Raw genomic sequence first — 113515 nt, forward strand, 5'->3', positions numbered from 1 at the left:
AGGCCTACCAGAAGATGCTCGCGGGCCAGGCCCGCTTCCGGATGGTGCTCACCAACGGCTGACGCCTGAGAACCGACTACGGCCGCGGCATCAGCCGCCGAGCCGTTCCAGCGCCGCCAGGACCGGGGCCGCGCCGTCCTCGGAGCGGATGCGGGCGCCCAGGGCGCGCGCCCGATCCCGGTACACCGGCTCACGGGTGGCCCGTACCAGGGCCGAGGCCAGGGCGTCCGCGGTGAGGCGGCGCAGCGGAACGACGTCCGGGGCGACCCCCAGCGCGACCAGCCGGGCGGACCAGAAACCCGCGTCGAACTGGACCGGCACCGGCACGGCCGGCACCCCGGCGCGCAGCCCCGCAGCGGTCGTCCCCGCACCCGCGTGGTGGACCACGGCGGCCATGTGCGGGAACAGCAGTGCGTGCGGGACCTCGTCGATGGTCAGCATGTCGTCACCGGCGGCCGCGAGCCCGCCCCAGCCGCGCTGGATCACCCCGCGCAGTCCGGCCCGCCGCAGCGCCGCCACCATCCGGGCGCTGAGCCGGCCGGCGTCCGGCACGGTGGCGCTGCCCAGCCCGACGAAGACCGGCGCCGGGCCGGCGTCGAGGAACTCCCGGACCCGTTCGGGCAGTTGGGCCTCCGTGTCGTACGGCCACCAGTAGCCGCTCACCGCCAGACCCGGCCGCCAGTCCCGGGGCCGGGGCACCACCAGCGGGCTGAAGCCGTGGTGCACCGGCCAGAGCCGCCGTTCCCGGGCCCGCCGCGCGGCACCGGCCCGCACAGGGGGCAGTCCGAGCCGCCTGCGCACCCCGGGCAGGGCGCCCGTGAAGATGTGCTCCGTGGCGAGGCACACGCCGTGCCCGGCCAGCCGGTTCACGGCCGGCCCCCAGGAGCCGCCGCCGAGTACCGGAGGTGCGAACTCCCTTGTCCCGGCGATGGGTTGGAGAAAGACACCCATGCTCGGCAGCCGTAGACCCTCCGCGATGGCGTGGCCGAGCGGGGCCAGCGAGGCGGACAGCAGCAGGATCTCGCTGTCCCGGGCCGCCGTGATCAGGTCCTCGGTCATCCGCCCGACGATCCGGCGCGCCATGTCCGCCAGGCGCAGCAGCTTCCCGGCCTCGCTGGCGCTGCGGTGCAGGCCCCGGCCGCGCGGCGACTCCAGCTCCGCCCGCGGATCGACCGGCAAGGAGTGGAACCGTATGCCGGAGCCCGCCACCAGCGGCTCGAAGCGGGCGTGGGTGACCAGGGTGACCTCGTGCCCGGACCGGACGAGCCGGTGTCCGAGGCCGCTGTAGGGGGCCACATCGCCCCGGGATCCCGCCGTCATGATCGCAACGCGCACGACGGTCAGTATGGCCGCAATCGGCCCCGCACGGGCCCAAAGTCCCGGCCACGATGGTGGTTTCACGCCTGTCGCAGCCGTTGACTTCACCCTCGCGCGGCTCTACCGTCGGCGCGCGACCTGTTCGGATAACCGATCCAAGTTCGATATATCGATCAATGCGATCGATGAGTCTGTCGATCAGCGTGGATTCCGTCCGCACGCGGAGGCGCCGATGTATCCCCCACCCCGTCCGATCGCCGAAGGCTTCGTACGACGCTGTACAACCGCCGCTGTACGCGCGCTCGTCCTGGTCCTGACCGTGGCCGCAGCCCTGGTCTTCGCCCAGCCGGGCCCGGCCTCCGCACTGACGAACCATCAGATTCCGGTGCCCGCCGCACCGATGGGCTGGGCCTCCTGGAACAGCTTCGCCACCGACGGCACCCTCCTCGTCGGCGCACAGTCCGGCCGGTGCGCCGACATCTACAACAACACGATCACCAACGGCACCCAGGCCGAGCTGTGGGACTGCAACGGCGGCGCCAACCAGGCCTGGACGTACACCTCCCGCAAGGAACTCGTCGTCTACGGCGACAAGTGCCTCGATGCCTACAACCTCGGCACCGCCAACGCCACCAAGGTGGTGATCTGGGACTGCAACGGCCAGGACAACCAGAAGTGGACGCTGAACACCGACGGCACCATCACCAACGTCCACGCGGGCCTGTGCCAGGACGCGTACAACGCCGCCACCGGCAACGGGACGTCACTGGTGCTGTGGAGCTGCGACGGCGGCGCCAACCAGAAGTGGTCCCGGACCTGACCGTGGCTGCGCTACACGGCGGCGGACACCCACAGCAGGCCCGCCGCCGTGAGCACCGCGCACCCCAGCAGCAGAAACGCCAGCAGCCGCTGCCGCAATGCCCGATAGCGGGTCTCGTACATCTGCCGCAGCTCCTCGGCGCGCTGGGCGGTGCGCTCCCACGAACGACGGGACAGCGCCAGGTACCCATCCTCGAACTGCCGCTCCAGGACGTCCCGTTGGGACTCGGTGAGCCAGCCCAGCCGGGAAGCGGTGCGTGCCGCCGCCGTACGGCTCTCCTCCCGTACGGCGGCCAGCAGCAGATGACCCTCGATCTCCTGGACCAGGGCCCGCTCCTCCTGTGCCGTCATCGTGCGGTCAACTCCCTCTCAGGCAGCGGTGTTTGCGGGTGGTGCAGATCGAACGCCGGGGATTCGCTGCGGATCCGCGGCAGGGCGGTGAAGTTGTGGCGCGGGGGCGGGCAGGAGGTCGCCCACTCCAGCGAACGGCCGTAACCCCAGGGGTCGCCGCTCCCGACCCGTTCGCCGTACTTGGCCGTCTTCCACACGTTGTAGAAGAACGGCAGCATGGAAGAGCCGAGCAGGAACGAGAAGATCGTTGAGACCGTGTTGAGCGTCGTGAGTCCTTCCGCCGCCAGATAGTCGGGAATTCTGCGCTGCGGCCGCCGCGGCCGCCGCGGACGGGTCGTCCGGCCTGTGCAAGGGCACCCATGTGCAGTCCTGGAGCCTCGGTATGAGCGAGGACAAGCCGCCCGTGGCCCTCCCCGAGGAGCGCGTCGTGCGCTGGAACGCCGACGGCAGCCACACCGAGCTCGTCGTGGCCACCGACCCGAGCCGTCCGGGCCGACCGGTCCTCACCGACGAGGGCGAAGCGCCGCACCTCGTGGCGGACGGCCAGGTGCTGAGCCGGACCACCTACCCGCCCAGCTGGAGCGACGCCCCGCCCGAGGCGAGCCCCCCGTACGATCCGGCCGCCCTGCGTGCCTATCTCGCCGAGACGGCGCGCACCGGCACGCGCGCCCTGTCCGCCGCCGAACTCCTGGATGCCGTACAGGAGTTGCTGGACCACTGGACACTCGGATCCCGGCAATCGGCCGCGCTGGTCCGGATCTTCGCCGACGCCAAGGGCCTGCGGCCCGCCGGACAGGTGACGGACCGGCTCGGGCGACCCGGGCAGGCGTATGTGTACGACGTGCCGGGTGAGCGGCGCATGCTGGTCCTCGATCCACGCACCGGTGCCGTCCTCGGTCTCGAGACCACCTTCACCCGGGACGACCCCCGGTACGGAGTGAAGGCCGGGGACGTGATGGAGTACAGCGCCTGGATGCGCTGACCCCTGGGGCCGGCCCCAGGCGTGCCGGTGCCTATGCGCCGAGCTGCCGGGCGGCGGCCGCGACGGTCTGCTCCAGCAGCGTGGCGATCGTCATCGGCCCGACACCTCCCGGCACCGGCGTGATCAGCGAGGCGCGCTCCACGGCGGAGCCGAAGTCGACATCGCCGACGTTGCCCGGGTTGTAGCCCGCGTCGATCACGACCGCGCCGGGCTTGATGTCCTGCCCGCGGATCAGCCGCGGCCGGCCCACGGCGGCGACCACGACGTCCGCCTCGCGGACTGCCGCCGACAGGTCAGCCGTCCGCGAGTGGCAGTACGTCACGGTCGCGTCCCGGGCCAGCAGCAGCATGCCCACCGGCTTGCCGAGGATCGCGCTGCGGCCCACGACCACGGCCCGCTTCCCCGCCAGGCCGACGCCGTACTCGTCCAGCAGCCGCAGGATGCCGCCGGGCGTGCAGGAGACGAAGCCCGGCAGGCCGAAGCTCATCGTGGCGAAGGAGGCGAAGGTGACGCCGTCGACGTCCTTCTCCGGCGCGATCGCCTCGAACGCGGCCCGCTCGTCGATGTGGTCGCCGACCGGGTGCTGGAGCAGGATGCCGTGCACGGCCGGGTCGGCCGACAACTCCCGCAGGGCGCGGACGAGTTCCTCGGTGGTCGTGGTGGCGGGCAGGGCCACGTGCCGGGACTCGATACCGGCCTTGCGGCACCGGTTCTGCTTCATCCGGACGTAGGTCACGGACGCCGGGTCCTCGCCGACCAGCACGGTCGCGAGACAGGGGGCGGTGCCGGTCCGTGCGGTGAGGCCGCCGGCCTTCTCCGTGGTGTCCCCGACGATCCGGCGGGCGACGGCGGTGCCGTCCATGAGACGGGCCTGGGTCATGCTGCACACTCCTGAGCTGGATCGACTCTCTCGCCCAGGCGCGCGGCAGCCACCACGGACCGCTCCCCGGTGGTACTCCACCTCAGCGCCAGTCACGGCCCGCGTACAGCGTAACCGAGCATGCGTACGCCCCCGGCCCCGTGCTCACCGGCACCGGCCGTGCCGCCTTCGCAGCGCACGCGGCAGCGGAGGACGCGGGCGAAGGCGCGCTGCTCTCAGCGCCGACCGAAGCAGCGCCGCGGACACCGGCAGACCCGCGGCGGAAGCCGGTGCAGGCCGTCGAGGACGGGCCCGCGGCAGCCGGCCCAGGCCCGCCCGGGCCGAGAAGGTCCAGGTCAGCCGGGAGGTGACCTGGACCCTCGCGAATCTCCTTCCGGCGCCCGTCATACCGGGGTGTGCCTACTCGTCCCAGGCCTGGATGATCAACTGGTCGGCTATCTTGCCGTCCCGCAGCGTGACCATCGACTCGGCGAGGACCCGGGTGCCGTCCCCGTACTGGCAGGACTCGGTGAACGCGGCGTGATCACCCTGGATGACGCACTGGCCCAGCTTGTGTGTCATGTCGCGGCGGTAGATGTCGTCCAGCAACACGGCGATCTCGCTCCGGCCGTGCAGCACGGTGGGGTGACTGGGCTGGCTGTGCTGGTCGACGATGCGGATCTCGGCGTCGTCGGCGTAGAGCGACAGAAGGGTGTTCCCGGTGTTCCCTTCTATGCCCCGGCGCAGTGTCTCGGTGTCGAAGGCGGAACCTGTCGCGCTGCCCATGGTGACCTCCTTGGGGCGCCCGCGGCCCGGCGGGGCGCGGACCGCACGGACCCCCCACCCTTCGAGACTCCTCCGGCCCGGCGGCCACGGCAAGCGCAGCCGACGGGCCCGCCTCCCGGGCGATGCGCGCCCCTCAGCGCGGTGCGATCCCGGACTCGGTGCCCGGCCCCGACCGCAGCGCCGCCCAGTCGCGGGACAGCGCGAAAGCCGAGGCCGTACCGCCCGGGAGGCAGTCCGGGAGCAGCCGGGTGAGCCGGTCCGAGGGGCCCAGTTCCAGCCAGGTGCGGACCCCCTCGCGATGCAGCAGGCCGACCGCCTCGGCGAAGCGCGCCGGTGCGCGCCGCACCCAGAACTCCGGCTCGGCGGTCTCGGTGCCCACCGGGCGGGCGGTGACATCGCAGACGAGGGGCAGGCGCGGCACACACGGGTGGAGGGTGGCGAGGGTACGGCCGTAGGCGTCGAGGATGCCGTCGAGGCGGGGGGAGCGCGGCCCGGGAGCCGGGAGGCCGCCCAGCAGGCGGGCCAGGGTGCCGACCGCGTGGCAGGCCTCGGCCAGGGAGAACACACCCGCGGCATACGCGGCGGCCATCCGCCCGGCCGCCTGCCCGAACACCACGTCCGGCCGCACCCCCCAGCTGCGCAGCAGCCGGTACTGCGCCACCTGGAGCGCGAAAACCGCCGGCCCGGCGTACGACTCCCGGTCCAGCAGCGTGGCCGTACGGGTGCCGTCGTCCGCGAACATCACGCATGTCAACGGCAGTTCGAGATACGGATCGAGCCGAGCGCAGATGGCGTCCAGCGTGTCGGCGAACACCGGGAAGGTGCCCCGGAGTTCACGGCCTGTTCCGGGGCGCGGTGCGGCACCGGCCGAGAACAGGAATGCGGTACGTCCATTGCAGCCTTCGATGGGCATCTCCCCATTGAGGCATGACCGGGCCGACGCCCACACCAGGCAGACTCATGCACCCAGCAAAAAGATTTCCATCATCGAATGACGTTATTCGGTCAAATTCTTACCGGGGAGAGGCTTTTCCTTTCGAAGGAGCACACCCGAAGGAGCACGCACGAGGGGGCACGCTCGCCCGGCGGCCGGAAAGATCCACTCTCCCCGCCGTGGTCCGTCCCGCTACCGATCGGTCGCGCGTAGGGTCGGCAGGGAAGGCAAACGAGGAAGGGGCCAGCCCATGGCGCAGGAAGTACGCGGCGTGATCGCACCGGGGAAGGACGAGCCCGTACGGGTCGAGACGATCGTGGTACCGGATCCGGGGCCGGGCGAGGCCGTGGTGCGCGTCCAGGCGTGCGGCGTCTGCCATACCGACCTGCACTACAAGCAGGGCGGCATCTCGGACGACTTCCCCTTCCTCCTCGGCCACGAGGCCGCCGGTGTCGTGGAGTCGGTCGGCGAGGGCGTGAGCGATGTGGCGCCCGGTGACTTCGTCATCCTCAACTGGCGTGCCGTGTGCGGGAATTGCCGGGCCTGTCTGCGGGGCCGGCCCTGGTACTGCTTCAACACGCACAACGCGAAGCAGAAGATGACTCTCACCGACGGCACCGAGCTGTCCCCGGCCCTAGGCATCGGCGCGTTCGCCGAGAAGACGCTCGTAGCCGCCGGCCAGTGCACCAAGGTCGACCCGGCCGTGTCCCCGGCGGTCGCCGGCCTGCTGGGCTGCGGCGTCATGGCCGGCATCGGCGCGGCGATCAACACGGGCGGCGTCGGGCGCGGCGACTCCGTCGCGGTCATCGGGTGCGGCGGCGTCGGCGACGCGGCCGTCGCCGGGGCGAACCTCGCGGGCGCGGCCAAGATCATCGCCGTCGACATCGACGACCGCAAGCTGGACCAGGCCCGCACCCTGGGCGCCACCCACACCGTCAACTCCAGGTCGACCGACCCGGTCGCGGCGATCCGCGAGCTGACCGGCGGCTTCGGCGCCGACGTCGTCATCGAGGCCGTCGGCCGCCCGGAGACGTACGAGCAGGCCTTCTACGCCCGCGACCTCGCCGGCACCGTCGTCCTGGTCGGCGTCCCCACCCCCGAGATGAAGCTGGAACTGCCCCTGCTGGACGTCTTCGGCCGCGGCGGCGCCCTGAAGTCCAGCTGGTACGGCGACTGTCTGCCCTCCCGTGACTTCCCCATGCTGATCGACCTGCATCTGCAGGGCCGGCTGCCGCTCGACGCGTTCGTCACCGAGACCGTCCAACTGGACGAGGTGGAGAAGGCGTTCGAGCGGATGCACCACGGCGACGTGCTGCGCTCGGTGGTGGTGCTCTGATGACCGTACGCATCGAACGCCTCGTCACCTCCGGGCAGTTCAGCCTCGACGGCGGCACCTGGGACGTCGAGAACAACGTATGGATCGTCGGTGACGAGCGGAAGGTGATCGTCATCGACGCCGCCCACGACGCCGACGCCATCATCGCCGCGGTCGACGACCGCGAGCTGACCGCCATCGTGTGCACCCACGCCCACAACGACCACGTCAACGCCGCACCGGAACTCGCCGCCCGCACCGGCGCCACCATCTGGCTGCACCCCGACGACCTGCCGCTGTGGAAGATGACCCACCCGGACCGCGACCCCGACCGGCACCTCCTGGACGGCCAGGTCATCGAGGCGGCCGGTACCGACCTGACCGTGCTCCACACCCCCGGTCACGCCCCCGGCGCCGTCTGCCTCTACGACCGCGGGCTCGGCGCCGTCTTCACCGGGGACACCCTCTTCCGCGGCGGCCCGGGCGCCACCGGACGCTCCTACTCCCACTTCCCGACGATCATCGAATCCATCCGCGACAAGCTCCTCACCCTGCCGCCGGAGACCAAGGTCCTCACCGGCCACGGCGACTCCACCACCATCGGCGCAGAGGCACCTCACCTGGAGGAGTGGATCAGGCGCGGACACTGAGAACGCGCCGGTAACACCGACAGAGGATGTCCGGCTTTCCCGCGACAGTCGTCGACGACAGCAGTCGCAGAGCACGGGAGGCCGGACATGTCAGGACCGCTGCAGGGCAAGGTGGCGCTGGTCGCGGGCGCGACCCGGGGTGCCGGACGTGGCATCGCGGTGGAACTCGGCGCGGCCGGCGCCACCGTCTATGCCACCGGCCGAAGCACACGCGAGCGCCGCTCGGAGTACGACCGCCCCGAGACCATCGAGGACACCGCCGACCTCGTCACCGCGGCCGGCGGACACGGCATCGCCGTCGCCGTCGACCACCTGGACAGGTCAGCAGTACGGGCCCTCGTGGACCGCATCGCCGGCGAACAGGGCCGCCTCGACGTCCTCGTGAACGACATCTGGGGTGGCGAGAAACTCTTCGAGTGGAACACGACCCTATGGGAGCACGACCTCGACAACGGGCTCAGGCTCCTCCGGCTCGCGGTCGAGACCCATGCCGTCACCAGCCACTTCGCGCTGCCCCTCCTGCTGCGCCACCCGGGCGGCCTGGTCGTGGAGATGACCGACGGCACCGCCGACCACAACCGCGACACCTACCGCGTGAACTTCTTCTACGACCTCGCCAAGGCGTCCGTACTGCGCATGGCCTTCGCCCTCGGCCATGAACTCGGCCCGCGCGGCGCCACCGCGCTCGCCCTGACCCCGGGCTGGCTGCGCTCGGAGCTGATGCTCGACGAGTACGGCGTCCGTGAGGACAACTGGCATGACGCCCTCGCCCGCGCACCGCACTTCGCCATCTCCGAGACCCCGCGCTACGTCGGCCGCGCCGTCGCCGCCCTGGCCGCCGACCCCGGCGTGGCGCGCTTCAACGGACAGTCCCTCTCCAGCGGCGGCCTCGCCCAGGTGTACGGCTTCACCGACCTCGACGGCAGCCGGCCCGACGCCTGGCGGTACCTGGTCGAGGTGCAGGACGCGGGCAAGCCGGCCGACGTCACCGGATACCGCTGAGCGGACGTCACGGGACACCGGTGAAACGGCGCCCGCAGGGCCGTACGGTCGCCCCATGACCGATCACACCCGCTTCGCGGGACACGGAGTTCTCGTCACGGGCGCGGCCCGCGGAATCGGCGCGGCGGTCGCCCGCAGGCTCGCCGAGGAGGGCGGCCGGGTCCTGGTCACCGACCGGGACCGCCCCGAGGCCGAGCGGACCGCCGCCGCTCTGCGCCAACTGGGTCTGGTCGCCGAGGCGTTGGCGTGCGACATCGGCGACCGCGGCTCGGTGGATGCGGCCGTCGCCCACGCCGTCGCCACGTTCGGCTCGCTCGACGTCCTGGTCAACTGCGCCGCCCACTGCACCCCGGACGTCCCCCGCTTCGAGGACGACCCCGACGACGCGTGGGCACTCGACCTCGACATCACCCTCACCGGCGCCTACCGCTGCTGCCGTGCCGGACTGCCCCACCTCGCCGCGTCCGGACGCGGCGCGATCGTCGGCATCGGCTCCGTCAACGGCCTGCAGGACTTCGGCAACCACGCCTACAGCGCCGCCAAGGCCGGCCTCGGCTCGCTGACCCGCACCCTCGCCGGGCACGCGGCGGCCCGGGGCGTGCGGGTGAACCTCGTGGTGCCGGGTACGGTCCACACCTCGGCGTGGGAGGGGCGCGAGGCCGAACTGGACGCGCTCCGCCCGCTGTACCCGCTCGGCCGGGTCGGTGAGCCCGAGGACATCGCCGCCGCGGTCGCCTTCCTGGCCTCCCAGGACGCGGCCTGGATCACCGGCACGACCCTGGTGGTCGACGGCGGCCTCACCGCGGTGAACACCGGCTTCCACGCGGCGCTACGGCACCCGTGAGTTTTCAGCGGCGGCACTGCGCGGCACCCGGCAACGGCCAGAACCCCCGCGGTGCTCACCCGCCCCCGCCCATCCCCGCCCGCAGCCGTCCCAGAAGCTCCCGTGCCGCCGGGACCGCGGGACCCTCCGCGCGCCAGGCAAGGGCCACCCGGCAGCGTGCGTTCGTGGCGGTGACGCGCACCGTGCCGAGGCCGGTCCGCGGGCCGAGGCCGGGCAGGAGCGCGACGCCGAGGCCGCGGGCCGCCAGTCGGGCCAGGCCGTCCGGGGTCGCCGCCTCGAACGCGATGTGCGGGCGGAAGCCGGCCTCGGCGCACAGGCGTTCCAGGACACCCCGCATCCCGGTCCCGTGCGGCAGGCTGATCAGCCGGTGCCCGCGCAGGGCCGTCGGCGCAACGGCATCCGCGCCGTCGTACGCGAGGAGCAGTGGATGCCCGGGGACGGCCGCCGCCACCAGCGGCTCGTCGATCACCACGTGCAGGGCGATGCCCGCCGGCGGCGCCTCCTGCGCGACCCCGATCACCGCGAGGTCCAGCTCGCCCCGGCGCAGCGCGGCCAGCATCCGGTCCGAGGTGTCCTCGGTGAGGGTGATCTCCACCCGGGGATGCGCGTCGTGGAAGTCCGCCAGTTGCCGGGCCATGTCGAAGGCGTGCGCGAGGGTGCCGGGGACGAGCCCGACCGCGACCCGGCCGCGCAGCAGACCCGTGTACTCCTCCACCGTCCGCCGCACCCCGTCGACGGCCGCGAGCGCGGCACGCGCGTACGGCAGCACGGCCTCACCCACCTCCGTCGGCCGCACCGAGCGGCCCGACCGGTCCAGCAGCGGCTGCCCCAACTCCCGCTCCAGCTGCCGTATCTGCGCGCTCAGCCCTGGCTGGGCCAGATGCAGCCGTTCGGCGGCCCGGGTGAACCCGGCCTCGTCCACCACCGTCACGAAGTACCGCAGCTGCCTCAACTCCATAACCGGTGATGCTAGATGGGAGACGGATCATGTCTTGGACTTCCGGTCACGGGCCCCACACCCTGGAGGTATGGGGAAAGCAGCACGCACCGCCGTGGACAGGGCCACCATGGCCGCCGCCATCGCCGCGGAACGACTTGAACTGGCCGACTTTTTCGAGGCGTTGACGCCCGCCCAGTGGGACGCGTCCAGCCTGTGCGCGGGCTGGCGGGTGCGAGAGGTCGTGGCGCACATGTCGATGGGGTTCCGCCATCCGACCGCGCGGGTGCTGAGGGAACTGGTCAAGGCGCGCGGCAGCCTGCACCGCATGACCGACCGGCTCGCCCGCCGCGACGCGGCCGCCCACCCGGACGCCGTGCTCGCCGCCTTCCTGCGCACCCACGCCCACCACCCCTGGACGCCCCCGATCGGCGGCCTCGCCGCGGCCCTCGGCCACGACGTCGTGCACGGCCTGGACGTCACCGTCGCCCTCGGCCTGGACCGACAGGTGCCCGAGGACCGTCTGCGGATCCTCCTCGACGCCATCGACCCGCGCGCCTTCCGCGTCTTCGGCACCGACCTCACCGGCGTACGGCTGTGTGCGGACGACCTCGACTGGTCCTTCGGCTCGGGCACGCCTCTGTACGGCCGTGGCCAGGACCTTCTGCTGATCGCCTACGGCCGCGGACTCCCCGCCGGCCGGCTGCGCGGTGACGAGGTTCACCGTTTCGTCACAGCCTGACCGGAAAGCACAACCCCCGCCATCCCGTGCAGGTCTAGTAGTCCGACATCGCGGGAATCGCGCAGGGAGTACCCGGGGCAGGCCCTGGGCGACAAGGGGAGAAGAGGTTGCACATGGGGGACATACGCAGACGGGGCGTCGTCGCGCTGGGCCTGACGGGACTCGTGGCGCCGCTCACACTCGCCCTCACCGCGGCACCGGCCCAGGCCGCGAGCTGCACCACGCAGGCCGGTCCGTACCAGAAGCAGGTGGAGAAGTTCCTCGGCCGGCCTGTCGACGGCAAGCAGTCCGCCGCCGACTGCCAGGCCATCAAGGCATTCCAGGACAAACACGGCATCATGCCCGACATCGGCTACGCCGGATCCGTCACCTGGGGCGTGATGGACCTGATGAACAAGCAGAAGGCCGTCGGGAAGAACCCCAACAAGGACGGCGCCTGCCCGGTGAACAAGGGCCGGATCGCCTGCGTGAACCTCACGCTCCAGCTCAGCTGGATCCAGGACGGCAAGAAGCTCGTCTACGGTCCCGTGCCCGTGCGCACCGGCCGCAAGGGGTTCGCGACCCGCACCGGCCTGAAGAAGATCTACTGGCGGGACATCAACCACGTCTCGACCGTCTACAACGTGCCGATGCCCTACAGCCAGTTCTTCGACGGCGGCCAGGCCTTCCACTCGGTGGGCCTGAGCATGTGGAACCCGCCGGGCTCGCACGGCTGCGTCAACATGACCACCAAGGACGCCAGGACGTACTGGTCACTGCTGAAGACTGGCGACGACGTCTTCGTCTACGGCCGCAAGCCGGGCACCTGAGCGGCACCTGAACCGTCGCCGCCCGGTCCCTCAGCCCTGCGGCGCGTCCCCGAAGTCGGGGATCTCCAGCCGGATGCCGCCCTGCCGCGCTGACTCGTGCGCGATGATGCCCGGCAGGGTGTACCGGGCGGCCACCCACGCGTTCACCGAGGGCAGCACTCGCGTGTCGACGGCGGTGACGAAGTCGTCGACCAGGAAGTGATGGCTGCCCTCGTGGCCGTTGTGGAGGTGGTCGAACTCCCGCGGCAGCCGCGCCCGGTCGTGCACCGGCGCCGAACCCGAGGTGAAGGCCGCCCGCAGCTCGGGGGCGATGTGAGCCAGGGACGGATCGTCCGGGGCCAGGGTCGGCTTGGGTTCCAGCAGCTCGCTGATGTCCTTCACCCCGCTCTTGTCCTGCCACAGCGCCACCGTCGCCAGCTGCTCCATGCTGGCCTCCGTACCGAAGAACCGGAACCGGGACTCACGGATGTGCGAGGGGTAGCCGACCCGCCGGAACTCGTTCGTACGGAACGATCCACCGCCCGCGACCTCGAACAGCGCGGTCGCGTTGGACACGTCGTTGTCGAACTGGCTGACCGAACGATCGAAAACGCCGTCGCCGCGATCGTCCCGCACCCCGATCGCCGACACGCTCACCGCATGTGTCCGCCAGGCCCCGAGCACCCCGCCCACCGCATGCGTCGGGTACAGCAACGGGGGATAGCTGGCGGTCGCCCTCCAGTTCTCGCCGCCGCTGTACCGGTACGCCTCGTAGAAGCCGAGGTCCATGTCGTGGACGTAGTCGCCCTCGGCGTAGAAGAGCCGGCCGAAGGCACCCTCGGCGATCTGGTTGCGGGCGTGCACGGTCGCCGGGTTGTACTGGCTGGTCTCACCCATCATGTACGTCAGCCCGGTCGCCCGTACCGCGTCGATGATCGCGGAGATCTCGTCGGTGCTGATCGCCATGGGGACGGCGGAGTACACGTGCTTGCCCGCGCGGAGGCCCTTGAGGGCCAGCGGCCCGTGCGTCCAGCGCTGGGTGAAGACCGCGACCGCGTCGACCGCCGTCGACTCCAGCATGGCGTCGTACGACGGGAAGGTGCCGGCGAGACCCTGCGTGGCGGCGAGCCGCTCGGCCCGCTCGGGCAGCAGGTCGGTGACATACACGTCACGGACGCCGGGATGGGCCTGGAACAGCGTGGCGAACTGACCGGAGAACTGGCCGGCGCCGACGATACCGAGAGAGAAGGTCATGCCAGTTACTTTTGGTGCAGAAGAATCTTGCCGTCAAGGGGTGAGTGGAAGCTTCTACGGCGCGCACAAGGCACAGTAAGGTGAAGTGGTTACTTCTGGGTCGGAAGAAAGCGAGGGGCCGGGACTCATGACCAGCTGGCTGCCACTGAGCCCCGCCGAGCGCTCCGTGGCGATCGAGGTGCTCGTGCACGGGCCGCTGTCGCGCACCGAGCTGGCCCGGCGCCTCGGGCTCTCACAGGGCAGTCTCACCCGGCTGACCAAGCCGCTGATCGAGTCCGGGCTGCTCGTCGAGGCCCCTGAGGCGTCCGGTGTTGCCCAGGCGCGTCAGGGCAGGCCGTCGCAGCCGCTCGGGGTCGTGGCCGACGCCTGCTCCTTCCTCGGCTTCAAGATCACAGCTGACATGGTCCACGGCGTCGTCACCACGCTGCGCAGCGAGGTCACCGGCCGGCTCGACCGGCAGCTCACCACGCATGATCCGGGCACCGTGGCCGCGCTGCTCGCGGAGATGGCCGCGGTCCTGGCCGAGGGCCGCCCCGCTCCGGCCGGTGTCGGCATCGGTGTGGGCGGTCTGGTGCGCGAGCGTGCGGTGGTCGCCGAGTCGCCGTTCCTCGGCTGGCGGGACGTACCGCTCGCCGCGCTGGTGGCGAAGCGCACAGGGCTGCCGGTCGTGGTGGAGAACGACGTGGCTGCCCTGGTCGAGGCCGAGACGTGGTTCGGCGCGGGCCGCGGACTCGACCGCTTCGCCGTGCTGACCATCGGCGCCGGCATCGGGTACGGGCTGGTGATCGGCGGCAGACGCGTCCCGTTCGCCGAGGACGGCCGCGGTTTTGGCCGGCACTGGATCATCGACCCCCACGGCCCGCTCACCCCCACCGGAGAGCGCGGCAGCGCTGTGTCCTTGCTCACCATCCCCAGCATCGAGTACCAGATCCGCGCCGCAACCGGCCGCGACACCCCCTACGAGGAGATCCTCGCCGGTGCCGCCGCGGGCGACCCCATGGCCGCCAGAGTCGTCGGCGAGGCCGCCCGGGCCCTCGGTGTCCTGGTCGCACAGATCGCCAACTTCGCGATGCCCCAGCGGATCCTGCTCGCCGGAGAGGGCGTCGGCCTGATGGATGTGGCCGGGAACACGGTCCACGAGACCATCCGCGCCCACCGGCATCCGCACGCCGATCCGGTCGACCTGGAGACGAAGGTGTCCGACTTCCACGACTGGGCGCGCGGCGCCGCCGTGTTGGCGATCCAGGTGCTCGTGCTGGGTGCGGGCCCGGGGTGAGGGGCAGGTGTGAACTCCCGTCCACCGCTTGACACATCGACGTGATGAGTAACACGGTCCGAAATGTCCGCATCGAGTGTGCTTACTCACAGCGCCTTCACGTTGATCAGCATATGCTTCACAGCATGTCCACCACTGTTGAAGCCGCCCCCGAGCGATCGGCCGCGGAGGTCAACGAGGAGATCAGGGCCCTGTGGCGCCGGTCGGGCGGGACACTGACCACCGAGCAGCGCGCGCAGTACCAGCGCCTCGTGATGGAGTGGGCCGCCGCGACGCCGCCGTCGCAGCGGGCGGCCTGACCGACCTCGCGCGGACCGCGCCGTGGCGTCACCGTATCGTCCAGGGCACCCGTGAGCGCGGGTGCCCTTTTCACAGCGTTTCCCGCGGGCGTCGCCGCCCACCCGTCCCACCCGTCCCTCGCGTCAGCCCCAGGTCGCCGAGTAGTACCGCTGATAAGCCCTGCGGTCCTGTTCCGCGCGGATATAGCGGGTCGCCACGAGCGCGATCAGACTGCCCGCGATGACCAGCAGCCCCGGACCGACGTTCCGGGTGTCCGTCAGCCGCGCCAGCAGCGTCTGCCCCGGCGTGCCCGTCACCGGTGCCGAGGAACCCGGCGAGGCCGCGTTCGGGGCGACCGCGCCCTGTGCGGCCGAGGCCGACGGTGCGGGAGAGGCGCTGCGGGGGGCACCGCCGGCGGTCTGCGCCGACACGATGAGCTTGACGTTCAGCGCCGCCAGCGCCCTCGTCACCGGCTGGAAGAACGTCGTACCGCCCGCCCTGCAGTCACCGCTGCCGCCCGAGGTCACACCGAGCGCGATCCCGTCGGAGAACAGCGGCCCGCCGCTGTCGCCCGGTTCGGCGCACACATTGGTCTGGATGAGCCCGGTGACCGTCCCCTCGGGGTAGTTGACGGTCGCGTTCAGCGCGGTGACCTGGCCGTCGTGCAGGCCGCTGGTGCTGCCGCTGCGGAACACCCGCTGCCCCACCGACGCGTCGGCGGTCCCCGTGATCCGTACCCCGTTGCCACCGCCGATCGCTACGACGTCGGCGCCGTCACCGGCCTTGCCGCTCGCGTACTGCACGAGCGAGAAGTCGTTGCCGGGGAAGGTGCTGCTCACCGTCTGGCCCAGCTGCTGATTGCCCTGGTTCCCGGCGAACCAGGTGGACCCCGTGGGACCGCAGTGACCGGCCGTGAGAATGAAGTCGCTCTGCCCGTTGGTCACGTTGAACCCCGCCGAGCAGCGGCCGCCCGTCGACAGGATCGGCTGCGCGCCGTTCAGCCGTGTGGTGAACGTGCCCTTCGCATGCTCCATCCGCACGAAGCCGCCGATCCTCGCGGCGACTTGGCTCATCCGGGACCAGTCGCCGGCGGACACCGTGCTGTCCGCGCTCACCACGACCCGGTTGGTCCGGTAGTCCACCGCCCACGCGGTGCCCGCCACACGCGGCGCCGAACGCAGCGTGGCCGTGGCCGACTTGAGCTCGTTCATGCTGTGCGACACGACCTTCGCGTCGGCCCCCGCGTTCCGTACCTCCCGGGCCGCCGCCTCGTCGGTGACCGCCACCGCCGGCCGCCCGTCGGCGCCGATCCAGTCACCCGCCGTCCGGGCCGTGCCGAGCCGGGCCACCAGCGCCGCGCCGGTGCCCCCGGTGCCGTCGGACGCGGCGAGCGTTCTGGCGGCGGGAGGTGTCTCGCTCGCCATGGCGGCCTGGGTGACCATCGCGCCGCCCAGGAGGAGTCCGCCGACCGCCGCCAGGCGTGTCACCCGCCTGACGATCCGTCGTCGTGCGTGCCGCATGCAGGGCTCCCGAAGCCGAACCGAACGCGCACCGCCTGTGCCGGCGGCGCGAGACCCTCGGGTCGTCGAGGGCCCGCACCTCCATACGCGGCCCGGGGCCGCCGCGTTCAACGGCAGCGGTGATGCCGGCCGGTGCGGCTCAGCTCTTCCGGGCCACCCCGCCGAACATCGCGACCTCCTCCGGCTCGCCACCGTGGTCGTGTTCCGGACGCCAGCGCGAGCAGGACACCACGCCCGGCTCCAGCAGGTCGAGGCCGTCGAAGAACCGGGCCACGTCCTCGGGCGTGCGCTGGGTCAGCTTCGGGGTGCCGTGCTCGTTCCAGAACTTCACCGCCTCGTCCACGTCCGGCATCGACGGATGGGTGACGGTGTGCGACAGCACCAGATGGCTGCCCGCCGGCAGCCGGTCGGTCAACTGCCGGACCAGACCGTACGGATCCTCGTCGTCGCCGATGAAGATGACCACGCCGAGCAGCATCAGCGCCACCGGCTCGCTGAAGTCCAGTGTCCCCGCCGCGTGTTCGAGGATCGCGTCGACGTTGCGCAGGTCCTCGTCGAGATAGTCGGTACGGCCCTGCGGTGTGCTCGTCAGCAGGGCACGCGCGTGTGCGAGGACCAGCGGATCGTTGTCGACGTACACGACCCGCGATTCCGGGGCGATGCGCTGGGCGACCTCGTGCGTGTTGTCGGCGGTGGGCAGCCCGGTGCCGATGTCCAGGAACTGCCGGATGCCCACCCGGCCGACCAGATGACGCACCGCGCGGCCGAGGAACAGCCGGTCGGCGCGCGCGTACTCCCCGATACCGGGGTGCAGTCGGCGGATCTGGTCGCCGGCCTGGCGGTCGACCTCGTAGTGGTCCTTGCCGCCGAGCCAGTAGTTCCAGATCCGGGCGGTGTGCGCCTGGCCGGTGTTGATACGGGCGCGCAGCGACACGGCCACGTCGTCGGTGGCTGCCGGGTTGTCGGTCACGTGGGTCAGCTCCTGGGTACGGATGGGATGCCTGACGGGAGTGAAACACCGTTCTGGACGCAATCTAGACGCCCGAATCGATCTCCGCCTCGTGTCCCCCGGCATCCGGTCACTCCCGCGCCCCGCCCATAGACTGCCCGGCATGGACGACACGCTCCTGGACCGGCTCGGCTCCGGCAAGTACCTGCTGGTGACCAGCTACCGCAAGAACGGCACCCCGGTCGCCACCCCGGTGTGGGTGGTCCGCGACGGTGCCTCGCTCGGGGTCTGGACGGCCGCCGACAGCTTCAAGGTCAAGCGGATCCGGCGCCGCCCCGGCGTCCTCGTCGGCCCCTGCGACCTGCGCGGCAACCCCATCGGCGAGCAACTGCCGGCCACCGCGCAGATCGCCGACGCCGCCACCACCGCCCGCTACCGCGACCTCATCGCCCGCAAGTACGGCATCCTCGGCCGCCTCACCCTCCTGGGCAGCCGGCTGCGGCGCGGCCTGGACGGCACGGTCGGGATCCGGGTGACCTTCGCTGAGTGAGGACCACCGGAACAGGCGCTACGACGCCTCCCGCACCGAACCGGACAGCACCGGCCCCCGCCGGACCCCGGCTCGCCCCGACGCTCAGGTCATGCCGACGCCGGCCGCCTCGGACAGCGACACCCGCCACCTCGACGGCTGCCCTTGGGTGAGCAGGGTCGGCGACAGGCGTGACGGTCATCGCCTGCGCCGGATCGTCGTCGTGGACGGTGATCCCGCCCGGCGGCAGCCCACGACCGCGCCCCGGACCGCCTTGACGAGAATGTCGTACAACACGTCCCGGCCGTAGCGCGTGTTGCCTTCACCTCGACCGGTACGCCGATGTCATGACCGCCCGGGCGCACCGTCACCATCCGGTCCTCGGCCTTCCCGGTGGCCGGGGCCGACGGCGTACACCCGGACCTGGCCCCTGCCGTGGCCCGTCACCTCGACCGGAACAGGGAAGGTGCGCACGCCCGAGTCGCCCGCGTCCACGGTGGCGCGGCCGACGTCCACGCGGGGCAACGCCGCCGCCCGTACCGCCGGCGTCCCCGGCCGCCGGCCCCACGCATCCACGAGCCAGGCCTGCCCGGACGCCGAACGCGACGTCAGCTCCGTCGACTCGACCCAGCCGAGAGCGAGCCAGACGCGGGTGGCCGCCGTCAGCAGCACCCGCACCTCGCGCGCCCTGGGCCCTGTCCTCAAATGGTGCTGCTGGTCGGCGGGGAGCCGGGTCGCCGCGTGTCTGTCGCAGACCGGGTCCGGGAGCCGCGGGTCGCCGGAGAAGCCCGTCCTCGGAAGGCGCCGCGGACGAGCCGGGCGTCCACTCGGAGTTGAAGAAGTTGTGGTCGGCGCCGATGACGTACACGGCGCTGCGCAGCGCGCTGCCGCAGCCGACCGCACGGGTGCCGTCGACGTACACCTCGCGCGCTCCACTCGGACACGCACCGGCCCACCGTCCCCTCCGCGACTGGACCACCGTCCGGCTGGAAAGGCCATCCGCATGAGCCGAACCCAGCGTCCGCTGCGCGCCGCACTCGTCGGAACCGGGCACCGCGCCCGGTTGTTCACCCGTGCCCTCGCCGCCCGCCCCGGCCACCGGCTGGCCGCCCTGTGCGATCCGAGCCCCACCCGGATGGCGTTCCACAACCGGCTGCTCACCGAAGCGGGCGAACCGGCCGCCGCCCAGTGGAATCCCGACCGTTTCACCGAGATGCTCGCCGAGGAGGACATCGGCGAAGTCGTCGTCACCACCGTCGACTCCGCCCACGACCACTACATCGTGCCGGCGCTCGAAGCCGGCTGCCGGGTGGTCACCGAGAAGCCGATGACCGTCGACGCCGACCGCTGTGCCCGCATCCTGGACACCGTGCGCGCCACCGGCAACTCGCTGACCGTCGCTTTCAACTACCGCTTCAACCCGGTGCACGAGAGGGTACGGCGACTGCTCGCCGACGGCGTCGTCGGCGAGGTGCTCTCCGTGCACTTCGAGTGGCTCCTCGACGTCCGGCACGGCGCCGACTACTTCCGCCGCTGGCACCGCGACAAGCGGCACAGCGGCGGCCTGATGGTGCACAAGGCGAGCCATCACTTCGACCTGGTCAACTGGTGGCTGCACGACGAACCCGCCGAGGTCTTCGGCTACGGCCGGCTCGGCTTCTACGGCCGTGAGGCGGGCGAACGCCACGGCCTGCGCCGCGACTACACCCGCGCCCACGGCGCGCCCGAGGCGGTCGGTGACCCCTTCGCCCTCGACCTCACCGCCGACGACACCCTGCGCGCCCTCTACCTCGACGCCGAGGGCGACAACGGCTATCTGCGCGACCGCAACGTCTTCGACGGCCCGGTCGACATCGAGGACGACATGGCCGTCCTCGTCCGCTACACGCGCGGCGCCACGATGACGTACCACCTGACCGCCTACTCGCCCTGGGAGGGCTACCGGGTCATGGTCAACGGCAGCGCCGGCCGGCTGGAACTGGAGGTGGAGCAGAGCCGCCGGCAGTCCGCGGTGACCACGTCCACTCCGCTCCCGGGGCCCGGTGGCGGCGCCGCGCACGGCGACATCGCGGCCCCACACGCGGGCGGCGTACGGCTCACCCTGCGCCCGCTGTGGCAAGCCCCGACGGACATCGAGCTGCGAGCCGTGCACGAGGCTCACGGCGGTGGGGACCCGCGCATGCTCGACGCCCTGTTCGGGCCGGTGGCCCCAGCGGACTCGGTGGGCTCCGTGGGCTCGACGAGCTCGGTCGGCGAAGCGGACGCGGCCGGTCCCGGTGACACACCCACGGCCACCGAACGCGACGGCGCGCTCGCCCTCGCCGTCGGCCTCGGCGCCAACCGGGCCTTCGAGACCGGACAGCCGGTCACCGTAAGGGAGTTGATCCCGGAGCTGTGGCGCCGCTGACGGTATGTGCCGCCGTGTTCCGGTGACGGCCTGTATCGCGGCGCCGGGGAGGGGAGGGTACGGGCCCGGCGCCCGTCTCAGCCGCCGGGTGCCGTCAGGTCCAGGCACTCCGGTACTGCTCGTCCAGCAGCTGGAAGACCGGCTCGCCCCGCACCGGATCCTGGGCGGTGGACAGCCGGACCCGGTCGCCGCTGTGGATGCCGACCGGCGGGCCCATGACCCGGCCACGGACGACGAACCCCTCGGCCATCTCTATGAGCGAGACATTGCGTGCCGCGGGTGTGTTGCGGTGCACCACGGTGGAATGCCGCACCGTCCCGACGCCCTCGCTGCGCTCGGTGCGCAGCTCGCTGCCCTGGCACACCGGACACAGCAACCGGTGGTACGTCGCGGTGCCGCACCAGGTGCACCGCTGGAAGGTGATGGCGTCCTTGGAGTCCGCGGGGGCGGGGTCGAGAACACCCGCCCCTGCGGAGCCGGCCGCCGGATGCGAGGCGTTTGCTGAGTAGTGGTACACGCTGGTCAACTCCCTGCGCTCGGCCGGAATCCCGCGTGTCCGGCGCGCACCGGGCACACGCGTGCCGGCGGCCGTGCCACCGTGCACGCCGACAGGGTATGGCACTCAGTGTCACCAGTAAAGGCACTCCGTACCCCTAATTCAAGATCCGGGGTACCCCTGATTCATGACCGGAGCCCCCTTATGCGCGGCCCAGGGCCGTCTCCAGCTCCTGCACCACCCGCCACAGCGGTGCGTCCCGCCGGGACACCAGCACCACCACGTCGTCGGGATACCCTTCCGGCGCCGGGCTGATGAAGGCGGGCGCCTGCGCGGGCTCGGCGGCGCGCCCGAACGTCCTCTGCACATACCCGAGCGCGTGGTCCACCGCCGCTCCCGCGTCGCCGAGGCCGTCCGAACGCAGCCAGGAGCGCAGGGCGTTGTTGTGCGCCGCGACGACCGCGGCCGCGATCACGTCGGCCCGCAGTGTCCCGTCGGGCCGGCCGGTGAACCGCCCGCGCAGGTACTCGGCGAGCGCGCGCTCGTAGCGCCACACCACCGACAGCTCGTAGGCCCGCAGACCCGGCACCTGCTTGGTGAGGCGGTAGCGCTGCACGGAGAACGACGGGTTCTCCGCGTACATCCCCAGCACCAGCCGAGCCGCGTCGCATGCCCGCCGCACCGGTTCGTGCTTCTTGTCGCTCGTGGCGAGGAAGGCGGTCATGTCGGCCAGGCAGCGCTCGTGGTCGGGGAAGACCACGTCCTCCTTGGAGGGGAAGTAGCGGAAGAACGAACGCCGGCCGACCCCGGCCAGGGCGACGATGTCGTCCACGGTCGTCTGCTCGTACCCGCGTTCCAGGAAGAGCTGGAAGGCCGCCGCGACGAGGGCCTCCCGCATCGGCGGCTTCGCGGCCGGCGCCGCGCTGGTGGAGCTCATGGAGGGGAACGTAGCACCCGGACGGGTCGCATGACACTCAGTGCAGATCGAGTGGCCCTGTGGGGGAACTGAGTGCTTTGGGAGTGTGCGATAGGGCGTACGACCGAACATCGGAGCGATCGAATTGATTGGAATCGATCGATACGATCGTGGGCGTAACGTAAGCGATTCGGGATCACTGTTCCAGGGGGAACCCCATGCGACTGCATGTCGACCAGCGCCGCGAGCGGGTGCTCGAACTCGTCCGGGAGCGGGGCAGCCTCCGCGTGGCCGAACTGGCCGCCGAACTCGGCGTCTCCGCCGTCACCCTGCGGCGCGACGTGGAGACGCTCGCCGCCCAGGGCCGGGTGCAGCGGCTGCACGGCGCGGTGGTCTGGCCGGGCGACCGCGCCACCGGCCCCGCCGCGGGTGCCGCACCACGGCAGGAGTCCCTGGCGGGCACCGTCATCGGAATGATCGTGCCGACCACCGTCAATCTCTTCGCCGACATCGTGCGCGGCGCCCGGGAAGCCGTCGGCGCCCGGGGTGGCCGGCTCGTCCTCGGGCTCTCCGGTTATGTCGACACCGAGGACTCCGTGCAGGCCGAGCATCTGATCGCAGGCGGTGCCCAGGGCCTGCTGGTGGCGCCCAGCTGGTTCGTCGGCGTCCCCCGGGACGGGCAGGAGAAGGGGCTGATGGACTGCGGGGTGCCCACCGTCCTGGTCGAGCGCTCCGCCCCGCCCGGCAACCCCGCCGCCGACCTCGACCGGGTCCGCACCGACCGGGCCCACGGCGCCGCCCTTGCCGTCGGCCACCTGGCCGCCCTCGGACACCACAGGATCACCGCGCTCCTCCAGGAGGGCCCGCACGCCGTCCAGATCGGCGCCGGGTTCCAGGCCGCCGTCCGCGCACGCGGGATCGAGGTCGACGACAGCGCACCGAGCGTGCGCGAACACGGCGACTACGACGCCTCCGTCGACCATCTCGTCCGCGCGGTCCGCGAACGCGGCGTCACCGCGGCCCTGGTGCACAGCGACGAGGACGCCATCGTGCTCGTGCCGCGGCTCCAGGCGCACGGCATCCGGGTGCCCGGCGACCTCGCCCTGATCGCCTACGAGGACAAGGTCGCCGGCCTCGCCGACGTCCCGCTGACCGCCATCGCCCCGCCCACGCGCGCGGTGGGCGAGCTGGCCGCGAACCTGCTGCTGCGCCGCCTCGCCGAGAAGACCGCGGGCGAACGGCCTGGACCCCGCCAACACATCGACCTGCTCCCGGAGTTGCGCATCCGCTCCTCCTGCGGCGGCCAGGCCCCCGCCGACGGCTCCTGATCCACCGACCGCCCAACGACCGTGAACCGATCGTTGCGGCGATCGTTTTGATTATATTGGTCGAACGGTCACCGTCATCCAGCTGCCCATGTACCTGCTCGCCACCAGGGCCGGCGTGGTCAACACCTACTGGGCGCTGCTATTGCCCGCCCTGGCAAACCCTTCGGTGTCCACCTGGCCCGGGTCTTCTCCGAGGGCTATGTGCCCGACGAGGTGCTGGAGGCCGCCCGCGTCGACGGCGCCGGTGAACTGCGCACCTTCGCCCGCATCGGACTGCCCATGCCGGCCCCCGGCTTCATGACGATCTTCCTGTTCTCGTTCACGGCCAGCTGGAACAGTTTCTTCGGCGCGCTCGTCATGCTCAACGACGACCGTCTCTACCCGGTCAGTCTCGGCCCGTTCATGTGGAACACCGTCACCCAGCAGCAACCCGAGGACTACGCCCTCGTGATCACCGGCTCGCTCGTGGCCGTGCTCCCGCTGATCGCCGTCTTCGTCTGCCTGCAGCGCTTCTGGCGCTCCGGCCTGACCGCCGGCGCGGTGAAGTGAAGGTGACCGTGACCCCCGCCCATCGGCCGTCCCGCCCGCGCACCGCCCTCGCCATGGGCACGGACATCCACCGGGTCCTGCTCGCCGACGGCCTTCTCGACCGGCTCCACACGGTCGCCCGCGTCGACACGACCGCGACGATCACAACGATCAGCGACGCCGACCCGGCCGCGGCCGTCCGGCTCGCCCGCGCCGAAGTGCTCTTCACCCACTGGGGCGCCCCCCACTCACCGAGGAAGCGCTGCACCGCCTGCCCCGGCTGCGGGCCGTCGTCCACGCGGCGGGCTCCGTCAAGCACCATGTCACCAATGCCGTCCGGACCCGCGGCATCACCGTGTCCTCGGCGGCCGCCGCCAACGCCCTCCCGGTCGCCGAATTCACCCTGGCCGCCATCCTGTTCGCGGGCAAACGGGTCCTCGACATCGCCCACCACTACGCCCGAGCCCACACCTCGCCTGCCTGGCCGTCGAGGGCTCGCCGGGTGGCGTCGCCGCGGCCTGGGCGGCGGGCTGCCGGGTGCTCCCCGTGCCGTCGTACACGACGTCGAGGCAGTGCCCTGGCGCACGGTGCGCGGGGGCCTCGAAGGCATGGACATCGGGGAGTTGTGGGCGGCGGGGCTGAGAGGGTGCGCCTCGCACGATGTGAGGACCCGGGCCGGGGAGAGGCGCGGTCACCCCCCGACGTAACCTTTCTGCATCCCGCTGCCGACACGGCCGCACCGCCCGAGGAGATCCCGCATGCCCGCCGCCCGTCCCCGTCTGCTCTACGTCACCGACCTGGCGTACGAGGCCCGCGGGCGCCGCTACTGCGACGAGGACATCTTCCTCACCTCCCGGCTGCGCGCCCGCTTCGACCTCGCCCTGTGCCATCCGCGGGACGCCGCGGCGCTGATGGACGGCTTCGACGCCGTGGTCGTCCGCAACAGCGGGCCCGTCCTCGGCCACCAGCGGGCGTACGACGCCTTCCGCGCGCGTGCGCTGGCCACCGGCGCCCGCGTGTACAACCCGCTCACCGGCAAGGCGGACATGGCGGGCAAGCAGTACCTCCTCGACCTGAGCGCCGCGGGCTTCCCCGTCATCCCGACCGTCGGCCGCGCCGAGGATCTGCGCCTGCTTCCGGCCGCCGAGCGGTACGTGGTCAAGCCCGTGCTCGGCGCGGACTCCCTCGGCCTGCGCGTCGTCCCCGCCGGACAGGTCGCCGCCCTCGCCACGGGCCACGTCCTGGTCCAGCCGTGCGTCGACTTCGTCCACGAGGTGTCCTTCTACTTCGTCGACGACGACTTCCAGTACGCGCTGTACGCCCCCGATCCCGAGCGCCGCTGGGAACTGCAGCCCTATGCGGCCACGGCCGGCGACCTGGAGTTCGCCCGGCGGTTCATCGACTGGAACGACCTCGGCCACGGCATCCAGCGCGTCGACGCCTGCCGCACCCGCGACGGCGACCTCCTGCTGGTCGAACTGGAGGACCTCAACCCCTACTTGTCCCTCGAAGCCCTGCCGGAACAGGCCAGGGACGCCTTCGTCACCGCCTTCACGGCGTCCCTGAGCCGGTTCGCGCACGGGGCGCTCAGCCCAGCCTGACAGCGACCTGCTGGGGTGCCCCCGACGTGCCTGTGAGATCGCCGAAAGTCAGCGTCAGCGTGGAGCCGGTGGCTGCCGAGGCGAGTGTGCCCGGTGCGGGCGTCACCGCGGCGACCGGCCGGCGCCGGGTCAGGGTGAGGCTCGTGCGCATCCGCATCGGATCGCTCACCGCGATCAAGGCGGTCCCGTTCTCGCTCTCACTGATCATCACGGAGCACGGATCGCTTGCGGTGAGCGTTCCGACCGTTCCGCCCAACCAGAAGTTCACTCCGGTGAAGGCGAGCGAGCGAACGAAGATGCCCTGCTGGCTGTCGGTGTCGGCGAGCACGGTCAGCCAGTTCGGGTCCGCGGCCCGCGCCCGCATTGCTGCCGCGGTGGCCCCCGGCAGCAGGAGATAGGCCTACGAGGCGTTCACCGGGTCGGTGCGCGCGTCGTACATCAGCACGCAGACGTCCAGCAGCGCCTGCGGGGCGCCGATCTGCCAGTTCTACCAGTTGCCGTAGCGGGCCTGGCTCGCGTTGTGGACGTCGTCGTGGAGATGGTCCAGGCCCGTGACGATCGCGTCCCGCAGGCCGGCGTCGCCGGTCAGGCCGGTGCCCGGCTGGCAGTAGGCCTGGGCGAGCGTGCTCAGCCGGGTGTAGCTGGTGTTCATGGCGGCCGAGTAGCCGTACGATTCCTGGTCGGTGTCCGGATCCGGGGCGGCGTAGACCATGTCGGGCCACAGGGAGCCGGCGGCGGGGGCCATCGTCGCCCGGTACTGGCTCGCCGTGGTGCCCAGGTCGGCGAGCCGGCTCTTGAACGGTTCGACGGTGGGGCCGAACCCCTCGCCGAGGATCAGGGTGCGCCACCTCGCGCGGAGCGTCGCGAACCCGTCCGGCGCCGCGAACGCCCGGGTGCCGAGACCCAGGGCGACTGCGGTTCCCGAACAGACGGTCAGAAAGCCACGGCGTGACCAAGGAGTCGTCATGACGGCGCTTTCCAGCATGCGCTTTCTCAAACGCTCACTAGTTCTTGCGGAGTTGAGTGTTTCGATCGTTTTGGAGGGGTGGGGTGGTGCCGTTCGGGGGTGTGGGCTTGCGGCCTGAACAGGGCTGCCGTGTGGGCCGTATCTCAGCACGGGGAGCTCGGAAGTCCCGTCCGTACGGGACGGAAGGAGAGCCAGGTGCCGACACCGCCCGATCCTGAACGGCCGTACTCCGGACCGGTCCTGGAACCTGTCCGGGTGCTGCGGCCACGCCGCTTCGACGCCCTCGCGGAACTGATGCGCGAGATGGAGACCGGCCCGGCGCAGACGGCGCCCACCGACGAGGAGGAGACACGGGAACTGCCGCCCGTACCGCCGGCACCCGCCACTTCCCGCCCGCGCCGGGTGGCCGTCGCCGGGTTCGTGGCGGCCGCAGCGCTCCTCGGTTTCGGCTGTGCCCTGCTGCTCACCGGCCGCCAGGAAGCCACCGCCACCCCGCCTCCGCACCGGCCGGCGACCACCGCACCGCCCGCCGCCACCCCGGCCCCCACCCCCACCGCGTCCCCCGCGCCCACGGCCGCCACCGACCCCGACGGCCCCGGCACCCTCCGCCAGGGCGACACCGGCCCCGAGGTCACCGAACTGCAGCAGCGCCTGCTGCGCGTCCCGGACGTCTACCACGACGGCTCGACCAGCGGCACCTACGACGCGAACCTCGCCGCGGCCGTGGCCCGGTTCCAGCTCTGGTACGGGGTCAGCGGCGATGAGACCGGCGTCTACGGCAACGACACCCGCCGCGCACTGGAGTCACGGACCGGATCCGGCGACGATTCCTGACCGGCACGCGGGGAACCCCGGGAAGGCGGCGCGTGCGGCACCGGGCCGCGCTCCGCGAGCCGAGGCCGGACCGGAGCGGGGACGGGAGCAGTGTCATGAGGGACGACGCGGACGTTGTGGCGGGCGGTGTCGCGGGCGCGGAGGATGCGCGGGGACTCGGTACGAGGGCTCACCTCGACGCCTGCTTTTTCGACCGGCTGGATCCTGACATGTGCGTGGTCACGGCCGCTGCCGACGATGAGCGGGCCGGGTGTCTCGTCGGCTTCGCCTCGCAGTGCTCCATCCGCCCGCCCCGGTTCACCGTCTGGCTGTCCAAGGTCAACCACACCTGCCGCGTCGCCCTGGCCGCGCGGCACCTCGCCGTCCACCTGCTCACCCGGGACCAGTGGGACCTCGCGGAACTCTTCGGTGGTGAGACGGGCGACGAGATCGACAAGTTCGCGCGTGTGGAGTGGAGGCAGGAGTACGGCGGCGCGGTGGTGCTGCGGGACGCGGCGGCCTGGTTCGTCGGGAGCGTCGTCGAGCGCACCGACGGTGGCGATCATGTCGGCTACGTCCTCGAACCGGTGCGCTGGGACGAGGGGCGGGGCGGACCTCTGCTGCGGCTGTCCGACGCGGCCGCCATCGACGCGGGGCATCCCCTGGACTGACGGACTGACCGGATTCGAACGCCGGGCAAGGGCTCGGAAAAGCCGTGGGTGCGGGGGAGGGGCCGGGTCTCACCATGGGCAACCCGCGGCCGACGGCCGCGTGCTCCGCCGCACCACAGAAAGCCACGCCGATGACCGGCTCCCGCATCCCGGGCCTGCTCGTGCCCGCCGTGTTCCTGCTCGCCCTGGTCGCCGGCCTGTGCTGGTACTGGCGACATCGCGACGACGACTGACCGGGCTCCGCCCCGCGTGCCGCGCGGGTGACCTGCCGATCAGCGGCCGCTGCCGCGTCCCGCCAGGGCCTCGCTGACCGCGCGGACGCTACGGGCGATGTGCTGCAGCTGCATGACCTCGGCGGCGTACAGCTTGATCGTGTGCTCGATGACCGACTCGGGCAGCCCGAGCATCGGCAGCTCGGCCCGTGCGGTCTGCAACGCGGTGCGGGCCACCCGCACTTCCTGCTGGACCTGCAGCTGCGCGTGCCGGGCGAGCAGCACGGGGTGGCGGATGAGGGCCGGATAGCTGGCGTAACGCGCCGGGATCAGCTCGCGCAGCCACTTGGCCGCCGAGCGCTCCCAGTCGTAAGAGCCCGGCGTCTTGACCTGGCAGGGCCAGTCGGGGCTGATACGCGTGCTGGTCAGGGGCATGGTCATCGCTTCCGGTGTGCGGCGTCGTGAGGGTGGTCCGACGGGTTCGGGGCGGCCCCGGCCTAGGGGATGGCCGGGGCCGCTCCGGGCGCGTCGCGCAGACGATGCGCCCCGGCACACCCCGGGCGCCGACGTGGGTAGGGGACGGCGGCTGGAGGTGTCCGTGCGGGGGCCCCGGGCATCGGGTACCGGCGCTGCGTGGAGACTTGCGTACGCATGGGCGGTCCGTCGGCTTTCTCGGGGCGGTGTGCGAGCGGTGAGTCCGCAGGTGCGGAACGTGCCTGGAGTGGGCCGGGCGCGATCCGTGAGCAGTATTTATATATGCCGTGCTGTTTGCAAGACGTATGAAAACATTCATGCGCGATTTGTCGTGGATGATCCCCGTCCACGGCATGGGTGACCGCAAGATCTTCACCGGACCCTGCCCGCGGGCGCGCGAACCGGTCGGCCGGAATCAGTCCTTCAGGAAGAACTGATGCTGGTCGGACAGCTGCTCGTACTTCTCCAGCCGGGCCTGGGTGCGCTCCGGATCGGCGTCGGTCATGGCCTGCAGCAGCGCGGCGGCCATCACGCCCGGCGCGGCGTAGGAGTCGAACACCAGCCGGGAGCCGGTGCCGGTGGCGAAGGTGATGTCGGCCTCGTCGGCCAGCGGCCCGAGCGCGAGGTCGGTCACCAGGGCGACCTTCAGACCTGCGCCGCGCGCCACCCGCACGGCCTGGAGAGTCTCCTGGGAGTGCCGGGGCATGGCGAAGGCGAGCACCCAGGTGCCGCCCGCCTCGCGGCACTGCAGCAGCGCGTCGTAGGCCACGCTGCCGCCCCGGGTGACCAGCCGCACGTCGGGGTGGATGCGGCGGGCGGCGTAGCCGAAGTACTCGGCCAGCGACACCGAGATGCGCAGCCCCAGCACCGTCAGCGGGGTGGAGCGGGACAGCTCGCGGCCGACCCGGATGATCTGGTCGGGGTCGGCGAAGTCGCGCCGCAGGTTCTCCAGGTTCGCGATCTCGCCGTCGACGGCGGCCTGGAGCTCGTTGGCCTTGTTCTCCTCGCCCGCCCCGCCGGCCAGGGTGCTCAGCGCGATCGACTGGAGTTTCTCGCGCAGCGCGGGATAGCCGCTGAAGCCGACGGCGGCGGCGAAGCGGGTGACGGAGGGCTGGCTGACCCCGACCCGGTCGGCCAGCTCGGTGATGGACAGGAACGCGGCCTCGGTGATGTGCTCGATCAGATACTGGGCGATGCGCCGCTGCCCCGGCGACAGACGGGGGCCGTCGAAGAGTTCCCGGAGCTGGGAGGTCGGAGCGGCCTCGGCCGCGGGCACGGCCTTGCCCGAGGTGATCGCTGATGCCTGTGCTCGTGCCTGCTGCGGCGAGGACACCGGCCCGCCTCCTTTGTCTGCCACAAGCACTCAACATAGCTCACCCACCGTCATGAACAGGGGGTTGAGCAGGAGGTTTCAACGCCGGTAGAGGCTGATCGACCAGCCCACCTCACCGGCGGGCCGGCTGCTGTCGACCAGCTCGGCGAGCCGTCCTCGCGCCTTCGCGAGCGCGGAGTCGGACACCGCCAGCAGCCCGTGCACCTGCCGCACCGGCACCGTACGCGGATCGCCGGCGTGGATGCCGTAGTACGACGGCACACCGCTGCCTTTGTACACCAGCCACACCCGTTCGTGGGGATACCGCTGACGGAGCCGGTCGGCGAGCCGGCCCAGGTCCTGCCCCCAGTCCACGTTGGAGTCGTGCAGCAGCCGATGGGTGTGCGCGGGGCCGCCGAAGGCCTCGTTGGAGTACGGCAGGTAGTACGGGAACGTGCGCAGCGAACTCACCGCCGTGCACAGCACCAGCGCGGCCGTCGCGACGGCCGTCCACCGCCGGCCGGGCCGCGGCACACAGGCCGCCGCCACCGCGAGGAACATCGGCACGAACAGCGCGTATCTCGTCCCGAAGTCCCGCGCTCCCGTCATGGCCGCGGCGAGCAGCATCCCGGGCGGCAGCAGCAGATACGGCGCCGCGGGGCGCAGCCGCCGCAGCGCCACGACCGCCACGGCGCCGGCCGCGCCCAGTGCCAGCAGCCCGAGCGGCGTCTTCACCAGCAGGGCGGCCGGCAGGTAGTACCAGAGCGAACCGGTGTACAGACGCCCGAACAGATAGCCCTGCCACGGGTACTCCTCCAGCCCGAACTGCACCCGCATCCCCGCCCGGTAGGCCTCGGGCACCGGCAACAGATCCACCAGCCGCCCGCGCAGCCCGTGCAGCGCCGCCACCGGTTCGGCGGGGGAGAACCGCAGTCCTGGATCGACGACCAGATACGTGGCCCAGACGACGGCGAGAGCCACCATCGCCACGCCGACCGCACCGGCGACCGCCGCTACCACCTGCCGGCGCCGACCGCCGGTCGTGCCCGCGAGGAGGGAAAACGCTTTACGCCGACGGCTGTCGGCCGGGCCCGAAAGAGCGGACAGGGCTGTGCGCGGGCCGGCGTTCGCGCCCCGCCCGACCGCCGGTGGCGCCTCCCCCCGCCGGCCCGCCACGACAACGGACACCGCCGCCAGCCCCATCAGTACCGGCACCGCCGGCAATGCGCTCATCTTGGTGGCCACGGCTGCGCCCAGTGCCGCTCCGGCCGGCGGCAGATACGCCAGCGGTCGCCGTCGTGCGCGCCACACCAGCCAGGCCGATGTCAGCACGAACCCGGCCGCCGGCACGTCCAGGCCGGCCAGTGAGCCATGGGCGATCAGGTCGGGGGAGAAGGCGTAGAGGGCGAGAGTGACCAGGCCGCCCGCCGTGCCCGTCAGTTCGCGGGCGAACGCGAAGGCGACCAGCCCGAACAGCAGGGTCAGTGCGATCACCGGCAGTCGTGCCCACAGCATCAGCCGCCAGGGGTCGTTGCCCGACTCGTACAGCAGATGCCGGCCCACGTCCCCCTGGGTGCCGGTGTACGACGGGTCGTAGTGCGGGTCGGCCACCGCCACACCCGTCGCGATCAGCAGCTTGCCGAGCGGCGGATGCTCGGGGTTGTAGCGGATCCGGTGCTCGTGCAGATAGTCGGTGGCCGTGGCGACGTACACCGGCTCGTCGATCGTCGGCGTCTGCTGGACGGCCGTCGTCACCATCGCCGCCGCCATCTGGGCCAGCAGCAACGCCACCAGAAGCGGCACCAGCCACCGGCGGTGCCTGCGCAGCCCGGCGTCAGGGCGGGACGGCTCCTCGGCGGGAGCCGTCCGGCTGAGGACCAGGTGCTGTTCGCGCGCCATCATCCGCCCCGCGGTGGCACCGGCCGAGGGGCGGCGGGGACGGTCGAGGGCCCGGTCATGGCCCTACTGTCGCACCGCTCCCGCCGTCGGCGGCGTCACCGCTGCACGAGTCGTACCGACAGACCTTCTGCCGTGTACACGGGTACGGCCCGCAGCCGGTCGGAGTTCATCTCGATCCGGGTGAACCGGCCGCGCAGCCGCGGTACGCCGATCACGGGCAGGGTGCCGCCCTCGGCCGGCGGCCGTTCGGTGTCCAGGCGCAGCGAGAGCACCGCCGCACTCCCCGGGGCGGCCAGGTGCCTCACCGTCAGCGGCGCCTTGCGGCCGGCGCGCAGCGTGACCTCCAGGGTGCCCGTGTCCTGCGCGTACGCGCCGCGCACCCGCAGCCGTTCGGAGACCCGCAGCGTGCCGTCCGTGACCCGCACGTCCCCGTGGCCGAGGGCGTCCTCGGAGCCGGCGGCCAGCGTGCCCTCGGCCGGCACCGTCCCGCCCGTGTAGCGGTTGTGGCCGGTCAGCGCCAGGGAGCCGGTGCCGCGCTTGGTCAGGCCGCCGGGCCCGTCGATGTCGTCGCGCCAGGCGCCGGCGGCCGAGAATCCGTCCGCCGCGGCGTCCAGCGCGACCGTGACGTCGGAGTCGAAGGCGCCGTAGCCGTCTGCCGCGGCGAACAGGTTCAGCCGGCCCCACTGCTCGACCCCGTCGAGGAGCACATACCCGGAGGGCAGGCCGGTGGTGCGCAGCACCTCGCGGCGCTGGTCCGCGGTCAGATACGGCAGGCGGGTCTCCAGCAGCACCTCCGCGCCCTTCGGCACGGTCAGCGGCAGCTCGCGGCCCTGCCGGGTGAGGACGTAGGTCAGCCGAGGCCGGACCGCGCGCGCATTGGCGTCCCGGTCGGCGTACGGGTCGGAGCCGGTGTGCGCGGCGGCGTACAGCGTGTCGGCGGTGGTGCCGGTCCGCGCCGTGAAGCAGGCGAGGGCCTGCGCGCGGGCGGCGGCCTTCAGTTCCGCGTTGGCCGGGTCGGCGAGGGTGGCCGCGGCGAGCGCGGTGGCCATGGTCCGGCCGCCGATGACATCGACGGTGTGGTGCATGCCCGCCACGATCCGGGTGTGGGCCAGCTCGTGCGCGCGGGTCACCAGCTCCTGGAAGCGCTCGGGTACGGCGTAGGCGTAGGCCGGCGCGGCCAGAAGGGGAAGGAGGGGGAAAGAAGTTGAACGAGGGAATATCTAGGGCCGGGGTGTGACCCGTCGAGGAGACGCCGGTGATCTTCGCCTGTTCGGCAGGTGAACGCGGGGGGCCCGGCGCACAGAATCCGACAGGGAACGCACAGCGGCGCCCTCACAGCAGCGAACGCGCCAGCGCCACCGCCCCGTCGACCGGCGGCACCCGCAGCGGCCGCGGTCGGGACGCCGGGAGCGTCTCGGCGAGGGCGGCCGCGAACGCGTCGTACAGCAGCGGCTGGGCCAGCACCGTGCCGCCCGCGACCACCACGTCGTCGGCCGCCGCGCCCCGCCCGGCCAGCAGCGCCACGAGCGCGGCCAGGGCGCGGCCCTGGGCGGCGATCACGGTACGGGCGAGCGCCGAGCCCGCCGTCGCGGCGGCGAAGACGGCCGGTGCGCGCCTGCCCCACTCGGCGGAGGGGTCCGCGGCGCTCTCCAACGCCCCGCCCAGCGCGGGCACTTCGGGTGCGCCGAACGCGTCGAGCAGGGCAGCCGCCAGTGCGTCGGGAGCCTCGCCGCGGTCATGGGCGCCCCAGCAGGCACGTACCGCCTCCCGCGCCAGCCCGGCCGCGCCGCCCTCGTCCCCGAGGAGCGCGCCCCAGCCGCCGACCTGCACGAGCGTGCCGTCGGCCCGCCGCCCCACCGCCACCGAGCCGGTGCCGGCGACCAGACCCACACCCCGGTCCAACCCGGCAGCGGCGGGTACGAGGAGTTCGGCGTCGCCCACGACCAGCGCGGGCACGTCGACGTGGGCGCGCAGGACGGTGCGTATCTCCGCGCACTGGCGCGGGGTCTCACAGGCGTGTCCGCCCACGGCCAGGGCCGACGGACGAACGCCGGCCGGCAGCGCGTCGGTGACCAGCCCGGCCAGCCAGCCGGCGGCGGCCACGGGGTCGTGCGGCCGCCAGCCGCCGCTCGTGCGGACACGGTCGGCGACGAGGGTGCCACCGGCCAGAGCTCTCAGATGCGTCTTGGTGCCGCCCACGTCGATGCCGACCAGGACGGGCGTGGACTCCTGCACGGGATCTCTCTCGCGGTGCGCGGTGCTGCGACGGTGGGCGAACCGTGCCTGGGTGAAGGGGAGTTGGAGCGGTCGGGAAGCCCCGGGACGGGCCTCGGACGGAGTACGGCAGGCGAGTACCGTGAAGTTCGTTAGGAAGTTAACTAACGAAGTAGAGTGCGTCAAGAGTCCTCGCTACCTGTGGGAGAACCGTGGAACACGACGTGGTGGCGGCGCCCTGGCTGTCCGAGAGCGCGAGCGCGGTCTTCGCCGTGCTCGCCCGGGCGGGCAGCGCGACCCGGCCCCAACTGGCGAGCCTGGCCGGACTGTCCAAACCGACGGTGTCCGCCGCCGTCGCGGAGCTGGAGAGCGCCCGGCTCGCCACCGTCTCCGGCACCGCCTCCAGCGGCACCGGCCGCACCGCCGCCGTCTACCGGCTCGGACCGGACGCCGGCGCCGTGCTCGCCGTCGACCTGGGCCCGGACCTCACCCGGGTACGGGGCTGCGCCCTCGACGGAACCCCGCTCGCCGAGGCCACCCGACCCAGGGCCGACGCGGCCGGCGCCGTACGCGGGGCCCTCCGCGCGCTGCCCGCCGGTACCCCGCTGCGCGCGATCGTCGTCGCTGTCGGCGATGTCACCGCGCGGGCGGCGGAGGGTACCGGGATGCGTCCGGCGACCGCCAAGGCGGGCCCGGTCTTCGACGCCATGGCCGTCGCGCTGCCGCCGGGAGTCCCCGTCAGGCTGGAGAACAACGTCAACTGCGCCGCCCTCGCCGAACTCCACGAGGGTGCCGCCCGGGGCCGCGACACCTTCGGCTATCTGCGCGTCGGCGTGGGCGTCGGCCTCGGCATCGTCATCGGCGGCCGGGTGCTGCGTGGCGCGAACGGCGCCGCCGGTGAGCTGGCCCGGCTGCCCTACCCCTGGGACGACGACCGGGAGCCGCGGCTGGAGGCTCTGGAGGAGTACATCGGCGCCGCATCGCTGCTGCGGCGGGCCGCCACGGCCTGGCGGGAGACGGACGGCCCCTGCCCGGCGACCGCCGAGCGGCTGTTCGCCCTCGCCGGCCGGGGCAGCGCCCCGGCCCGCACCGTCGTCGCCCGCCATGCCGCCGACGTGGGCCGGCTCGCCGCCGCCGTGGCCGCCGTACTCGACCCGGGGCTCATCGTGCTCGGCGGCAGCACCGGCGCGGACCCGCAGCTCCTGCCCGGTGTGCGGGCCGAACTGGCGCGGCTGAGCTGGCCCACCGAGGTGGTCAGCAGCACGGTCGGCGATCTCGGCACCGTCGTCGGCGCGGCGCGGCTCGCGGTCGCCCGCGGTGTCCGAACCGTGACCGAGGCCCCGCGACGGAAGGATTGACGGCCTCCGGCTCGTTCTGCCAATGTCCGGACAAGCGCTTTCTAGGCCGGTCGGGACACCGGCTTGGGGTGGCATCCGGGCCGTACACGACGTACGGCACGGCGCACGAGGGCGTGCTCGTGCGGCACCGGCCTCAAGGCGGCCGGGGATCCCACCCGTACCCAGGCGGCGCGGCCGGGCGAGGCCGCCCCCGGAAGGCGCACGTTCCCGAGCAACACACCCCTGCCGCAGCGACCGCGCACCCCCATTCGTGCCGCGGTGACCGGCCGGGGCTCCGTCACGCACCCCTCAGGGAGGACCCGGTGGGTCATCAGATCTCGCGCAGAACCCTCTTCCGCACCGCGAGCGGGCTCGCCGTCGCAGGCGCCCTCGGCCCCACGCTCACCGCCTGCGCCGGCGGCACCGGAGCGGGCAGCGACAACGGCAGCCTGACGATGACCTGGTGGGGCAGCGACGAGCGGCACGCCGCCTACAAGAAGGCGCTCGCGGCCTTCGAGAAGAACAACCCCAAGATCAAGACAGAGACCCGTTACTCGGGCTACGACGGCTACTTCGACAAGTTCAACACCCAGGTCGCCGGCGGCAGCGCCCCAGACCTGCTGCAGATGGACACCGCGCTGGTCGCCCAGTACGCCCGTAAGGGCATCCTCGCCCCGCTCGACCCGTACATCGGCAAGTCCCTCGACCTGACCGGCTTCTCGAAGACGCTGCTCGCCGCGGGCACGGTCGACGGCAAGCTGTACGGCGTCCCGTCCGGCATCGGCGTCAACCAGCTGACCGTCAACCGCAGCGGCCTGGAGAAACTCGGCCTGAAGCTCCCCGACCGCGAGTGGACCTGGAACGATCTGAAGGACATCGCCACGCAGGTCTACAAGAAGAGCGGCGGCAGGATCTACGGCGTCGACGACGGCGGCGGCTCCACCCTGCAGTGCTTCGAGATCTTCGCCCGCGAGAAGGGCTGGCCGTTCTTCTCCGACGACGGCAAGAAGCTCGGCTTCACCGGCGACATCCTCCAGGAGTGGTGGGAGTTCTGGGCCGCGATGCGCAAGGACAACGCCTCGCCGCCGCCCGCCGTCACCTCCGCCGCGCACAACGACCTCACCAAGAACGCGGTCGTCATCGGCAAGGCCCTGTTCACATTCGACTCCGGTGTCTACGGCGCCGGCGGCTCGATCACCGACGCCCAGCTGGACTTCCTGCCCACCCCGCAGGGCGGCTCCTCCGGCGCCCGCGAGGGCAACTTCGTCAACGGAGGCGTGCTGCTCAGCGCGACCAGGGCGAGCAAGAAGATCGCCGACTCGGTGAAGATCATGGACTTCTTCGCCCAGGACCCCACCGCCATCAAGGACATGCAACTGCTGCGTGGCATCCCGCCGACCCAGAAGGCCCGTTCGCTGATCTCGGCCGGGCTGAACGAGACCGACCGGCGGAACATGGCGATGGCCGACTACATCTCCCAGCGGGTCTCCAAGGCGACCAGCGCCCTGCCCGCGCCCGTGCCCCCGCCCAAGGGCGCCGATCAGATCTGGGACCTGCTGTTCCAGGCCAACCTGGCGGTCGCCTTCGGCAAGAAGACCATCAAGGCGCAGCTCAGCGAGTTCTTCGACCAGGCGCAGTCCATCCTCGCGGGCTGACCGCCCGCCCCAGCACAGTCCGGCACCGGGAGAGGGCCAGGGAGACGATGAGCATGACCACCGCCAGGACCGACGAGGCCGCTGGGGAGGCGCCGGCGGCCCCCACGCCCCCCGCTGGCCCGCGCGAGCGCGCACGTCTGCGCCGCCGTGCCGCCAGGCGGCGCGGCGGGGGATGGTGGCCGTACGTCTTCCTGGCCCCGTGGTTCGTGGGCCTGTTCGGGCTGACGATCTACCCGATGCTGGACTCGCTGTACCTGTCCTTCACGGACTTCGACCTGCTGACGCCCGCGAAGTGGATCGGTGCCCGGAACTACACGCACATGTTCTCCGACGACCCGGTGTTCTGGGACTCGGTGCACGCGACCCTGCTGTACGTCCTGGTGTCCGTCCCGCTGAAGCTGGCGCTCGCGCTCGGCGTGGCCGTCCTGCTCAACCGGCCGCTGAAGGGCATCGGCGTGTACCGGGCCGCCTTCTATCTGCCCTCGCTGCTCGGCGGCGCGGTGGCCGTCGCGATCGTCTGGCGCCAGGTCTTCGGCGGAGACGGGCTGTTCAACGACTTCCTCGGCTGGTTCGGCATCAAGGGCGAGGACTGGATATCGAGTCCGGACACCTCGATCTACACGCTCATCCTGCTCGCCGTCTGGCAGTTCGGCACGCCGATGGTCATCTTCCTGGCCGGGCTGAAGCAGCTGCCCAAGGACGTCTACGAGGCCGCCGCGATCGACGGCGCCGGAACGCTCACCCGGTTCTTCCGGATCACCCTCCCGCTGCTCACCCCGATCGTCTTCTTCAATCTGGTCCTGCAGATCATCGACGGGTTCAAGACGTTCACCCCCGCCTACGTCGTGAGCAACGGCACCGGCGGACCGCTCAATTCGACCATGCTGTACTCCCTCTACCTCTACAAGAAGGGCTTCACCGACCTCCAGATGGGCTACGCCTCGGCGCTGGCCTGGGTGCTGTTCCTGGTCATCGCGGGTTTCACGGCGGTCAATTTCGTCGCCAGCCGTTACTGGGTGCATTACGACGACTGACGCCGCCTGAACGAGAGGTTCTTCGACCATGTCCGCCATCACCCCGAGTGTTTCGCAGCTTGAGAAGCTCCGATCGCTCCGGTCACTCACCGGCCCCCGCCGTATCCTCCTGCACACCCTGCTCATCGGCGTCGCGCTCGTCATGCTCTACCCGCTGCTGTGGATGCTCAGCAGCTCACTCAAGCCGGACACCGAGATCTTCACGCACCCCGGCCTGATCCCGGACAAGCTGCATCCGCAGAACTACTCCGAGGGCTGGAGCGGCAGCGGCAACTCCTTCTCGCTCTACATCACCAACTCGCTGATCGTCACGATCGGCGCGGTGATCGGAAACGTCATCTCCTGCTCGCTGGCCGCCTACGCCTTCGCGCGCTTCGAGTTCCGCGGCAAGAAGATCTGGTTCGGCCTGATGCTCGGCACGATCATGCTGCCGGTGCAGGCCGTGCTGATCCCGCAGTACACGATCTTCTACAACCTGACCTGGATCAACACCTTCCTGCCGCTGATCGTGCCGAAGTTCCTGGCCACGGACGCCTTCTTCATCTTCCTGATGGTGCAGTTCATCCGCTCCATCCCGCGCGAGCTGGACCACGCCGCGATGATGGACGGCGCGAACCCCCTCCAGATCTACTGGAAGATCATCCTGCCCCTGATGAAGCCGGCCCTGGTCACCACCACGATCTTCACCTTCGTCTGGACGTACGACGACTTCCTCCACCAGCTCGTCTACCTCCAGCAGAACGCCCGCTTCACCGTCCCCCTCGGCCTCACCCTCTTCCTGGACAAGACCAGCGGTTCCTCCTACGGCGCGATGTTCGCCATGTCGACACTCGCCCTCGCCCCGACGCTCATCTGCTTCCTCGTCTTCCAGAAGAGACTGGTGGAAGGCCTGGCGACCACCGGAATGAAGGGCTGACCAGCGTGCATCTGCCCTACCAGCGCGGCCCGCTGCACGACCTGCCGGACACCCCGCAGGCGTACGACGCCGTCCTCGCCGCCGTCACCGAGCAGGCCCTCGCCCGCATGACCCCCGAGGGCAGCCTCGAACACCCCGACGCCCACGACGACATCGGCGACACCTCCCTCGGCATCACCTCCCTGCTGGCCCTCGCCTGGCAGCGCGGCAAGGACCCCCGGCTCCCGGAGGCGGTCCGCCGCAGCCTCGCCTTCCACCTGCGCGAGCGCGTGTACACCGAGGACAACCCCGGCTACCCGAACCTCAAGGCCGTCAACTCGTGGCTTCCGTACGCCCGTTACGTACTCGCCGCAGGCGCCCACCCGATCGGCGACTGGCCCAGCACGGTCTGGGCGCTGCTTCAGGCGGTCAACGTCCTCGACGCGGCCGACGGCCTCCTCGACGGCGAACAGCGCACGGAACTACGACAGCTGGCGCACGGCTACTGGCGCCGGCTCACCGAGGTCACCTTCTTCAACCCGCAGGAGGCGGGCAACCAGGCCATCGGCTGTGTGGTCGGAGGCCTGATGCTCGCCCGCCACCTGCCCGCAGACCAGGGCGAGCCGGTCCGCTCCCGCGCCCTCGCCCTGTACACCGACGCGATCCGCGCCCACCGGGTCCGCGACCGGGGCGCCCTGCTGCCGCCCGAGCACGGCGGCGCCTACGACAACAACTACGGCCCGATCTCCCTGTCCTTCCTGGCCCAGGCCCACCGGGTCAGCGGCGAGGAGATCTTCGCCCAGGACGGCGACACCCTCGCCCGCTACATCGACGCCCGCCTGACCTCCGGCGGCTACGACAACGGCGGCCCCCGCTACAGCGAACAGCACTCCGGCTTCGAATCCGTCCTGGGCCTGCGCTACTTCAGCGCCCGCATCGGCTCCGACCTCGGCCGCTACCGGGGCGACACCCGCTGGGGCCGGCACGCCGTCCAGCGGGACGGCCGGATCGACGGGCACTTCGCCTTCATGCTGGTCTGGCAGATCCAGGACACCACCCGCTGGCACCGCACCCCGTCGACCCGGCCCACCCGCCACCACCTGCGCTCCGGCACGGTCTCGGTGGCCTTCGACAACCGGATGACTCCCTCCCTGATCGAGGCCGGCGGCACCTACTACCTGCCCGCCGCCGTGCGCCGCCAGCATGGATTCGGCCCGGTCGCCGACGGCTTCCTGCTGTGCCGCCCGATGGGAGAGGTCCGGGTCGCGGACGCCCGCGCCGACGGGCTCGCGGCGAAGCTGGTGACCAAGCCGGTCGTCGGCCGCGACCATGTCCTGCGCCATGTGCGCTCGCTGTACGTCACCGACGGCACGAGCCTGTGGATGACGGTCGCCGTGGAGCGGCTCGACGGGGCGCCGTACCTGCTGTCCGGAATGCCGTACGCGGCCGACGACGGCGACCGGGTGCGCCGCAGTGCCGAGGGCGAGGTCACCGCGGCGGGCGGCCTGCGCCTCACCCACCCCACGGACACCGGCCCCGACCACTTCGACGCCCGTGCCGAACTCACCCAGGAACAGGCCGCGTTCACCCTCGCCGCCGACCCGCGCGGCTACGGCAACCCCGACGAGGGCTGGCGCCACCTCATCTCCTCCAGCGCCCTGGAGGCCGGCCCGGCACCGGGCGCCCCGGACGGGCTGCAGGTGTTCGCCGTACGGTACGGGCCCGGCGGCGACTTCGCGCCCACTTTCGACCACGACGAACGGGGTCTGACGGTACGCACCGAGGCGTTCACGGCAGTGGTCGGCGATCCCGTGGGCGATGCCCGCGGCGAACCCCGGCTGACGCTGAGCGCCTGAGCGCCGGGCCTCAGACGGGCAGGCCGAGCAGCCCCCAGCCGCGCTGCTCGGCCGCACGCACCACCACGGCCCACTCCCGCAGCAGCACCGCGAACTCGTCGAAGTTCTCGATCCACCGGCCGGGCGCGGCGGCGTGCGTGCCGTACTCCTCGCGCAGGCCGTGCAGCAGGGGCTCGGCATCGGACCAGCGGGCGGCCAGCGCGGACACGGTCGCGGGCGGGCAGACGAGCAGCAGCCTCGGCCGCCAGGGCGCCGGATCCGCCGGGAACAGGCCGGGGTCCAAAGCGTCGTCGTCCTCGTCCGTGCCGTCGTACCACATCCCCAGGCCGCCGAGAAAGGCGTCCAGCGCCCGCGTGAGCGCCGGATGGGCGAACTGCCGTACGTCGTCCCAGGATTCACCGGCCCAGAAGTGCGGCTTGTACGAGCCGGTGGTGCCGTGGAACTCGTACCGGCCGGCCCAGGGCACCTCCGGCGAGGCCGGCCACACCCAGCCCGATTCGGGCTCCGCGTCCCAGTCGGTGTCGGGGCACGCCGCCTCGTACAGCACACCCTCCCGCTCGGCCGGCGCTGTCCGCTCCAGCCGCTCCCAGTCGAGCGCGAGCACGGTGATGTCCAACCCCATGAGAACGCAGGCTAGCCGGAAGACACGACCAGGTCCGCGCGCCCCCGGGTCGTCGCGATCAGGTCGGCGTTGCGCTGGTCCGTGCTCAGGACCCAGGCCACGGCGGTGTCGTGGTCCTTGCCGAACTCCTCGTGGCGGGCGATCAGCCGGCGGACGCGCTCGTCGTCGTCCGTCTCGCAGAACCAGACTTCGTCGAGGAACGGCCGTACCCGGGCCCACGAACCCTCCGTCAGCAGGAGGTAGTTGCCCTCGGTGACCACGAGCCGGGCAGTCGGTGGTACCGGGATCGCGCCGGCGAGGGGCTGCTCCAGGACCCGCTCGAAGCCGGGGGCGTAGACCACGTCGTCGGTGTCCTCGTGCAGCCGCCGCAGCAGCGCCGCGTACCCGGCCGGGTCGAAGGTGTCCGGCGCGCCCTTGCGGTCACGGCGGCCGAGCCGGTCCAGTTCGACGTCGGCGAGGTGGAAGCCGTCCATGGGAACGTGCGCCGCCCAGGGCGGCCCGTCGGCGTTCAGCGCCCGCACCAGCTGCTCGGCGAGCGTCGTCTTGCCCGCACCGGGGCTGCCCGCGATCCCGAGCACGGCCCGCCGGCCGTCCCGGACCAGGCCACGGGCACGAGAGAGGAGGTCGTCGAAGGTCAGCGGCACACGGCACAGTGTGGCACCGAAACCTTTGCCGAGAAGTAGGCCCGCTGTGACGTGCGCCACTCACTGGAGTGAGACTCATGGGGAAGAGTGCCGGTATGACTCAGCTCGGTCTTCCCGACGGAATCCAGGCCTGTCTGTTCGACCTCGACGGGGTCGTCACCAAGACGGCCGTCGTGCACGCGGCCGCCTGGAAGGAGACGTTCGACGCGTTCCTGCGGGACTACGAGGGGGAACAGGGGCGGCCGTTCGACGCGGTCGCCGAGTACGACGAGTACGTCGACGGCCGCCCCCGCACCGACGGCGTCCGCGCCTTCCTCGACTCGCGCGGCATCCAGCTGCCCGAGGGCACCCCCGAGGACCCACCTCAGGCCCGCACCGTGCACGGCCTCGGCAACCGCAAGAACGCCCTGCTCCTGGAGCGGATCCGCACCGGCGGCGTGGAGGCCTACGAGGGCACCCTGCGCTATCTGGAGGCCGTCCGCGCCGAGGGACTGCGCACCGCGATCGTCTCCTCCAGCGCCAACTGCCAGGACGTGCTGCGCTCCGTCGGCGCCGAGCACTTCTTCGACGTACGCATCGACGGCGTGGTCGCCGCCGAACGGCGGCTGCCGGGCAAGCCGCACCCCGACACCTTCCTCGCCGCCGCCCACGACCTGGGCGTCGAGCCGGCACGGGCCGCCGTCTTCGAGGACGCGCTGGCCGGCATGGAGGCGGGCCGCGCCGGCGGCTTCGGATACGTGGTCGGGGTGGACCGCGTGGGACAGACCGAGGCGCTGTACGCGCACGGCGCGACCGTTGTCGTGAAGGACCTCGCCGAGCTGGGAGGCAAGCGGTGATCACCGACCGGTCGTACAGCGTGGAGCCGTGGGCCGTACGGGAGACCGCCCTCGATCTCGGCGTACTCGCTCAGAGCGAGTCGGTGTTCGCGCTGGCCAACGGGCACATCGGCTGGCGCGGCAACCTCGACGAGGGCGAACCGCACGGCCTGCCCGGCAGCTACCTCAACGGCGTGCACGAGGTGCACCCGCTGCCGTACGCGGAGGCGGGCTACGGCTACCCGGAGTCGGGCCAGACGGTCATCAACGTCACCAACGGCAAGGTGCTCCGGCTGCTGGTGGACGACGAGCCGTTCGACCTGCGCTACGGCCGGCTCGTCGCCCATGAGCGGGTCCTGGATCTGCGTCGCGGGGTGCTGGAGCGGACCTGCGAGTGGACCTCCCCGGCGGGCTCCACGGTCCGCGTGCGCTCGACCCGGCTGGTGTCGCTGACCCAGCGCGCGGTGGCCGCGGTGGCGTACGAGGTGGAGGCCGTCGGCGGCCGCAGCCGGGTGGTGATCCAGTCCGAGCTGGTCGCCAACGAGACCCTGCCGGAGTCGAACGGCGACCCGCGCACGGCCATGGCGCTGCAGTCACCGCTGGAGCAGGAGGACCACTTCGTCTCCGGCAGCCGGCTGCGGCTGGTGCACCGCACCCGGCGCAGCGGCCTCAGGGTGGCCGTGGCCGCCGACCACGTCGTCAGCGGACCCGAGCGCACCACCACGCGCAGCGAGAGCGGCGGCGACGTGGCCCGGCTCACCGTCACCTCCGTGCTGGAGCCCGGGCAGACGCTGCGGGTGGAGAAGCTGGTCGCGCACGGCTGGTCCGGCACCCGCTCGCTGCCCGCGATGGCCGACCAGGTCGACGCCGCGCTCGCCGCCGCCGCGCACGACGGCTGGCAGGGCCTGCTGGCCGAACAGCGGGCCTGCCTGGACGACTTCTGGGCCCGCGCGGACGTCGAGGTGGAGGGCGACGAGGAGGTCCAGCAGGCGGTCCGCTTCGCCCTGTTCCACGTGCTGCAGGCCGGCAGTCGCGCCGAGCAGCGCGCCATCCCCGCCAAGGGCCTGACCGGCTCCGGCTACGACGGGCACGCCTTCTGGGACACCGAGATGTTCGTGCTGCCCGTGCTCACCCACACCGCCCCCGCGGCCGTCGCCGAGGCGCTGCGCTGGCGGTACAACACGCTGGACGAGGCCCGGGAGCGCGCGGCCCAACTGGGGCTCGGCGGCGCCGCGTTCCCCTGGCGGACCATCGCCGGGCCGGAGGGCTCGGCGTACTGGCCGGCCGGCACCGCCGCCTTCCATGTCAACGCCGGCATAGCCGACGCCGTGATCCGGTACGTCGAGGCCACCGCGGACACCGTGTTCGAACGCGAGGCCGGCGTGGAACTGCTGGTGGAGACGGCCAGGTTGTGGCGCTCGCTGGGCCACCACGACTCCCGCGGCGTCTTCCACATCGACGGCGTCACCGGACCCGACGAGTACAGCGCGGTCGCCGACGACAACACGTACACCAACCTCATGGCCCGGCAGAACCTGCTCGCCGCGGCCGACGCCGTCGAACGCCATCCACGCGAGGCGGCCCGGCTCGGTGTCGACGAGGAGGAGAGCGCGGCCTGGCGGGACGCCGCCGAGGCCATGCACATCCCCTACAACGCCGAACTCGGCGTCCACGAGCAGCATGCCGGGTTCACCCGCTACCAGCGCTGGGACTTCGCCGCCACCCGCGCCGACCAGTACCCCCTGCTCCTGCACTTCCCCTACTTCGACCTCTACCGCAAGCAGGTGATCAAGCAGGCCGACCTGGTGCTGGCCATGTACACCTGCGGCGACTTCTTCACCACGGGACACGCCGAGGAGGACGAGGACCAGGTCGCCCGGAACTTCGCCTACTACGAGCCGCTGACCGTCCGGGACTCCTCCCTGTCGGCCTGTTGCCAGGCCGTCATCGCCGCCCAGGCGGGCCATCCGGACCTCGCCTACGCCTACACCACCGAGGCGGCCCTGATGGATCTGCAGGACCTGGAGCACAACACCCGAGACGGGCTGCACATCGCCTCGCTGGCCGGTACGTGGATGGCGCTCGTGGCGGGCTTCGGCGGGATGCGCCGCGACGGCGAGCGCCTGCGGTTCGCGCCACGTCTGCCCGACCGGCTGAGCCGGCTCGCCTTCAATGTGGAGTTCCGCGGCCGGCGGCTGCGTGTGGACATCGGCGCGGACAAGGCGACGTACGCGCTGCTGGACGGGCCGCCGCTGACCCTGCGTCATCATGGTGAGCCGCTGACGGTGAGCACCGAGGAGCCGGCCGTACGGGCCGTACCGCCGGTTGTCCGCCGCCCCGCCCCTCAACAGCCGCTGCATCGGGGGCCGAGCGCTCCGCTGTAGGTGCCGGGAATCGCCGCCGGTTGTCAGCGGCGCCGTCGTCGGCTGCTCAGTTCAGTGCGCCGGACAGCTGTCGCAGCAGGTCGCTCGTGGCGTCTGCGGCGAGCAGTGCGGGCAGGGTGCCGAGGAGCAGGACGGCCGCAGCGGCCGGCCACAGCTGGGGCGGCGGGCTCGTCTGCAGGGCCGCGATCCGCCGGGTCACGGCCCGGTCGGTGAAGTGCAGGGCGCAGGCGGCACGGTCCCGGCCGGCGGTGAGCGCGGCGCGGGCCAGCGCCCGGGCGGTGGTGTGCCGGTCGCCGACCGTGGCCGCCGCCTGCTCGTCGGCCCACCGCTCCACGAGGAAGCCGACGGCCGCACGCACCGGTCCGAGCATCGGGTCGGCCGCCGCCGCGAGCGTCGCCGCGGTGACCAGCGGCCCGTGCCGGTGGGTGAGATGGGCGCGCTCGTGCGCGAGGAGCACCCGCCGCTCGGCGGGATCGAGGGCGCTCAGCATCGCCGAGGTGACCAGGATGCGGCCCGGCCGGCCCGGGATCGTGAACGCCTGCGGCACCTCGGAGGCCGCGACGATCAGCTCGCTGTCCGCCGGGTGCCCCGCGCACAGCCGGCGCAGGGTCCGCCGGGTGCCCCGCTCCGCGCGTACGGCCCGGTACACCCGCAGGGCGATCACCATCAGCGCCAGGCAGGCCGCGAGGCCGATCGCCTCGGGTACCGGATCGGTGACCGTGCGCCCGTCCTCACGGGCCTCGTGGATCACCGGCGGCGCGTCCCCGAGCAGCGCGGTGGCCAGCAGGAGCAACGACCAGGTGGTGGCCGCGGCCGTCAGTACGGCCGCGGAGGTCAGGACGCGCACGGCGAGGGCCGGAGCGACCCGCCGGGCGATCACCGGCCCGACCGCCGACAGCAGCAGGGAGAGCACCAGCGGGCTGTACACGTCGAACCTCATGCTCCGCCTTCGGCGAGCAGTTCGCGCAGCGCCCGCTCCTCCTCGGGGCGCAGCCCGGTCACGAACTGCTGGAGCGCGGCGATCGGGTCCGGTCCCCGGTCCAGGGCTTCGTGCATCGCCTCGGCCGTCAGCTCGGCCGCGTTCTTCGCCGGCCGGTACGCACCGCGCCGTCCATCGGCGTCGCGCAGCACCAGACCCTTGTCGTAGAGGCGTTTGAGGATGGTGTGCACCGTGTTGTAGGCGAGTCCGCCGTCGATCTCGGCCTGGATCTCCGCCGGGGTCAGCGGCCGCTCGGTCGCCCAGAGCGCGGCCAGCACCTCGCTCTCCAGCTCACCGGCGCTGCGCCGCTCCGCCCTCCCGCGGGACCCTGTGCCAGCCATGCCCCAACCTTACAGCGCGTAGTGCCATGGGCCGGATGGCCCCGTCCGCCCGGCGGAAGGCAGGGATCAGGGGTACTTTGTCGGTGTTTTCCCCGGCTCCCGTCCTGGACCCTACAGGTTGTAGGGTGGCAAGGGTTCCGGCACGCCGCGGGGGCAGAGGGGTGATGATGGCCGGCAGCGCGTACGCCACACTCGCCGGAATCCGGCGCTCGCGCGTTCTCCGCACGTCCGGCGGCACCCGGCCGGTGCGTACCACCGCCCCGCTCGCGGCCGTGGCCGCGGCCTTCACCCTGGCCCAACTGCTCTTCGTCCGGCCCGGCATGGGCCTCGGCTGGGACGAGACGGTGTACGTCAGCCAGGTCAGCGCCCACGCCCCCGCCGCCTTCTTCAGCGCACCCCGTGCGCGCGGCATCTCCCTGCTCGTCGCACCCGTCGCCAGCTGGTCGTCCTCCACCGCACTGCTGCGGATCCACCTCGCGGCCCTGTCCGGCCTCGCCCTGTTCCTGGCCCTGCGCGCCTGGCGCGGACTGTTCCCGGCCCGCGTCCTCGCCCTCGCCGGCGCCCTGTTCGCCTCCCTCTGGGTGACCTTGTTCTACGGCCCGCAGGCCATGCCCAACTACTGGGTCGCGGTGGGCGCCCTGGCCGCCGTCGCCTGCTTCCTCCGGGCCCACGGCAGCCCAGGGCGTTCGGCCTGCTGGGGCCTGGCGGCGAGTGCCGCGCTCATGGCGTGGATGCGGCCCACGGACGCCGTCTGGGCCGTGCTGCCGCTCCTCGCCCTCGGTCTCGCCCGCCGCCACTGGCGGGCCCTCGCGGTGCTGATCGCCGGGCTCGCGGCCGGCGCCGCCGAGTGGGTCATCGAGGCCTACGTCCGCTACGGCGGCCTGATCAACCGCCTGTCCGAGGGCTCGGCGATCCAGGGCGGCCTCGGCTGGCACATCGCCGTCACCGACCAGTTGCGCAGCCTCGGCGGCGAGACCCTGTGCCGACCGTGCACCGGCCCCGTGCCCCCTTCGGCGGTCAGCGTCTGGTGGTTCGTGCTGCCCGTGCTCGCCGCGGTCGGGCTCGTCGTCGCGGTCCGCACCCGGCGCCCGGCGGCCACGGCGCTCCCGCTCGCCTGCGCGGTGAGCGCGGCCTTCCCGTATCTGTTCCTCATCGGCTATGCGGCCCCCCGCTTCCTGCTGCCGGCCTACGCCCTGCTCGCGCTCCCGGTCGCCGACGCGCTCCGGCACCTCTTCACCGTCGCGCGCCCGCCCCGGCGTCCGTTCGTCGCGACCCTGCTCTGCCTCGGGCTCGCCGCCCATCTCGCGGTACAACTCGCCGTACTCGTGCACACGGTGGACAGAACCACCGCGGCCCACCGCGGCTGGTCCCGCACGGCCTCCGCCCTGCACCGGCTCGGTGTCCGCCCGCCCTGTCTGCTCACCGCGGGCGACGCCATCCCGATCGCGTTCTACGCGGGCTGCGCCTCGGCCGCGACCGACGGGCCCGATGCCAACAGCACCGCGGACCGCATCGCCGGCACCGCCCGCCGTACGCCGGTCGCCGCGCTGGTCCCCGCGGGCTCCCGGCCGCCGTCGTACGCCCGTGCCTGGCCGTCGGCGCTCCTCGACGGACAGCGGCTGTACTACTCCGTGCCCGGGAGCGGCCGATGACGCCCCAGGGCACGGAACTCGCCGCATCCTCCGTCCGGCGCCGCGCCTACTGGCACGCCGGCGTCCTGCTCGCCGTCCTCCTCGGCGGGCTGTACGTGGCCCGGCGGCACTGGCCCGCCGTCGAGAGCGGCGCCGGACGGCTGGCCGACGCGGACCAGGGCTGGCTGCTGCTCGGCGCGACGGCGGCCCTCGGCACCTGGGCCGCGTCGGCGCTGGCCCAGCAGGGCGCGGTCGTCCGAAGGCTGCCCGGACCCCGGCTCGTCGCCGCCCAGTTCGCCGCCTCCGCCGCGGGCCATCTGCTGCCCGCCGGGCTCGGCGCCGGCGCGGTGAACCTGCGGTTCCTGATGCGCTGCGGACTGCCCGCGGGCCGCTCCGCCAGCGCCGTCGCCGTCAAGGCCACCGCCGGCGCCGCCGTCCGACTGGCACTGATCGCGCTGCTCGCCCCGGCCTGCCCGGGCGTACTGCGCCTGCCGCAGCGCACCCCGGCGGCCCTCGCCGTCGCCCTGACCGCCCTGGCCCTGCTCGGAACCCTGCCGTTGACCCCCTGGTGGGCGCGCTGCCGTCAGGCCCTCTCGGCCGTCCTGGCCGACATCCGCGCCCTGCACGACCGCCCCGCGCGGGCGGCGGCGCTGTGGGGCGGCTCCCTCGCCTTCGCCGTGCTGCATTCCCTGGTCCTGATCTCCGTCACCCGGGCCGTGGCCCTGCCGCTGCCCCCGCTCCAGGTGGCCCTGCTGTACCTCGCAGCCAGCGGCGCCGCCGCCCTGCTGCCCACGCCGGGCGGCCTCGGTTCCCTGGACGCGGCGCTCGCCCTCGGCCTCACCGTCTCCGGCGCTCCCGGCGCGGCCGCCGCCTCCGCAGTGCTCGGCTACCGGCTGCTGACCGTGTGGCTGCCGCTGCTCCCGGGCCTGCTGGTGCTCGGGGTGCTGGTGCGGCGCAAGGCCCTGTGAGAGACGGGGAGTTTCCCGCGCCCCCACCGCAGGTAGGAGTCGGGTGACCTGTGCCGTCGATGGAGGGGGAGAACCATGCCGGAGAACGACACCGCGGGGCTGCCGAGCGAGGCGTTCTTCACGCCGGGGACGTCGTCCTTCACCGAGTTCCTGGCCGCGCACCGGCCCGGGCTGCTGCCGACCGCACCCGCACTGCCCGACGGCGTACGGGCGGCCCCCGACCGGTTCCCGCACGGCACCACCGTCCTCGCCCTCACCTACGGCGACGGCGTGCTGATCGCCGGCGACCGCCGGGCCACCATGGGCAACCTCATCGCCCAGCGCGACCTAGAGAAGGTGCACCCCACCGACGACCACACGGCCGTCGCCTTCGCCGGCACCGTCGGCCTCGCCGTCGACATGGTGCGGCTCTTCCAGGTGGAGCTGACACACTTCGAGAAGATCGAGGGCACCCCGATGAGCCTGCCGGGCAAGGCGACCCGGCTCGCGGCCATGATCCGGCAGAACCTCGCCCAGGCCATGCAGGGCCTCGCCGTCGTCCCGCTGCTCGCCGGATACGACCTCACCGCAGCCGAGGGCAGGGGCGGCCGCATCTTCTCCTTCGACGCGGCCGGCGGCCTCTACGAGAAACACGACTTCCACGCCGAGGGCTCCGGCTCCCCGTACGCCCGCGGCGCCCTGAAGAAGCTCTACAGGCCGGACCTCACCCGCCGCGAGGCCGCCCTCGCCGCGCTCCAGGCGCTGTACGACGCGGCGGACGACGACTCGGCCACCGGCGGCCCCGACCTGAACCGCCGTATCTTCCCGGTCGTCTGCGTCCTCACCGAGGACGGCTTCGAGCGGCTGTCCGAGGCAGAGACCGAGGAACTGAGCCGGGAGATGATCCTCTGGCGCGGCGAGCGCCCGGACGGACCGCACGCCGCGCCCTGACCCCCTCGGGCCCGGCATGGTCCACGTCTCCGTCCGGCAACTGCACAAGACCAGCGGGCAGCGGTACTACGCCACGTGGGGCGAGCCCGTCCCGCAGACATACACCACCGGCCCCATCTGCGTCTTCAGCGTGCGGACCCTGGAGGCGATGAAGAACCTCGGCGTTCGGGTGACGCACGAGGACTGCAAGAGCGCCGTCGGTCTCGTGGCCAAGCCCGCCGCGGCCGTGCACAGCCTCTTCAGCAGCACTCCACCGCGCCGGTACGGCGCTCCGCCGCGCGAGAGCTCGCCTTCTCAACTCCCTCGGCCGGCAAGCTGCGTTGATGTAGTCACGCTGCTCAGCGCCCTCGACGGCGGGGGTCTCAGGTGACTGCCAGGGGACACGCAGGGGACGGAAGGATGAGGAACGGCCGGGCCGGCGGACATCGCCGCCCCGTCGGACGAGGAGCGTCGAACCCGGAGTGACCAGTTGCGCCAGGAAGTGGAGCGCAGACCGGCGGAGGGCACGCAGTGAACCTGTGCCAGGCGAAGCGTCGGATGGCCAAGGGCTTCGCAGACCCGGCGATGATGAGCCTGGCGCAGTTGAGGCCGGGATCGCCGAGCTGGTCCGGGCGGACGAACTTCCGGAAGGCCTCGTTTCCTTCCGCTGTTACGGACGTCGGGGTCACAGGCTCGACATGCAGACTCCCGGTCCATGGGCGAACCTGGGACTGTGGAGGCAAAGTCCCTGGCATCACGCACCGTGGGCGAGCTGACCACGGCGCAGTTGCGTGGCGTCGCCGCGTGGGCGGCAGCATGTCCGGCCTTGACGATGACCTGCCGCCGGTGGCTGGCGGAGGGTGACGGCCGGCGGCTGACGGACTTGCCGCATATGACGGTGGAGCAGGGGTTGGAGGCCGCCGGCCGCCAACTCCGCGGCCGCCCCGCCTATTACACCGTCAGCAGTGGGACGACTGGGCCGCCGAGGGTGAAAGGCCTGGCGTCCAGGGAAGACGTGTCCAGTGCTCACGTCAGCCAATGGCGGCCGATGCGCCCGGGTGACGTGCTCCTCAATCTCTTTTCCACGGGCGGGGCCTACCTGACCGCCGAGCGCACAGCCGCACTGTGCGGAGCTCACACAGTGCCAGGGGTGACCGAGGCAGGCGATCTGATCGGACTCGCACCGAGTCTGGCGCGCATCGGTGTGAACGCCGTGGCCGGCTATCCTGAGATGCTCGCCTTTTTCGCCCGCACCGTGCTCGGGAATCGGCTCGGGCTGCGGCCCCGCCTCGTCATCTGGACGGGCGGAAACCTGACGTCGGGATGCGCCGCGCTCCTGCGTGAACTCAATCCGGAGCTCGAATTCTGGAGTGTCTACTCGTCCTCCGAAGCCGGCGGAGTCGCGTTCGGTTTCCCGGACTGCGCCCTCGGTGTACATCATCTGTGGCCTGGCCAAATCCTGGAACTGACCGCGGAACGGTGTTGCCTGACGCGCGCCGTCGGTCTTCCCGCGGGGCGCCCTCTGCTCCGTCTGCCGCTGGGCGACAGAATCGAGGGACCGGTGACATGTCCTTGCGCGCGGGACTTGCCGGCGCTGCGGGTCCAGGGGCGGCTGAACGACATGGTGAGGCTGTACGACGCCGTGTTCTCCGTGGACAGCCTGCGCCTGGCCGCCACCGACTCCCCTGAAGTGATCGGCGCGCAGGTCATTCTCGTACCCGAAGACCTCGACGACCCGTACGGCCCGCAGCGGAGCCTGGGCGTGCGCGTGGACCCGCGCACGGCAGTGGCCGGCCGGGGCGTCGCTGACCGGACGCGCGCCCGGATGACAACTCAGCACGCTGCTCTGCGTGCCATCTCGGAGCGGAGCCCGGAAGCATTCTGGATCGAGTGCGGCCCGTTGGAGCAGTTGTCCGACTGCCTCAAGACCAAGCCCGCCGTCGTGTCACGCGGGCACGCTCCCGACCTCTGGTCAGGCAAAGGCCACTGAGCATGACCGGCGAGCACATGCAACTCCTTTCCGCGGCGCTCCAGGGCTTCACCGTCCTGGCTCAGAACGTCACGGATGTCGCCGACGGCGCTTTCCGTGCCTTCGTCGTGAACGGGTACCCGGCGCCGAGCTACTCCCCGGTCGTCTGCCTGGAACGGCAGTTGCCGCAGGCCGACACGCTGGAGGCGGTCAGTGCCTACTGGCGCCAACAGTGGGGACCGGCCTACCCGCCGGGCTTTGTCTTCTGCCCGTGCGACAGAACCCCGCCCCGGCACGCGGCGGACGGCTGGCGACGCGTGGAGCCTCTCCACATCATCGTGGAGTCCTCACGTCCGAGGCGGCCACAGGTGCGCCCCCCTTTCACGCTGTCCACCGTCCGGCTCGGCGACTCGGTCACAGACGTCCAGTTCCAGGCAGTGGTCGCCGCGTGCTTCCCCGAAACGCGGCAGAACCCGGAGCAGATCCTCGCACCGTTTCACCGGGCCCGGGCTCTCACCGAGCTGATCATCATCAGCCATGGAGACCCGCCGAGACCCGTTGCCGCAAGTGCTGTCACGGCGAGAGGCGACACGGCGTTCCAAACACGCGGCGCCGTCGTGAAACCGTACCGGGGTCTCGGGTTTTCACGGGTCATGCAGGAAGCGGCACTTGGGCGTTGCCACGCCCTGGGCGCTACGACCGCCGTCACCGCCACGCGCAACCCGCGCGTTCTCGGCGTCAACCGCCCGTCCCTGGAGCTGTGGATCTACCAGTACCAGCCAAACGATGCGAACGACGACTTCTGATGCGACCAACGCCCTGTCTGTTCGGCGGCGCTTTGCCCGAAAAGGTGCACGGCGTCCTCGACGACGCGCCACCGCCCGGCGCGTCCACACCTCTCGGGCCGCTGCCGCACGGGCCGGAACTGGTCGCCATGCAACGGGCTCTCCGGCTGGGCCGGGCCATCGAGGATGCCGCGACCGCCATGGCCAAGCAAGGGCGCCTCGTCGCCTATCCCGCTGCTCAGGGGCAGGAGGCCGTCCAGGTGGGCGCCGCATGGGCGCTGGATCCCACTGACTGGCTCTTCCCGACCTACCGTGACTCCATCGCGGTGATCACCCGTGGGGTGGACCCCGCCGAGGTTCTGGCCGGTTTTCTTGGCCGCCGCCACCAGGGCTTCGACTCACGCGCACCGTGTCGCGCCACTGTGCACACCTCTGGCCACACACGCCCCGCACGCTGTGGGCCTCGCCTACGCGGCGCGCTACCGCGGCGAGGACACCGTGGCTCTGGTCCTCCTCGGCGACGGAGCCACCAGCGAGGGCGACTTCCACGCGGCCCTGAACTTCGCAGCCGTCCTGGCCACTCCCGTCGTCTTCGTCGTCCAGAACAACGGATACGCCATCAGCGTCCCCTCGCGGCTCCAGAGCGCCGCCGTCAGTTTCGCCCACAAAGGGATCGGGTACGGCATCCCAGCCGAAATCGTCGACAGAAACGACGTTCTGGCCGTCATGCTCACTGTGCGCACCGCCGTTGAGCGAGCCCGAGCCGGAGCGGGACCGGCGCTGATCGAGGCGGTCACCTACCGCGTCGGCCCGCATTCCAGTGCCGACAACCCTGCGCGCTACCGCGACGCGAGCGAGACCGCCGCTTGGCGGCAGCGCGACCCGCTGGAACGGTTCACCGCATACCTGACCCACCATGATCTGCTCACCGCCGAGGTCACCGACGGCCTACGGGCAGCGGCGCACGCCACAACCGCCCGGCTGCGCGCCCGTGTCGACGCACCCTACGAACCCGACCTGCGTGACCTGACCGCGCACGTCTACACCCGGCCACCGCCGCACCTCACAGCTCAAGCCACCGAGTTCGCCGGAAGGAAGAAGCCCCGTGCATGACTTCGCGGGTGCACTCAACCAGGCTCTGTGCGATGCCCTGAGCGCCGACGACAGCGTCGTCGTCTTCCGGGTCACTGATGGCTTGGCCGCGGCCTTCGGCAGCCACCGGTGCTTCGACACCCCCCTGTGCGAGTCCGGCATCGTGGGCAGCGCGGTCGGCATGGCGATGAACGGCCTGCGTCCCGTGATCGAGATCCAGTTCGACGCGTTCGCCTACTCGGCCTTCGAGCAGATCACCAGCCACGTCGCCAAGATGCGCAACCGAACCGCCGGCCGTCTCGCCTTGCCCATGGTCATCCGGATCCCCTACGGCGGTGGTATCGGCGCGGTCGAGCACCACAGTGATTCCTCCGAGGCCTACTACACCCACACCCCGGGCCTCCTGGTCGTGACGCCATCCACAGTGGCCGACGCCTACTCACTGCTCCGAGAGGCGATCGACCATCCCGATCCGGTCATCTTCCTCGAACCCAAACGCCTCTACTGGCGCAAGGAGGACGTGGCCCTCCCACAACGTACAGGCGGCTTCGGACAGGCTGCCGTCCGCCGGTCCGGCACCACGGCCACCCTGGTCGCCTACGGTCCGACCGTGGACGTCGCTCTGGAAGCCGCCGAAGAAGGCCAGGCATACGGCTGGGAACTGGAGGTCGTCGACCTGCGAACGCTCGTCCCGCTCGACGACAAGACGTTGGTCAGAAGCATTCGTCGTACCGGGCGAGCCGTCGTCCTCCACGAGGCGGCCGGCTTCGGCGGATACGGCGCCGAAATCGCCGCCCGGCTGACCGAGTCCTGCTTCTACCACCTCGAAGCCCCCATCCGCCGAGTCACCGGCCTCGACGCCCCCTACCCTGCTCCCTCACTCGAACAGCACTACCTGCCGCGCACCCCCCGTGTCCTCGCCGCCGTCGAGGACGTCCTGTCGTACGCATGACCTCGCATGGCGGGAGCTCAGGCGGGCAAGGCGCTGGATGCAACGGCCTGTTCACCCCTCTTCCAGGCCTGCCCGAATGGGTAGAAATCTCAGTTGCCCCTGACTGAGCAGAAGGACTACGGGTCCTGCATGTCGCTCACAACATCGCAGCGGAACGCCTCGACCGCTGGGACCGCGTGACCGCCATCTCGATCACCGCACTGTCCACCGTAGTAGGTACGGCGATCTTCGCCACGCTGGCCGACTCGTCACAGACGGCACTTCGCGTCATCACCGGAATCCTGAGCCTCGCCGCAGCGGCACTCAGCACCGCGCAGCTCATCTGGAACCTACCCGCAACTCCCAGCACAGCACCGTGCTGCCGCTGTGCGCTACGCCACCGTACGGCGCCAGGTCGACATTGCCTGAACCGCTCCTGCCCCGTGTCGGTCAAAGACTGCGGGGCTCCTCGCAGACCTGCCTGGGAAAGACACCCCGCCGCGGGGGAGTTCAGCTCGCTGCCTCTCGAAGACCCAGACGTGTGCGGACGGTTCACCACAGGAAGGACCGGTGAATCGATGGACACAGACGGACGCCGGCAAGGCTTTGCTCAGCCCGCGGGCAGGCTCACAACGAACCGCGCCCCAGGCCCGTACCCAGGGTCATAGGACACCTCACCCCCTGCTGACCTGGCCAGGCGCCGGGCGAGCGGCAGGCCGAGGCCCGCGCCGCCGTGTCCGTCGCCGGGGTCGGCCCGCTTGCCGGGCTGGAAGAGCAGCTCCGTGAAGGCGGCGGGCACGCCGGGGCCGTCGTCCGTGACCTCGACCCGTATACCGCCGTCCGCCCGGGACGCGCCGAGTGTGACCGTCGTACGCGCATAGCGCACCGCGTTGGCCAGCAACGGACTGACGATCCGTTCCAGGAGCGCCGGCTGCACCCCGGCCGTGAGCGGCCCCGGCCCGTCCGGTACGACGACCCGCACCGTGCCGGAAGCGTCCGCGTGCGTGGCCATGCGGTGCAGCACCGTCGGCACATCGGCGGTGCCGGGGGCCGTCGGCGCACCCGCGCGGGCCTCGTCCAGCAGGGTGTCGCAGATGGTGCGCATCGACTGCGCGGCCTCGGCCAGGACCTCGTGGGAGGCCCGGGTCTCGGCGTCGGAGCGCGGGCGGGAGCGCCACCAGTCCAGCTCGGCGACGATCCGGCTGAGCGGGGTGCGCAGTTCGTGCGACAGCTCGCCGGTCAGCTGCCGCTCATGCCGCAGCACCGCCCGGATCCGGTCCAGCAGGGAGTCCAACGAGACGCCGAGCGCGGCCAGTTCGGCCGGTCGGCCGCCACCCGCGAAGCGCTCCTCGGACCCCACGGCACTCCACTGGGTCGCCTGGTCCGTCATCGTGCGCACCGGGCGCAGCGCCCGCCCCACCACCAGCCGGGTCAGCGCATAGGTGCACACGAGCATCACCGCGTCCAGCGCGCACGAGCCCAGCAGCAGCGTTCGGGCGGAACTGCGGTACGGCGCGAGGTCCAGCGCCGTGACCACGGTGGTCCGCGCCGCCGCACCGGGCACCGGCGCCGCGCACAGCCGTACGGTGTCGGGGCCGTGCACCGTGGCACAGCCGCGCCGGCCGCGGGCGGCCAGCGCATCGGCGGCGCGGGTGAGCGCGCCGGCGCCGGCCGGGGGCCGCTCCAGCAGCCTGCCGTCCGCGTAGATCCACGCGTTGGTGTCCAGCAGCCGGTCGCCGGAGGTCTCCAGCACCCGCACCCTGCCGTGACGGGTGTCGACGGTCGTGGCGACGGCCGCCGCGCGGGTGCGCAGTTCGTCGTCCGCCTCCTGCCGGAGACGGTGGCCGACCACGCTGTTGAAGACGACGGTGAGGATCAGCATCAGCAGCGCGGCGGTGACCAGGGCGGCCAGCGAGAGCCGGCCGCGCAGGGTCCGCGGCGCCGGCCACGACGTGAGGCGGGCGAGGGACGACGGCGGACGGGCCGGGAACGATCCGCTGTGCGGGAGCCTCATGTCAGGCGGTGGCCGATCCCGCGTGCGGTGGCGATGGTCCGGTCGCTGCCCGCCGCGCGCAGCTTGCGGCGCAGCCGGGTCAGATACTGGTCCAGCGTGTTGTCGCTGACCTGTGCTCCCTCCGGCCAGCCCGCGCGGAGCAGCTCACGGCGGCGCACCAGCTCCCCGCCGGCCGCGCTGAGCGCCGCCAGCAGCCGGAACTCCGTCGGGGTCAGTTCCACGCGCCTGCCCTCCACGGTGGCGCTGTGCCGGACGGCGTCCAGCACCAGTCCGCCCGCCCCGGCGGTCCCGGCCGGGGGCACCGCCCGGCGCAGCGCCGCCCGCAGCCGGGCCGCCAGCTCGGAGAGATGGAACGGCTTGGGCAGATAGTCGTCGCCCCCGGCCGAGAAGCCCGACAGCCGGTCCGTGAGCCCGTGCCGCGCGGTCAGGAAGACGACCGGGGCGAGGTAGCCGCCCGCGCGCATCGCCTGGCACACATCGCGGCCGTCGGCGTCGGGCAACCCGACGTCCAGCACGACGGCCGACACGTCCGGTGTCGCCAGCCGCAGGGCCGTGGCGCCGTCGCCGGCACAGACCGTGTCGAAGTCCTCGTCATGCAGACCGCGGCGCAGCACGTCACGCAGGGCGTGATCGTCCTCGACGATGAGGATCCTGGGACGCATCTTTCTCCACCGGCCCGTCGGCCGTCTCGCTCGGATGGGGTGTGCCCGGCTCCGGGGCACGGGGGACCTGGGTCGTGTCGTCCAACTCCTGTCTGCCGCGCGACGCCCTGCACGCACTCTCGCGCTCGGGCAGCCACCGGGCCGCCGCGCCGACGCAGACACCGAGCCAGCCGGCGGCGAACAGCCAGCCGCCGACCACGTCGGAGAACCAGTGCACGCCCAGGAAGACACGGGTCAGACCGACCCCCGCGCCCCAGCATGCGACCAGCAGACACAGGGCGGTCCGCCCGCGCGGTGCACGCAGGCACAGGGCGACGATCAGCAGGCCTGCCGTCAGCGCGGCCGTGGTGGCGTGACCGGAGGGGAACGACCAGCCGGAGGCCTGCGTCTGCCAGTCGTACCTCGGCGGCCGTGCCCGGGTGACCAGCTCCATCACGCCGTACCGCAGTGCCTGGCCCGCGCCGAGGCAGAGCGCGGCGAGCGGCACGGCCATCAGCCGCCGGCGCGCGGTGCGCCCCGCGATCAGCCCCGCCACGACCACCAGGACGTACGGAACGATGCCGGTGCCCGTGGCGGTCAGCCCGCGGGCCACCGCCACCGCCTCCGGCGGACGGTGCCGGACGGACCAGGACAGCAGGCCATGGTCCAGATAGAGCGGGCCGCCCTGATCGCTCACCACCACGGCGGCCAGCACCGCGAACGCCATCCAGGCGCCGAGGGCCAGCGTGCCGGCCGGCTCCGCGGCCTTGCCGCGGTTCATGACACCAGCAGGGGGCGCAGCCGGGTGTCCGAGAGCCGCTTCGGCAGGTCCTCCGGCAGCCTGCTCACGGCGGTCATCACGACGAACGCCACCGCCGCGCCCAGGGCCGCTCCCGCGGCGACGTCGTGCGGATAGTGCACCCCGACCCACACCCGGGACGCCCCCATGGCGCCCGCGCACACGGCCGCCACCACGCCCAGCCGACGGGAGACGAAGTACAGCGCCACCGCCGCCGCGAAGGCGATCGCGGCGTGATTGCTCGGGAAAGACCAGTCCCCGCGCGCCGGGCACGCCTCCAGGGTGCGGAAGGCCAGGCCCCGGCAGGGCCGGTCCTCCCGCACCAGGAGCTTCAGTACGGAGTCCGCGGCGAAGGCCACCAGCACGGCCACCGGCACCGCCAGGGCCGTCATGGCCGCGCGCGCCCCCGCCCGGCGGGCCCGCCACCAGCCGATGAGCATGAGCAGCGCGCACACCGCCAGCCCGTACGCCGACCACACCGCCACGAGGTCGTCCAGCCAGGCGGGGGAGTGGTGGGCGAGGCCCACCACGTGCCGGTACAGCGGCCCGTCCACCGACGAGCCGGAGAGCGCCGGGAACATCAGCGGGCTTCCTTCGCGGCCCGGCGGGAGCGCAGCACCTCGGCGGCGACGGGAATCAGCGAGACGGCCACGATCAGCGCGATCAACGGCAGCAGATACTTGTCGATGTTCGGGATCGAGGAGCCCAGTGCGTAACCGGCGAGGGTGAGACCGAGGCTCCACACGAGCCCGCCCGCCACCTGCCAGAGGGTGAAGGTCCGGGCCGGCACGCCGAGCGCGCCCGCCATCGGGTTCAGCACCGTGCGCACCACCGGGACGAAGCGGGCCAGCACGATGGCCTTCGCGTAGCCGTACCGCTCCAGCAACTCCTCGGCGCGCTGGGCGCCCTCGCGCAGTTTCGCCGAGCGGGTGCGGGCGAGCAGCGCCCCGCCGGCCTTGCGGCCGATCAGGAATCCGCACTGCGAGCCGGCCAGAGCGCCGACGGCCGCCGCGACGAGCAGCGGACCGAGCGAGAGGTGCACCCCACTGGTGGCGGATCCCGTGCACAGCAGGCCGGCGGTGAACAGCAGGGAGTCCCCGGGCAGGAAGAACCCGATCAGCAGGCCCGTCTCCGCGAAGAGCACCACGCCGACGCCGAGCACGCCGAAAGCGGCGAGCAGGGAGTGGGCGTCGAGCACATTGACCGCGAGCTGCGACGCCAGGTGGGGGGAAGCGGCCATCGCCGTACGCCCTTTCCATCGACTTCCTCGACAAGATCCGACTACATATTTGTAGACGGTCTACCGGACTGTAGACGAACGGAGAGTGGCGTTCGTTCCCCGGCTTTACTTGTTCATTGCCTCTTTGTGACCGGCCGACTGCATGGGTGTAGCCATGATGGTCCGCGAAGGTAAGGTATGCCTTCGCTAAGTAACAGGGAGGGCAGCAGGGCATGTGGGACGACGCGTTTCCGAGTTTCCTGATCGGACTCAGGGAGGGGCTCGAAGCCGGACTCATCGTCTCCATCCTGGTCGCCACCCTGGTGCGGGCCGAGGCGCGCTCGCGGCTGCCCCAGGTGTGGACCGGCGTCCTGGCCGCGATCGCGGTCGCCATGAGCTTCGGAGCGGTACTCACCTTCACCGCCGCGTCCATGCCGCAGACCGCCCAGGAGGCGTTCGGCGGCATCCTCAGCGTGATCGCCGTCGCGTTCGTCACCGCCATGGTGTTCTGGATGCGCCGCTCGGCCCGCAGCCTCTCCGGCGAGCTGAAGGAGAAGGTGACCGGCGCCCTTGCCATGGGCTCCGGGGTGCTGGTGCTGACCTCGTTCCTCGCGGTCGGCCGGGAGGGCCTGGAGACGGCCCTGTTCCTGTGGACCACCGCGCGGGCGGCCGGTGAGTCGGCCGGCCCGCTGACCGGCGCCGGCATCGGCCTCGTCCTCGCGGCCGTCCTGTGCTGGGGCCTGTACCGGCGCGTCCTGAAGATCAACCTGACGAAATTCTTCACCGCCACCGGCGCCGTCCTGATCGTCATCGCGGCCGGCGTCCTCGGCTACGGCCTGCGCGACCTGCAGGAGGGCGGCGTGCTGCCCGGCAAGACCGCCTACGCGGTCGACCTGGCGAGCAGCGTCGACGCCGGCTCCTGGTACAGCACCCTGATCCAGGGCGTCTTCAACCTCACCCCGACCATGACCTGGCTCCAGGTGGTGGCCTACGTCGCCTACCTGGCCGTCGTGATGACCCTGTTCGTGCGCGGCGTGCGGACCACCGCCCCGAAGCCGGCGAAGGAACGCCCCGCGGCCGAGCCGAAGGCCGAGCGGCCCGAGCGGCGCCGGCCGGCCTGGGTGGTGCCCGCCGCCGTGGTCGCCGTACCCGCCGTGATCGCCGGACTCGTCGTCGCCCTCGCCCGGCCCAAGCCCGCCGGTGACCAGACCGTCGCCGTCTCCGAGACCGAGTGCGGCAAGGGCTTCACCGCGCCCAAGCCGGGCCGCCAGACCTTCCAGATGCAGAACACCGGCAGCAAGACCTCAGAGGTCTACCTCGTCGACCCGTCGACCAGCGCGGTCTACGGCGAGATCGAGGGCCTGGCTCCCGGCACCACCCGCGACCTCGTCGCCACCGTCGCCGGCGGCACCTACGCCTGGCGCTGCGTCCCCACCGACGGCAAGGCCGTCACCTCCAAGTCGGTCACCGTCACCGGCGGCGGCGCCACCAAGCCGGTCGTCCCCGTCTCCGAGCAGGACCTCGCCGCACCGCTGAAGGCGTACAAGGCGTACGTCGGCCAGGGCCTGACCACCCTGGTCGGACAGGCTCGCACCCTCGCCGACGACATCCAGGGAAACCACCTGGACAAGGCCCGCACCGACTGGCTCACCGCCCACCGCACCTACTCCTCGCTCGGCGCCGCCTACGGCACCTTCGAGGACTTCGATAAGAAGATCAACGGCCGGGCCGACGGACTGCCGGACGGTGTCCAGGACAAGGACTTCGCCGGCTTCCACCGCATCGAGTACGGCCTGTGGCACGGCCAGTCGGCCAAGGACCTGACCGGCCCCGCCCAGCAGCTCGTCACCGACGCCACCGGACTCCAGAAGGCCTTCCCGAGCCAGGACTTCGACCCCGGCGACCTCCCGCTTCGCGCGCACGAGATCCTGGAGAACACCCTCCAGTTCGAGCTGACCGGCGACACCGACGAGGGCAGCGGCACCAACCTCGCCACCGCCGACGCCAACCTCGCCGGCACCCGCGAGCTGCTCACCGTCCTCAAGCCGCTGCTCACCACCCGGGCGCCCCAGCTGCTCCCGACGGTCGACGCGGACATCGCGCGCGTGCAGAAGCTCCTGGACGCGGCCCACGGCGGCGACCACTGGACCGGCGTCGACAAGCTGGCCCCGACCGACCGGCAGCAGCTGAACGGCGCAACGGGCCAGCTGCTGGAGGACCTCGCCCCGATCCCGGACCTGCTCGAGATCCGGAAGTCCGCCTGATGAGCCGGCCCGAAGACCGCTCGCCGGGCGATCCGGCAGACCGTCCGACGACCGCCGCGCACCCGCACTCCGAAGGGACCCCACCGATGTCGACCGCCGACACGCCGACCTGCCCCGTCGGCCCTGCCCGCCGCTCCTTCGTACGCACCGCGCTCGGCGCCGGTGCCGCCGGAGCGGTCCTGGCCGGCGGCGGCTACGCGCTCGCGGAGAGCGGCGGCACCGCCGAGGCGCAGCCCGCGGGCGCCGACAGCGCCGCGAAGGTCTCCTTCCACGGCGCCCACCAGGCCGGAATCATCACCCCGACCCCTGCCGCCGCAACCTTCGTCTCGCTGAACGTCATAGCCGACGACCGCGCGGGCCTGACCGACCTGCTGAAGACGATCACCGAGCGCGCCCGCTTCCTCACCTCCGGCGGCACCCCCACCGACCTGGGCGTCGGCGCGCCGCCCGCCGACAACGGCATCCTCGGCCCCGAGGTCCCCTCGGACGGCCTCACCGTCACCGTCGGCGTCGGCGCCTCCCTCTTCGACGACCGCTACGGCCTCGGCAAGGCCAGGCCCGCCCGGCTCACCCCGATGCGGACGTTCCCGAACGACAACCTGAACGCAGCCGAGTGCCACGGCGACCTGTCCCTGCAGATCTGCGCCCAGAGCACGGACACCGTGCTGCACGCGCTGCGTGACATCGCCCGGCACACCCGCGGCGCCATGCAGATCAAGTGGCGCATCGACGGCTTCCAGAACGCCCCGCGCCCCACCGGGGCCCAGCGCAACCTGCTCGGCTTCAAGGACGGCATCGCCAACCCCGACGTCACCTCCGCCCGCGAGACCAACAAGCTGATCTGGGTCGGCGACGGCCAGGGCGAACCGGCCTGGACGGCGGGCGGCAGCTACCAGGTGATCCGGATCATCCGGATGCTGGTCGAGTTCTGGGACCGGGTCTCGCTCACCGAGCAGGAGAAGATGTTCGGCCGCCGCAAGGACACCGGCGCCCCGCTCGACGGCGCCAAGGAGACCGACGTCCCCAACTACGCCAAGGACCCGCACGGCACCGCGATCCCGGTGGACGCCCACATCCGCCTCGCCAACCCGCGCACCGCGAAGACCGACAGCTCCCGCATCCTGCGCCGCGGCTACAACTACGACCGCGGCGTGGACAACGTCGGCAACCTCGACATGGGCCTGGTCTTCTGCTGCTACCAGCAGGACGTCAAGCGCCAGTTCGAGGCCGTACAGACCCGGCTGATCGACGAGCCGCTGGTGGACTACATCTCGCCCACGGGCGGCGGCTACTTCTTCGCCCTGCCCGGCGTCCGGGACGCCAAGGACTGGCTGGGCCGTGGCATGTTCTCCGCCTGACCAGCCCTTTTCACCGTTCTCCGACGGCAGGCCTTTGCCGTGGCTTTTCCCTTTCCATGGGAAAGGCCTGCCGCTGTCTTTATTGCACATCGATTGCAAGTGCAGGAGGATGGCGCAAGGCTGTGATCGCAGCCGTCCCCGCACCACCGAAGGATGCCCCTCCCGATGACGGCCGCCCCTGGATCCGCTCCGTCCCTCCCCTCCCAGGCCGAAGCCAAGCGCTCGGCCTGGCACCGTGTCCGAGCCTCCATGACACGGCAGGAGTGGATCAGGGTCGGCGGGATGGCCGGCTTCGTGCTCGCCCTGCACATCATCGGCTGGGGCACCCTGATCGGCATCATCGCGCCACAGCACTTCAGCGTCGGAACCGAGTCCTTCGGCATCGGCATCGGCGTGACCGCGTACACGCTGGGCATGCGCCATGCCTTCGACGCCGACCACATCGCGGCCATCGACAACACCACCCGCAAGCTGATGGGCGAGGGGCAGCGCCCGCTGTCGGTCGGCTTCTGGTTCTCCCTCGGCCACTCCAGCATCGTCTTCGGCCTCGCCCTGCTGCTCTCGCTCGGCATGAAGACCCTGGCCGGACCGGTCCGCGACAACAACTCGCATCTCCACGAGGTCACCGGCCTGATCGGCACGACGGTCTCCGGCACCTTCCTCTACCTCATCGCCGGCATCAACCTCGTCATCCTGGCGGGCATCTGGAAGGTCTTCCGGCAGATGCGCTCCGGCGCCTATGACGAGGCCGCCCTGGAGACCCAGCTGAACAACCGCGGCTTCATGAACCGCCTCCTCGGGCGGGTCACCGGCTCCATCAGCAAGCCCTGGCAGATGTACCCGCTCGGCCTGCTGTTCGGCCTCGGCTTCGACACCGCCACGGAGATCGCCCTGCTGGTCCTCGCCGGCTCCGGCGCCGCCTCCGGCCTGCCCTGGTACGCCATCCTGACCCTGCCGGTCCTGTTCGCCGCGGGTATGTCGCTCCTTGACACCATCGACGGCTCGTTCATGAACTTCGCCTACGAGTGGGCGTTCTCCAAGCCGGTCCGCAAGGTCTACTACAACCTCACGATCACCGGCCTGTCCGTGGCCGTCGCCCTCATCATCGGCACCGTGGAACTCCTCGGCCTCCTCGCCGACAAGCTGGATCTCCACGGCGCCTTCTGGGACTGGATCTCCGGCCTCGACCTCAACACCGTCGGCTTCGTCATCGTCGGCCTGTTCTTCGCCACCTGGGCGATCGCCCTGCTGGTGTGGAAGGCGGGCCGCATCGAGGAGAAGTGGACGGCGGGCCTGGCGGAACAGTCGGCGGACTGACCTGAGCCTTTCGGCGGAGGGGCCCGGTCCGCCCAGAGGACGCGAGGCCGTGTTCGATGTGCGGCTCCGCCGCGGGGCGCGAGGAACCACTCACTACCCGCACCCGGCGACGGAAAAGCAACCCCCACGGCGCTAATCCAGCCGGTCCACCTGACGGAGTCGATTCGTCGCATCCAGCGCGGCGACCTTGTACGACTCCGCCAGCGTCGGATAGTTGAACACCGCGTCGACCAGATAGTCCACCGTGCCCCCGCACCCCATCACCGACTGCCCGATGTGAATCAGCTCGGTCGCGCCCGAGCCGAAGCAGTGCACCCCGAGCAGCGTGCGGTCCACGGGGGAGACCAGCAGCTTCAGCATGCCGTGCGAGTCCCCGATGATCTGCCCGCGGGCCAGCTCCCGGTACCGGGCCACGCCCACCTCGAACGGCACCCGGTCCTCGGTCAGCTGGTCCTCGGTCCGGCCGACGAAGCTGATCTCCGGGATGGTGTAGACCCCGATCGGCTGCAGATGGTGCATCCGCCCGGCGGGCTCCCCGCACGCGTGATACGCGGCCGCACGGCCCTGCTCCATCGAGGTCGCCGCGAGCGCCGGGAAGCCGATGACGTCACCGACGGCGTAGATGTGCGGCACCTCGGTGCGGTAGTTCTCGTCCACCTCGATCCGGCCGCGCGCGTCCGCCGCCAGCCCGGCCTGGTCCAGGCCGAGTTCGTCGGTGAGGCCCTGCCGGCCCGCCGAGTACATCACCGTGTCCGCGGGGATCTTCTTGCCGCTCTCCAGCACGGTGAGCGTGCCCCGGGGATGGCGTTCGACGGCGGCCACGGTCTCACCGAACCGGAAGGTGACGGCCAGGTCCCGCAGGTGGTACTTGAGCGACTCCACGATCTCCACGTCGCACAGGTCCAGCATCCCGGGGCGCTTCTCCACCACGGTCACCTTGCTGCCCAGCGCGGCGAACATGGAGGCGTACTCCATGCCGATGACCCCCGCCCCGACGATCACCATGGACCTCGGCACCCGCTCCAGCGAGAGCACATTGTCGGAGTCCATGATCGTCCGCCCGTCGAACTCGACCGTGTCCGGGCGGGCCGGCCTGGTGCCGGTGGCGATGACGATGTGCCCGGCGCTCAGCAGCCGTTCCCGGCCCGAGAGCTCGGACAGGGCGATGGTGTGCGGGCCGGCGAAGCGGGCCGTGCCGGAGTACACGGTCACGTGATTACGGGTGAGCTGACTGCGTACGACGTCCACCTCGCGGCCGACGACGTGCTGGGTGCGTGCGGTCAGATCGGCGACGGTGATGTCGTCCTTCAGCCGGTAGCTCTGCCCGTACAGATCGCGCTGGGTGAGCCCGGTCAGGTACAGCACCGCCTCGCGCAGGGTCTTGGAGGGAATGGTTCCGGTGTGCAGGGAGACCCCGCCCAGCATGTCGGGGCGGTCGACGACCGCGACCCGGCGGCCGAGCTTGGCCGCTGCGATGGCGGCCTTCTGACCGCCGGGACCGGATCCGATGACGAGCATGTCGAAGTCGAAGTCGAGCACCCTCGGCAGTCTGTCAGTCCTCCGGTCCGCTCCGGAAGAGATCGCCGCCCTCGAAATCACCCGATCCGCACGGGAGTTGCCACCACCGCCCGCTCTCCTCGTCTCTCCTCGTCCGTTCTCGCCGAGCCGCTGGCCCGGGAGGACAATGACGCCATGGGCCAGCGATCCGGCGACCCGAGCACCCCCGCCCGGCCGGCCGCTCCCGACGAGGGGATCGGCGCCGGCGAACTCACGCTCGCCACCCGCAACCACGGCCTGCCCCTGGAGGCCCTGCGGCACGACGTCACCCCGCCCGGACTGCACTACGTCCTCACGCACTACGACATCCCGTATGTGCCGAACGCCGGCGCCTGGCGGCTGGCCGTCGACGGTCAGGTCTGTGTCCCGCTCGACCTGTCCCTCGCCGACTTGCTGTCGTTCCCGCAGGTCACCACCCGGGTGACCCTGGAGTGCGCGGGCAACGGCCGGGCCCTGCTCACGCCCCGGCCACTCGGCCAGCCCTGGCTGGTGGAGGCGGTCGGCACCGCCGACTGGACCGGCGTACCGCTGCGGCTGCTGCTCGCCGAGGCGGGCGCGGACCCGGCGGCCGTGGACGTCGTCTTCACCGGCGCCGACCACGGGGTGGAACGCGGGATCGAACAGGACTACCGGCGGGCCCTGCCACTGGCCGTGGCCCTGGGCGACGACCCACAGGTACTGGTCGCCACCGCCATGAACGGCGCGCCACTGCCCCCGCAGCACGGCCGGCCGCTGCGGTTGATCGTGCCCGGCTGGTACGGCATGGCCCACGTGAAATGGCTGCGCTCGGTCACGGTGAGCGCCAGGCCGTTCACGGGCTTCCAGCAGACGGTCGCCTATCGCGTCCGGCGCGCCGCCGACGAGGAGGGCGAGCCGGTCACACGCATCGCGCCGCGCGCCCTGCTGGTCCCACCGGGGTTTCCCGACTTCATGTCCCGGACACGGGTGGTGCGGCCGGGACGGGTGAGGCTCTTCGGCCGCGCGTGGTCGGGACAGGCGCCGGTCTCCTCGGTGGAGGTCAGCACGGATAGCGGCGCGAGCTGGGCGCCGGCCGTTCTCGCCCCCGCCATGGACGGGCAGCGGTGGGCCTGGCGGGGCTGGCACCACGACTGGGCGCCGGCGCCGGGCGAGTACGGGGTGGGCGCGCGTGCGACTGACTCCGCCGGTTCGACCCAGCCTCTTGAGCAGTGCTGGAATCGGGGTGGGTTTGCCAATAACGCGGTGTGTTTCGTACAGGTGGTGTGTGTGGGCGACGGCTCTTCGCCGTAGGGGTTTGTACCGTTCGGCGGGTGCGGGTCGTGTGTGGTTGATCGCGCCCCGCTGCGGAGCCGCATGTCAAACACGGCCCGCGCCCCTCGGGCCGGCCGCCCTTCCCCCGTTGACATGTGAGGCCTTGTCTCCCCAGTTTCCCCGGACCGCCCTACGGCAGCAGCCTCTCGATGGCTGTCGGGCCCTCCTTCTCCATCTTGCGGCGTGCCCACTCGAGGTTCTTCGGGGTGACGTCCCTGCCCGCCGCCATCACCAGGTCCTCCGGTGTGATGTCCCGCGAGGGAGCGGAGTGGAGCAGGGCGTCCGGGGTGCAGTGGTCGTCGGACGACCGGGATTCGTCAGGTGTGACTGTCGACATGATGCCTCCTCCTCGGTCCGGATGACCGCATCCGTGCCGGTGCCGCCGAACGGGGCACACTCTCACCATTCCCCGCAGCGCCTTCCCACGCCACCGGAGAGCACACGCTCCTAAGCTGGAAGACATCCCGCTCCGTTCCCCGGGAGGCCGCCGATGGCCGAGACCCCGTTCGCCGAGGACGTCCGCCCCGGCCCGCGCTATCTGCCGATCGCCGAGCACGGCCTCATCGGCGATCTGCGCAGTGTCGCGCTGGTCGGAACCAACGGCACGATCGACTGGTACTGCTGCCCGTCCTTCGACGCGCCCAGCGTCTTCGCGGCCATCCTCGACGCCGAACGCGGCGGTGCCTTCGAGCTGGCCGCCACGGTAGCGGCACGCACCAAGCAGTTCTACTTCCCCGACACCAACGTCCTGATCACCCGGTTCTTCACCGAGGACGGCGTCGGCGAGGTGCAGGACTTCATGCCGGTCACCTCCGACGGCACCGGAGAGGCCGGCCGGCATCGACTGATCCGGCGGGTGATCTGCGTCCGTGGCACGGTCCCGTTCCGGGCGTCGATCGCGCCGCGCTTCGACTACGGTGCCGTCCCGCACACCCTGCGCACCGACGACGGCACCGTGCTGTTCGAGTCCGCCAAGCTGTCCCTGGCGCTGACCTCGACGGTCATGCTGGAGTGCGACGCCCGGGACGCGCGCGCCGACTTCAAACTCACCGAGGGCGAGTCCGCCGTGTTCGCCCTCGACCAGATCGGCGAGCGGATCCCCCCGCGCGGCTGCGCCCGCGCCGAGGCCGAGCACGAGTTCAACGCCACGGTCGCCTACTGGCGGCGCTGGCTGCACCAGTCCCGCTACCGGGGCCGCTGGCGCGAGATGGTGCACCGCTCCGCCCTCACCCTCAAGCTGCTCACCTACGCGCCCACCGGCGCCATCGTCGCCGCCCCCACCACCAGCCTGCCCGAGCAGCTCGGCGGCGAGCGCAACTGGGACTACCGGTATGTGTGGGTGCGCGACGCCGCCTTCGCCGTCTACGCGCTGCTGCGGCTCGGCTTCACCGGCGAGGCCGAGGCGTTCATGCGCTTCCTGACCAGGCATGTCAGCCCCTGCGACAACGCCGATGGCTCCCCGCCGCTGCAGATCATGTACGGCATCGACGGCCGCACCGACTTGCCCGAGCGGGTGCTGCCGCATCTGGAGGGCCATCTGGGCTCGGCGCCGGTCCGGGTCGGCAACGCCGCCGCCGACCAGCTCCAGCTGGACATATACGGCGCCCTGATCGACTCGATCTACCTCTACGACAAGTGGGCCCAGCCGATCTCCAGCGACCAGTGGGACGATGTGTGCCAGCTGGTCGACTGGGTGTGCGCGCACTGGGACCAGCCCGACGAGGGCGTGTGGGAGACCCGCGGCGGCCGCAAGAACTTCACGTACTCGCGGCTGATGTGCTGGGTCGCCATCGAGCGGGCCATCCGCCTCGCCAACCGGCGCGGACTCCCCGCCGACCTGCCCCGCTGGCGGCAGGCCCGCGACACCATCTACCGGCGGATCATGGACCGCGGCTGGTCGCAGCGGCGCGGTGCCTTCGTGCAGTACGAGGGCGGCGACGTCCTCGACGCCTCACTGCTGATGATGCCGCTCGGCAAGTTCGTCGCCCCCACCGACCCGAAGTGGCTGTCCACCCTGGACGCCCTCACCGAGGACCTGGTCTCCGACTCCCTCGTCTACCGCTACGACCCGCAGACCAGCCCCGACGGGCTCCGCGGCGACGAGGGCACCTTCTCCATCTGCTCCTTCTGGTACGTCGAGGCCCTGGTGCGGGCCGGCCGGCTCGACGAGGCCCGGCTGGCCTTCGAGAAGATGCTCACCTACGCCAACCACCTCGGCCTGTACGCCGAGGAAATCGGCCGCACCGGAGAGCAACAGGGCAACTTCCCGCAGGCGTTCACGCATCTGGCCCTGATCAGCGCCGCGTTCAACCTCGACCGCGCCCTCGGCTGACCCTCGGCCGGGCTCAGGCGAACCGGGAGCTCGGGACGGGGCCGGCGGACCGTACCCGCGCCCGGTCGCCGCGCAGCCAGGTGCTGCCGACGGCCCCGGCGAACGCGGCGAACACCGCGTCGTCGTCGGCCGGGCCCGTGCCGTCCCCCGGGTCGGCCTCCGGGTCGGCCGCCGTCACCTCGGCGGCGATCTCCGCCTCCGGACGGTCGTCCGCCGGGCCCCGCTCGACGCCGCCGTCCGCGCCCGGGCCCAGTCGCTCGCCCCAGGGCGGCACCACCGACTGATGCAGCAGCGCGACGCTGTCCGCGGTGATCGCGGGCGGGTCCGTCCAGCAGCTCGCGTGCGCGTGCAGCACCTGCCCGGGCATCCGCTCGAAGAGCTGCCCGACGATCTCCGGGCCGCCGTCGTGTGCCGCCAGACCGTCGAGGTCGTACGCCACGACCACCGTGTCCGGCCGGCCGGGCGCGAACGGCTCGGCCGGCAGTCCCAGCATCTCGGCCGCGGCGAGGCCGAGGATCCGTGAGTCCCGGTCGGGCAGCAGCGACACGGACCGGGGCCGTACCCCGGCCGCCGTCAGCAGGGTGCGCAGCCGCAGCAGACCGCGCAGACAGCCGTCGGGGGTGTCCTGCAGCCAGGCGTAGCGGCCGTGCATGCCCGCGTCGAAGCCGTACGGCGACAGGGTGCCGAGGACGGTGCCGGCGATCACGTACTGCCAGCCGCGCAGATCGGCCGGACCGAGCGAGGACACCCGCTCGGCCACGGCCGCGCGCTCCAGAACCCGGTTCTGCCTCTCCCGCGCCGGCTGCCACTGTGTGTCCTCCGGGTCGGCCAGCAGTGCGTGCTGACGCCGGGCCAGCTCCAGGTCGCCCGCCAGGACGGCGTTGAACACCAGCAGGTAGCGGTCCGGCCAGTGAGCCAACGTCCCCTCGTGCCGGGCGAGTTCGGCCACCGCCTCGCGATGGCGGCCCTCGTGCTCGTACGCCGACACCAGCTCCCGCAGCGCCACCGGCGAACCGTCGCTGCGGCGCAGCGCCTCGCGGAGCGCCGGGACCGCCAGGTAGGCCACGTCGTGTTCGATGCACCAGTACCCGAAGTCGTAGAGTGCCCTCGGGCGTTCGGGCTCGGCGACGAGCGCGGCGGCGGCCTTCGCGAGATCGTCGAAGCCCGCCGACCCGGCGGCCCGCCCCACCACCAGGGCCACCTCGCCGAGCGGCTGCTCCTCGCCGGCCGCCCGCAACTGCCGCAGCGCTCCGGGCACATCACCGCAGTCCAGGGACTCCCAGGCCCTGCGGAGGCCGGGGGACTTCGGGCGGGGATCCCTGCGCGAGAACATGGCGGAGATCATCACCCACCGGGCGACCGGTTCTCAACACAATTCCCGCAGGGCTACGGCAGCGGCTGCTCCGCCCAGATGATCTTTCCGTTGGGAATGTACCGGGTGCCCCAGCGCTCGGCGAGCTGCGCGACCAGGAACAGGCCCCGGCCGCCCTCGTCGGTGGTCGCCGCGTACCGCAGATGCGGCGAGGTCGTGCTGCGGTCGGAGACCTCGCAGATCAGCGTGCGCTCGCGCAGCAGCCGTACGACGATCGGGCCGCGCCCGTAGCGGATCGCGTTGGTGACCAGCTCGCTCAGGATCAGCTCCGTCGTGAAGACCAGCTCCTCCAGACCCCAGTCGGCGAGCTGCCCGGTCACCGCGGACCGCACCTGGGACACCGCCGCCGGATCGGACGGCACCTGCCACTCGGCGACCCGGTCCGCGCCCAGCACCCGGGTGCGGGCGACGATCAGCGCGACGTCGTCGTTCGGCCGGGCCGGCAGTCGGCCCAGCACCGCGCGGCAGGTCTCCTCCGGCGAGCCGCCCGGCGTGCCGCTCAGGGCGTCGCGCAGCATCTCGAGACCCGTGTCGATGTCCCGCTCGCGGTCCTCCACCAGCCCGTCGGTGTACAGCACCAGCCGGCTGTCCTCCGCCAGCTCCAGCTCGGCCGTCTCGAACGGCAGCCCGCCCAGGCCCAGCGGTGGCCCCGCGGGCACCTCCGGGAACTCCACCCGGCCGTCGGGGTGCACCAGCGCGGGCGGCGGATGGCCGGCCCGGGCCACGGTGCAGCGCCGCGAGACCGGGTCGTAGACCGCGTACAGACAGGTCGCGCCGGTGATCGCCGCGGAGCCGTCCGCAGCGGTCTCGTCCTGGTCGATCCGGCCCACCAGCTCGTCCAGCAGACCGAGGAGTTCATCCGGCGGAAGGTCCAGCGAGGAGAAGTTGTGCACCGCCGTACGCAGCCGGCCCATGGTGGCCGCCGCATGCAGGCCGTGCCCCACCACGTCCCCCACCACCAGCGCCACCCGGGCACCGGACAGCGGCAGTACGTCGAACCAGTCGCCGCCCACCCCGGACTGCGCCGGCAGATAGCGGTAGGCGATCTCCAGCGCGCCCTGCTCGGGCAGCGTGCGCGGCAGCAGACTGCGCTGCAGGGTCACCGCCATGCTGTGCTCGCGTGTATACCGGCGGGCGTTGTCGATGGACACCGCGGCCCGCGCGACCAGTTCCTCGGCGAGGGCCAGTTCCTCGGCGTCGAACGGCTGCGGCTTCTCCGCGCGCCAGAAGTTCGCCACCCCCAGCACCAGACTGCCCGCGCGCAGCGGCACGGTGATCAGCGAATGGATGCCGTACGCCAGCACCTGGTCGGTGCGCTCCAGGTCCTGCGCCCGCCAGCCGGGGGCGTCGCGCAGCTGCGGCACCAGCACCGACTGCCCGGTGGTCAGGCTGCGCGCCTGCGGCGAGGTGGGCACGAACCGGATCCGCTCGTCCACCGGATACAGCGGGGAGTCCTGGCGGACGCCGGCGCAGGCGGCGCGGCGCAGCGCCGTGCCCGGCCTCGGCTCCTCGCCCTGCAGGACCGCGTCGAACAGGTCCACGGTCGCGAAGTCCGCGAACCGGGGCACCGCCAGCCCCGCCAGCTCCTCGGCGGTACGGGTCACGTCCAGGCTGGTGCCGATGCCCACCCCGGCGTCGTACAGCATGTTCAGCCGCTCCCGCGCCATCTCGGCGCGGCCGGACAGGGCGCGCAGCTCGGTGGAGTCGCGCAGCGTGGTGACGCTGCCCGCCGGGCCGCCGCGCAGCTCGGTGGGGCGCTGGTTGATCGCCAGCAGCCGGTCCTTGACCAGGTGCACCTCGTCCGTGGCCACCCGGCCCGAGGCCAGCAGCGCCGCCGTCTCGGCGTCCAGGCCCAGCTCCAGCACGCTCTGCTGCTCGGCGTCGCCCGGCAGGTCCAGCAGCCGGTGCGCCTCGTCGTTGGCGAGCAGCAGCCGGCCGTCGCCGCCGACGATCAGCACACCCTCCCGGACCGCGTGCAGCACCGCGTCGTGGTGCTCGTACATCCGGGTCATCTCGAACGGTCCCAGACCGTGCGTCTGGCGCAGCAGCCGTCTGCTGACCAGCGCCGTGCCCCCGGTGGCCAGCGCCAGTGCCGCCGCGGCCGCCCCGAGCAGCAGCGGCAGCGTCTGGTCGGCGGCCCCGCCCACGTGCGCCGTGGTGATCCCGGCGGACACCAGGCCCACCACCTGGCCGGCGGAGTCCTTCACCGGCACCACGACCTGCACCAGCGGGCCGATCGTGCCGTTGACGTGCTCGGTGACCGTGCCGCCGGCCAGCGCCGGGCCGATCGTGCCGACGAATTTCTTGCCGATGCGGTCGGGCTTGGGGTGCGTGTAGCGGATGCCGTCGGTGTTCATCACGACGACGAAGTCCACCCCCGTCGCCTTGCGGACCTCCTCCGCACGGGGCTGCAGCACGGCGGAGGGGTTCGGCGTACGCAGCGCGGGGGCCGTGCCCGGGGCGTTCGCGAAGGACTCGGCCACCGCGAGGGAACGGTTCTGGGCCTCCAGATCGCTGTCGTGCCGTACCTGCAGCACCTGCGCCACCACCGCCGAGACGACCAGCAGCAGCACGATCACCACTTGGAGGACGAACACCTGCCCGGCGACGCTGCGTCCTGTCACCGCCGACCGCAGGACTCCGGGCCTGCTGCCGTTCTGGCTCGAATCCTCCGTTCGCGGGGCTTGCGATGCGCGTGGGTCCCCGGACGGACGGGGCGGCCGGGTCGCGGGCCGGCCAGGCAGTCGCACCATGTGCCCATGTCTACACTGCCCAGCCCGCTCGGGCGAGACCGTCGACCGAGGTGACGGCCGCCGATCGGAGCGACGCGATCCGGTCACCGGTGGCGCACGGGAGTCGAACGGCGGGCGGCCAGCAGCAGCGCCACGTCGTCTGGGCGGTCGGTGGCATGCCGGGCGCCGGCCGTGAGCCGGTCGGCGACCCCGGCCAGCGACCGCCCGCCCCGCCGCCCGGCCGCCGCCCCGGCCCTGGCCAGCGCCAGCCGCAGCGCGTTGATGCCGTCGTCGATGTCCGCACCCGGCCGCTCCACCAGCCCGTCCGTGTACAGGGCGAGAATCGCGTCCGGCTCCAGCAGCAGCTCGGCCACCGGGTAGCGGGCCTGCGGATCCACCCCGAGAACGACACCGCCCGGGACGTCCACCAGCCGGGTCCGCCCGTCGGGGCAGCGCAGCAGCGGCGGCGGATGCCCCGCCCGGGCGATCCGGGCCAGGCCGGTCTCGGGGTCCAGCCGCAGATAGCAGCAGCTGGCGAACTGACCGGGGTCGAGGTCGATCAGCAGATGGTTGGTGCCGCTCATCACCTCGTCGGGCGGCCGGTCGCCCAGCGCGAACGCGCGCACCGCACTGCGCAGCTGCCCCATGGTGGCCGCCGCCTGCACCCCGTGCCCCTGCACATCACCGATCACCAGAGCCAGCCCGTCACCCGCCTCCACCACGTCGTACCAGTCACCGCCGACATCCATGCCCTGCGTGCCCGGCAGATACCGGCCCGCGGTCTCCACCCGCGGATGAGCCGACAGCCGGCGGGGCAGCAGCGCCTGCTGCAGGCCGCGGGCCAGCGCCGCCTCGCTGTCGTAGCGCCGAGCCCGCTCCATGGCGTGCGCGATCAGCCCGGCGAGCGCGGTGAGGACCGTGCGTTCCTCGGTGCTGAAGCCGCGCGGACGGTCGAAGCCGAGGATGCACGAGCCGACCGGCCGCCCGGAGGCGATCAGCGGCAGAAAGGCCCGGGCACCCTCGTCGGCGTCCAGCGGAATGCCCGGATAGGCGGCCGGCAGCTGCTGCATCGACTCGAAGAACAGCGGCCGCCCCGTGGTCAGGCACTCCACGCCCGGCAGCCGGGCGTCGAGTCCGACTCCCTCGAACGGGGCGAGGAACCCCTGCGGGAAGCCGGTCTCCCAGGCGAGATACAGATGCCGGTCCTGGAGCAGATAGATCGCGAGGCGCCGGCCCCCGAACGCGGGCAGCAGCTCCTGCATCACCACCGCCGACACCTGCCGGGCGGTCACCGCGTCCGTCAGCGCGATCGCCAGCGCGATCGGCCGGTACAGCGGCTCCACCGAGTGGCCGCCCGGCACCGTGTCCTCCGGGACGTGCTCCTCCACGACCGGCTCGACCGGCGTGTCCATCCGGCTGGCCGGGACGAGCGTGCAGGTCAGCAGGTCCTCGCCGGGATGCACCGACACCGCGAGCCATTCGCCCACGCCGGGCTCCGCACGGTCGCCGGCCGGCCGCCGCACATGGAAGTGCACCGGCTCCGGGGACAGCAGAGCGCCGCGCAGGTGGTCGTCGTAGCGCGGACCGGTCAGCCACGGCATCGCCTCCCACAGCGGCCGCCCGAGCAACGACTCCCGCTCCCGGCCGGCGAGCCGGGCCGCGGCCTGGTTGACGTACACGACCAGCCCCAGCCGGTCCAGGCAGAACACGCCCTGCGGCAGCTGGTCCGCCGCGCCGTCCGCACAGGCGGCGGGCCCCGGGTCGAACACCACTCCGTCGACCCGCTGCCCGGCCCCGTCCTCCGTGGCCGGCCACAGATCCAGCAACCGCGCCGCGCCGTCCCGTCCCCGCACGCTCAGTGGTGCGGCGGGCGGCTTCCCGGCGGCGGTGTCGCGCAGCGCGGCCAGGATCCGGTCCGCGTCCTCCGGTGCCAGGGCGTCCGCGAGGGCCTCGTCCGTCCCGGCGAAGTCGCCGGGGTACAGGCCGAGCAGGCCGTACAGCCGGTCGTCCGCGTGCACCGCACAGGTCACGGGATCCCAGCCGAACCGCGCCACGACGGCCTGCCTGGGCCGGCTCACGGGCGGCCGCACACACAGCGGCTCGCCGTCCCAGACGACCGCGCTCGCGTCCCCGTCGGCGAGCCCGAGCAACTCGGCACCGAGCCCTTCGGCCAGCCGGGCGAGCAGCTCCAGGTCCAGCAGCTCGTCCACCGAGTCGGTCACCGCCGGGCGCAGTACCGTGAGCACCCCCAGCGGCTCGCTCCCGCCCGGCACCGGCACATGCACCGACCCGAACGGGAAGGGCAGGCCCGCCGCGAACTGCGGATACCGGCGCACCGTCTCGGCGGCGTTCGCCAGCACCACCTGTGCGCCGAGACGGTAGGCGTCGGCGACGGGGAACGGCTGGCCGACGTGCAGCCGCCACCAGGGCCGGAACAGCCGACCGGGCAGCCCCGCGATCACCGCGAGGCGCAGCAGGCCCGGGGTGCCGGACCGCAGATACACACCCGCCACCCGGCCGCCGGCCGCGCCGAGCGCGCCCGTCGAGGTGTCCGTCAGCAGCGCGGCGAGCCGGGCCCGCGTACGGACCACCTGCTCGCCACCGCTCCCAGTCATCGCCCCTACCTCGTCCTGTGCGCTCCGGGTGGACGACACAGCAAGAATGCGCCAGAAGGACCCTGTGACGCACCTGGGAGGGGAGGGGAACCGCGAAAGCGTGCCCGGACCGGAAGCCCGGCCGGACCGGCGGCTGACCGTTCGTCGGCCGCGGAGGCGTCCGGCGTCGGGTCGCTGCCACCCCCTTGGCGTATCCGGGGCGGGTCCGGACGGAGCGGGACCGCCTGTCCGCGAGGTCCGGACGGGGCGGGCCCGCGCCGCCTGGCCGCGTCCGTCGCTTCCGGCCCGCGGGGTCACGCGACCGCCTCACACCGGTGCCGCACCCGAGTGGCGGGTCCACCGGCCCGCTTCTAGTAATGGTGCGTAATGCCGCGGCCGAAGGCGGGCCGGACGCGGCCGCACCGTTCGACCGGAGGCGAGATGACCACGCGATCTCCCACCCCCCGTCCCGACGACGCCCTCATACCCCCCATAACCCCCCTGACCCCGGCGCCGGTTCCCACCCTCGCCCCGACCCTGTACCCCCACCTCGTCACGCTTCCGGCCCTGCCCGCGACGTCCCTCCCCGAGGCTCCCCGCGAGAGCCCGGCGGAGATTCCTCCGGCCCCTGACCGTGTCCTGCCTCAGCCCGATGACGAGGTGCCTACGGCCGCTGCCGGGATCCCACAGGCGGCCTGCGACGACGCCCCGCGCCACGATGTCCCGTCCGGTGAAGTCCTCCCGTACGGTGACCCGTTGCCCGGCCTGGTCCGCGCGGCCGTCGCCGACCGTCCCGTCGAGGACGTCGTCCGGCTCATCACCCTGCTGGAAGGCTCCCCCGAACACGCCCGGACCACGGCCGACGCGCTGCGCGTGGTCGGGGTGGACCGTCCCGTGGAGGACCTCGCCCGTTTTGTGACCCTCCTGACCGAGCCGCCCCGGGACACCCGCAGCGCCGACGAGGCGATCCGGTTCGCCGCCGAGCACCGTCCGCTGGACGACGTGAGCCGGCTGATGCAGCTGCTGCACCACACGTCCGTGGGCCCCCACTGCGGGCAGGCCGCGGTGCGGGCCGTGGCCGTCAGCCGCCCCGTGGAGGATCTCGCCGAGCTCATCGGCCGGCTGTCCGCGGACCGCGCGGAGCGCGAGACCCCGCTGCCCGCGCCGCCGCACACCGAGTCCCTGCCCGTCGCCCCGCTGCCCGCGCCGCCGCACACCGAGTCCCTGCCCGTCGCCCCGCTGACCGCCGACTCCCCGCACGCCGAAACGGTGGTGTCCGCGCTCGACGCCTGGGCCGCAGCGACGACCGGCCGGACGGCCCGGCCGGCGAAGGCCCAGAAGACGCAGGACCAGGCCGAGCAGGACCAGGCCGGGCAGGGTCAGCCGGCGCAGGATCAGGCCGAGCAGGGTCAGTCCGTGAAGGACGGGACCGGGCAGGGTCAGCCGGCGCAGGATCAGGCCGAGCAGGAACATCCCGTGGAGGACGGGACCGGGCAGGGTCAGCCGGCGCAGGATCAGGCCGAGCAGGAACATCCCGTGGAGGACCGGACCGCGCAGAATCAGTCCGTGAAGGACCAAGCCGAGCCTGACCTGCCTGCGAAGGACCGATCCGCGATGGAACGGCCCTCGAAGGGCCGGTCGGCGAAGGACCGGCCCGTGATAGAACTGCCCGCCACGGAACGGCCTGTGCAGGACCCATCCGTGATGGAACGGTCCTCGAAGGAACGGCCGGTGAAGGACCGGCTCGTGATAGAACTGCCCGCCCTGGACTGGCCTGCGAAGGAAGGGATCGCCACGGCGCGGTCGGCCGAAGAGCGGTCTGCGGGGGGCGGGCTCGTCAAGGACCGGCCGGTGCACGGTCGTTCGACGAGAGGCCCGGATCCGGGCGGCCGGAGGCATGTGGCTCCCCTCCGCGGCGCCCGTGGCGCCGCGCTGCTGGTCCTGCTGTGCGGAGCGGCCCATGCCCCGCGCCGCTGGGCCGGACTGTCCCACGGCGTCCTCGTGGCCACGGTCCTCGCCACGGTTCTGTGCGTGCTGCCGGCCCTCGCGCTGCCCGCGCGGGCAGCACAGTCCCGGCTCGTCGCGGCGACGGCCGCGTTCGGTGTCACGGCGGCCCTCGCCGCCGGGCACCTGCTGGGCGGGCGCTTCGGCCTGCCGGACGCGCCCCGGCTGTGGGACGCGACCCTGGCCCCGCCCTGGCTCGCCGTCACGGCGGCCGGGGTGGCCGCGCTCGCGGCCCTGTCGGCACTGCTGGGCACCCTGCGCGCAGGCAACGCCCGCCGCGGGGCCGTGGGCTGACTCAGCCGGCCGGGCGCGCCCCCTCCGCCCGGCCCGGCCCAACGCCCCCGACGTCCACCGCACGCAGCACCAGCCAGCCGTCCTCCCGGGCGGCCGCCATCGCGAACGGGAAGGTGTCCGCCTCCAGGCACATCGCCACATCCTCGGCGTGGACACCGCCCCACCCGCGCCGCACACCGTCCGCGAGCCGTGCGGCGGCGTCGGACCGCCGGGCCCTGTCGAGGTACGGCGCCGGGTCGGCGCCGGCCGCGTGGACACGGTCCGCGATGTACTCGGCGCAGGCGAGATCCTCTTCGGCCCGGCCGCCGTCACCGGTGACCACGAAGGTCACCGTCTCCGGCCGGGCCCGCCGCAGCACCTCGGCGGTCGCACCGGCCACCACGAAGCCGGCGCACAACAGCAGCCCGGCGTCCGCCACGGCCAGCGCCCCGGCCGTCCCGGCGGTGGTCTTCTGCACGACCGTGCGGCCCCGCACATCCAGCGAACGCAGCCGGGCGGGGGAGTTGGCCAGATCGAACCCCGGTACCGGCGCGCCGTCCTGGAAGGCGAGCCAGCCCGGGTGACGGGCCTTCAGCTCCAGCGCCTCCCGCTGCGTACCGGCGAAGACGATCCGCTCGGCACCGCGCCGGAACGCCCAGGCGGCCACGGTGAACGCGCGCATGACGTCGACGACCACGGCCACGTCCGGAGCCGTCGGCGTACTCGAAATACCGGTGAACTCGGTCCGCATCACCCCATGGTGAGGGATACGGCGGCCGTTCAGGGCCCGGTCGGGCCGGGCGGCAGCGGGCGGGCGGCGCGCAGGCTGCGCAGCGCGAGCAGCAGGACGGCGATGTCGTCCAGGTAGACGGGGTCGGGCAGCAGGTCGGTGGGGAGCAGCAGGTAGGCGACCGCGCCCCAGAACACCCAGCGCGGGCCCGTCGGCAGCCCGGCGCGCAGCAATGTGCGCCGGGCGCGCACCAGCCGTACCAGCAGCGCCAGGGCGACGGCGAGCAGCCCCGCCGCGACGACGACGGCGATCACCAGCAGGGCCGTGGTGGAATCCATGACGCTACGACGACCGGTCCGTGCCGTCGGCGGCCTCCGTACCGCCGCTCTCCGCAGCGGGCCCGGCCGACGCCGACGGGTCCGGTGCTCCGTTCGCCGGAGCCTCGGCAGGGTGCTGCGGTGCCGGTGCCGTTGCGTGTTCCGGTGTCGGCTGACGCTGGCCCTTGAACTTCAGCCGCTCGAACGTCCGGGTCAGCTGCTGCAGCGCCCCCGGCGTCCGGGCGGCGGGCCGCTGCTGCGGCAGGTCGGACGCGGGCGCCGGGACGTCACGGTAGGCGGCGAGCGCCTCCAGCGCCTGCTCGGCGGCCTCCTTGTACAGATCCCGGGACCGGGTCATCGCCTCCAGGGCTTCTTCGTACATGGCGACCCGCCGCCGTTCGCGCTCCAGCTCCTCCCGGAGGGTCATCAGCGTCCAGTCGTCCCGCAGGTCGGTCAGCGCCTCCTCGACCGCCCGGGGCAGCGGCCGGGGCAGGGCGACGAAGCGGCGCAGGGCCGAGACGAGTTCGGCCGGCTCGGAGCCGTCCAGGAAGACGCTGCGGACGCTGTGCTCCCGGGCGTCGTAGCCTTCCGCGGCCGGGTCCGGCGGCAGCAGCACCGCGCCGCCGCGCGGCACCTCGCAACCCAGGTCCTTCAGCGCCCAGTTGACGGCACGGAACTGGTGCGGCGCGGCCCGGTGCTCCACCACGCGGTGTCTGAGGCCGGGCGGCAGCAGCCGGGCCAGCGGCAGCCGGCCCTGCTCGTCCGGGGTCATCGCCTCGTGCACGACGACGTTCACGCACCACGCCTCGCGCGCCGCGTCCCGCAGCCGGCGCCGCATCTCCTTGTCGTCCGCCGGGAGCGCGTTGATCTGCCGGAAGCGCAGCCCGGCGACCGTGGCGTGGTGGTCCCAGGAGCCGTCGTCACCCGTGCCGCCCTCGGGCCAGAACAGTGTCGCGGGCGAGGGCCAGGTCTCGTCCCAGGGGCGCTCCGCTTCGGCGACCAGCCGCCATTCGTCCCCCGGCCGTCGCCCCTCGTTCGGTACGAGGGTGAGCCGGGCCCGCACGGTGACCGTGCCACCGGCCCGCCAGCGCGCCTCGAAGACCCGCCGGGCCGCGTCCCCGGGCACGGGAGGATCGGTGAAGTCGTCGATGTCGCCGCTCTCCTTGTGCCCGCGCAGGGTGCGGCGGACGAGTTCCTCGGGGGCGGGACCGGTGTGACGGCCGCGGGCCGCCCAGAGGGTCTGCGGGAAGACGGCGCGGTCGGTGGCGGAGTTCGACATGGGCCAATCTGCTGATGGGGGCGGGTGTGCCTTCCAGTATCACCGCTCGGCCGGGCGACACGTAGCGCGGGGCGGGCAGGCGGCGCGTGGCGACACCCGTACGCCTCCGCGCACGGGGACGCGCGTCCCGCACCCGGGGCGCGCGGGGTGCGCGTCGGGCGGGCGCCGTTCACACGTGGTCGTGCCTTTGTACGGCCACCACAATGGTCCGGCGAACGGGGTCCGCCCGTCCATCCGCCAGGGGAGGACCCCGTTCCGCCTGGCACGCGCGCGTGGGGTCGCAAAGTCATCCGTGACTCATTCTCCGCTCGATATATATCGGCAGGCGATATATTCTGGTCGCATGACAGCGAAGAGCATGACCCGGGCGGCGTTCTTCGTCCTCACGGCCCTCGCCGACCAGCCGCGGCACGGCTACGGCATCCTGCGTGAGGTGGAGGAGCTGTCCGACGGTGAGGTGCAGCTGCGGGTCGGCACGTTGTACGGCGTGCTGGACCGGCTCGCCGCGGACGGCCTGATCGTGCTGGACCGTGAAGAGGTCCAGCAGGGCCGCCTGAGGCGCTACTACCGGCTCACCGACGACGGTGTGGCGGCCCTGGACGCGGAGGCCGAGCGGATGGCCGCCGGTGCCGGGGCCGCCAAGCAGCGCATCGCCGCGGGGCGCCGTGCCGGCGACCGCACCGCTCCGGCAGGCCCGGCCGGACTCGAACCCCCCACCGCACCCGGACTCGCGGGAGGCTACGCATGACCACGCTGCTGGAGGCCCGCTACCGTTCCGTCCTGCGCCTGCTCCCGGCCTACTACCGGCGCGAACGGGAGGAGGAGATGGTCGAGACGTATCTGGAGGACCTCGACCGCGACACACTGGACCAGAGCCGGCCCACGCTCGGCGAGGTGGCGAGCATCGGCGCGCTGGCGGTGCGCAGCCGTCTCGGCGCCGCGGGCGCGCCCCGCCGCTACGTCCTGCTCGGATCGGCCGCCCGGCTGTTCGCGCTGGCCGCGGTCCTGCTGCTGGCGGCCTCCGCCGTCGTCGAACCGGTCCTTCAGCTCACCTGGTGGTTCACCCGGGGCAGTGCCGAACGACGGTTGTTCGTCTCGGAGTTCACCGGCCACGGTGTCCTCACCGGAACGGTCGCCGTCGCTCAGTGGATCCTGCCGCTGGGCTGGACGGCCGCCTACTTCGCCCTCCTGTACGGCCGTCGCCGCCTGGCCCGGATCGGTGTCCTGGTGGCCGCGCTGCCGACCCTGTGGCCGCTGCTCGGCTCGCTGACGGGTGCGACGGTGCTTTCGGAGCCGGCGTTCGTCGCGACGCTGGCGCTTCTCGCATGGCTGCCGGCTCTCGCGCTGTGCGCGGCCCATCATCGCGACGCGCCCCCGGCCCGGCTGCCCATCGGCACCCCTGGTCTGGTCTTCATGGCGACGTGTGTGGTGACGGGCGCGTCCCTGGTCGTGCTGCCCGCTGTCTCCGACCTGGTGTGGGGGCCCGCCAACTGCTTCGTCGTCGGCGCCCTCGGCTGGCTGCTGTGGCGCGTCCGGCGCACGGACCGGGTCGCGCCCGGCGGCGCCCTCGCCCTCGCCGTGCTCGGCCTGCTCCTCCTGGCCGCGCGCGTCGCCGCCCTCTATCCGTGGATCCGGCTGCCCGGGGCCGCCCCGTACGTCAACGGCGGCCTCGTCCAGACAGCCGCGCTAGCCCTGCTGACCGTACTCCTGACGTTGGCCGGCAGCCGCGAACTCACGGCACGCCGAACAGCTCCGTGACACCGACCGGCCCTCGCGACGCCGGAGTTGTCCACAGCTGAGCGCGCTCGCCCGGCCCACGGACCGAGGCGTCCGCTGATCGGGGCGGAACGCGGTGAGGGGGCCGGCGCAAGCGGCGCCGGCCCCCTCGGAGCCTCAAGGAAAGGAGAGGAGCCTCCTCCGGCGAGCAGGAAGCGAGCAGGAAGCGAGCAGGAATGGTGCCTCCCCGGAGAAGGGGCTTACGCCCCGCTCTCCCGCAGCATGTCCTCGCGCTCGACGATCTTCACGCGCTCACGGCCCTGCGGCTCACCCAGGGCCCGCTCGGCGGCGTCCAGCTTGTACCAGCCCTCCCAGGTGGTGAAGCGGACCTCGCGCTCGGCGAGGAACGCGTCCACCGCCTCCGGGGCGGGCGAGGCCGGGGTCTGCAGCCGGCCGTTCGCGTAGTCGTCCAGCAGATGGGCGACGGTCTCGTTGGCGTCGCCCTTGGTGTGGCCGATCAGACCGACCGGGCCGCGCCGGATCCAGCCGGTGACATACGCGGACTGCAGCGGGGCGCCGCCCTCCTCGATGACCCGGCCGCCCGCGTCCGGGATCGTGCCCGAGTCGATGTCCCAGGGCAGCTTCGGCAGCTTCTCGGAGAGGTAGCCGACGGCGCGGTAGACCGCGGTGACGTCCCAGTCCTTGAACTCCCCGGTGCCCTTGACGTTGCCGGTGCCGTCGAGGGCGGTGCGCTCGGTGCGCAGGCCGACGACCTTGCCGTCCTCGCCGAGGATCTCCGCGGGGGACTCGAAGAAGTGCAGGAACAGCTTGTGCGGCCGGTCACCGGCATCGCGGATGGCCCAGTTCTCCAGCGTCTTGGAGACCATGTCGGCCTGCTTGTTGCCGCGCCGGGTCTCGATCGAGCCCTCGTCGTAGTCGATGTCCTCGGGGTCGACGATGACCTCGATGTTCGGCGAGTGGTCCAGCTCGCGCAGCTCCATCGGGCTGAACTTCGCCTGGGCGGGGCCACGGCGGCCGAAGACGTGGATCTCCACTGCCTTGTTGGCCTTCAGGCCGTCGTACACGTTCGGCGGGATCTCGGTCGGCAGCAGTTCGTCCGCGGTCTTGGCGAGGACGCGGGCCACGTCCAGCGCGACGTTGCCCACGCCGAGCACGGCGACCTTCTCGGCATCGAGCGGCCAGGTGCGCGGCACGTCCGGGTGGCCGTCGTACCAGGAGACGAAGTCGGCTGCGCCGTAGGAGCCGTCCAGCTCGATGCCGGGGATCGACAGCTCGCGGTCGGCCATCGCGCCGGTGGAGAAGATCACCGCGTCGTAGAAGGCGCGCAGATCGTCCAGGCTGATGTCGGTCGGGTAGTCGACGTTGCCGAAGAGCCGGATCTGCGGCTTGTCGAGCACCTGGTGCAGGGCGGTGATGATGCCCTTGATGCGCGGGTGGTCGGGGGCGACGCCGTACCGGATCAGGCCGAACGGGGCGGGCATCCGCTCGAAGAGGTCGATGGACACGCCGGGGCCGGCGGCCACCTCGGACTTGAGCAGGGCATCGGCGGCGTATATCCCGGCGGGGCCGGCTCCGACGATGGCTACCCGCAGGGGGCGCGGCATGATCAGGTTCCCTTCGCGTCTGAATGGGCGACTCGATCAAGAAGCCTAAACTAAGGCAGACCTAAGTCGGTATGCGGGTCCGGTCTATGACCTCATAAGGCAAACTTATGGCTTCTCTGCTGATCCCTTATGTTCGAGGTGTTCCCTCCGAGCGGGAACTGTCCGACCGTGTCCTCGGGCGAGGGTCGGGCAGCGGCGGAGCGAGGCGGCGTGGGCGGACAGTCGGGGACGACCGTCGCGGTGACCGGCGGCAGCGGCTTCGTCGGCAGCCACCTGGTACGGCGGCTGCTGGAACGCGGCTACCGGGTCCATGCCACCGTACGCCGCCTCGCCGACGCGGCGAAGGCCCGCCCGCTGTGGGAGCTCCAGGAGGCCTTTCCCGGGCAACTACGGTTGTTCGCCGCGGACTTGCTGAAGGAGGGCTCGTACGACGAGGCGTTCCGCGGCTGCCCGGTGGTCTTCCATGTGGCCTCGCCGTTTCTCATGCCGGAGCGGATCCGGGACGGCCGACGGGACGTCGTGGACCCGGCGCTGCTGGGCACCCGCAATGTGCTGGCGGCGATCGAGCGGACCCCGGAGGTCCGGATCCTGGTGTTCACCTCGACCGTGGGCGCGATCTTCGGTGACTACGCCGACGTGCTCGTGATGGACGGCCAGGTGCTCTCCGAGCGGTACTTCAACACCACGAGTACGGTCGGGAACAACCCCTACCACTACGCCAAGACACTCGCCGAACGTGCCGCCTGGGCGGCCGCGGCGGCGCAGGACCGCTGGCGCATGGCGTCGGTCAACCCCGGGCTGATCCTCGGCCCCTCGTTCACGCCCGCGTCCGACTCCGGCAGCCTCTTCCTGCTCGACGAGCTGTTCAAGGGCTACTTCTGCTACGGCGCCCCCGACTTCAGCTTCACCACGGCGGACGTCCGCGACGTGGCCGACGCCCACATCGCCGCCGCCGAGAACCCGGCGGCGCGGGGGCGGTACATCGTGGCCGCCGAGACCATGACGTCGTTCCACGAGATGGCCCGCATCATCCTCGCCCGCCACCCCCGCGACCTCCGGCTCCCGCGCACCCGGCTCCCGCACTGGCCGGTACGCATCCTGGGTCCCTCCTTCGGCCTCACCCAGGACTACATCCGGGGGCACCTCGGTATCCGCTTCCGCGTCGACAACAGCCGCAGCGTCCACGAACTCGGCCTCACCTACCGGCCGTTGGCGGAGACCCTGCTCGACCACTACGAGAGCCGGCGGGCACACCGGCGCCGTCACTGAGCGTTTTCAGCATGGCCACTGATCGGGTGAGCTGGTGGTGTGCGCAACGCACGAGGCTCCCGTGCCGTTGGGGGAGGTGTGGGAAGTCTCAACCCACAGGCACGGGAGCCGCGTTGGTTCCGTCTTCTGCCGCACTGGACCTCCCGCATGCCCTTGTTGAGTGGGTCACGATGCTGATCGTCACCCGCGAGGGTGACCGGCGATGCAAGCTCCGCCCCTCCCAGCGGGCCCTGGTCGGCCTTGGTGTACCTGCGTCGGCACGACACGCTCGCGCAGATCGCCGCCGCCTCCGGTATCTCCCTCGGTACCGCACATGCCTACGCGGCCGCGGTGGTCGGCCTGCTGGCCGACCGTGCTCCGTGTCCGCTGCGCGCGCTGCGCGAAACCGACCCCGACTACGTGCTGCTGGACGGCACCCTCGCGGAGTGCGACCGGGTCGGCGACGGACGGGCGGACTACTCCCACTGTGAGGATGGTGGCTGTGTCGTTCCGGCCACGGCTTGACTCAAACATCGTCGGCACGGAGTGAACGTGCAGGTGGTGACCGACCCCGCTGGACGGCTGCTGTGGATCTCGCCCGTCCTACCGGGCCGTGCACACGACCTGACGGCCGCCCGCGCCCACCGGATCATCCTGATCTGCGAACGGCAGGGCGTCCCGGTGCTAGTCGATTGCGCCTGCATGGGGGCCGGCTCGTGGATGACTACACCCCCCAGACGCCCGCGGGGCCGCGAGCTCACACCGACCCGGCAAACCGTCAACCGCGCACTGTCCGCCGCACGGGCACCGGTCGAGCGCGGCGTCGCCCGCTTGAAGACATGGCGAATCTTCCGCCGCTCCCGCTGCAGTCCGAATCGCATGTCGTCAATGGCCATGGCCGTCCTGACCTTGGAGAGGCAACGCTGACGTTGCTGTTTGGTATGCCTCAGCCATGGCGTGGAAGGAACGCTTCGGTGCCAGGCTGCCGTCGGGCATGACCTTGCACACTCCGTAGGAGGCCATGTCGAGGTCGAAGCGCGGATCCTCGTGGTGCGGATATGTGTAGCCGGCGAAGGTGAACCAGAAGGCGGTGTCCACGCCTTCCTCGTTGAAGACGTCCAGTTGCTGGCGCAGGTAGCGGGCCTGTTCGTCTTCATCGCGGATGTAGTCGCCGTCGAGGCGGGGCGGGTCCGCATCGTGGTCGACGACGGCCCACCAGCCGATGCCTCCGCGGGCGGCTGCGCCTCGGTAGGTGCAGCTGCCGAATTCGGTTCGCCGCGAGCGGCTTGCCGTGCCGGAGATACTCGCGCAGGCCCTGACGGAAGGCGTCACTGGCATCGCCGTAGGCGTCGGCACTGACGATGTCGAAGGGCGCCCAGTCGATCTGCTCCCACGTTCCGGAGGCGTAGGTGATCTTGCCGCGAAACCGTGAGCGGACCGTTGCCGCGATGTCGGACAGCAAGGAGTTCAGCCGGGCAGGAACCTCGGCGAGGGCGGCCAGTGTTGTCTCGTCGGGAGCGCCGCTGATCAGGGCTTCGATTCTGGCGATGCTGTCGTCTCCGGGGAGGATACCGGCAGCGAACAGGCTCAACTCGCAGCCGGCGACGAAGACGTTCGCTCCCACCTCTTCAGCGCGATCGGCGCAGTCGGCGAAGTAGGGCAGCAGCTCCTCGGCGGACAGTTCGCAAGGGAACGGGGAGAACCAGACCTCCAGCCCGGCGTCGGCGGCGTGCCGGGCCGCGAGGGCCAGTCGCCCTGGGTCGCCACCGGTGATCCGTACGGCGTCGCAGTGCAGGTTGTCCGCGATCATGCGGATCTCGTGTTGTACCGCGTCGGCGTCGAAGACGGGCCGCGAACTCTTTCCGCCCGGAGTGAAGCCGGTGTCGTAGGTGATGCCTCTGGCTCGCATGGATGCTCCTGACAATCGATCGACAACTGTTGCTGCGTCTCAAGGGCGCCGACGCGGGTCGGTTCGGCGGGCGGATCGCATGGACGGCTCAGGGCGCGTCAGTGGGCAGCTCGACGGCAGTCTCGGCCACGCTGTCACCTCGCTCCTCTCCCTGGGAGATCGCCGCACACCCGTGCTCGGCCATCGGAGCCGAACGTTAGGTACAAGTCGAAAAGCCGGTCAACGGCGATCTCCTCTGGACCGTACTGTTTGTGCTGGTCAGCCATGCAGCCGGCGATTGCAATGACAGTGAGGGTCAATGCATGGCGAGCGAGGGGATGTTGCAACGATCGGCGACCAGTGCACACTGTGGCCGAGACGCCCCAATCAGAGGAACCGAACCCGATGCCAGGACGCAGGCTCACCAGAGCCGACCGGCAGCAGATTGCCGCCGGGTTGGCACGGCGCCTGAATTACGCCGACATCGCCAGGAGCCTGGACCGTCCCACGTCGACGGTGAGCCGCGAGGTCGCGCGCAACGGCGGACCCGCCCGCTACCACGCGGAACTGGCACAGCTCGCGACCATCCACCGAGCCCGGCGCAGGCCGCAGCCGCCCGCGTCGGTGCAGCGGACCATCGAGCAACTCGGCCCCGCCCCCGACGCAACGGCTGCGTTCGTCACCGACCTCACCGCGGCCTTCGTCGAAACCGGCCTCCCGCGCACCGCCGCTCGCGTGATGGCCTGCCTGTTCGTCTCCGAGACCGGCAGCCGTACCGCCATCGATATGGCGCAGCACCTGCACGTCAGTGCCGCGACCGTCTCGCAGGCGGTCCACCTGCTGGAACGGCAGGATCTAATCCGTCGCGGCCGAGACGAACGGAGCCGCCGCCACCGGTATTTCCTCGACGACAACGCGGGCTTGCGGACCGTCGTGGCCAGCGCCGCCGCCAACCAGCGGCTCGCCGCCACCGCGCTGCGCGGTGCCGAAGTCCTCGGAGCCCGGACCGCTGCCGGAGCCCGGCTGGCCCTGGCAGGCCGATTTCTCGAACGCCTCGGCGACGACCTCATCCGCTCCGCTGAAAAGCACTGGCGAGACATGGTTGGTGACGGGGTCGAGGAACACACGCCGACCATCCACACATCGACGGAGTAGTGGGCGACCTCACTTGACCAGGCGATGACCGGGCAGCCGAGATGCCCAGGGCTTATGACCGCAGCCATCCTCACCCTGGAGGGTCAACGCTGAAAAGGCTTACTGACCCCGGTCCCGTCCCGGTGCGCCGGCCGGTCAGGCGGGCCGCACGATCCGGTGGATCGCCGACTCCCCGGCGCCGTAGATCGACTCCTCGCGGATCGACGACCCCGGACCCGGCGCGTGCACCATCATGCCGCCGCCGACGTGGAGCCCCACATGCCGGTCGTCGTCGAAGAAGAGGACGAGATCACCGGGTTCGATGCCGGCCAGGGTGACCGGGGCACCGGCGAGCGCCTGCTGGTGCGCGGCCCGTGGCAGGGTGACCCCCGCGGCCTTCCAGGCGGCCTGCGTCAGGCTGGAGCAGTCGTACGAGTCCGGCCCGGTCGCACCCCACACGCATGGCTTGCCGATCTGCGCCCGGGCGAACGCGACGGCCTTGGCGACACGAACAGCCTCCGGCGAGTCGGTGACCGGGGCCAGGGGGCCGGTGTCGGTCACAGAGGCCGTAGGGGCTGCGGTGGTGGGGACCGAGGCGCTGGTGACAGATGCCATGGGGGCGGACCAGGCGTCCGCGGTCACCGTCCCGGCGGGTGCCTCCCACTGTGGCTGCTCCCACTGACCGGTCCCGAAGTCCGAGGGGAACCGCGTGGTCGTGGGCGGTATCGCTGTGACCGGCGCAAGCGCCACGTCCGTGACCAGCGCGGGTGCTGAGGCCGTGTCGGGTGCCAGTGGCACGGCTGTGTCGGGCGCGGGTGGTACAGCGGTAGCAGGTGCGGGCTGAACAGCCGCGGCATACGTGACGAGCTGGGCGGCGTACCGGGAGATCACGTCGCTGGCGGCGGCGAGCTTGCGCTGGTTGTTCGCCTTGGACACGGCGGGGGAGGGGCGGCTCGGGGCGGTGGTGCCGGGAAGGGCCCTGGCTTCCTGGACCGGAGCGCCCGGGGCGGCCGACAACGCGGGCAGCGGGAGGACGGCCGTCTCGACGGCGACGAGGCGGTTCTCGCCCAACTCCGCTCCACCGCTGGGAAGTTCGGGACGGTGAGAGGCCGGTAGCGCCACACGCCCGCTCTCCCGCGCGGCCAGAGCCAGACTCGCCGGGTCCGTCGCCCGGCCGGCCGTCAGCTCGGCCACCACGCGGTCGACGGCGCGCTCCAGGGCCTCGGGCCGCCGGCCCGAAGGGCCCGGCCCCAGGGCGTCGCGCGTGCCGTCCGGAAGGCCTCCGCCCATCCGTCTCCGGGAACGCCCCGGTGCCGCCGGGCGGTCGGGGAGCCGGTCGGCGGGCAGGACGGCGGGGACGGTCGGGCCGAGCTTGGCGCGCGCCATGTCGAACCACTGCCGGGTGACCTCGTCCAGGGCGGGATCCGACCGCCGGCCCGAGCGATCGGCCGGCGCGACTTCGCGCGAGCGCGACACCGACGCCATGGCCCGGGTCGCGTTGTAGTTCCCGGTCGCGTTCTCGGCCTGGTCGTAGAGGGAGTTGATCCGTTGCCGAACCTCGTCCCGCTGAGCGACCTCGTCGCGGCTCTCCGGCGCCATGGAAGACATGCTCCTTCCTTGCCCCGCAGGGCAGTTGGGCCGTCACGTCCGGACTCCTCCGAGTACCGGGCGGCCTGGCGTCAACCTAGCCAACGTGTGTACCTCGTGTGAAGGTTGAGGCGTGGAATGTCCGATACGTAATTGTGATGTTCGCGTTGATGTTCGAGGGGGAAGGGGAGAAAACCGCGTTTCCCTGTGAGGTCCCGGTGAATTCGCGATTCTGTTGAACACATCGGTGCCGCCCTCCGTATGAAGCCGGGGAGCTCCATGCCCGACCGGCACACACGACACGCAGGGGACGACCTTGGTACGCAACAGGCGCAGACGCCCGACCGGCGCACGACGCGCGACCTTCGCAGCGGTGGCTCTGATGCTGGGCGGAGGTGGCCTCGTCGCCGCGAACGTCTACGCCTCGGCGACCGAGAACTGGGGTGACGGGTCCGGCACGAACGGAACCGGTCACGTCCTGTCCGCGGGCATGACCACGATCGACTGCCCCGACGTCGGCAGCCGGCTGACCGCCGTACCCGACGCGGCTCGTCCCGACGTCGACCGCGAACTCGCCCTGCTGGACCGGCAGACGGCGGCGGCCTACCAGCAGGTCCAGCGGGCGGGGCAGCCCGCCGGCCAGGACTCCGGCTCCGTCGACGACACGATCATGAACCCGCTGAAGGAGAAGCGGGCCGCGGTCATCGGGCGGATATCCGACGCCCTCGACCGGGCCGGGCAGCCCCCGCAGGGCCTGGACAACCTGGCCGCCTGCACGTTGCACCCCGGCGCCGACGGCACGGACAACAGCGGCCAGGCCACCCCCTCCAGTGCTCCCGCCGCCACCGCGACCCAGGGCGCCCAGCAGAACGGCGCAGGCCAGGGCGGCAACGGACCCGTGGTCTCCGACTACGCGGACATCACCTCCGTACAGCCCGACGCGTCGAACCCGCCCCAGCAGGCCGACGCCTCGCGCGGCAGCTTCTCCTCCGACTGCGGTGTCAACGCGAACGGCTTGTTCAACTCGGACAACGTCATCGTCGCCCCCGGCGTCTCCAACGGCGCCCACCACTTCCACGACTATGTCGGCAACCAGGGCAACAACGCCTTCGCCAGCGACGACGACCTGGCGAACGCCCGGACGAGCTGTGCCGACCAGGGCGACAAGTCCTCGTACTACTGGCCGGTGCTGCGCCTGCAGAACGGAACCCAGGAGCGGGACGCCGGATCCCCGGGCGGCGGCACGGAGGGCAACGCGGGCCGGATCGTCACCCCCAAGCAGGTCACGCTGACGTTCGAGGGCAACCCGCGCGGCAAGGTCACCGCCATGCCGCGCCTGCTGCGCATCATCACCGGCGACGCCAAGGCCTTCGTCAACGGCCCCGGCAACGCCAACGCCTCCTGGAGCTGCACCGGTTACGAGGACCGGCAGCTGAAGGACAAGTACCCGCTGTGCCCGCAGGGCAGCGACGTGGTGCGCACCTTCCGGTTCCAGAGCTGCTGGGACGGCCGCAACATCGACAGCGCCAACCACCGTACACACGTGGCCTTCACCGCCCCCGACGGCTCCTGCCCGGCGGGCTTCCAAGCCATTCCACAGCTGGTGCAGCGCCTCGTGTACGACGTCCGGGCGCCGAGCCTGCCGGACGGCGGCCGTACGGTCCCGCTGTTCGCGGTCGACTCCTTCCCCGAGCAACTGCACAAGCCCGTCACCGACCACGGCGACTTCATCAACGTCTTCGACGAGAACCTGATGCGCGAGATGGTCGACTGCATCAACTCCGGCCGCACCTGCGGACCCGGTGGCGACGGCTCCGGTACGACGGCGACGCCCACGGCGAGTTCCGGCTCGGGCACGACGGCCGCTCCGGGAGACGGTAAGACGGTGCAGCCCGGCGGCACCGCCCCCTCCGCCTCGGCCCCGACGCCCTCGGCCTCCCTGCCCAGCGAGCAGCCGAGGACCGACGCGTCGACGACACCGGACCGCACCAGCAAGCAGGACCACGCTCCGCAGCAGGACCACACCGCGAAGTCCGACCACCCGCAGCACCGCGCCACCGAATCGGCACGGCCCACCCCCTCGCCCGCCCTCACCCGTTCGAGTCAGTCACCCGAGTCGGCCCAGTCCGCTCCCGCCCGGCCCACCGCCGGATACGTCCCGCCGGCTGCCGCGCAGCCCCAACCGCAGGGCACGCAGGGCGCGCTGGCGGAGACCGGTGCTCACCTGTGGCCCGCGGCCCTCGGTGTTCTGCTCGCCCTGTCGGGCGTGATCATGCTGCTCAGGGCCAGGCGACTCCGCTACTGAGCGGCCCTCAGGACAACATCGGCGTCTGCTCGGCGAGTTCGTGGCGAGGGCGAGGGCGGTCTCCCCAACAGGTCGCCCGCGTCGGCGGTGACCGGCCCTGGCGCAGGAAGGAGCCGATGGGCGCCCTGCTCAGGTTGCCGCCGGAACCCGTCGAGGACTTCGACAGCCCCGCCTCGGCGCCGGTCGCCGATCCCGCACACCCGCCGACCACTCTGCCCCGCACCGAACCCGCTGCTGAGGGCAGCCACGGCGCGGCACGCCATTTCCGGTGCGGGGCGCCCCCGTTCAGTCGGTGACAAGTGCCCTGCAGTACACCGTGGAGCTGCGCCGGACCGCCATGCCGAGCCGCTCGTACAGCGGGAGCGCGCCCGTGCCGGAGTGCGTCCACAGCGTGCAGACAGGCCTGCCTCGGCGGTGGAAGGCGCGGAACGCCTCCGACAGCAGCGTGCGGGCGATGCCTCGGTCGCGATGGTCACGCCGTACCGCGACCCGCTCCACGTACCCCTCGCCGTGATCCGGGACGTCGAGCGACAGCACGGCCCCGACCATCTGGTCGCCGGCGAAGGCCACCGGCGAAGCCGCGGGCAGGAACGTGGCGCGTTCGACGGCGTGCCGGGCCCATTCCGCGTATGTCTTCCGCCGTGGCTGCCACTCGTCGAACGCGTCCTCGGTGAGCCGGTACGCGGCCTGTTCGTCGCCGTGCCGGAACGGTCGTACGGTGATGCCCGCCGGCGGACGGGGGACGTCCGGTTCGTGCGGCAGCGCGATCTCCAGCAGCCACTCGGTGACCAGCCGGGAGTAGCCGCCTGCCCGCAGCAGCGCGATCGCGGCGTGATCGGCGTCGGAGACCGTCAGGGCGAGCCGGTCACTGCCCGCTCGCCGTGCCCGGGTCTCGGCCCAGTCGAGCAGCCCGCTGCCGAGCCCCAGCTCCCGGTGACCGGGGTGCACAAGAACCTTGGCCCGCCGTCCCTTCATCCAGCCGTAGGCGACCAGCCGGCCCGCGTCGTCGTGTACGAGGAGCGTGTCGGACTCCGGTCGCGGACCAGGGAGGGACAGCTCGGCGGCGAGCTGGTCGGCGCCGGTCGTGGGGCAGCCGTGCAGCGCGCGTTCGTACACGGCGACCAGATGGTGGATCGCGTCCACATCGGCGGTGGTCGCCGAGCGGCACCCGTAGCCGGCCGGCAGCCACTCCGGGCGAAGAGCGGAGACGCGTGCGTCCACGCTGGTCACGTAAGCCCCTCCCGTCCTTCCCTTGCACAGCGTCTACCCCGCCGCGCCCTCTGCCACGCCCGCTGTTTGCGAGGCGCCGCGGGCACACGGCAGGGTGCGGGGTGTGCCTACCTTGCTGATCGTCCATCACACCCCCTCGCCCAACTGCCAGGCGCTGTTCGAGGCCGTCGTCTCCGGCGCCACCACACCGGAGATCGAGGGCGTCCGCGTCGTACGGCGCGCGGCCCTGTCCGCGACCGCCTCCGACGTCCTGGAAGCCGACGGCTATCTGCTCGGCACACCGGCGAACCTCGGCTACATGTCCGGCGCGCTGAAGCATTTCTTCGACCAGATCTACTACCCCTGCCTGGACGAGACCCGGGGCCGGCCGTTCGGCTACTACGTCCACGGCGGGAACGACGTCACCGGTGCCGTCCGCGCCATCGAGGCCGTCACCACCGGCCTCGGCTGGCGGCGCGCCGCCGACGCGGTGACCGTCACCGGCGAGCCGGGCAAGGCCGGCACGGAGGCGTGCTGGGAGCTCGGGGCGACGGTCGCGGCGGGCCTGATGCCGGGCGCCTGAGCCGCGGCCCGTGCAAAGGCCTGCCCTGCCCGCAGACCACTGCGTCGGCCCTCTTCCCGCCTTCTTCGATGTGCGGAGCCCCGTGCCCGCGACGCCCGGCCTCCTCGGGCGGTACGGCCCGCTGGGCGTCCGCTGCCTGGAGGGACGAGGGTGCGGGCCCGGAGCCCCTGGCCGACGATGCGACCGGGTCGTGTCCCGACGGCGCGTCCGTAGCGCGTCACCCGTCGCGGCTGTGGCCGTGGCATGTCGTCGTAGCACCCGCCCGGTCCACGTCGGACGGCCAGGACGCCCGGGGACTGCCGCGCACCAGTACCCCGCCGTTCGCGCCGCCCCTCACCGCCGCCATGTGCCGCCGTCCCCGGACCGGCCTCTCCGCACGGGGGCGCTGTTGTGGGCCCTGACGAACAAGCAGGGGCCGGGCGGCGATGCGATCACCGTGCCGCAGCGCAGGGTCAGGTGCCCGGCACGGCCGGTGCGGTGCTGGGCCGGGCCGGGCCGGGAGAGACTCGCGGGACAGCTGCGCCGGCTCGGCATCGACACCGCCCGGCCCACCGCAGCGTCGGCGCCGTCCTGCCGCGATGACGCCCTCCCGTATCCCGTCACGTAGGAGCCGCCATGGTGACCGAGTACCCCCGAGCGGCCACGGCCCCGGCCGACGAACTCCTCGCGCACGTCGACACCTCGCGGGCCGACCCCGACCTCATGGACGGCTACGCCCGCCGACTGCTCGCCACCGGCCCGTACGGGAGCGGCAGGCCGCCGCCTGCACCACCGCGGCGAAGCAACTGCGCACCGCAGCCGAGGCGTTGGACACCCAGGCGCGCGCCCGGGGCTGAGCTCTCGCACGCGGTCCGGCCCCTCGCGGGCTCGGTCTCAGCGCACCCGTTCGGCCGCCGCCCGGGTGAGGTGGCGGCGGGGCGCGGAGGCGTCACGGGCCCGTGCCGAGCCGCTGCCCTCGGCGAGCGGTCGTACGAAGAGGCTGACGGTGGCCTCCTCCGCGAAGCCGTTGCGGCGCATCAGCTCGGCGGAGGCGGTGTTGCGCCGCTCCACGTCCGTGACGACGCACACCGCACCGGCCGCCGCCAGCCGCGCGCAGCACTCCTTGACCAGCCGGGACGCCACCCCGCGCCCCTGATAGCCGGGGTCGACGGCGATCCACTCCAGACAGCCCCAGTCGGCGCGCTGCTCGAAGGAGAGCGAGCCGAGCACGAACCCGGCCACCCGGTCGCCGTCGAGCATCACCAGACAGGCGGAGTCGGGGGCGTCCAGGGCCCGGCCACGGCGGACAGGGGCCAGCCGGTGTAGGGCATGGCGTCGGTGTCGTACACCCGGTGACCGAGGTCGAGGACGGCGGCCAGGTGGCCGAATCCGAGGGGCTGGAGTGTCAGCTCCTCGGGCGTGGGCGGGACGTCGGCCATGAGCACTCCCTTCGCGGCGTCATTTCGCAGCATATGTCCGCTCTGGGGGTCCGGCACGGCCGACCGTGCCCATGCCTGCCCGGTCAGGGTTTACGGGCCACCCCGACGTACACCGGCTGCTCCTGCCGGACCCGCATCCCCGGCTCGGGGTGCCAGCTCGTGGCCGGTACGACACCCGGATCGCACAGTTCCAGGCCGTCGAAGAACCGGGTCACCTCGGCGTGTGTGCGCGCCTGGACCGGGGTGCCGCCGGCGCGGTAGACCGCCTCGATGCGCTCCCGGACCTCCGGGTCGAACTCGCCGCTGCCGTGGGACAGGACCAGGTGGCTGCCGGAGGGCAGGGGGTCCAGGAGCGTGCGCACGACACCGTACGGGTCCTGTTCGTCGGTGACGAACGGCAGCAGCGCGATCAGCGACAGGCCGACGGGCCGGGTCAGGTCCAGATGCTCGCGGGCGTACTCCACGATCCGCTCCGGCTCGCGGACGTCGGCGTGCAGATAGGCGGTACGGCCCTCCGGCGTGCCGTGCAGCAGCGCCTCGGCGTGCCGCAGCACGATCGGGTCGTTGTCGGCGTACACCACCCGGGCGCTCGGGACGACCGTCTGCACGACCTGGTGCAGATTCGGCTCGGTGGGGATGCCGGTGCCCACGTCCAGGAACTGGTCGATGCCCTGGCGGGCGACGAAGCGGGCGGCCCGGTGCATGAACTCCCGGTTGGCCCAGGCCGCGTCCTTGGCGCCCGGGAAGAGCTCCAGCACCCTGCCCGCGGCTTCGGCGTCCACGGCGTAGTGGTCCTTGCCGTCCAGGAACCAGTCGTACATCCGGGCGGAGTGCGGCTTGCCGGTGTCGATCCGCTCCGGGCTGAAACCGGTGTCTGTGCTGGATCCGGTGTCTGTCACGTCGGCTCTCCGTGAGGGTCGGTGGGGGGTGGGTGGCGGATGGTCAACGGCAGCGGGAGGCCGCCGCGCTGTCGTGGCGGTGCCAGACGGCCCCGACCACCCGCCCGTCGGGCAGGGTGTGGCTGGCCGGCCCTTCGTCCGGGACGAATCCGGCATGGAGCAGGGCCCGGCGGCTCGCGGTGTTCCCGGGCTCCGCGCCCGCCCGGACCGTGGCCAGTCCGGCGTGGGTGTGCGCGAGCGTGGCGCCCGCGCGGAACAACTCCGCGCCCAGGCCCTGGCCGCGGCAGGCCGGGGCGAGCCAGCCGCCCATCTCGCCGGTGCGGTGCTCCAGTTCGAGGGCACCGGCATAGCCGAGGTCGGATCTGCGCACACAGACCAGGAGCAGCGGGTCGTCCGGGCCGGGCGCATAGGGCTGGGCCAGTTTCCGTGGCATCCGGCGGCCGTCGTCACCGGCCGGCCGCCAGGCGAGCAGGGCTCTGCGTATGCCGGGATCGGGCAGGACCTCGTCCGCCCGGCTGCCGAGCCAGCGCTGGGCCTCGGCGTCGGCGCAGGCGGCGAGCGCCGCGGCCACGTCCAGCCGGGTGCGGGGGGTGAACAGCAACAGCCGCTCGGTGGCCAGGACATGCCGGCCGGCCTCGGGCCGGCACCGCCCGGGCACGGGAAGCCCGGACGCGGCCCGCCTCCGGCGGATCAACGACCGGACCACCACCCTGCACCCCCGACACAACGACCCGCACGGCGGACCCGAAGCCCGTACGGCCTCCGGTCCCCCGCCCGATGCGGACGCCCCGCACCGGCGGCGAATCTACCGGGGTTCCGGGGCGGATGGGGTGCGGCAGGCGGCGGTTTTGGGCCGAGGTGGGGACGCAGGCGCCCCCACCGGATGCGAGCCGCCCTCATCCGGAAACCGCCTGCCCCGGACCGCTTCACCCCGTTCGGGGTCTTCCGATGGCGCAGGCCAGGGGCAAGCCGTCGCCGTCCGGAAACCGTTCACCCCACTCCGCCTCGCTCCACCTCACTCCGCTCGGGCCGTTCCGATGGCCGAGGCCAGGGGAGTGCCGTAACGGGCGCTGGGGCGTTCGGGGTCAGTCGGCCTGTTCCTGGGAGCCGGGCTTGGGGCGGGTGCGGGTCCAGGACGGGTCGGCGGACGGGGTGGGGACGGGTGCGGTGTGGCGCATGGGAATCCTTCGGACGAGTGGGGGATGGTCCGGGGGCGGTGCGGTAGGGCGGCGGACGTGGTGTCAGTCGTGGCCGGACGGCAGCTCCGCCCAGACGACTCGGGCGGGCCGGCCGGGTATCGGCGTCACACCCCAGTCGAGGCTCAGCGCGTCGACCAGCAGCAGTCCGCGTCCGTGCTGGTCGTCGGGTCCGGGGCGGCGGGCCGTCGGCAGCGCGGGGCCGCCCTGCCGGTCCTCGATCTCGATCCGTATCCGGTCCGCCGTGTCGTGCAGCCGGCAGGCGATCCGGTCACCGGCCGTGTGCACAAGGGCGTTCGTGACCAGTTCCGAGGTGACCAGGACCGCGTCGTCCAGGGGACCTTCCGGTACCTCCCAGGCGGTGAGCAGTTCCCGTACGACACGGCGGGCCGTGCCGACGGCCGTCGGCCGGCTCGGCAGATCGAAGGCGGCGGCGCGGGGCAGCGGGACCCCGGAGGCGAGCCGGTCGGGGCCGACGGGCCCAGGGAGTCGACCGAGGCGCTCGCCTCCGGGTGGTCTCAGGACACCGGCCGGAACCGGCGGCCGGTGCGCAGGACGCTCGGCGCTGTCCGGCACGGGCCAGGTCCGCCCTGCGCCGTCCAGGGCCTGGCGGGGCCGGTCCGGCTCGGCGGAAGCCTGTTGACGGTGTGTCACGGAGTCCGGTGCCCGGTCCGGGCCGTCGTCCGTGGAGCGGTGCTGGCGGGGTGCCGCGGGCAGGCGCAACGGGCCGGCGGCCAGGGGTGGTTCCCCGGGTGATCGATGGAGCGGTCGGGGGAGGGAGGGCGGAGCCATCGCCGTGCGCCTTTCGTCCGGCCTCACGTGGGGGGGGTGTCGGTTCCGGGCCGACCGCTCGCGCAGCAGACGACACACCGCCTACGACGAGGCCGTAGTGCGGCCCGGTCTCCCCCCCAACCCGGCCGCGCCGCCTGCTCCTTGGTCGGTCGGAGCAGTAGGTCCACTGTGGCATCCGCCGACAACGCTCCGCAACCGGCAAGTTGAAATTTGCAAGTGGCCAAGTGCATGCTGCTTCGGCCAGAACGTGATCGAATGGGTCGGGAAGCGATCGTGGGCGACGGTGTCGACCGTGTCCTGGGCGACCCGTTGAGGGGGGTGTGGGTGTGACCGCGGAGACCGACTGGGGCGGCGCCCCCTCCGTCCTGCGCATGATCCTGGGCCGGCAGCTGGAGGAACTGCGCACCCGCGCCGGCCTCAGCTACGACGAGGCCGGCGCCGCCATCGGCGTGAGCCACTCCACGATCCGCCGCATGGAGGCCGCCAAGGTGGCCCGGCTGCGGCTCGCGGACGCCGAGAAGCTGCTCCAGGTCTACGGCGTCAGCGACCAGGACGAGATCGACACCTTCCTGCAGTCCGTGCGCGAGGCCAACAAGCGCGGCTGGTGGCACACCTACCGCGATGTGATGCCCGACTGGTTCGCCGCCTATCTCAGCCTGGAACAGGCCGCGTTGCAGATCCGCGCCTACGAGAACCAGTTCGTGCACGGCCTGCTGCAGACCGAGGACTACGCCCGCGCCCTGCTCGGCGCCGAGAGCCCGCACGCCTGTGCCGAGGCCACCGAACGCCGGGTCGCGCTGCGCATGCGCCGCCAGGAGCTGCTGGCCCGCAAGGCGCCGCCCCGGCTGTGGGTGCTGATGGACGAGACCGTGCTGCGCTGGCCGGTCGGCGGACCTGAGGTGATGCGGGCGCAGATCGACCACCTCGTCGAGGTCAGCCGGCTGCCCCATGTGACCCTGCAGCTCATGCCGTTCGCCCATGGCCCGCACCCGGCGATGCGGGCGGGCGCCTACCACCTCTTCCGGTTCCGGGCCCGCGAACTGCCCGACATCGTCTACCTCAACGGCCTGGTCGGTGCCGTCTATCTCGACAAGGCCGGCGACGTCGTGGTCTACCGGGAGGCGCTGGACCGGCTCGGCGCCCAGGCCGCGCCCCCCAAGAAGACCGAGTCCCTGCTGTGCGCGATCCGCAAGGAGCTGTGACGCACCTGCCCGTACGCAAGTCCCCGCCCCCGAAACCCGAATGGGAGACACGGCGTTGCCCGACAACGGATGGCCGGCCGACCGGATCGACACCGAGAACGCCCACTCAGCCCGCATCTACGACTACATCCTCGGCGGAAAGGACTACTACCCCGCCGACCAGGACGCGGGCGACGCCATGGCCCGGGAGTGGCCCGCGCTCCCGGTCCACATGCGCGCCAACCGCGACTGGATGAACCGCGCCGTGCGCTGGCTCGCCGAGGAGGCGGGCATGCGCCAGTTCCTGGACATCGGCACCGGCATACCGACCTCGCCCAACCTGCACGAGATCGCCCAGGCCGTGGCCCCCGAGTCCCGGGTGGTCTACGTCGACAACGACCCGATCGTGCTCACCCTCTCCCAAGGCCTGCTGGCCAGCGCGCCCGAGGGCCGTACCTCGTACATCGAGGCCGACTTCCGCGACCCGGCGGCCATCCTGGACGCCCCGGAGCTGCGCGAGACCCTGGACCTGGACCAGCCGGTCGCGCTCACGGTCATCGCCATCGTCCACTTCATGCTCGACGCGGACGACGCGGTCGGTGTCGTACGCCGGCTGCTGGAGCCGCTGCCGTCCGGCAGCCACCTGGCGATGTCCATCGGCACCGCCGAGTTCGCGCCCGACGAGGTGGGCCGGGTCGCCCGTGAGTACGCGGCCCGCAACATGCCGATGCGGCTGCGCACCATCGACGAGGCCCACGCGTTCTTCGAGGGCCTTCAGCTGGTCGAGCCGGGCATCGTCCAGGTGCACAAGTGGCACCCCGACGGCACCGGCGAACAGGGCATCCGCGACGAGGACATCGCGATGTACGGCGCGGTCGCCCGCAAGCCCTGACCGACGACCGGCAGGCCCGCACAGACCCGGGGCCGGGGTCCGCACCCACCTCCCGGACCCCGGCCCCGCCCCTTTCGTACGGCGGGACCGGCAGCCCCGACCGGTAGCGTGAGCCCGTGTACGCCACCCGAGTCTCCCGGCGCGTCCAGGCGCCGCCGCACACCGTCTACCGTGCCCTGACCGACCCGGACGCGATCGCGGCCTGGCGCGTCCCGGCCGGCATGAGCGCCCGCGTCCACACCTTCGACGCCCGGGAGGGCGGCACCTTCCGGGTCTCGCTGGCCTACGACGACGAGACCGCCCCCGGCAAGTCGGGCGAGCACACGGACATCTACCACGGCCATTTCGCCCGACTCGTGCCCGACGCCCTGGTCGTGGAGGTGTTCGCGTTCGAGACCGACGACGACGCCATGCGCGGCACCATGACCCTGACGACCACGCTCACAGCGGCCGACGGCGGCACGGACGTGGAGATCCGGCACGAGGGCGTCCCCGACGCCGTCCCCCGCGAGGACAACGAGCGGGGCACCCGGATGGCCCTCGACCACCTCGCCCGGTTCGTCGAGGACCCGCCCGCGCGCCGGCCGCCCCAGGGGGAATGACAGGGCCTGTGAGGCGGAATGACCGAAAGAGCGTCGAAATCCGTCCGGAATTCAGCCCAACCTTCCGGCTGTCTCATGTTCCGCGAATGGCGTGGAAAAAAAGCGGAGAGAAGCGGAACCGGTGCAAGGGAAATGCGGTCTTAAAGGCCGTCGACGGCCGGGATCGGCCTGGTCGTAACGAAACCGGGGGAATGAGAAGTATGTCCGTTCGGAGTCGTAAGACCCTGTTCACCGCCGTGGCCCTGGCCGGCGGACTCACCCTGGCCGCCGTGACGCCCGCCCTCGCGGGAACCACCGCGAACGACACCACCCGCGCCGCCGACGTGACCTCCGCACAGGGCGACCCGCGCAATGCCACCCAGCACGTGGCCGATTTCTACGGTGCCTACATCGACGCGGTCTGGGCCACCGACGACAAGTCCGCCGGTGACGCCGCCAAAGCGCTGCGGGCCTTCTACCTCTCCGCCGACGCCCAGAAGAACGTCGCCGCCTTCGAGAAGAAGGAGCACGCCGACGGCATCCTCTTCGCCCAGAACGTGCCGGTGAAGTGGAAGGTGACCCGCACCGGCTCCGGATCCGGCCACGCCACCAGCCGCGTCACGCTCACCTGGGGCGACGGACCGCACGCCGAGGTCAGCACCATCGACGTCCAGTCGAGCCTGAAGACCCTGAAGATCACCGACCTCAAGTCGGTCCGCTGACCGGGGGCGTGCGTCCCGCCCCGCCCCACCCGGGGCGGGGCGCACGCCTGCCGCCAGAGTCGGGGAGGCCGTCCTCACCCGTGCCGGAGGGTGTCCGCGTCGGCGGCCCGGCCGTGGTGGTGGCGGCGCCGGTCCACGGCCGTGCGGTGCAGCGCGATGAGGGCGGCGTCGTCGCCCAGCCGGCCCCCGGCATGGGTGAGCAGATCGCGCCGCACATGGTGCATCAGCGCCTCGGGGCTGTCGTCGGTCCAGTGCATCGCCCGCTCGGCGAGCGGATAGAACCGGCCTCGGGCGTCCCTGGCCTCCACCACGCCGTCGGTGTAGAGAAGCAGGGTGTCACCGGGCTCGAAGGAGAACACGTCCAGCGTGTGCTCGCTCGGAGCGTGCACCCCGAGCGGCGGCGAGGGGTGCAGGCTCGGCACCGTGACGGCGTGGCCGGGGCTCAGCAGCAGCGGCGGCGGATGGCCGCAGCTGGTCATCCGGGTGACCGGATCCCGGTCCGGGATCTCCACCAGCAGCGCGGTGGCGAACCGCTCGCCCGCCTCCTCCGGTGTCTCCAGGTCCGCCGCGTAACGGGTGACGCTCTGCTCCAGCACGGCGGCCAGCTCCGCGAGCGGGATGTGCCGGTGCGCGCTCTCCCGGAACGCGCCGAGCAGCAGGGCGGCCTCGCCGATGGCGGACAGGCCCTTGCCGCGCACGTCTCCGATCAGAACGCGTACCGCGCCGTCGGTCCGGGTCGCCGCGTACAGGTCGCCGCCGATCTGCGCCTCGTCCTCGGCGGCCAGATACAGCGAGGCGATCCGCAGCGGGCCGATCTGCTCGGGCAGCGGCCACATCAGTACGTGCTGCGCGGCCTCGGCGACCGTGCGGACCTGGGCCAGCTGGGCCTGTCGGCGCTCGCGCAGGGCGCTGTAGACGACCACCAGCACCGACAGCACCGCGAGGGTGATGATCTGCACGACGTGGTTCGTGGTGCCGATCCCGCCATGGGTGATCCCGATGAGGATCTGGGCGGCCAGGGCGAGCGCCCCGATGGCCGCCGTGGTCCGCGGACCGGCGATCGAGGGCGTGAGCGCCGGTGCTATCACCAGGGCCGGACCCAGGTGGACGCTGTACGGGGTCTGCATGTCCACCACCGTGATCACCACGATGAGCGCGACCGGGAGCAACAGCAGAGCGCGCGTCGGCTGCCACGGCTGCCGCGAAACCGCCCAGAGCCGGGGTCCCATTCCTACAGCGTGCTCCCGGGCCGGGCACGACGCACGTCAGCGCATGGCCGGGGCCTGGTCATCGCGACCGCGAGGGCGGCGCTTTCACGTGTGAGGGCACCGCCGCCGTCGCGTCCCGGCTCGGTGCACCCGGGTTCAGTACACCTGGGTGAGGATCTCCAGCACCTCCCGCTCCCGCGGCAGCCGCGGCGCGTTCTTCGTCACCGCGTCCGCCACCGCGCCCGCCGCGACGGCCGGCAGCAGGGCGCGGCCGGCGCCCAGCGTGTGCAGGGGGCGCTTGACGTCCAGGGTGCCGGACAGCTCCCGTACCGCCGTGACGGCCGCCCGTGCCCAGTCGCCGTCGGCGGGCGGTGGCACCCGCAGGGCCCGCGCCGCCTGCTCGTAGGCCCCCGTCGCCGCCGGTGCGCTGAACTCCATGACCTCCTCCAGGACGGCGGCCAGGGCGACGCCGTGCGGGGTGCCGGTGTGGGCGGTGAGCGCATGCCCGATGCCGTGGACCAGGCCGAGGCCGGACAGGGTCAGGGCCTGGCCCGCGAGATGCGCGCCCATCATCAGCTCGGCGCGGGCGTCGAGGTCCGAGCCGTCCCGGTGAGCGAGCGGCAGGGCATGGCCGATCATCGCCACGGCCTGGGTGGCGTACGCCAGGGAGAACGCGTTGGCGCTGCGCGAGGCCAGCGACTCGATGCCGTGGACGAGTGCGTCGATGCCGGTCGCGGCCGTCGCCGCCGGCGGCAGGCCGAGCGTCAGCTCCGGGTCGAGCAGGGCGATGCGGGGCTTGACGGACGGGTGCCCGATGTACACCTTGCGGCAGGCGGCCGCGTCCTCGATGACACCGAATCCGTTGGTCTCCGCGCCGGTCCCGGCGGTCGTCGGTACGGCGATCAGGCGCAGTCCGTCGGCCGCCTCCCAGAGGCGGTCGGCGTCGGCGGCGACCGCGTCCGGATTGCCCACCAGCAGGGAGATGCCCTTCGCGGCGTCCAGCACCGAGCCGCCGCCGAGCGCGACGACCACCGCCGGACCGAAGGAGCGGGCCCGGGCGGCGCCCGCGTCGACGTTCCCGGTGGCCGGATTGGGCGCCACCTCGTCGTACACGGCGTACTCCACGCCCGCCACGTCCAGGATCTTCAGCACGCGCTCGGCGACACCGGCCGCGCGCAGTCCCCGGTCGGTGACGACGAACGCGCGGTGGTGACCGGTGTCCGCGATCAGTTCGGGCAGCAGCTCGATCCGGCCGGGGCCGAACTCGACCCGGCAGACGGTGTCGAGACTCAAGGGGGTGAAGCTGTCGGTCATGGGGTGCGGCTCCTGACGGAAGTCATGGCGTGCGGCTCCTGGGAGGACTCGATGGCGTCAGACCGTGAGGGGGGTGGCGTCGAGCGCGGCGGCCGGCGAAGGCAGCCTGAACTCCCGCCCGGCCAGCTCCTCGTAGAGCCGTACCGGGCTCATCTCACCGGCGAGGTCGCCGTGCCGTGCCTTGGCGCGGCGGTAGATCTGCTCGACCAGCGCCGACAGCTCCGCGGAGACGTTCAGCTCGCGGCCGAGGTCGACGGCGAGGCCCAGGTCCTTGCAGGCCAGCGTCATCGCGAAGGAGTCGTCGTAGTCGCCGTCGGCGAGCACGCACATGATGTCGTTCTCCAGGAAGTGCGACGCGGCGGGCGACGCGAGCAGGGCGCCGCGCAGCACGCCCAGATCGACGCCCGCCCTGACTCCCATCGCCAGCACCTCGCTGGTGGCGACCAGATGGCTGAACCACAACAGGTTGATCATGAGCTTGACCGTGTAACCGGCGCCGAGCGGGCCGACGTGCAGCACCCGGTCGGGGTCGCCGAGCGTCTCGAAGACCGGCAGCGCGATCCGGAAGTCGTCGCCCGCGCCGCCCGCGAAGATCTGCAGCGTGCCCGCCTCGGCGCCCCGCGCCATCCCGCTGACCGGAGCGTCCAGCCGGCGTACCCCGCGCGCGTCCAGCACCTCGGCCGCGACCCGCTCGGCGGCGGCCGGAGTGGACGTCGACATATCGATCCACAGCGCGCCCTCGGGCAGCGCCTCCGCGGCCCCGCCGCGCAGCAGCACCTCCTCCACGATGCGCGGGTTGGGCAGCATGGTGATCAGGAACTCGGTGTCCTGGGCGCAGCCGGCGGGGGTGTCCGCCCAGCGCGCGCCGAGCGCCAGATGCTCGGCGGCGGCCTCGGGCCGGGTGTCGTGCACGGTGACCAGATGTCCCGCGTGGATCAGGTGCCGGGCCATGTGGCGTCCCATGTTGCCCAGGCCGATGAAACCGATCCTCATCAGTTGTCCTCGCTGAGATGAGAGAAGAGATACGGAGAGATAGGGAGATGAGACGCGGGAGTGCGCGTTCGCCCGGTCAGGCGAGGTCGATCCACGTCGTCTTGAGCGCCGTGTACGCGTCCAGCGCGTGCAGGGACTTGTCGCGGCCCGCCCCGGTCGCCTTGAAGCCGCCGAACGGGGTGATGACGTCGCTGGCGTCGAAGGTGTTGATCCACACGGTGCCGGCCCGAAGCCGCCGCGCGGTGCGGTGGGCGACGGTCACGTCCCGAGTCCACACGGAGGCGACGAGCCCGAAGTCGGTCTGGTTCGCGAGCCGTACGCCGTCGTTCACGTCACCGTCGTACGACACCACCGCGAGCACCGGCCCGAAGATCTCCTCCTGCCCGACGACCGAGGTGTTCGCCACCCCGTCGAGCACCGTCGGCTCCACATAGCTGCCGCCGGTCTCGGCCAGCACCCGGTTCCCGCCGAGCAGCACGGTGGCCCCGTCGGCGGCGCCGCGCTCGATATAGCCGAGGATCCTGGCGAGTTGGGCCTCGTCCACGACCGGGCCCAGCACGGTGGCCGGGTCGAGCGGGTCGCCGACGCGGAAGGTGCCGTCGGTGATCCGGCGTACGGCGGCGAGGAGTTCGTCCTTGACCGACGCGTGGACGACGACCCGCGAGCCCGCGTTGCACGTCTGCCCCGCGTTGTAGAAGATGCCCCAGGCCACGGCGGAGGCGGCGGCCTCGATGTCGGCGTCCGCCAGGATCAGCTGGGGCGACTTGCCGCCCGCCTCGACGGCGATCTGCTTGCCGTTGGACTCGCCCGCGTACACCTGGAACAGCCGGGCCACCTCCGCCGAGCCGGTGAAGGCGATCTTGTCGACCTCCGGGTGCCGGCCCAGCGCCTGCCCGGCCACCTCCCCCCGCCCGGGGACCACGTTGAACACACCGTCCGGCAGTCCCGCCTCGGTGGCGAGCGCGGCCAGCCGCAGCGTGCCGAGCGAGGTCTGCTCGGCCGGCTTCAGCACCACGCTGTTGCCGGTGGCGAGGGCCGGGCCCAGTTTCCAACCGGCGATCAGCAGCGCGTAGTTCCACGGGACGACGGCGCCGATGACGCCGAGCGGCTCCCGGGTGATCAGTGCGAGCGCGTCACCCGGCGTGGGAGCCACCTCGTCGTACGTCTTGTCGATCGTCTCCGCGTACCAGGCGATCGTCTCCGCCGTCCTGGCCACGTCCACGCGCAGCGACTCGGTGATCGGCTTTCCCATCTCCAGCGTGTCGAGCAGTGCCAGCTCCTCGGCGTTCGCCAGGATCAGCTCCGCCCAGCGCAGCAGGATGCGCTTGCGCTCCTTCGGCGCGAGGTCGCGCCAGCGGCCGTCCTCGAAGGCGGTACGGGCGGAGCGTACGGCCCGGTCGACGTCCTCGGCCGAGGACGCCTGCACCTCGGCCAGCACCCTGCCGTCGCGCGGGGAGGTACTCGCAAACACCGCGCCGGACGCGGCGTCCGTGAACACGCCGTCGATGAACGGGCGGGTCTCGAAGACGAGTTTGTCGGCCGTCGCCCGCCACTCGTCGTACGAGCGCGTCAGCAACTCCTCGATCATGTACGTCACTTCAACCTCCAGCGATCGATCGCGTCCTCGTCCAGCTCCACGCCCAGCCCCGGCTTGTCCGGGACCTCGAGACAGCCGTCGGCGTCCACGCGCACCGGCTCGGCGAGCATGAAGTCGCGGCGCTCGGGGGTCCAGCCGGGCGGGTCGTAGGGGAACTCGAAGTACGGGCCGCCGCCGACGCCCGCCGACACATGCAGGTTGGCGAGCACTCCGATGCCGTTCGTCCAGCTGTGCGGCGTGAACTGACGGTGCTTCAGCTGGGCCAGCTCGGCGAGGGTGCGGGCGCGGTGCATGCCGATCGCGAGGACGACGTCCATCTGGTAGACGTCGAGGGCGTCCTCCTCCAGACAGCGCAGCAGCTCGGGCACCGAGTGATGCATCTCGCCGGCCGCGATGCGCACCCCCGGGTTCTCGGCGCGCAGCAGCTTGAACCCGTCCAGGTCCGCGTACGGCAGCGGCTCCTCGACCCAGAACACGTCCAGTTCGGCGAGCCGGGCGACGATCTTGCGGGTCCTGGCCAGGTCGGAGGCGTTCGCGGTGTCGCCCGCCATCCGCCAGGACTGGTTGAGGTCGACCATGATGTCGAAGTCGTCACCGAGTTCCTCGCGCACAGCCCGGACCGCCGCGATGCCCTCGTCGACGCGGTTCCGGTCGATGCGGATCTTCATCGCCCGGAACCCGGCCTCGCGCACCTTCAGCGCGGCCGCGACCCGCTCCCCGGGGGACTTCAGCTCACCGGAGGAGGCGTACGCGGGCAGCTTCTTCGCCGCGTTGCCGAACAGTTCGGACACCGGCCGGCCGTGCACCTTGCCGATGATGTCCCACAGCGCGGCCTCCAGCGGCCAGTAGGGGGCGCCATGGAAGCTGGCCGTCTCGATGGCCTTCACATGCCGGGTGACGTCGAGCGGGTCCTCGCCGACGAACAGGTGCTTGTAGGTGCCGAAGCCGTCCATGAGGTCGCCGGAGCCGATGCCGGTGATCCCCTCGTCGGTGTGCACCCGCACGATGGTGGCGTCGAAGTGGCGGCGCGCTTCGGGGTCCCAGGCCGCCCGGAACGGCGGGTCCAGCTCCAGACGCAGCCGGTCGAGCGCGATGTCCGTGATCTTCACTGGGCGAGCACCTCCGCGGACGGCGTGTAGAACGGGTTCGCCGGGCCCTGCTTGGCCGCGTCCAGTACGTCGGCCACCGAGGGTGCACCGGTCACCGCGGCTCGCACGGCGCCGTACGCCGCCGCCCGCTGGTTGCGGAAGGAGACGTCGAGGTCGTCGACGCCGGGGTTGACCCAGACGGCCGCGATGATCAGCAGCTCGTCGGCCTTCTCGGCCGGGATCAGGCCCTCCGTCACCGCGTCGAGGACGCCCTGCGCCAGACCCGCCTGGGCGCTGCCCCAGGTGGCCCGCTCGTGCAGTTCGCCCCGGGCGGCGGCCTTGGTGACGAACAGGGTGGCCGGCCTGACCGGCACCGACGGCCGTACGACCGTCAGGAACGGCACATGCCCGGCGCTCGGCGTGGCCAGCGCGGTCGCCCAGGCCGTCTCGACCGGGCCGCCCCCGCGGCCGATCACGACGTTGGTGTGCGCGGCGTTCACGCCGTCACCGACGAAGGACTCGCCGATCAACGCGGTCGCGGCAAAGGCATCGGCGGATGAATCCGGCGCGGCACATGAATCCGGGGAAGGCATCGGAACTCCAGGACCTTCGGTGGCGGGGTTCGACGGGCGAACCAGGACGCGAGCGGGCCGGAACCGCACATCACGCGCGAACCTCGCATTCGAGGCGGTTCCTCCGGCCCGATGCGGCGAATCTAGGTCCGTCACCTGCCGTCGGCAAGGCGGTCCCGGGAATCGAAATGCCGGTTGCTCTCCGGACAACTCAAGCCCTGACCTGGGGGTTCACTGCGGGTTCGGCGTGCCTAGGATGGCGCCGTGACGGACACCCCCATGGCGCGCGGGCACGGTCTGCGCCGGGACATCGATCTGCTGGAAGCCCTCGCCTCCGACGAGGCGCAGCGCGCCGGAGGCCTCGGTGTGGTCCGCCTCGCCCAGCTCGTCGGCCGCGAGAAGACCCAGATCTCCCGCGCCCTGAAGGCCCTGGCCGCCGAGGGGATCGTCGAACGCGACCCGGACACCCTGGAGTACCGCCTGGGCTGGCGGCTGTTCTCGCTGGTCGCCCGCACCTCCGAGAGCCGGCTGGTGCGCGTCGCGGAGCCGGTCATGCACGCGCTCTCGGCGGACCTGGAGGAGACCAGCCACCTCTGCGTCCTGCACGACCGCGAGGTGCTCACCCTGCTGTCGGTCTCCGGGCACTCCTTCCGCGTCCACGGCTGGGAGGGCCGCGGGGTGCCCGCATGGCGGCTGTCCGCCGGCCGCGTCCTGCTGGCCGACGCCACCCCGGACGAGCTGTACGTCCGCTTCGGCACGGCGGGCGAGATGCCGGTGCCCGAGCTGTGGTCGCTGATCCAGGAGGCCGGACGGCGCGGATACGCCCGGGTCAGCGAGGAGTTCGAGGCGGACCTGGTCGGCGTGTCCGCACCGGTACGGGACTTCCGCGGCCGGGTCGTCGCCGCGCTGAACATCTCCGCGCCCAAGGCCCGCCTCGGCGACCGGCTCGACGAGGCCGGGCGTACGACGGCCCGAGCCGCGGCCCGGGTGTCCGCGCTGCTCGGCTTTGAGCCGCGCCCCGTGCCGCTGCCCCGGAAGACGCCTCTGTGAGAGGCGAGTTGCCCTCACAGCAACCCCCGTTGCGATCCGGCTGAGTGGCCTTGTCGGCCGTATGACGCGCTCGTAAATTCACCGCGCATCGGACGGAACCCCGTCCGGGACGGAGGAAAAGAGCAGCTCATGAACCTCGCCGGCATCGACACCCTCGCGGGGGCCCCGCTCGCCGACGGTGATGTGTTCCTCGGCGGCCACTGGCTCCCGGCCGTCGACGGCCGGACGTACCCGGTCTACGACCCGGCCACCGGCGAGCCGGTGCGCTGGGTGTCCGACGCCGGCGCCGGGGACGCCCACGCGGCGCTGGCCGCCGCCGAGAAGGCCGCGGCCGGCTGGCGGGCCACCCCGCCCCGGCGCCGCTCGGAGATCCTGCACGACACCTTCCGGCTGATGACCGAGCACCGCGGCACACTCGCCGACCTGATCGTCCGGGAGAACGGCAAGGCCCGCCGGGACGCCCTCGCCGAGGTCGGCTACGCGGCCGAGTTCTTCCGCTGGTTCGCCGAGGAGGCCGTCCGTATCGGCTCCTCGTTCGGCGACGCGCCCGGCGGCGGCTTCCGGCACGTCGTGCGCCGGCACCCGGTCGGCGTCACCGCGTTCGTCACCCCATGGAACTTCCCGGCCGCCATGGCCACCCGCAAGATCGCCCCGGCCCTCGCGGCCGGCTGCCCGGTGCTGCTGAAGCCTGCCCCCGAGACCCCGCTCACCGCACTCGCGGTCGCCGCCCTGCTGGCCGCGGCCGGTCTGCCCGACGGCCTGCTCAACGTGCTGCCCACGGACCGCGCCCCCGAGGTCGTCTCCGCCTGGCTCGGCGACGAACGGGTCCGCAAGTTCTCCTTCACCGGCTCCACCGCCACCGGCAAGGTCCTGCTGGGCCAGGCCGCCGCCAACGTCGTCAACGTGACCATGGAACTAGGCGGCAACGCGCCCTTTGTCGTCTGCGCTGACGCCGATGTCGACGCGGCCGTGCGCGGGGCGATGGACGCCAAGATGCGCGGCGGCGGCGAGGTCTGCATCGCCGCCAACCGGTTCTACGTCCACGAGGCCGTCGCCGCCGAGTTCACCGCGAAGTTCGGCGCCGCCATGGCCGCCGTACACACCGGGCCCGGCGCCCAGGAGGGCGTCACCCTCGGCCCGATGATCAACCGTGCCGCCGTCGACAAGATCCGCTCCCTCGTCGACGACGCGCTCGACCGCGGCGCGCGGATCGCCGCGCAGGGCACCGCCCCGCGCGGCCCCGGCTTCTACCACCCCGCGACCGTCCTCACCGACGTCCCCGACGACGCCCGCATCCTCCACGAGGAAGTCTTCGGCCCCGTCGCCCCGCTCACCACCTTCGCCGACGAGGACGAGATGGTGGCCCGGGCCAACGCCACCGTCCACGGCCTCGCCGCCTACGTCTACTCGCGCGACGCCGGCCGCGCCCTGCGGCTGGGCGAGCGCCTGGAGGCGGGGATGGTCGGCGTCAACCGGGGCCTGCTGTCCGACCCGGCCGCGCCCTTCGGCGGCGTCAAGCAGTCCGGACTCGGCAGGGAAGGCGGCCGCGAGGGCATCGAGGCCTTCCTGGAGACGCAGTACATCGCCCTGGACTGGCCCACCGCCTGACCCACCCCCGTTCTTCACCCATCCCTGCCGGACCTCCCCACACCCCGGAACCGCCCGTCCCCAGACAAGGACCGCTCATGGCAACGACGCCTACGACTGAACACCAGTTCGACATACCCGGCATGCCGGTGCCGACGGACCTGCTGCGTGAACGCCGCCGCCTGCACACCAAGTTGAAGCTCGCCACACAGATCGGCGAGGGCATCGACGGCTACATCATCGGCGGCATCGGCATGGCCATGGGCGCCCTGACCACCGATCTGCACTTGTCCACCGTGATGGAGGGCCTGGTCGGCGCCTCCCCGCTGATCGGCATCTTCGTCGGCGGACCGCTCTTCGGCCGGCTCGCCGACCGCTACGGCCGGCGCCCGGTGTTCCTCGTGGACATGCTGGTCTTCCTGGTCGGCTCGGTCCTCCAGTTCTTCGTCGCCGACGGGCTTCAGCTCTTCCTCATCCGGCTGGTGATGGGCATCGCCATCGGCGGCGAGTACGCCATCGGCGCCCCGCTGCTGTCCGAGTACGCGCCCCGCAAGGGCCGCGGCCGACTGCTCGCCAGCCTGGAGATCAGCTGGTACGTCGGCTACGCGCTCGCCACCGTCGTCGGCGCCGTCTTCGCGGATGTCCACGGCGGCTGGCGCTACACCCTGGCCAGCAGCGCGGTCATCGCCCTGGTCTGCGTGGCACTGCGCGGCGGCATCCCGGAGTCGGCGCGCTGGCTGCTCAGCAGGGGCCGCCGCGAGGAGGCCGAGCAACTCATCGCGCGCTACGGCATCGACATCGACGTCACCGCCGAGCTGGCGGAGACGGCCGAACCCCAACGGCAGGGCCTGCGCGCCCTGTTCAGCCGCCGACACCTGCGCAGCACCGTCTTCGCGAGCGTGTTCTGGGCCGCGCTGGTGCTGCCGTACTTCGCCATCGGCACCTTCTGGACCCAGGTCTTCACCGCCCTGAACATGGGCGACAACGCGGTCGCCGCGCTGCTCGTCTACTCCTTCACCGCCGTCGCCGGGGTCACCGCCGGCTGCCTGGTCGTCGACCGCATCGGCCGGCGCAAGCTGCTGATCCCGCCGTTCTGGATCACCGCGGCCGCGCTCGCCGTGGTCGCGGTGTGGCCGAAGTCCACGCCGGTCATCGTCGGCGGCTTCCTGTTCTTCATCTTCCTCAACGCCGCCTCCAGCGCGCTCACCGCCGTCTACCCGCTGGAGGTGTTCCCGACCTCGCTGCGCGCCACCGGAGTCGGCTTCGCCAGCGCGATGAGCCGTGTCGGCGCGGCCATCGGCACCTTCCTGCTGCCGATGGGCCTGAACCATTTCGGCGCCCGCTTCGTCCTGCTGGTGGGCGCAGCGGTCCTGGCCCTGGGCGGTCTGGTCTCCCACTTCCTGGCTCCGGAGACCACGGACCTGGACCTGGCGACTGCGGCGCGTACAACAACACCCTGAGGGGCGCGGGGAACTGCGCGACCGGCCAAAGAACCCGCAGCCACCAGAAGCCAGTTCCCCGCACGACACTCAGCGATTGACCGCCCGCATCCCAGCCTCGTCATACCGGTCGCCCGCCACCGCGGGCAACTCCGCGTCGATACGCGCCAATTCCTCCTTGCTCAGCTCGATACCCACGGCACCGGCGTTCTGTTCGAGGTAGGTCCGCCGCTTCGTGCCCGGGATCGGCACCAGGTCCTCCCCCTGGGCCAGCACCCAGGCGATGGCCAGCTGAGCCGGCGTCACGTCCTTCTCGGCGGCGATCTCCTTCACCTTCGCCGCGAGCCGCAGATTCGCCTCCAGGTTGGCGTCCGTGAAGCGCGGGTTGTTGCGCCGGAAGTCGTTCTCGTCCAGCTCGTCCGGGGAGGTGAAGCGGCCCGCGAGGAAGCCACGGCCGAGCGGCGAGTACGGCACGAAGCCGATGCCCAGCTCCCGGCAGGCCGGCAGCACCTCGGCCTCCACGTCCCGCGTCCACAGCGAGTACTCGCTCTGCACGGCGGTGATCGGGTGCACGGCGTGCGCCCGCCGGATGGTCTCCGCGCTCGCCTCGCTCAGCCCGATGTGCCGCACCTTGCCCTGCCCGACCAGTTCGGCCAGCGCGCCGACCGTCTCCTCGATGGGCACGTTCGGGTCGACCCGGTGCTGGTAGTACAGGTCGATGTGGTCGGTGCCCAGCCGTTGCAGCGAGCCGTGGACGGAACTGCGCACATGCTCGGCCGAG

Annotated in this window: 98 protein-coding genes, 11 pseudogenes and 1 riboswitch (2 of these 110 running past the window's edge); of the genes and pseudogenes, 54 read left to right on the forward strand and 55 right to left on the reverse strand. The window is 72.2% G+C overall.

The window, feature by feature from the left end; translation table 11 throughout:
- A protein-coding gene (locus AV521_RS02430; RefSeq protein WP_076082625.1) for an alcohol dehydrogenase crosses the window boundary here: on the forward strand, nucleotides 1-62 show its end. It extends 964 nt beyond the left edge of the window; only the last 62 of its 1026 coding nucleotides appear in the window; the start codon falls outside the window, past its left edge; the stop codon is at nucleotides 60-62.
- 14 nt (nucleotides 63-76) lie between these two features.
- Here AV521_RS02430 and AV521_RS52525 read toward each other — a convergent pair.
- Both AV521_RS52525 and AV521_RS02435 read right to left on the reverse strand, forming a co-directional pair.
- Nucleotides 77-154 (reverse strand): annotated as a pseudogene (locus AV521_RS52525) (hypothetical protein); the annotation flags it as partial.
- A pseudogene (locus tag AV521_RS02435) lies at nucleotides 136-1320 on the reverse strand (glycosyltransferase); the annotation flags it as partial. The pseudogenes AV521_RS02435 and AV521_RS52525, both read right to left, overlap by 19 nt.
- Nucleotides 1321-1747: 427 nt before the next feature.
- Between AV521_RS02435 and AV521_RS02440 the strand changes: the two are divergent.
- Nucleotides 1748-2137 (forward strand): annotated as a pseudogene (locus AV521_RS02440) (ricin-type beta-trefoil lectin domain protein); the annotation flags it as partial.
- A gap of 11 nt (nucleotides 2138-2148) precedes the next feature.
- Here AV521_RS02440 and AV521_RS02445 read toward each other — a convergent pair.
- The gene (locus AV521_RS02445; RefSeq protein ID WP_076082630.1) at nucleotides 2149-2487 is read right to left on the reverse strand and encodes a hypothetical protein; all 339 of its coding nucleotides are present in this window, start codon (nucleotides 2485-2487) and stop codon (nucleotides 2149-2151) included.
- Nucleotides 2484-2795: pseudogene (locus AV521_RS02450) on the reverse strand (cytochrome ubiquinol oxidase subunit I); the annotation flags it as partial. The gene AV521_RS02445 and the pseudogene AV521_RS02450, both read right to left, overlap by 4 nt.
- Nucleotides 2796-2797: 2 nt before the next feature.
- On the opposite strand from AV521_RS02450, the pseudogene AV521_RS02455 reads away from it, so the two are divergent.
- Nucleotides 2798-3469: pseudogene (locus AV521_RS02455) on the forward strand (CU044_5270 family protein); the annotation flags it as partial.
- A gap of 31 nt (nucleotides 3470-3500) precedes the next feature.
- Here AV521_RS02455 and AV521_RS02460 read toward each other — a convergent pair.
- The 3 genes from AV521_RS02460 to AV521_RS02470 all read right to left on the reverse strand — a co-directional run bounded on the left by AV521_RS02460 (nucleotide 3501) and on the right by AV521_RS02470 (nucleotide 6027).
- Complete coding sequence (locus tag AV521_RS02460) at nucleotides 3501-4349, reverse strand: bifunctional 5,10-methylenetetrahydrofolate dehydrogenase/5,10-methenyltetrahydrofolate cyclohydrolase (protein ID WP_076082632.1); 849 nt, start codon at nucleotides 4347-4349, stop codon at nucleotides 3501-3503.
- A gap of 25 nt (nucleotides 4350-4374) precedes the next feature.
- Nucleotides 4375-4455: riboswitch (ZMP/ZTP riboswitch) on the reverse strand.
- A gap of 293 nt (nucleotides 4456-4748) precedes the next feature.
- Nucleotides 4749-5114: a nuclear transport factor 2 family protein gene (locus tag AV521_RS02465; RefSeq protein ID WP_076082634.1), complete on the reverse strand. Its 366-nt coding sequence runs from the start codon at nucleotides 5112-5114 to the stop codon at nucleotides 4749-4751.
- A gap of 133 nt (nucleotides 5115-5247) precedes the next feature.
- Nucleotides 5248-6027: an acyltransferase domain-containing protein gene (locus AV521_RS02470; protein ID WP_076082635.1), complete on the reverse strand. Its 780-nt coding sequence runs from the start codon at nucleotides 6025-6027 to the stop codon at nucleotides 5248-5250.
- 271 nt (nucleotides 6028-6298) lie between these two features.
- Between AV521_RS02470 and AV521_RS02475 the strand changes: the two genes are divergently transcribed.
- The 4 genes from AV521_RS02475 to AV521_RS02490 all read left to right on the forward strand — a co-directional run bounded on the left by AV521_RS02475 (nucleotide 6299) and on the right by AV521_RS02490 (nucleotide 9859).
- The gene (locus AV521_RS02475) at nucleotides 6299-7384 is read left to right on the forward strand and encodes an S-(hydroxymethyl)mycothiol dehydrogenase (protein WP_076082637.1); all 1086 of its coding nucleotides are present in this window, start codon (nucleotides 6299-6301) and stop codon (nucleotides 7382-7384) included.
- Nucleotides 7384-8013 carry an MBL fold metallo-hydrolase gene (locus tag AV521_RS02480; protein WP_076082639.1) on the forward strand — a complete coding sequence of 210 codons (630 nt, stop codon included), beginning with the start codon at nucleotides 7384-7386 and terminating at the stop codon, nucleotides 8011-8013. Before AV521_RS02475 ends, AV521_RS02480 begins: the two co-directional genes overlap by 1 nt.
- An 87-nt stretch (nucleotides 8014-8100) precedes the next feature.
- Nucleotides 8101-9015 carry an SDR family oxidoreductase gene (locus AV521_RS02485; RefSeq protein ID WP_076082641.1) on the forward strand — a complete coding sequence of 305 codons (915 nt, stop codon included), beginning with the start codon at nucleotides 8101-8103 and terminating at the stop codon, nucleotides 9013-9015.
- Between the two features lie 55 nt (nucleotides 9016-9070).
- A complete protein-coding gene (locus tag AV521_RS02490; RefSeq protein ID WP_076082643.1) occupies nucleotides 9071-9859 on the forward strand; it encodes an SDR family NAD(P)-dependent oxidoreductase in 789 nt (262 codons plus the stop codon).
- A 55-nt stretch (nucleotides 9860-9914) separates the two neighbouring features.
- Here AV521_RS02490 and AV521_RS02495 read toward each other — a convergent pair whose 3' ends face one another.
- Nucleotides 9915-10817, reverse strand: a complete 903-nt coding sequence (locus tag AV521_RS02495; RefSeq protein ID WP_076082645.1) for a LysR family transcriptional regulator — start codon at nucleotides 10815-10817, stop codon at nucleotides 9915-9917.
- 70 nt (nucleotides 10818-10887) lie between these two features.
- On the opposite strand from AV521_RS02495, the gene AV521_RS02500 reads away from it, so the two are divergent.
- Entirely contained in the window at nucleotides 10888-11538 is a 651-nt protein-coding gene (locus AV521_RS02500; RefSeq protein WP_218639324.1) for a maleylpyruvate isomerase family mycothiol-dependent enzyme, read from the forward strand.
- 113 nt (nucleotides 11539-11651) lie between these two features.
- A complete protein-coding gene (locus AV521_RS02505; RefSeq protein ID WP_076082646.1) occupies nucleotides 11652-12347 on the forward strand; it encodes a L,D-transpeptidase in 696 nt (231 codons plus the stop codon).
- Between the two features lie 30 nt (nucleotides 12348-12377).
- Here AV521_RS02505 and AV521_RS02510 read toward each other — a convergent pair whose 3' ends face one another.
- Nucleotides 12378-13580: a Gfo/Idh/MocA family protein gene (locus AV521_RS02510; RefSeq protein WP_076082647.1), complete on the reverse strand. Its 1203-nt coding sequence runs from the start codon at nucleotides 13578-13580 to the stop codon at nucleotides 12378-12380.
- A 127-nt stretch (nucleotides 13581-13707) separates the two neighbouring features.
- On the opposite strand from AV521_RS02510, the gene AV521_RS02515 reads away from it, so the two are divergent.
- Nucleotides 13708-14856: an ROK family transcriptional regulator gene (locus AV521_RS02515; protein WP_076082648.1), complete on the forward strand. Its 1149-nt coding sequence runs from the start codon at nucleotides 13708-13710 to the stop codon at nucleotides 14854-14856.
- A gap of 113 nt (nucleotides 14857-14969) precedes the next feature.
- Nucleotides 14970-15155, forward strand: coding sequence for a hypothetical protein (locus AV521_RS02520; protein ID WP_076082649.1), 186 nt, complete (start codon nucleotides 14970-14972; stop codon nucleotides 15153-15155).
- 123 nt (nucleotides 15156-15278) lie between these two features.
- Here AV521_RS02520 and AV521_RS02525 read toward each other — a convergent pair whose 3' ends face one another.
- On the reverse strand, nucleotides 15279-16655 hold the full coding sequence (locus AV521_RS02525) for a S1 family peptidase (protein ID WP_076082650.1): 1377 nt from the start codon (nucleotides 16653-16655) through the stop codon (nucleotides 15279-15281).
- 139 nt (nucleotides 16656-16794) lie between these two features.
- Nucleotides 16795-17625 (reverse strand): SAM-dependent methyltransferase, encoded by an 831-nt coding sequence (locus AV521_RS02530; protein WP_076082652.1) that lies wholly within the window; start codon nucleotides 17623-17625, stop codon nucleotides 16795-16797.
- Nucleotides 17626-17767: 142 nt separating this feature from the next.
- Here AV521_RS02530 and AV521_RS02535 point away from each other — a divergent pair, with 142 nt between their 5' ends.
- Together AV521_RS02535 and AV521_RS52205 are read left to right on the forward strand one after the other, a co-directional pair.
- The gene (locus AV521_RS02535) at nucleotides 17768-18154 is read left to right on the forward strand and encodes a PPOX class F420-dependent oxidoreductase (protein ID WP_076082654.1); all 387 of its coding nucleotides are present in this window, start codon (nucleotides 17768-17770) and stop codon (nucleotides 18152-18154) included.
- A gap of 91 nt (nucleotides 18155-18245) precedes the next feature.
- Entirely contained in the window at nucleotides 18246-18443 is a 198-nt protein-coding gene (locus AV521_RS52205; protein WP_305965131.1) for a hypothetical protein, read from the forward strand.
- A 35-nt stretch (nucleotides 18444-18478) separates the two neighbouring features.
- Here the strand turns inward: AV521_RS52205 and AV521_RS52210 are convergent, their stop codons facing one another.
- Nucleotides 18479-18838, reverse strand: a complete 360-nt coding sequence (locus tag AV521_RS52210; RefSeq protein ID WP_305965132.1) for a hypothetical protein — start codon at nucleotides 18836-18838, stop codon at nucleotides 18479-18481.
- A 298-nt stretch (nucleotides 18839-19136) separates the two neighbouring features.
- Here AV521_RS52210 and AV521_RS02545 point away from each other — a divergent pair, with 298 nt between their 5' ends.
- Nucleotides 19137-20540: a Gfo/Idh/MocA family protein gene (locus AV521_RS02545; RefSeq protein ID WP_076082658.1), complete on the forward strand. Its 1404-nt coding sequence runs from the start codon at nucleotides 19137-19139 to the stop codon at nucleotides 20538-20540.
- 94 nt (nucleotides 20541-20634) lie between these two features.
- Here the strand turns inward: AV521_RS02545 and AV521_RS02550 are convergent, their stop codons facing one another.
- Nucleotides 20635-21057 (reverse strand): Zn-ribbon domain-containing OB-fold protein, encoded by a 423-nt coding sequence (locus tag AV521_RS02550; RefSeq protein ID WP_076082660.1) that lies wholly within the window; start codon nucleotides 21055-21057, stop codon nucleotides 20635-20637.
- A 181-nt stretch (nucleotides 21058-21238) separates the two neighbouring features.
- On the reverse strand, nucleotides 21239-21973 hold the full coding sequence (locus AV521_RS02555; RefSeq protein ID WP_076082663.1) for a TetR family transcriptional regulator: 735 nt from the start codon (nucleotides 21971-21973) through the stop codon (nucleotides 21239-21241).
- 197 nt (nucleotides 21974-22170) lie between these two features.
- Here AV521_RS02555 and AV521_RS02560 point away from each other — a divergent pair, with 197 nt between their 5' ends.
- From AV521_RS02560 to AV521_RS52530, 3 genes and pseudogenes are all read left to right on the forward strand, one after another.
- Nucleotides 22171-23280, forward strand: coding sequence for a substrate-binding domain-containing protein (locus tag AV521_RS02560; RefSeq protein WP_076082666.1), 1110 nt, complete (start codon nucleotides 22171-22173; stop codon nucleotides 23278-23280).
- A 70-nt stretch (nucleotides 23281-23350) separates the two neighbouring features.
- Nucleotides 23351-23829: pseudogene (locus AV521_RS02565) on the forward strand (carbohydrate ABC transporter permease); the annotation flags it as partial.
- A gap of 259 nt (nucleotides 23830-24088) precedes the next feature.
- Nucleotides 24089-24883, forward strand: a pseudogene (locus tag AV521_RS52530) (hypothetical protein); the annotation flags it as partial.
- Between the two features lie 512 nt (nucleotides 24884-25395).
- On the opposite strand, the gene AV521_RS02580 reads toward AV521_RS52530, so the two are convergent.
- Complete coding sequence (locus AV521_RS02580; RefSeq protein WP_179022782.1) at nucleotides 25396-25737, reverse strand: polysaccharide lyase beta-sandwich domain-containing protein; 342 nt, start codon at nucleotides 25735-25737, stop codon at nucleotides 25396-25398.
- A gap of 99 nt (nucleotides 25738-25836) precedes the next feature.
- A pseudogene (locus AV521_RS02585) lies at nucleotides 25837-26376 on the reverse strand (twin-arginine translocation signal domain-containing protein); the annotation flags it as partial.
- Between the two features lie 195 nt (nucleotides 26377-26571).
- Here AV521_RS02585 and AV521_RS02590 point away from each other — a divergent pair.
- Both AV521_RS02590 and AV521_RS02595 read left to right on the forward strand, forming a co-directional pair.
- Entirely contained in the window at nucleotides 26572-27210 is a 639-nt protein-coding gene (locus AV521_RS02590) for a peptidoglycan-binding protein (protein ID WP_076082676.1), read from the forward strand.
- Between the two features lie 209 nt (nucleotides 27211-27419).
- Nucleotides 27420-27860: a flavin reductase family protein gene (locus tag AV521_RS02595; protein WP_256725423.1), complete on the forward strand. Its 441-nt coding sequence runs from the start codon at nucleotides 27420-27422 to the stop codon at nucleotides 27858-27860.
- A 272-nt stretch (nucleotides 27861-28132) separates the two neighbouring features.
- Here AV521_RS02595 and AV521_RS02600 read toward each other — a convergent pair whose 3' ends face one another.
- The 5 genes and pseudogenes from AV521_RS02600 to AV521_RS02620 form a co-directional block, all read right to left on the reverse strand.
- A complete protein-coding gene (locus tag AV521_RS02600; protein ID WP_023544801.1) occupies nucleotides 28133-28513 on the reverse strand; it encodes a hypothetical protein in 381 nt (126 codons plus the stop codon).
- A gap of 448 nt (nucleotides 28514-28961) precedes the next feature.
- Nucleotides 28962-29879, reverse strand: a complete 918-nt coding sequence (locus AV521_RS02605) for a MurR/RpiR family transcriptional regulator (protein WP_076082678.1) — start codon at nucleotides 29877-29879, stop codon at nucleotides 28962-28964.
- 78 nt (nucleotides 29880-29957) lie between these two features.
- Complete coding sequence (locus tag AV521_RS02610) at nucleotides 29958-31760, reverse strand: phospholipid carrier-dependent glycosyltransferase (protein WP_076082680.1); 1803 nt, start codon at nucleotides 31758-31760, stop codon at nucleotides 29958-29960.
- Between the two features lie 92 nt (nucleotides 31761-31852).
- Nucleotides 31853-32938: pseudogene (locus tag AV521_RS02615) on the reverse strand (autotransporter-associated beta strand repeat-containing protein); the annotation flags it as partial.
- 151 nt (nucleotides 32939-33089) lie between these two features.
- Nucleotides 33090-33992, reverse strand: a complete 903-nt coding sequence (locus AV521_RS02620; RefSeq protein ID WP_076082682.1) for a BadF/BadG/BcrA/BcrD ATPase family protein — start codon at nucleotides 33990-33992, stop codon at nucleotides 33090-33092.
- A 191-nt stretch (nucleotides 33993-34183) separates the two neighbouring features.
- On the opposite strand from AV521_RS02620, the gene AV521_RS02625 reads away from it, so the two are divergent.
- The 5 genes from AV521_RS02625 to AV521_RS02645 all read left to right on the forward strand — a co-directional run bounded on the left by AV521_RS02625 (nucleotide 34184) and on the right by AV521_RS02645 (nucleotide 40748).
- Entirely contained in the window at nucleotides 34184-35329 is a 1146-nt protein-coding gene (locus AV521_RS02625) for an ROK family transcriptional regulator (protein ID WP_076082684.1), read from the forward strand.
- A gap of 302 nt (nucleotides 35330-35631) precedes the next feature.
- Nucleotides 35632-36963: an ABC transporter substrate-binding protein gene (locus tag AV521_RS02630; RefSeq protein WP_076082686.1), complete on the forward strand. Its 1332-nt coding sequence runs from the start codon at nucleotides 35632-35634 to the stop codon at nucleotides 36961-36963.
- A gap of 53 nt (nucleotides 36964-37016) precedes the next feature.
- The gene (locus AV521_RS02635) at nucleotides 37017-37997 is read left to right on the forward strand and encodes a carbohydrate ABC transporter permease (protein ID WP_076082688.1); all 981 of its coding nucleotides are present in this window, start codon (nucleotides 37017-37019) and stop codon (nucleotides 37995-37997) included.
- A gap of 28 nt (nucleotides 37998-38025) precedes the next feature.
- A complete protein-coding gene (locus AV521_RS02640; RefSeq protein ID WP_076082690.1) occupies nucleotides 38026-38913 on the forward strand; it encodes a carbohydrate ABC transporter permease in 888 nt (295 codons plus the stop codon).
- Between the two features lie 5 nt (nucleotides 38914-38918).
- Nucleotides 38919-40748: a hypothetical protein gene (locus tag AV521_RS02645; RefSeq protein WP_076082692.1), complete on the forward strand. Its 1830-nt coding sequence runs from the start codon at nucleotides 38919-38921 to the stop codon at nucleotides 40746-40748.
- Nucleotides 40749-40758: 10 nt separating this feature from the next.
- Here the strand turns inward: AV521_RS02645 and AV521_RS02650 are convergent, their stop codons facing one another.
- On the reverse strand, nucleotides 40759-41370 hold the full coding sequence (locus AV521_RS02650; RefSeq protein WP_076082695.1) for a hypothetical protein: 612 nt from the start codon (nucleotides 41368-41370) through the stop codon (nucleotides 40759-40761).
- 11 nt (nucleotides 41371-41381) lie between these two features.
- Entirely contained in the window at nucleotides 41382-42014 is a 633-nt protein-coding gene (locus tag AV521_RS02655; protein WP_076083479.1) for a nucleoside/nucleotide kinase family protein, read from the reverse strand.
- 95 nt (nucleotides 42015-42109) lie between these two features.
- Between AV521_RS02655 and AV521_RS02660 the strand changes: the two genes are divergently transcribed.
- Both AV521_RS02660 and AV521_RS02665 read left to right on the forward strand, forming a co-directional pair.
- The gene (locus tag AV521_RS02660; protein ID WP_076082698.1) at nucleotides 42110-42850 is read left to right on the forward strand and encodes an HAD family phosphatase; all 741 of its coding nucleotides are present in this window, start codon (nucleotides 42110-42112) and stop codon (nucleotides 42848-42850) included.
- Nucleotides 42847-45213 (forward strand): glycoside hydrolase family 65 protein, encoded by a 2367-nt coding sequence (locus tag AV521_RS02665; RefSeq protein ID WP_076082701.1) that lies wholly within the window; start codon nucleotides 42847-42849, stop codon nucleotides 45211-45213. Before AV521_RS02660 ends, AV521_RS02665 begins: the two co-directional genes overlap by 4 nt.
- A gap of 46 nt (nucleotides 45214-45259) precedes the next feature.
- Here the strand turns inward: AV521_RS02665 and AV521_RS02670 are convergent, their stop codons facing one another.
- Both AV521_RS02670 and AV521_RS02675 read right to left on the reverse strand, forming a co-directional pair.
- Nucleotides 45260-46153: a M48 family metalloprotease gene (locus AV521_RS02670; RefSeq protein ID WP_076082704.1), complete on the reverse strand. Its 894-nt coding sequence runs from the start codon at nucleotides 46151-46153 to the stop codon at nucleotides 45260-45262.
- Nucleotides 46150-46533: a BlaI/MecI/CopY family transcriptional regulator gene (locus AV521_RS02675; RefSeq protein WP_076082706.1), complete on the reverse strand. Its 384-nt coding sequence runs from the start codon at nucleotides 46531-46533 to the stop codon at nucleotides 46150-46152. Before AV521_RS02675 ends, AV521_RS02670 begins: the two co-directional genes overlap by 4 nt.
- 167 nt (nucleotides 46534-46700) lie before the next feature.
- Between AV521_RS02675 and AV521_RS02680 the strand changes: the two genes are divergently transcribed.
- From AV521_RS02680 to AV521_RS02720, 8 genes and pseudogenes are all read left to right on the forward strand, one after another.
- Nucleotides 46701-48185 (forward strand): hypothetical protein, encoded by a 1485-nt coding sequence (locus AV521_RS02680; protein WP_076083481.1) that lies wholly within the window; start codon nucleotides 46701-46703, stop codon nucleotides 48183-48185.
- Nucleotides 48182-49132, forward strand: coding sequence for a lysylphosphatidylglycerol synthase domain-containing protein (locus AV521_RS02685; protein ID WP_076082709.1), 951 nt, complete (start codon nucleotides 48182-48184; stop codon nucleotides 49130-49132). Before AV521_RS02680 ends, AV521_RS02685 begins: the two co-directional genes overlap by 4 nt.
- 75 nt (nucleotides 49133-49207) lie before the next feature.
- Nucleotides 49208-50062 (forward strand): proteasome subunit beta, encoded by an 855-nt coding sequence (gene prcB / locus AV521_RS02690; RefSeq protein WP_076082712.1) that lies wholly within the window; start codon nucleotides 49208-49210, stop codon nucleotides 50060-50062.
- A gap of 16 nt (nucleotides 50063-50078) precedes the next feature.
- Nucleotides 50079-50432 (forward strand): hypothetical protein, encoded by a 354-nt coding sequence (locus tag AV521_RS02695; protein ID WP_076082715.1) that lies wholly within the window; start codon nucleotides 50079-50081, stop codon nucleotides 50430-50432.
- A gap of 372 nt (nucleotides 50433-50804) precedes the next feature.
- Nucleotides 50805-52031, forward strand: coding sequence for a hypothetical protein (locus AV521_RS02700; protein WP_143658564.1), 1227 nt, complete (start codon nucleotides 50805-50807; stop codon nucleotides 52029-52031).
- Between the two features lie 2 nt (nucleotides 52032-52033).
- Nucleotides 52034-52816 (forward strand): hypothetical protein, encoded by a 783-nt coding sequence (locus AV521_RS02705; protein WP_076082721.1) that lies wholly within the window; start codon nucleotides 52034-52036, stop codon nucleotides 52814-52816.
- Nucleotides 52817-52995: 179 nt separating this feature from the next.
- Nucleotides 52996-53908, forward strand: a pseudogene (locus AV521_RS02715) (thiamine pyrophosphate-dependent dehydrogenase E1 component subunit alpha).
- The gene (locus AV521_RS02720; RefSeq protein ID WP_076082727.1) at nucleotides 53901-54839 is read left to right on the forward strand and encodes an alpha-ketoacid dehydrogenase subunit beta; all 939 of its coding nucleotides are present in this window, start codon (nucleotides 53901-53903) and stop codon (nucleotides 54837-54839) included. Before AV521_RS02715 ends, AV521_RS02720 begins: the two are co-directional and overlap by 8 nt.
- A 589-nt stretch (nucleotides 54840-55428) precedes the next feature.
- Here AV521_RS02720 and AV521_RS02725 read toward each other — a convergent pair.
- From AV521_RS02725 to AV521_RS02745, 5 genes are read right to left on the reverse strand one after another with little or no spacing between them, the layout of a single operon-like run.
- Nucleotides 55429-56832 carry a HAMP domain-containing sensor histidine kinase gene (locus AV521_RS02725; protein WP_079249083.1) on the reverse strand — a complete coding sequence of 468 codons (1404 nt, stop codon included), beginning with the start codon at nucleotides 56830-56832 and terminating at the stop codon, nucleotides 55429-55431.
- Nucleotides 56829-57494, reverse strand: a complete 666-nt coding sequence (locus tag AV521_RS02730) for a response regulator transcription factor (RefSeq protein WP_076082730.1) — start codon at nucleotides 57492-57494, stop codon at nucleotides 56829-56831. The genes AV521_RS02725 and AV521_RS02730 overlap by 4 nt, the downstream gene beginning before the upstream one ends.
- Nucleotides 57448-58254, reverse strand: coding sequence for a phosphatase PAP2 family protein (locus tag AV521_RS02735; RefSeq protein WP_076082733.1), 807 nt, complete (start codon nucleotides 58252-58254; stop codon nucleotides 57448-57450). The genes AV521_RS02730 and AV521_RS02735 overlap by 47 nt, the downstream gene beginning before the upstream one ends.
- A complete protein-coding gene (locus AV521_RS02740; protein ID WP_076082736.1) occupies nucleotides 58251-58853 on the reverse strand; it encodes a phosphatase PAP2 family protein in 603 nt (200 codons plus the stop codon). Before AV521_RS02740 ends, AV521_RS02735 begins: the two co-directional genes overlap by 4 nt.
- Complete coding sequence (locus AV521_RS02745) at nucleotides 58853-59512, reverse strand: DedA family protein (protein WP_076082739.1); 660 nt, start codon at nucleotides 59510-59512, stop codon at nucleotides 58853-58855. Before AV521_RS02745 ends, AV521_RS02740 begins: the two co-directional genes overlap by 1 nt.
- Nucleotides 59513-59724: 212 nt before the next feature.
- Here AV521_RS02745 and efeU point away from each other — a divergent pair, with 212 nt between their 5' ends.
- From efeU to AV521_RS02760, 3 genes are all read left to right on the forward strand, one after another.
- Nucleotides 59725-61755 carry an iron uptake transporter permease EfeU gene (gene efeU / locus AV521_RS02750; protein WP_076082742.1) on the forward strand — a complete coding sequence of 677 codons (2031 nt, stop codon included), beginning with the start codon at nucleotides 59725-59727 and terminating at the stop codon, nucleotides 61753-61755.
- Between the two features lie 86 nt (nucleotides 61756-61841).
- Complete coding sequence (gene efeB, locus AV521_RS02755; protein ID WP_076082744.1) at nucleotides 61842-63113, forward strand: iron uptake transporter deferrochelatase/peroxidase subunit; 1272 nt, start codon at nucleotides 61842-61844, stop codon at nucleotides 63111-63113.
- A gap of 165 nt (nucleotides 63114-63278) precedes the next feature.
- Nucleotides 63279-64430, forward strand: coding sequence for a HoxN/HupN/NixA family nickel/cobalt transporter (locus AV521_RS02760; protein ID WP_179022787.1), 1152 nt, complete (start codon nucleotides 63279-63281; stop codon nucleotides 64428-64430).
- 132 nt (nucleotides 64431-64562) lie between these two features.
- Here the strand turns inward: AV521_RS02760 and sthA are convergent, their stop codons facing one another.
- Nucleotides 64563-65948 (reverse strand): Si-specific NAD(P)(+) transhydrogenase, encoded by a 1386-nt coding sequence (gene sthA, locus AV521_RS02765; protein ID WP_076083490.1) that lies wholly within the window; start codon nucleotides 65946-65948, stop codon nucleotides 64563-64565.
- Nucleotides 65949-66122: 174 nt separating this feature from the next.
- On the opposite strand from sthA, the gene AV521_RS02770 reads away from it, so the two are divergent.
- Complete coding sequence (locus AV521_RS02770; protein WP_076082747.1) at nucleotides 66123-67256, forward strand: molybdopterin-dependent oxidoreductase; 1134 nt, start codon at nucleotides 66123-66125, stop codon at nucleotides 67254-67256.
- Nucleotides 67257-67407: 151 nt separating this feature from the next.
- Here AV521_RS02770 and AV521_RS02775 read toward each other — a convergent pair whose 3' ends face one another.
- Entirely contained in the window at nucleotides 67408-67614 is a 207-nt protein-coding gene (locus AV521_RS02775) for a hypothetical protein (protein WP_076082750.1), read from the reverse strand.
- Between the two features lie 153 nt (nucleotides 67615-67767).
- On the opposite strand from AV521_RS02775, the gene AV521_RS02780 reads away from it, so the two are divergent.
- Complete coding sequence (locus tag AV521_RS02780) at nucleotides 67768-69609, forward strand: glycoside hydrolase family 15 protein (RefSeq protein WP_076082753.1); 1842 nt, start codon at nucleotides 67768-67770, stop codon at nucleotides 69607-69609.
- Between the two features lie 13 nt (nucleotides 69610-69622).
- Here AV521_RS02780 and AV521_RS02785 read toward each other — a convergent pair whose 3' ends face one another.
- The 3 genes from AV521_RS02785 to AV521_RS02795 form a co-directional block, all read right to left on the reverse strand.
- Nucleotides 69623-70942 (reverse strand): hypothetical protein, encoded by a 1320-nt coding sequence (locus AV521_RS02785; protein WP_179022789.1) that lies wholly within the window; start codon nucleotides 70940-70942, stop codon nucleotides 69623-69625.
- Nucleotides 70943-70995: 53 nt separating this feature from the next.
- Nucleotides 70996-73734 carry a SpoIIE family protein phosphatase gene (locus AV521_RS02790; RefSeq protein WP_079249084.1) on the reverse strand — a complete coding sequence of 913 codons (2739 nt, stop codon included), beginning with the start codon at nucleotides 73732-73734 and terminating at the stop codon, nucleotides 70996-70998.
- An 83-nt stretch (nucleotides 73735-73817) separates the two neighbouring features.
- The gene (locus tag AV521_RS02795; protein WP_076082759.1) at nucleotides 73818-76328 is read right to left on the reverse strand and encodes a SpoIIE family protein phosphatase; all 2511 of its coding nucleotides are present in this window, start codon (nucleotides 76326-76328) and stop codon (nucleotides 73818-73820) included.
- 420 nt (nucleotides 76329-76748) lie between these two features.
- Between AV521_RS02795 and AV521_RS49040 the strand changes: the two genes are divergently transcribed.
- The gene (locus AV521_RS49040; protein WP_179022792.1) at nucleotides 76749-78605 is read left to right on the forward strand and encodes a hypothetical protein; all 1857 of its coding nucleotides are present in this window, start codon (nucleotides 76749-76751) and stop codon (nucleotides 78603-78605) included.
- A gap of 1 nt (nucleotide 78606) precedes the next feature.
- On the opposite strand, the gene AV521_RS02805 is transcribed toward AV521_RS49040, so the two are convergent.
- The 3 genes from AV521_RS02805 to AV521_RS02815 are packed head-to-tail and all read right to left on the reverse strand — an operon-like array spanning nucleotide 78607 to nucleotide 80910.
- Complete coding sequence (locus tag AV521_RS02805) at nucleotides 78607-79335, reverse strand: 2-phosphosulfolactate phosphatase (RefSeq protein ID WP_076082765.1); 729 nt, start codon at nucleotides 79333-79335, stop codon at nucleotides 78607-78609.
- Nucleotides 79336-79364: 29 nt separating this feature from the next.
- Nucleotides 79365-79652 carry a DUF1232 domain-containing protein gene (locus AV521_RS02810; RefSeq protein WP_076082768.1) on the reverse strand — a complete coding sequence of 96 codons (288 nt, stop codon included), beginning with the start codon at nucleotides 79650-79652 and terminating at the stop codon, nucleotides 79365-79367.
- 4 nt (nucleotides 79653-79656) lie between these two features.
- Nucleotides 79657-80910: a hypothetical protein gene (locus AV521_RS02815; protein WP_076082771.1), complete on the reverse strand. Its 1254-nt coding sequence runs from the start codon at nucleotides 80908-80910 to the stop codon at nucleotides 79657-79659.
- Nucleotides 80911-81268: 358 nt separating this feature from the next.
- Between AV521_RS02815 and AV521_RS02820 the strand changes: the two genes are divergently transcribed.
- On the forward strand, nucleotides 81269-81658 hold the full coding sequence (locus AV521_RS02820) for a PadR family transcriptional regulator (RefSeq protein WP_076082773.1): 390 nt from the start codon (nucleotides 81269-81271) through the stop codon (nucleotides 81656-81658).
- Nucleotides 81655-82668, forward strand: a complete 1014-nt coding sequence (locus tag AV521_RS02825; protein WP_076082776.1) for a hypothetical protein — start codon at nucleotides 81655-81657, stop codon at nucleotides 82666-82668. The genes AV521_RS02820 and AV521_RS02825 overlap by 4 nt, the downstream gene beginning before the upstream one ends.
- Before the next feature lie 218 nt (nucleotides 82669-82886).
- Here the strand turns inward: AV521_RS02825 and AV521_RS02830 are convergent, their stop codons facing one another.
- Nucleotides 82887-84251 (reverse strand): FAD-dependent oxidoreductase, encoded by a 1365-nt coding sequence (locus AV521_RS02830; RefSeq protein WP_076082779.1) that lies wholly within the window; start codon nucleotides 84249-84251, stop codon nucleotides 82887-82889.
- A 210-nt stretch (nucleotides 84252-84461) separates the two neighbouring features.
- Between AV521_RS02830 and AV521_RS02835 the strand changes: the two genes are divergently transcribed.
- Both AV521_RS02835 and AV521_RS46350 read left to right on the forward strand, forming a co-directional pair.
- A complete protein-coding gene (locus AV521_RS02835) occupies nucleotides 84462-85520 on the forward strand; it encodes an NAD-dependent epimerase/dehydratase family protein (RefSeq protein WP_076082782.1) in 1059 nt (352 codons plus the stop codon).
- Nucleotides 85521-85633: 113 nt separating this feature from the next.
- Nucleotides 85634-86426, forward strand: a pseudogene (locus AV521_RS46350) (transposase family protein).
- Here AV521_RS46350 and AV521_RS50385 read toward each other — a convergent pair.
- Entirely contained in the window at nucleotides 86385-86597 is a 213-nt protein-coding gene (locus tag AV521_RS50385; protein WP_256725388.1) for a hypothetical protein, read from the reverse strand. The pseudogene AV521_RS46350 and the gene AV521_RS50385 overlap by 42 nt on opposite strands.
- Nucleotides 86598-86652: 55 nt before the next feature.
- Nucleotides 86653-87408, reverse strand: coding sequence for a hypothetical protein (locus tag AV521_RS02850; protein ID WP_256725389.1), 756 nt, complete (start codon nucleotides 87406-87408; stop codon nucleotides 86653-86655).
- A 348-nt stretch (nucleotides 87409-87756) separates the two neighbouring features.
- Between AV521_RS02850 and AV521_RS02855 the strand changes: the two genes are divergently transcribed.
- The gene (locus AV521_RS02855) at nucleotides 87757-88542 is read left to right on the forward strand and encodes a helix-turn-helix domain-containing protein (RefSeq protein ID WP_256725390.1); all 786 of its coding nucleotides are present in this window, start codon (nucleotides 87757-87759) and stop codon (nucleotides 88540-88542) included.
- A 135-nt stretch (nucleotides 88543-88677) separates the two neighbouring features.
- Here the strand turns inward: AV521_RS02855 and AV521_RS50045 are convergent, their stop codons facing one another.
- Complete coding sequence (locus tag AV521_RS50045) at nucleotides 88678-90129, reverse strand: NlpC/P60 family protein (protein ID WP_256725391.1); 1452 nt, start codon at nucleotides 90127-90129, stop codon at nucleotides 88678-88680.
- Between the two features lie 361 nt (nucleotides 90130-90490).
- On the opposite strand from AV521_RS50045, the gene AV521_RS02865 reads away from it, so the two are divergent.
- The gene (locus tag AV521_RS02865; protein WP_076082792.1) at nucleotides 90491-92413 is read left to right on the forward strand and encodes a DUF1996 domain-containing protein; all 1923 of its coding nucleotides are present in this window, start codon (nucleotides 90491-90493) and stop codon (nucleotides 92411-92413) included.
- A gap of 285 nt (nucleotides 92414-92698) precedes the next feature.
- On the opposite strand, the gene AV521_RS02870 is transcribed toward AV521_RS02865, so the two are convergent.
- Nucleotides 92699-93643 (reverse strand): GNAT family N-acetyltransferase, encoded by a 945-nt coding sequence (locus tag AV521_RS02870; RefSeq protein WP_256725392.1) that lies wholly within the window; start codon nucleotides 93641-93643, stop codon nucleotides 92699-92701.
- 103 nt (nucleotides 93644-93746) lie between these two features.
- Between AV521_RS02870 and AV521_RS02875 the strand changes: the two genes are divergently transcribed.
- A complete protein-coding gene (locus tag AV521_RS02875) occupies nucleotides 93747-94205 on the forward strand; it encodes a flavodoxin family protein (RefSeq protein ID WP_076082794.1) in 459 nt (152 codons plus the stop codon).
- Between the two features lie 873 nt (nucleotides 94206-95078).
- On the opposite strand, the gene AV521_RS02880 is transcribed toward AV521_RS02875, so the two are convergent.
- From AV521_RS02880 to AV521_RS47455, 5 genes are all read right to left on the reverse strand, one after another.
- Nucleotides 95079-95444, reverse strand: a complete 366-nt coding sequence (locus AV521_RS02880; protein ID WP_218639325.1) for an N-acetyltransferase — start codon at nucleotides 95442-95444, stop codon at nucleotides 95079-95081.
- Nucleotides 95444-95623 carry a hypothetical protein gene (locus tag AV521_RS50050; RefSeq protein WP_218639326.1) on the reverse strand — a complete coding sequence of 60 codons (180 nt, stop codon included), beginning with the start codon at nucleotides 95621-95623 and terminating at the stop codon, nucleotides 95444-95446. Before AV521_RS50050 ends, AV521_RS02880 begins: the two co-directional genes overlap by 1 nt.
- Before the next feature lie 83 nt (nucleotides 95624-95706).
- Nucleotides 95707-96522: an SAM-dependent methyltransferase gene (locus AV521_RS02885; protein WP_305965133.1), complete on the reverse strand. Its 816-nt coding sequence runs from the start codon at nucleotides 96520-96522 to the stop codon at nucleotides 95707-95709.
- A 43-nt stretch (nucleotides 96523-96565) separates the two neighbouring features.
- The gene (locus AV521_RS02890) at nucleotides 96566-97228 is read right to left on the reverse strand and encodes a GNAT family N-acetyltransferase (protein WP_076083499.1); all 663 of its coding nucleotides are present in this window, start codon (nucleotides 97226-97228) and stop codon (nucleotides 96566-96568) included.
- A 535-nt stretch (nucleotides 97229-97763) separates the two neighbouring features.
- Nucleotides 97764-98372, reverse strand: coding sequence for an ATP-binding protein (locus AV521_RS47455; RefSeq protein ID WP_256725393.1), 609 nt, complete (start codon nucleotides 98370-98372; stop codon nucleotides 97764-97766).
- A 464-nt stretch (nucleotides 98373-98836) separates the two neighbouring features.
- Here AV521_RS47455 and AV521_RS02900 point away from each other — a divergent pair, with 464 nt between their 5' ends.
- The 4 genes from AV521_RS02900 to AV521_RS02915 all read left to right on the forward strand — a co-directional run bounded on the left by AV521_RS02900 (nucleotide 98837) and on the right by AV521_RS02915 (nucleotide 101886).
- A complete protein-coding gene (locus AV521_RS02900) occupies nucleotides 98837-99712 on the forward strand; it encodes a helix-turn-helix transcriptional regulator (RefSeq protein WP_076083507.1) in 876 nt (291 codons plus the stop codon).
- Nucleotides 99713-99767: 55 nt separating this feature from the next.
- Complete coding sequence (locus AV521_RS02905) at nucleotides 99768-100583, forward strand: SAM-dependent methyltransferase (protein WP_076083509.1); 816 nt, start codon at nucleotides 99768-99770, stop codon at nucleotides 100581-100583.
- Nucleotides 100584-100699: 116 nt separating this feature from the next.
- Nucleotides 100700-101185, forward strand: coding sequence for an SRPBCC domain-containing protein (locus tag AV521_RS02910; RefSeq protein ID WP_076082797.1), 486 nt, complete (start codon nucleotides 100700-100702; stop codon nucleotides 101183-101185).
- Nucleotides 101186-101385: 200 nt separating this feature from the next.
- A complete protein-coding gene (locus tag AV521_RS02915; protein ID WP_076082800.1) occupies nucleotides 101386-101886 on the forward strand; it encodes a hypothetical protein in 501 nt (166 codons plus the stop codon).
- Nucleotides 101887-101960: 74 nt separating this feature from the next.
- On the opposite strand, the gene AV521_RS02920 is transcribed toward AV521_RS02915, so the two are convergent.
- The 6 genes from AV521_RS02920 to fae form a co-directional block, all read right to left on the reverse strand.
- On the reverse strand, nucleotides 101961-103115 hold the full coding sequence (locus AV521_RS02920) for a PP2C family protein-serine/threonine phosphatase (protein ID WP_076082802.1): 1155 nt from the start codon (nucleotides 103113-103115) through the stop codon (nucleotides 101961-101963).
- Nucleotides 103116-103250: 135 nt separating this feature from the next.
- Nucleotides 103251-104408 carry an iron-containing alcohol dehydrogenase gene (locus AV521_RS02925; RefSeq protein WP_076082805.1) on the reverse strand — a complete coding sequence of 386 codons (1158 nt, stop codon included), beginning with the start codon at nucleotides 104406-104408 and terminating at the stop codon, nucleotides 103251-103253.
- Between the two features lie 57 nt (nucleotides 104409-104465).
- On the reverse strand, nucleotides 104466-105401 hold the full coding sequence (locus tag AV521_RS02930; RefSeq protein WP_076082808.1) for an NAD(P)-dependent oxidoreductase: 936 nt from the start codon (nucleotides 105399-105401) through the stop codon (nucleotides 104466-104468).
- 76 nt (nucleotides 105402-105477) lie between these two features.
- On the reverse strand, nucleotides 105478-106989 hold the full coding sequence (locus tag AV521_RS02935; protein WP_076083512.1) for an aldehyde dehydrogenase: 1512 nt from the start codon (nucleotides 106987-106989) through the stop codon (nucleotides 105478-105480).
- Between the two features lie 5 nt (nucleotides 106990-106994).
- Nucleotides 106995-108107: a mandelate racemase/muconate lactonizing enzyme family protein gene (locus tag AV521_RS02940; protein ID WP_076082811.1), complete on the reverse strand. Its 1113-nt coding sequence runs from the start codon at nucleotides 108105-108107 to the stop codon at nucleotides 106995-106997.
- A complete protein-coding gene (fae, locus tag AV521_RS02945) occupies nucleotides 108104-108679 on the reverse strand; it encodes a formaldehyde-activating enzyme (protein ID WP_076082814.1) in 576 nt (191 codons plus the stop codon). The genes AV521_RS02940 and fae overlap by 4 nt, the downstream gene beginning before the upstream one ends.
- Before the next feature lie 243 nt (nucleotides 108680-108922).
- Between fae and AV521_RS02950 the strand changes: the two genes are divergently transcribed.
- From AV521_RS02950 to AV521_RS02960, 3 genes are all read left to right on the forward strand, one after another.
- On the forward strand, nucleotides 108923-109708 hold the full coding sequence (locus tag AV521_RS02950) for an IclR family transcriptional regulator (protein ID WP_256725394.1): 786 nt from the start codon (nucleotides 108923-108925) through the stop codon (nucleotides 109706-109708).
- Nucleotides 109709-109837: 129 nt separating this feature from the next.
- Nucleotides 109838-111316: an NAD-dependent succinate-semialdehyde dehydrogenase gene (locus AV521_RS02955; RefSeq protein WP_076082819.1), complete on the forward strand. Its 1479-nt coding sequence runs from the start codon at nucleotides 109838-109840 to the stop codon at nucleotides 111314-111316.
- 77 nt (nucleotides 111317-111393) lie between these two features.
- Complete coding sequence (locus AV521_RS02960) at nucleotides 111394-112755, forward strand: MFS transporter (protein WP_079249086.1); 1362 nt, start codon at nucleotides 111394-111396, stop codon at nucleotides 112753-112755.
- Nucleotides 112756-112824: 69 nt separating this feature from the next.
- Here the strand turns inward: AV521_RS02960 and AV521_RS02965 are convergent, their stop codons facing one another.
- On the reverse strand, nucleotides 112825-113515 hold the 3' portion of the coding sequence (locus AV521_RS02965) for an aldo/keto reductase (RefSeq protein ID WP_076082824.1). The gene runs 299 nt beyond the window's last position; only the last 691 of its 990 coding nucleotides appear in the window; the start codon falls outside the window, past its right edge; its stop codon occupies nucleotides 112825-112827.

Source organism: Streptomyces sp. IMTB 2501, from assembly GCF_001953885.1.
Classification (GTDB): domain Bacteria; phylum Actinomycetota; class Actinomycetes; order Streptomycetales; family Streptomycetaceae; genus Streptomyces.

Excerpts from the sequence above, each read along its gene's own strand:
- AV521_RS02445 (WP_076082630.1), bottom strand. The coding sequence starts at position 2,487 with ATGACGGCACAGGAGGAGCGGGCCCTGGTCCAGGAGATCGAGGGTCAT.
- AV521_RS02460 (WP_076082632.1), bottom strand. The coding sequence starts at position 4,349 with ATGACCCAGGCCCGTCTCATGGACGGCACCGCCGTCGCCCGCCGGATC.
- AV521_RS02465 (WP_076082634.1), bottom strand. The coding sequence starts at position 5,114 with ATGGGCAGCGCGACAGGTTCCGCCTTCGACACCGAGACACTGCGCCGG.
- AV521_RS02470 (WP_076082635.1), bottom strand. The coding sequence starts at position 6,027 with ATGCCCATCGAAGGCTGCAATGGACGTACCGCATTCCTGTTCTCGGCC.
- AV521_RS02475 (WP_076082637.1), top strand. The coding sequence starts at position 6,299 with ATGGCGCAGGAAGTACGCGGCGTGATCGCACCGGGGAAGGACGAGCCC.
- AV521_RS02480 (WP_076082639.1), top strand. The coding sequence starts at position 7,384 with ATGACCGTACGCATCGAACGCCTCGTCACCTCCGGGCAGTTCAGCCTC.
- AV521_RS02485 (WP_076082641.1), top strand. The coding sequence starts at position 8,101 with ATGTCAGGACCGCTGCAGGGCAAGGTGGCGCTGGTCGCGGGCGCGACC.
- AV521_RS02490 (WP_076082643.1), top strand. The coding sequence starts at position 9,071 with ATGACCGATCACACCCGCTTCGCGGGACACGGAGTTCTCGTCACGGGC.
- AV521_RS02495 (WP_076082645.1), bottom strand. The coding sequence starts at position 10,817 with ATGGAGTTGAGGCAGCTGCGGTACTTCGTGACGGTGGTGGACGAGGCC.
- AV521_RS02500 (WP_218639324.1), top strand. The coding sequence starts at position 10,888 with ATGGGGAAAGCAGCACGCACCGCCGTGGACAGGGCCACCATGGCCGCC.
- AV521_RS02505 (WP_076082646.1), top strand. The coding sequence starts at position 11,652 with ATGGGGGACATACGCAGACGGGGCGTCGTCGCGCTGGGCCTGACGGGA.
- AV521_RS02510 (WP_076082647.1), bottom strand. The coding sequence starts at position 13,580 with ATGACCTTCTCTCTCGGTATCGTCGGCGCCGGCCAGTTCTCCGGTCAG.
- AV521_RS02515 (WP_076082648.1), top strand. The coding sequence starts at position 13,708 with ATGACCAGCTGGCTGCCACTGAGCCCCGCCGAGCGCTCCGTGGCGATC.
- AV521_RS02520 (WP_076082649.1), top strand. The coding sequence starts at position 14,970 with ATGCTTCACAGCATGTCCACCACTGTTGAAGCCGCCCCCGAGCGATCG.
- AV521_RS02525 (WP_076082650.1), bottom strand. The coding sequence starts at position 16,655 with ATGCGGCACGCACGACGACGGATCGTCAGGCGGGTGACACGCCTGGCG.
- AV521_RS02535 (WP_076082654.1), top strand. The coding sequence starts at position 17,768 with ATGGACGACACGCTCCTGGACCGGCTCGGCTCCGGCAAGTACCTGCTG.
- AV521_RS52205 (WP_305965131.1), top strand. The coding sequence starts at position 18,246 with ATGCCGACGCCGGCCGCCTCGGACAGCGACACCCGCCACCTCGACGGC.
- AV521_RS02545 (WP_076082658.1), top strand. The coding sequence starts at position 19,137 with ATGAGCCGAACCCAGCGTCCGCTGCGCGCCGCACTCGTCGGAACCGGG.
- AV521_RS02555 (WP_076082663.1), bottom strand. The coding sequence starts at position 21,973 with ATGAGCTCCACCAGCGCGGCGCCGGCCGCGAAGCCGCCGATGCGGGAG.
- AV521_RS02560 (WP_076082666.1), top strand. The coding sequence starts at position 22,171 with ATGCGACTGCATGTCGACCAGCGCCGCGAGCGGGTGCTCGAACTCGTC.
- AV521_RS02595 (WP_256725423.1), top strand. The coding sequence starts at position 27,420 with ATGTGCGTGGTCACGGCCGCTGCCGACGATGAGCGGGCCGGGTGTCTC.
- AV521_RS02600 (WP_023544801.1), bottom strand. The coding sequence starts at position 28,513 with ATGACCATGCCCCTGACCAGCACGCGTATCAGCCCCGACTGGCCCTGC.
- AV521_RS02610 (WP_076082680.1), bottom strand. The coding sequence starts at position 31,760 with ATGATGGCGCGCGAACAGCACCTGGTCCTCAGCCGGACGGCTCCCGCC.
- AV521_RS02635 (WP_076082688.1), top strand. The coding sequence starts at position 37,017 with ATGACCACCGCCAGGACCGACGAGGCCGCTGGGGAGGCGCCGGCGGCC.
- AV521_RS02640 (WP_076082690.1), top strand. The coding sequence starts at position 38,026 with ATGTCCGCCATCACCCCGAGTGTTTCGCAGCTTGAGAAGCTCCGATCG.
- AV521_RS02650 (WP_076082695.1), bottom strand. The coding sequence starts at position 41,370 with ATGGGGTTGGACATCACCGTGCTCGCGCTCGACTGGGAGCGGCTGGAG.
- AV521_RS02660 (WP_076082698.1), top strand. The coding sequence starts at position 42,110 with ATGACTCAGCTCGGTCTTCCCGACGGAATCCAGGCCTGTCTGTTCGAC.
- AV521_RS02670 (WP_076082704.1), bottom strand. The coding sequence starts at position 46,153 with ATGAGGTTCGACGTGTACAGCCCGCTGGTGCTCTCCCTGCTGCTGTCG.
- AV521_RS02675 (WP_076082706.1), bottom strand. The coding sequence starts at position 46,533 with ATGGCTGGCACAGGGTCCCGCGGGAGGGCGGAGCGGCGCAGCGCCGGT.
- AV521_RS02680 (WP_076083481.1), top strand. The coding sequence starts at position 46,701 with ATGGCCGGCAGCGCGTACGCCACACTCGCCGGAATCCGGCGCTCGCGC.
- AV521_RS02685 (WP_076082709.1), top strand. The coding sequence starts at position 48,182 with ATGACGCCCCAGGGCACGGAACTCGCCGCATCCTCCGTCCGGCGCCGC.
- prcB (WP_076082712.1), top strand. The coding sequence starts at position 49,208 with ATGCCGGAGAACGACACCGCGGGGCTGCCGAGCGAGGCGTTCTTCACG.
- AV521_RS02695 (WP_076082715.1), top strand. The coding sequence starts at position 50,079 with ATGGTCCACGTCTCCGTCCGGCAACTGCACAAGACCAGCGGGCAGCGG.
- AV521_RS02705 (WP_076082721.1), top strand. The coding sequence starts at position 52,034 with ATGACCGGCGAGCACATGCAACTCCTTTCCGCGGCGCTCCAGGGCTTC.
- AV521_RS02725 (WP_079249083.1), bottom strand. The coding sequence starts at position 56,832 with ATGAGGCTCCCGCACAGCGGATCGTTCCCGGCCCGTCCGCCGTCGTCC.
- AV521_RS02730 (WP_076082730.1), bottom strand. The coding sequence starts at position 57,494 with ATGCGTCCCAGGATCCTCATCGTCGAGGACGATCACGCCCTGCGTGAC.
- AV521_RS02735 (WP_076082733.1), bottom strand. The coding sequence starts at position 58,254 with ATGAACCGCGGCAAGGCCGCGGAGCCGGCCGGCACGCTGGCCCTCGGC.
- AV521_RS02740 (WP_076082736.1), bottom strand. The coding sequence starts at position 58,853 with ATGTTCCCGGCGCTCTCCGGCTCGTCGGTGGACGGGCCGCTGTACCGG.
- AV521_RS02745 (WP_076082739.1), bottom strand. The coding sequence starts at position 59,512 with ATGGCCGCTTCCCCCCACCTGGCGTCGCAGCTCGCGGTCAATGTGCTC.
- efeU (WP_076082742.1), top strand. The coding sequence starts at position 59,725 with ATGTGGGACGACGCGTTTCCGAGTTTCCTGATCGGACTCAGGGAGGGG.
- efeB (WP_076082744.1), top strand. The coding sequence starts at position 61,842 with ATGTCGACCGCCGACACGCCGACCTGCCCCGTCGGCCCTGCCCGCCGC.
- AV521_RS02760 (WP_179022787.1), top strand. The coding sequence starts at position 63,279 with ATGACGGCCGCCCCTGGATCCGCTCCGTCCCTCCCCTCCCAGGCCGAA.
- sthA (WP_076083490.1), bottom strand. The coding sequence starts at position 65,948 with ATGCTCGTCATCGGATCCGGTCCCGGCGGTCAGAAGGCCGCCATCGCA.
- AV521_RS02770 (WP_076082747.1), top strand. The coding sequence starts at position 66,123 with ATGGGCCAGCGATCCGGCGACCCGAGCACCCCCGCCCGGCCGGCCGCT.
- AV521_RS02775 (WP_076082750.1), bottom strand. The coding sequence starts at position 67,614 with ATGTCGACAGTCACACCTGACGAATCCCGGTCGTCCGACGACCACTGC.
- AV521_RS02780 (WP_076082753.1), top strand. The coding sequence starts at position 67,768 with ATGGCCGAGACCCCGTTCGCCGAGGACGTCCGCCCCGGCCCGCGCTAT.
- AV521_RS02785 (WP_179022789.1), bottom strand. The coding sequence starts at position 70,942 with ATGTTCTCGCGCAGGGATCCCCGCCCGAAGTCCCCCGGCCTCCGCAGG.
- AV521_RS02790 (WP_079249084.1), bottom strand. The coding sequence starts at position 73,734 with ATGGTGCGACTGCCTGGCCGGCCCGCGACCCGGCCGCCCCGTCCGTCC.
- AV521_RS02795 (WP_076082759.1), bottom strand. The coding sequence starts at position 76,328 with ATGACTGGGAGCGGTGGCGAGCAGGTGGTCCGTACGCGGGCCCGGCTC.
- AV521_RS49040 (WP_179022792.1), top strand. The coding sequence starts at position 76,749 with ATGACCACGCGATCTCCCACCCCCCGTCCCGACGACGCCCTCATACCC.
- AV521_RS02805 (WP_076082765.1), bottom strand. The coding sequence starts at position 79,335 with ATGCGGACCGAGTTCACCGGTATTTCGAGTACGCCGACGGCTCCGGAC.
- AV521_RS02810 (WP_076082768.1), bottom strand. The coding sequence starts at position 79,652 with ATGGATTCCACCACGGCCCTGCTGGTGATCGCCGTCGTCGTCGCGGCG.
- AV521_RS02815 (WP_076082771.1), bottom strand. The coding sequence starts at position 80,910 with ATGTCGAACTCCGCCACCGACCGCGCCGTCTTCCCGCAGACCCTCTGG.
- AV521_RS02820 (WP_076082773.1), top strand. The coding sequence starts at position 81,269 with ATGACCCGGGCGGCGTTCTTCGTCCTCACGGCCCTCGCCGACCAGCCG.
- AV521_RS02825 (WP_076082776.1), top strand. The coding sequence starts at position 81,655 with ATGACCACGCTGCTGGAGGCCCGCTACCGTTCCGTCCTGCGCCTGCTC.
- AV521_RS02830 (WP_076082779.1), bottom strand. The coding sequence starts at position 84,251 with ATGCCGCGCCCCCTGCGGGTAGCCATCGTCGGAGCCGGCCCCGCCGGG.
- AV521_RS02850 (WP_256725389.1), bottom strand. The coding sequence starts at position 87,408 with ATGCGAGCCAGAGGCATCACCTACGACACCGGCTTCACTCCGGGCGGA.
- AV521_RS50045 (WP_256725391.1), bottom strand. The coding sequence starts at position 90,129 with ATGTCTTCCATGGCGCCGGAGAGCCGCGACGAGGTCGCTCAGCGGGAC.
- AV521_RS02865 (WP_076082792.1), top strand. The coding sequence starts at position 90,491 with ATGCTGGGCGGAGGTGGCCTCGTCGCCGCGAACGTCTACGCCTCGGCG.
- AV521_RS02880 (WP_218639325.1), bottom strand. The coding sequence starts at position 95,444 with ATGCTCGACGGCGACCGGGTGGCCGGGTTCGTGCTCGGCTCGCTCTCC.
- AV521_RS50050 (WP_218639326.1), bottom strand. The coding sequence starts at position 95,623 with ATGGCCGACGTCCCGCCCACGCCCGAGGAGCTGACACTCCAGCCCCTC.
- AV521_RS02915 (WP_076082800.1), top strand. The coding sequence starts at position 101,386 with ATGTCCGTTCGGAGTCGTAAGACCCTGTTCACCGCCGTGGCCCTGGCC.
- AV521_RS02920 (WP_076082802.1), bottom strand. The coding sequence starts at position 103,115 with ATGGGACCCCGGCTCTGGGCGGTTTCGCGGCAGCCGTGGCAGCCGACG.
- AV521_RS02925 (WP_076082805.1), bottom strand. The coding sequence starts at position 104,408 with ATGACCGACAGCTTCACCCCCTTGAGTCTCGACACCGTCTGCCGGGTC.
- AV521_RS02930 (WP_076082808.1), bottom strand. The coding sequence starts at position 105,401 with ATGAGGATCGGTTTCATCGGCCTGGGCAACATGGGACGCCACATGGCC.
- AV521_RS02935 (WP_076083512.1), bottom strand. The coding sequence starts at position 106,989 with ATGATCGAGGAGTTGCTGACGCGCTCGTACGACGAGTGGCGGGCGACG.
- fae (WP_076082814.1), bottom strand. The coding sequence starts at position 108,679 with ATGCCTTCCCCGGATTCATGTGCCGCGCCGGATTCATCCGCCGATGCC.
- AV521_RS02955 (WP_076082819.1), top strand. The coding sequence starts at position 109,838 with ATGAACCTCGCCGGCATCGACACCCTCGCGGGGGCCCCGCTCGCCGAC.
- AV521_RS02960 (WP_079249086.1), top strand. The coding sequence starts at position 111,394 with ATGGCAACGACGCCTACGACTGAACACCAGTTCGACATACCCGGCATG.